We start from the raw sequence: 115,343 nt of genomic DNA on the forward strand, positions 1-115,343 counted from the left end.
CCTTGCCGCCGACCTTGGAAAGTGTGACATCCAAGATCCTGTCTCCTTTTGTCACAATTTCTTTCACTTCAAATTCAAAAGGCAGACCCAGCTGCTTCAATTGATTGATGACCCAGTTCGTTTGTGTCAACGCCAGTTTGCTCTTCCGTGAACCGACAATGATTTTTCTCATGAATAAAGCCCCCTAATTAAGAATTCCAAAAATGGAATGATGATAATCGACTGATTAAAAAGAAGTTGATCAGCACAATCAAGAATGCCGCAATATTGAGGAGTGCCAAGGATTTCCCGTACATCTCCTTACGAATGCGCTGATATAGGAAAACACTATAGATGATCAGCAGGACGAATGAACCGATGATCTTGGGATCATACAATTGAACACCTTCTATTTTAATGAATGCCCATTGCAGCCCTAGAATCAAACTCAGTAACAGCATCGGTACGCCGATCAAATTTAATACATAAGACATTTTTTCAAGCTTTGATAAATCGCTGAGCCGCCAAAGCCTCTGCCCCCACTTTTTTTCTTTCAGCAGCTTATATTGAATCATATAAAGCAGCGAAAATACGAAGGAGAGGGAAAAGGCCCCATATGAAAAAATGGCCATCGTGATATGGATGAATAATAGTTCAGATACTAGCCTTTCTGCCATTGCATCCGATTGCATCTGAATTGGAGCAAATGTATGGATGGCCATGATGATGAAGCCAAGGATATTCGTAAAAAAGACGGTGAAATCCATTCTGAGCAGCCTGTTCATACCCAAGGAAAGGGTGATGAGGACCCAGGCATAGAAATACAGACCTTCAAAGATGGTCAGGACCGGGAATCGGCCTGTCCGAATCATATAAAGAAATAAAAAAATTGTTTGAAGGACCCAAACAATTGCAAGAATCCAGAAAGCGAAACGATTCGCCTTCTGGTTTTGATGTAAATAATCTATGAAATAAAGCAGAATGCTGATGGCATATAAAACAATCATGACTTCATGCAGCCTTGTCATTACCTGTTCAAACATGTAAGATACCTCACTTATGATTGGAAAGAAGGCTGTGTCTTCATATCAAAAGCGGCGCTGCGTTCATTAGACCCCGCCAGCTTATGCTTTTCAACTTGCTCTTCAATATGGAATATCTTCATAAAGAGATCAAGTTTTTCTGAAGAATCCTTTTGTCCTGCAAGTTCTTTTGCCTGCAGAATCGGATCTTTCAACAATTGATTGATGATGCTCTTAGTATGCTTGTTCAAAATCTTTCTTTCACGATCTGTTAGATCAGGCATTTTCCGTTCAATGCTTTCCATTGTATCCGCCTGGATGGCCAATGCTTTTTCCCGCAATGCTGAAATGACTGGTACGACGCCAAGCATGCGCAGCCAATCATTAAAAGCAACGATTTCCCCTTCAATCATCAGCATGATTGCATCTGCTGCTTTTCTTCGCTCTGCAAGATTAGCCTGAACGATATCTTCAAGATCGTCTATGTCATAAAGGAATGCTCCTTCAAGTTCAGAGATGGACGGATCCAAATCACGGGGCACCGCGATATCGACCATGAACAATGGACGCCCTTTGCGCAGGCGCTCCACTCCCGCCATCATTTCCTTGGAGATCACATAATCGCTTGCACCGGTAGAACTGATAAGGATATCCGCTTCTACAAGTGCACATTGAAGCTCCTGAAGCGTTTTAGCTGCTCCATTGAAGCGCTCTGCCACTGCCTGAGCCTTTTCAAATGTCCGGTTGATGACTGTGACCTTTGTAGCACCGCTTCCTTGAAGATTCTGAATGGCAAGTTCCCCCATCTTACCGGCGCCGAGGATCAATACGTGTTTATCTATAAGAGAACCAAATATCTTCTTCGCCAATTCTACAGCAGCATAGCTGACAGAAACTGCGTTAGAGCCAATTTCTGTTTCAGAATGCCCTTTTTTCGCCAGTGTAACAGCCTGTTTGAATAGATGATTGAAAACAGTACCGGTCACTTGAGCTTCCTGAGCAAGCAAAAAGCTGCTGCGCACCTGTCCAAGGATCTGTGTTTCGCCCAGCACCATTGAATTCAAACCGCTCGCGACTTTAAATAAATGCTCTATAGCCCCTTCTTGTTCGTAAATAAATAGGTGTGAAGTAAACTCCTCTTTATCTATTTGAAACCATTCAGAAAGAAATTCTTTAATATAATACCGTCCAGTATGAAGCTGATCCACCACTGCATAGACTTCTGTCCTGTTGCATGTAGAAATGATCACATTTTCGAGAATGCTCTTTTTATTCTTCAGGGCATTCATCGCTTCTTCTAATTGTGCTTCATTAAAGGACAACCGTTCACGAATCTCAACAGGGGCAGTTTTATAATTTAATCCAACCACTATGATGTGCATACTGAAATGACACCCCCAAATAAAATCTCTACTAAAATTATAACACGTCCTTTTTTCCTAAATCGAAAAAAATGTGAACAGAACATGAAACCTTCCATCCAACCTGTGTTATTATTTTATCCATAGTGCTCAAATGACAGATTCGTCAAAGAAGCACTTTTTAAAGCAGCAAAGTATCATATTTCGACAAATGTTTCCTTTTGTACAGTATCAAAAATCCACCAATTTTTCAAGTTTGCGACTCAAGGACGTGAAAATAATGAAAAAAAATCAAAAAATCTTTCCGGGAATCATTCTGATTGGCTTTGGACTTTACTTCTATATGCAGCAGGCGGATATTGTCATTTTCAAAGAAGTTTATACTTGGCCCACTCTCCTGATCATTGTAGGGGTCGCTTTCCTTGGACAAGGGTATTGGGCCAATGAATACGAGGCCATCTTGCCTGGTGTCATATTAGTGGGCTTCGGCCTGCACTTTCATGTCGTTAATAAATTGGCCATTTGGCCTGATCATATCGGTACGTTCATTCTGATCATCGCTCTCGGCTTTCTTCTTCGCTACCAAAAGACAGGGAACGGCTTATTCCAGGGACTGTTATTCCTGCTGCTGTCCATTCTTCTGCTTTTCTACGATAAAGTCATTTCCTGGTTCGGGATTCTGGAGAATAAAGTCGACGTTGCCTGGAATCTGTGGCCAGTGCTTTTGATTATTATTGGCATTTACCTTATATTTATCAAAAGAAAGTAAAAATCTCCATGCCGTCATAGGCATGGAGATTTTTCTTTATAGTACAGATTCTATAAACTCTCTTGTCCGCTGTTCTTTTGGATTTGCAAACATTTCATCCGGATGGCCCACTTCGACGATTTTTCCGTCATGCATATAAACGACCCAATCCGCCACTTCCCTCGCAAATCCCATTTCATGAGTCACGACGATCATGGTCATTCCTTCTTCAGCAAGCTCTTTCATCGTAGCAAGTACTTCTCCGACAAGCTCCGGATCAAGTGCAGACGTCGGTTCATCGAAAAGCATGATATCTGGCTTCATGGCAAGCGCCCTTGCAATGGCTACACGCTGCTTCTGGCCACCTGATAATTTGGAAGGGTAGACATTCTCCTTGTCAGCCAATCCTACTTTTTTCAATAGGCTCCTTGCTTCCTCCAACGCCTGGCTCTTCGGTATTTTCCTCACATGGATCGGCGCTTCCATGATATTTTCGATGACGCTTTTGTGGGGAAATAAGTGAAAGTGCTGGAACACCATTCCTACTTTTTGACGGATCTTATTGATATCATGCGTTTCCTGTTCGACTTGTTCGCCTTCAAAGATAATCTTTCCGTTATCCTTCACTTCCAAAAAATTGAGGCAGCGCAGCAAGGTGCTTTTTCCTGAACCACTTGCTCCAATTAAACAGACAACATCACTTTCTTTAACGGATATATCGATGCCCTTCAAGACATGTAAATCACCAAACGATTTATTTAGTTTTTCTACTTTAATCATTTCCTGTTCAGTCATTTTTCCATTCCTCCATTCCTCTTGAAACCTTCATTCCGATCAGTCTCCTACAGACATTTTTCGTTCTGCCACCTTGACGGCCATAGAAAATACAAATACAAGAACGAGATAGTAGACTGCTACAATCAATAGATAGGTCATGTAGTCGAAATTATTGGAGCCCAACGTTGTCGCAACGCTGAATAATTCGTACATTCCAATGAAAGATGCCAGTGAAGAGTCCTTCAAGGCAATGATGAATTGGTTTCCGAGTGGAGGCAGCGCTCTTCGGAATGCCTGCGGCAATACAACTCTGCGCATGGTCAATCCTCTTGACATCCCTAATGAACGTCCGGCTTCCATTTGCCCCTTATCGATGGACTGGATGGCTCCGCGGAAAATTTCTGCAATATATGCCCCGTTATGAAAAGCAAGTCCGATCACAACAGACCAGAAGCTTGAAATATTCAATGAGGTAAGTCCGTAGTAAATAACAAAGATTTGTACAACAAGCGGAGTGCCGCGTACGACGAAGATATAAAGATCCGCTAAAATTTCAAGCGGTTTGATTTTGGAGATTTTCAGAAATGCAAAAAACAATCCGATAAAAATAGCTATGAATACCGATATGACGGTTAATTCAAACGTAAGCTTCATACCTCTTAAAAATATGTCGTAAGTGTCTGCAAAAGCATTTAAAAAGTGCACTTATTAATCCCCTCCCAATTACTAAATAAAAAGCGCGAATGCACCGCAAAGCACATTCGCCCTTCATAAACTGTGTTTACTTTTTGTCCGGGTTCTCAGTGATGTCTTCGCCAAAGTATTTTTCGCTGATTTTCTTTAATGTTCCGTCTTTACGCAGTTTTTCGAGTGCTTCATTTATTTTTTTCAACAATTTATCGTTGTCTTTTGCAACGGCAATTGCCTGTTCGCTGCGCTCAATGAGCTGCTGGTCTTTAACTTTCAGCCCTGCTCCCATCGCTTCTTTTCCTGTAAGGAAATCAGTGATGACGGCATCATTCTTTCCTTTGCTCAATGCTTCCAATGCAACCACGTCACTATCATATTGGCTGATATGATCAGTCACTTTCTTTGCGATGTCGGCATAGGTTGAACCTTTGGAAACAGCAACTTTTTTCCCTTTAAGATCATCCAATGTTTTTATGGAACTGTCAGGACGTGTGAAGATTTGAGGACCTGAGTAGTAGTATGGAGTAGAAAAATCGACACTCTTCAGTCTTTTATCTGTAATCGTATGACTGGCCACCGCCGCATCAAAGCGCCCGGATTTAACACCTTCTACGATTCCTGCAAATTTGAACTTTTTCTGGACCGGCTCCAAGCCAAGTTCTTTGGCCACTGCTTCTGCTACATCAATATCAAACCCAGACATTGTTCCGTCTGCCTCGGTTACACTAAACGGTTTGAATTCTCCTGATGTAGCATAAACAAATTTCCCTTTTTCCACCAGCTTCGTACCATCGCTGGTCGTTGCCTTCCCTCCACAGGCAGAGATGAAGACCATTGCCAATACAATTATGAAACTCGTTATCCATTTTTTCACTTTTTCAGATTCCCCCTGATTTCTATTTTTTTAGTACTCATTACAATGGTACCAGTCAGATTGAATTTTCTCAAAATTCATTTAACTGGTCTCACCTTCCTATTCCCTTATTTTTTGAAATGTAAACCTCTCAACTCCCAGATTCTTTAAAATCCCTTCCCATCCTCCGAGATCCTTCCAATCTCTTTCAGACACCAGGTATTTTTACCCATGAAAAAAGAAGATGCCCAATAGTTTGAGCATCTTCGCTTTCATTACATGAATTTTTTTATTGCGCTCCAGGCTTCATCTTTTCCCAATCCGGTTTCAGAAGAGAAAAGGACCACTTGATCACGCGGGTCAAGATCTAGTGTTTCCTTGACGATTTTCAAATGTTTGTCCCATTTTCCTTTTGGAATTTTATCTGCTTTGGTCGCAATCACGATACAGGGGATTTCATAATGTTTTAGGAAATTATACATCATGACATCGTCCTTTGACGGCGGATGGCGAAGGTCCACAATCATAACAACCGCATCGAGCTGCTCCCTTGTGGTGATATATGTTTCAATCATTTTCCCCCATGCTTCCCGCTCTGTTTTCGAAACTTTCGCGAAGCCGTAGCCGGGAACATCGACAAAGAAAAGCTGTTCTTCGATTTTGTAGAAGTTCAAGGTCTGTGTTTTGCCGGGCTTGGAAGAAATCCTCGCCATGCTTTTTCTGCCGATCATCTTATTGATGAAAGAGGATTTCCCTACATTCGATCTTCCTGCGAGGGCAAATTCGGGAATGGTTTCTTCCGGATACTGCTCTGGCCTTACTGCACTGATTACTAGCTCTACTTGATTTACTTTCATGATGAGGCTCCTTCTAACGCGTTTTTTAATACCTCATCAATATGAGAAACCAATATGAATTTCAACTCATTTCTAACTGATTCAGGTATATCGTCAATATCTTTTTCGTTGTCTTTCGGAAGGATGATCGTTGTCAATCCCGCTCTATGCGCACTTAACGTCTTTTCCTTCAAACCGCCAATAGGCAGCACTCTTCCACGCAAAGTGATTTCCCCGGTCATGCCCACTTCTTTCCGGATCGGCTTATTGGTCAATGCTGAAATGAGGGCAGTGGTGATGGTGATGCCGGCTGATGGACCATCTTTTGGAACGGCTCCTTCAGGCACATGGATATGGATATCATATTTCTCATGAAAATCTGCTTCCAGATTCAATTCTTTCGCCTTGGATCTAACCACACTGTAGGCAGTCTGTGCAGATTCCTTCATGACATCCCCGAGCTTGCCGGTAAGGACAAGTTTTCCTTTTCCAGGAGATAGAGAAACTTCAATTTGGAGTGTATCTCCGCCCACTGTCGTATAAGCAAGTCCGGTAGCCACGCCAATCTGATTTTCTTCTTCAGCAAGCCCATGTTTGAAGATCGGTTTGCCAAGAAAATCAGCCAGTTTGGATTTAGTGATGACCACGCGCTTTTTATCACCGGAAACGATGATCTTAGCCGTTTTGCGGCAGATGGAAGCGAGCTGTCTTTCCAGGCTCCTTACGCCTGCTTCTCTTGTATAGTAGCGGACGATGCCTTCAAGTGCATCTTCTTTCATCTGAAGCTGGCTCTTCGCAAGGCCATGTTCCTTCAGCTGTTTAGGAAGCAGGTGGTCTTTAGCGATATGGACCTTTTCCTGTTCAGTATAGCCTGCAATCGTGATGATTTCCATCCTGTCCCGCAGCGGTCCTGGAATTGTCGCCAGATTGTTGGCAGTAGCTATGAACATCACTTTTGATAAATCAAACGTCTCTTCAATGTAGTGGTCGCTGAAATTATAGTTTTGTTCAGGGTCCAGGACTTCAAGCATGGCTGAAGATGGGTCCCCCCTGAAATCATTGGACATCTTATCGATTTCATCGAGAAGGAAGACAGGATTGTTTGTCCCTGCCTTTTTGATGCCCTGGATGATCCGTCCAGGCATGGCTCCTACATACGTACGGCGGTGGCCCCTGATTTCCGATTCATCTCTGACTCCCCCAAGGGAAACCCGGACGAACTTCCTTTGCATGGAATCCGCTATGGAGCGGGCAAGGCTGGTTTTCCCCACTCCTGGAGGTCCTGCAAGACAAAGAATCGGTCCTTTCAAAGATTTCGTCAGCTGCTGAACAGCCAAATACTCTAGTACTCGCTCTTTTACCTTATCCAGACCATAATGATCCCGTTCGAGGATTTTCTCTGCCTTATGGATATTTAGGTCGTCCTTCGTTTCTTTTGACCAAGGCAGGGAAATTAGCCAGTCGAGATAGTTCCGGATTACTGCGCTTTCCGCAGAACTTGTTGGGACTTTCTCATAGCGGTCCAGTTCTTTGAGGGCCGTATTCTGGGCAGATTCAGGCATGCCAGCTGCTTCGATTTTCTCTGTCAGCTCAGCTATTTCACCGGTTTTTCCTTCTTTATCTCCCAATTCCTTCTGGATTGCTTTCATTTGTTCACGCAAATAGTATTCTTTTTGCGTGCGTTCCATCGATTTCTTAACACGCTGCCCTATCTTCTTCTCAAGATTGAGCACTTCTTTTTCATTTAGGATGATCTCAACCACTCGATTCAATCTTTCCTTCACATCGAGTGTTTCAAGGATCTCCTGCTTATCTTTTAATTTCATTGGAAGATGGGAAGCCACAATATCAGCCAACCTGCCCGGCTCTTCGATATCCGCAACAGTAGAGTAAGTTTCAGCAGAAATTTTCTTGGAAATCTTTATGTATTGTTCAAAGTATTCAAGCATCGTCCTCATCAATGCTTGAAGTTCTGCATCAGCTGACTCATCATCTTCATAGATATTTAATTCAACAGAGTAAAAATCATCCTCATGATGGAATTTTGTGATTTCTCCCCTGTTTAGTCCTTCCACTAAAACCCGGATTGTCCCGTTTGGAAGCTTCAGCATTTGCTTCACTTTTGTCAAAGTCCCCATTTGATACAGGTCATCTTCTTCAGGGTTATCTATAGAAACTTCTTTTTGAGTTGTTAGAAAAATAAGATGGTCGTCCATCATTGCCTGTTCCAACGCCTGTACAGATCGTTCACGGCCTACATCCAAATGCAGGACCATTGTCGGATAAACAAGCAAACCTCTTAACGGAAGGAGGGGAACGATGTTTTCATTTTTCTTGGCCATTCAGCGCACCTCCTAAATGCAATTCCTTTCACACAAAGGCCTAGACAATAAGTCTTTGTACAATTCTAACTCATTTGCCAAAGGGTGTCCATTCTAGAGCTTAATGGAATAAAAAAGAAATCATACCTCTTTTACATTAAAAAAACCCGGCTCTCCTTTTAACATATCAAGCAACTTCAGAAAAGTACTCCATGATATATTTCGAGGAGAGAACCAGGCGTTTATACGCTTTTTTTATCTTGGTTTCCGATGCTTGGCTTGAAAAGATCGATGCTGTTTTCTCTTGAATCCAACAAGGATAATTGAAACACTTCTTCCAATTGAGTGACAGGGATGATTTCGATCCCTTCCACTTCATCCAATATGGATTGCATATTTTCCTGAGGGATGATGACCTTTTTAGCTCCTGCCAATTTAGCAGCCTTCGCTTTTGCCAGGACTCCACCAATCGGCTTAACAAATCCGTGGATGCTGATTTCACCGGTCATGGCAACTGTATGGTCCACAGGGATTTTATAAATTGCTGAATAAATCCCTGTCGCCATTGCAATACCAGCTGACGGTCCATCAACTGGAATTCCGCCTGGGAAGTTGACATGAATATCGTATTGATCAGACGGAACTCCCATCGCCCTCAAAACAGTCAATACGTTTTCAATCGATCCCTTTGCCATACTCTTCCTTCTGATTGATTTTCCACGATCCCCGATGCTTTCCTCTTCTACAATACCTGTAATATTGATGGATCCTTTATCTTTTGATGGAATGACCGTTACTTCGATCTCAAGGAGAGAACCGCTGTTTGGTCCCGTAACAGCAAGGCCATTTACAAGTCCGATCGTGCTTTCTGCTGCTATTTTCCGATCCATCCTCGGATTCATCTGACTTGAATGTACCATCCATTCAATATCTTCATCCTTGATGTAGTCGCGATCCTCTGTTATAGCCAGACCAGCAGCAATTTGGACCATATTCACTGCTTCCCTTCCATTTCTCGCGTAATTGGACAAAGTATCCAAGCCTTCTTCGCTTATGGAAAGAGTGACTTTTTCTGCAGCCTGTCTTGCTACAATCTTTACTTCTTCTTGTTCTAAATTACGGAAAAATACTTCCATGCATCTTGAACGGATAGCAGGAGGGATTTCGTTCGGTGTACGTGTGGTTGCTCCGATCAATCGGAAATCTGCCGGCAGTCCATTTTTGAAAATATCATGTATATGAGTGGGAATTTGATTATTTTCTTCACTATAATAAGCACTTTCTAAAAATACTTTGCGGTCTTCCAACACTTTTAAGAGCTTATTCATTTGAATGGGATGAAGCTCACCGATTTCGTCGATGAATAAGACTCCCCCATGGGCATTGGATACTGCTCCTTGCTTTGGCTGGGGAATTCCAGCTTGTCCCATGGCTCCTGCACCTTGATAGATTGGGTCATGGACAGAGCCGATCAACGGATCTGCAATCCCTCTTTCATCAAACCTTGCAGTCGTGGCATCTAATTCTACGAAAACTGAATTTTGCCTGAAAGGAGATTTGGATTGTTTCTTGGCTTCTTCCAAGACTAGTCTGGCAGCTGCCGTTTTTCCGACACCCGGCGGACCATATATGATCACATGCTGCGGATTGGGTCCGCAAAGTGCGGCCTTTAGAGCTTTGATGCCATCTTTTTGGCCAACAATATCTTCGAAGCGGCTGGGCCGGACTTTTTCTGCAAGCGGTTCTGTCAATGAAATCGATCTCATTTTTCGCAGCTGGTCCATTTCTTTTTTTGATTCTCGATCGATCGAGACCTTTTGCGTGCGCTGACTTTTAAGTAAATTCCAGAAGTATAAGCCTATGATGATTCCAAAGAATAATTGAATCAATAGTGCTATACCTGTCCACCCCATAGATATCCCTCCATTTGTCTTGCTTGATACCAATAGTATCTCCGTCAAAAAGAGGGAATAAACCAAGTTTCGGATGAAAAAGGCCCGGAAAAGTTATCCTTTTCCGGGCCTTTCAGACTTATGGCAAACGCCTCGCATCCTCACAGACTTATAGCAATCTCGTGTGATTACGCAGATGTTTTTGTTTCTTCGCTTGCAGAGACGATGGTACCGTCTTCTAGCAGAAGTTTTGGTGCTTTGTTTTCAAGGACTGTTTCCTTCGTGATGATGCATTTTTTGATGTCATCTCTAGAAGGAAGTTCGAACATCACATCAAGCATGAGTGTTTCGATGATAGATCTCAGTCCGCGTGCACCGGTTTTTCTTTCAATCGCTTTTTTAGCGATTTCAACCAATGCATCCTCTTCAAAGTCCAAATCTACTTCATCTAATTCAAGCATTTTTTGATATTGTTTCACCAATGCATTCTTAGGTTTTGTCAGAATTTCAATCAGCGCTTCCTCATCAAGTGGAGTCAAGCTCGCAATGACTGGAAGACGCCCAATAAATTCAGGAATCAATCCGAATCGAAGTAAATCTTCTGGAAGCACTTTGGAAAGAAGGGCTTTATCATCCACTTCGTCCTTCTTGACTTCGGAACCGAATCCGATTACTTTTTGCCCTAGGCGGCGTTTGATGATTTGTTCCACACCATCGAATGCCCCACCGCAAATGAATAGAATATTCGTAGTATCGATTTGGATGAATTCCTGATGTGGATGTTTGCGTCCTCCTTGTGGTGGAACGCTTGCGACAGTTCCTTCAAGGATTTTCAACAATGCCTGTTGGACACCTTCACCAGATACATCCCTTGTAATGGAAGGATTTTCTGATTTTCTTGCCACTTTATCAATCTCATCGATATAAATGATTCCTTTTTCTGCTTTTTCCACATCATAATCAGCCGCTTGGATGAGCTTTAGAAGAATGTTTTCTACATCCTCCCCTACATACCCTGCTTCTGTTAAAGATGTTGCATCAGCAATAGCAAAAGGAACATTCAATATTCTAGCAAGTGTTTGGGCCAAAAGCGTTTTACCGCTACCTGTAGGTCCAATCAGAGAGATATTACTCTTTGCAAGCTCTACATCGTCGACCTTGCTGTTGGAATTGATGCGTTTATAATGGTTATACACAGCAACAGCCAATGATTTTTTGGCTTGGTCCTGTCCGATAACATATTCATCAAGGATTTCACGGATTTCCTTTGGCTTCGGAACATCCTTAAACTCAACTTCTTCTTCCGTCCCAAGTTCTTCTTCTACGATTTCTGTGCAAAGCTCAATGCATTCGTCACATATATACACACCAGGACCTGCAACCAATTTACGGACTTGATCCTGAGTCTTTCCGCAGAAGGAACACTTCAATTGTCCTTTTTCATCGTTAAATTTAAACAATGAGTTCACCCCTTATTTAAAAGCTCTATGTTCTTTGAACCTATGTCGGGATTTGACTATTTCGAAGCCAAAATCCCAAAAAATTGTTATGTATTGCATTGTAACACATTTTTCTCAATGACAAGTAACGTTAACACTCGAGTCTATTATGTAAAAAACCTACCCTACAGGAATTCCCCTGAAAAGGCCATTGTATTCAATCATTATGTATATTTTTTTGTACAAAACAAGGCACGAGTATTTCGCGCCTTGTTTCATCATAATCTTTATTCTATATTATGCAGCAGTTTTGCTATTATCTACAAGAAATTCTACAGCTTTACGGATTTGAAGGTCTGCTTTCAATCCATCAACGTTGCCTAATGCATTTTTGATGTTGTCAACTGACATGTTGTACATTTCAGCCATTTTTGAAAGTTCCTCTTCAACTTCTGCATCAGTTGCTTCCAAGTTTTCAGCTTTCGCGATTGCTTCAAGCGTCAAGTTCATGCGTACGCGCTTTTCAGCATCGTCTTTCATTTGTCCGCGAAGAGCGTCTTGGTCTTGACCAGAGAATTGGAAGTACAATTCAAGGTTCATACCTTGCATTTGAAGGCGTTGTTCGAATTCTTGCATCATACGGTCAACTTCTGTGTTGATCATTGCTTCTGGAATATCAACTTCGCTGTTCTCAGTCGCTTTCTCTACTAGAGTATCGCGAAGAACTTGCTCAGCTTCGTTCTTTTTGGTTTCAGCAAGACGGTTTTTGATTTTTTCTTTCAATGCGTCAAGTGTTTCAACTTCTTCATCTGCATCTTTAGCAAATTCATCATTCAGCTCAGGAAGCTCCTTCGCTTTGATTTCGTGCACTTTCACTTTGAAAGTAGCTGGTTTGCCTGCTAATTCAGCAGCGTGGTACTCTTCAGGGAAAGTAACTTCAACTTCTTTTTCTTCTCCGGAAGCTGCTCCAACCAATTGGTCTTCAAAGCCTGGGATGAATGTGCCAGAACCTAGTTCGATAGAGTAGTTTTCAGCTTTTCCGCCTTCGAATGCTTCACCATCTACGAAACCTTCGAAATCGATTACGACTGTATCGCCATTTTCAGCTTGTCCTTCTTCTTTAACAACAAGCTCAGCTTGACGCTCTTGAAGAGTTTTTAATTCGTTTTCAACATCTTCATCGGATACTTCAGCATCCATTTTTTCTACTTCAAGGCCTTTGTATTCGCCAAGTTTCACTTCAGGCTTAACTGTTACAGTCGCTTTGAAGATTAACTCTTTGCCTTTTTCCATTTGCTCAACGTCGATTTCCGGACGATCTACAGGATCGATTCCTGCTTCTTCAACCGCATTCGCATATGCTTCAGGAAGAATGAAATCAAGTGCATCTTGATATAAAGACTCTACACCGAAACGCTGTTCGAACATTCCACGAGGCATTTTACCTTTACGGAATCCTGGTACGTTGATTTGTTTAACTACTTTTTGGAATGCAGAATCCAAGCCGTTTTTAACTGTTTCAGCATCTACTTCTACAGTCAATACTCCCTGGTTTCCTTCTAGTTTTTCCCATTTTACTGACATACTTTTCCCTCCAACAATCTATATTTGTTAAGTTTTTTAGTTTACATCATTTCTTTAGGCTTGGTGAAAAACGTTCTATCATCAATACCTCTTAAAAAATGAAAAAAGAATATGCTTCTGAAATACATATTACAACCATTTCATTATAACATACGTTTTTTTTGTTTCAACAAAGACCTATAGAATCGGTAAAGAAATTTCTTCTAACCCGCGCAGGAGTGAGATGCCTGCTTCTAATTCAGGTGTATTTACCCGGTATTGCTCCGCCGCTTCATCAATGGAAGGCATCTCCCCATAGTAGTCCTGCATCAAGGTTTGATAGGCTGCTGCTGCAAGATCGATGTCCCCATCAAGCAGGGAGAAGGGGTAGTAAAGGAAAGTGTGGCGCTTCACTATATCCATGGCCTGCTCATACAGAGTAGGGCTATCCTGCGAAAAAGCTTCTTCCAGTTTTTCTGATAAGCCGGTAAAGAAAGGAGTGCTGAAAGCTTCAGGTAATTCAGCAGGGATCTCCTTGCTTTCCATATCCAATTTCTTAATTACGACTTCCTTTTCCACTCCGTGTTCCTTTAAAGTGTTCAGGACCATTGTCTGCAGGAATGGATGGCTCGATTCTGAAGCAAGGAATCCCATCAGCTCCTTCATATATGGATGGATATTTCGATCTGCCAGCTGGGCGATGAAAAGAGTCTGTTCTTCAAGACTCTTCTCTGCCAATCCTTGTACTGCTTCCACTTCTTCCTCCAAGAGCCGCTCATCGTTTTCACTTGATGTGGAGTCAGCCATTCTTTCGCTGAATTGAAGAAGCTTTTGAAAGTGCTCTGCCTTTTCGGGGGGCACTTCTTTTTCTTCCAGCAGCATCTTGATGACTGATTCAATCTCCTTATGTTCCTTTAGTTGAATAAGCGACATCAAATAAAGATCGACTATGTCAAAATAATCGCCTACTCCTTTATGGAGAAGGTCACGGCATATCTCCTTCGCTTCTTCATATCTGCGGGATTCATAGAGGGCAATGGCGAGGGCCATATCAATTTCGCCATGCTCATGTTCTTCATTAAGTTCCTTGGCTTTTTGGAGGGATTCAATGGCTTCTTTGAAGTGCTGCGTTTTTAGATGATCGAGGCCAACCTCAAGATATCTGTCCTTAAGATTTGGCAGGTAGACTACATTTCCTTCTTTTTTTACTTTTTTCTTCATAAGGTACCGCCTTTATATCTTTAAAAGTAATTAATAATGATAATACTTTTTCAAGTCAATGTTATTTGTCCATTATCCAATTATCTTGCTTTATTTTCAACTTTCCATATATACAAAAAAAGCCTGCCGGTTAAGGCAGACTTAAGTATGTAGTGTAATGGCGTCCCAGGAGAGATTCGAACTCCCGACCGCACGCTTAGAAGGCGTGTGCTCTATCCAGCTGAGCTACTGGGACATGAACTGTTTGTTAAGACACTTTTTATTATATTCATATAGCTACTGTATGTCAACAGGTTTTAGGGAGAAAATTAATTTCCCCCTAAAAAATATTTAAAAAGAAAATTCCGTTCTTAGATCATCAAGCTCTGAATGTGCATCATCATAGATTTTCACTACGACCTTTTGCGGCAGTTTCTCCACAATCGCATAGGTTCTTTCCACTCTGCCACGTGGCAGGAGGATGCTCCCTGGGTTCAGAAAAATGATATCTTCAATTCTTTCTGCTCCAACTAAATGAGAATGGCCGAAAAATACGAAATCGGCTCCTTCTTCCTTCGCCCGGTAAAACAGCTTGTCCAGCGACATTTTAATGCCGAATAAATGCCCGTGGGTAACGAAAACTTTGGATCCAACGATTGTTTTAACCTGGCATTCAGGAAATCTGGCATCCATATCGCAATTGCCCCTTACCGTAATGAATGGAACAATCGCTTCATCATCAGCTTTTAATTCCGAATCCCCGCAGTGAATCATGGCATCCACCACGCCGGAATATTTTTCTGCGAGTTCCTTTAGGATTCCAGATGAGCCGTGGCTGTCGCTGACTACTAGCAGCTTCATCTTGCATCCCCTTCAATCAATTGGCCGATCATACCGCTAAGCTTCTTTAATGCATTTGCCCGATGGCTGATTTGATTTTTTTCTTCAGAGGATAGTTCTGCCATGGCCACTCCTTTTTCCTTTACAAAAAAGATTGGATCATAGCCGAAACCATTTGTACCTGTTCGTTCAAGAAGGATGCTTCCCTCACATGTCCCTTCGACTGTCACTGTTTCCTTTCCGGGAATGGCCGCAGCCAAAGCACAATGGAACCGTGCAGAACGGTCTTCTCCCGGGACATCGATCAGTTCTGCCAATACTTTATCCATATTTGCTTCATCATCTTTTTGTTCACCTGCATAGCGTGCCGAATAGATGCCCGGTCTGCCGTTAAGGGCATCTATTGCTAGACCGGAATCATCAGCGATTGCAATGGTGTTCATGGTTTTAGAGATGCCTTCCGCTTTCAGGATGGCATTCTCGGCAAAGGTTTTGCCTGTTTCTTCGATATCCGGTGCATCAGGGAAATCCAAAAGGGTCTTCACTTCCACTCCATACGGAGCAAACATTTGGACAAATTCCTTCGCTTTCCCTTTATTTTTAGTAGCGATAATAATGGTATTTGAATCAGACATATTCCCTCACCCCTTATGAGCTTCTATTTTGAGTGCTATATCTCCGAGAGTTTCCTTCTGGAATTGAATCAAATCTGTAATTCCCTTTTGTGCAGCATCAAGAAGCTGCTGAAGCTGGCTATAAGAAAAAGTCGATTCTTCTCCAGTTCCCTGAAGTTCAACAAATTCTCCTTTTCCAGTCATGACCACATTCATGTCGACCAAGGCAGAACTGTCTTCAGTATAATTCAAATCAAGGACCGCTCCATGTTCAGGTACGATTCCCACACTTGTCGCTGCAAGGAAATCCGTGATTGGGAATGACGCTAATTTTTTCGTTTCCGACAGCTTATTCATCGCAAATGCCAGCGCAACGAATGCACCTGTAATCGACGCCGTTCGTGTTCCGCCATCTGCCTGGATGACATCACAATCGATCCAGATCGTTCTTTCCCCAATCGCTTTTAAATCAACGATTGCTCTTAAAGCCCGTCCAATAAGGCGCTGGATTTCCATTGTCCTTCCGGTTACTTTACCTTTGGAAGATTCACGGATATTCCGTGTATCGGTTGCACGGGGAAGCATGGAATATTCTGCAGTGATCCATCCTTTCCCTTCACCCCGCATGAAAGGAGGTACACGTTCTTCTATGCTGGCAGTACAGATGACTTTCGTATCTCCAATGGTGATGAGAACAGAACCTTCAGGATGCTTCAAATAATTTGCTTCAATATGTACAGGCCTTAACTGGAGCGCCTCTTGTCTTCCATCTGGTCTCATGTTTCATTTCCTCCTGACTATTTTCTACTGTGCTGTTTCAAATTAAAGAAGAGGCGGCAGTAGCCAGCCTCTTTCTGATGTACACTATATAGTATAACAAAAATTAATTTTTAAAAACTACCTGTGTTCACTTTTTCAGGACGAGAGACAGGTTCAGTGATGGATTTCCCATCTTCATTCACTAATTCAGTGCTTCCATTCACCTCTATAGCCACCTTTTGAATCATCGGCTGTTCAGTCAATGAAAGAACAAGCGAGTTCATTAAGTATTCGGAGACTTTCTTTTCTTTTAAGCTTCCTAGGATCGACTCATTGAAATTCAATGTGACGGTGCCGTCTTCAATTGTCGGCGCATCAACAAGCTTTGCGTCAGGAAGGAAATCAGTAACAAGATTGCTATTATAGCCAGGGCCGTTTACCAGTTCATTAACAACTGCCGCTACGTCATCCTTGACGGAGTTATCAACCCTTTTCGTTACAGGGACATAGTTATAGCCTTCTCCATTTTGGGACAAGTAGTAGACAGTGACAGGATGTGTATTCGTAATATCCGCTACCCCTGATGTATCCATATTGATGCCATCCGCCCTGCTCAGTCCGTTGGAATTGATCGGCGTTCCATTCACAGGCATTTCTGTGAGAGGTGTACCATTTACCCGCAGCTCTACGCGTTTGACGCTATCAAACTGTGTAAGTGTCCAAGTCACCGCTTGCAGGATCCGCTGTTCATCCTCAGCTTGATATGTCGAGAATTCTTTTGAGAAGTCTGCTACAGCCACACCATCTTTAATATCGACGCCAAGCACTTCCGTATCTGCCGGCAGGACTGCCCGGAACCCGTTAGGAAGCATTTCAGAAACTGGACCGTTGGCCACCAGGTACTCCAATGCTTCTTTTGCTATCCCTTCCGTTTTCGGAAGCTGCAGTGTCTGAGCCATCACATACCCGTCTTTATTGATCAAATACAGCTCTGTTGGCTGAGTCTGTTCATTTGCTTCACTCGAAGCAGCTTTGCCCTTGCCATCCTTGCCCGCGGATGTTTCAACCGTTTGTCCTTCCTTAAGATAGGAAACATCCTGCGGAGGATCCACCTTTTCCTTATCCCCCCCGAATAACCCACATCCAGATAAATAAACTGAAGAAGCCAAAACCGTGACGGCAATCGTCGCTTTTGTTTTATTTGACATGCAATAACCCTCCTAAAGACAGTTTGTACTACATGTATACGAGCTAGTGTGGACAAATAGACCGCTTGGACAAAAAAAAGCGGAGCCGACTGTTAAGAGGCGTAGAGACTGGAGCGCAGCACCACGAGATAAAGGAAACACGAAGAGCGAAGCGATTCGATGTTGACTTATCGTAAGTGTGCTGAGGGAAGTCTCCTAGCCTCTAGGAGGCGGAGCTGGATTACAAAAAAAGCGGAAGCGGCTCATTCATACAAAAAACCACCCGTCATAAACGGATGGTTTCTGCATGTGCTATATCAATGTCAAGCCAATCTGATGCAATCCTTGTGAAAATCGGTTCTGAACCGCTCGTGAAGAATCGATGCATCGGGGCTTCTTTATTGTTTGATAATATTCGATTATGATAGAGGATCGTACTGGCTTCCCTTGCTGTTTCTTCGCCTGAACTGATCACTTTCACCCTTTTGCCGAGGAAATTTTCAATGACCGGCTGCAGGAGAGGATAGTGTGTGCATCCGAGAATCAGTGTGTCGATTCCCCAATTCTTGACAGGCTTTAATGTTTCAGCAACGATTTTCTTAGCGAACGAACTGCCATATTCGCCGCTTTCCACTAAAGGAACAAACTTGGGGCATGCCAGCGAATGAACGGATACCTTTTGATTAAGGGTGGAAAGCGCCTCATCGTAGGCTCCGCTCTTAACCGTACCGATCGTACCCAGCACACCGACTTTCTCATTCTTGGTCAATTTCAATGCGGCCCTTGCGCCTGGATAAATAACCCCTATGACAGGAATATCCAGTTCGGACCTGATTTCATCAAGTGCTGCAGCAGTTGCGGTATTGCACGCTATAATCAGCATCTTGATTTGATGGTCATGTAAAAATTTTGTCATTTGCCAAGTAAAAGTTCTTACCTCTTCCACAGGCCTCGGACCATAAGGACACCTTGCCGTATCCCCAAAATAATAGATTGTTTCTTTTGGCAGCTGGCGCATGACCTCTTTGGCAACAGTCAAGCCGCCAACTCCCGAATCGATGATTCCTATCGGTTGATTCAAGCTGCTCGCCTCATTTATCCTTCATTTCATGGTGTAGTTTAACTAGGTTGTCTTTTAGGTTTAAGACTTCATCGCTTGAAAAGTTTTGAAGAAGTTCATTTAAATAAATTTGCCGCTTTCGGATCACTTCATCAATAATCCTTTTCCCTTCATCAAGCAGATGAATGCGGACGACACGGCGGTCATTCGGGTCCTTCACACGCATGACCAACTCATTTTTTTCCATACGATCCACTAAATCCGTTGTCGTGCTGCATGCAAGGAACATTTTGTTGGATAGATCTCCAATCGTCATATCGCCATCCTCAAAAAGCCACTGCAATGCAACAAACTGTGGTGGTGTGATCGTATAATTGCTCAAGATCTCACGGCCCTTTTGTTTAATGATAGCAGATATGTAGCGCAAATCTTTTTCTATATCAGCAACGACATCAAGATTTTCCTGGCTGACGTTTTCCTTAATCATTTAATGCACTCCCTATTTCAATTGATCCTTCTATCGTCATTTTCCCTTTTTTCTCATCAAATATCAAGAATGAATTATTCGGAGGGCATTCAAAAACCCTCTAAACTTATAAAAATGGAGAAACCGGCTAACCACATCAGGGTAGCCGGCAACCTTTATAGCTTTAATTCTCCCATGCGAAGAAGTTCCACTACGGCTTGTGAACGGCCTTTAACTCCAAGCTTTTGCATGGCGTTGGAAATATGGTTCCGAACTGTTTTCTCACTGATAAACAGTTCGCTTGCGATTTCCTTCGTTGTTTTGTCTTGTACTAACAATTCGAATACTTCTTTTTCTCTCTTTGTGAGCAACGGTTTGTGAGTGAAATCATTGTCCTTCAACTATTGTAACCCTCCTTGCCTTCGCCAGCTTTAAACCGCGGGGATGGGTATTTTGGTCGTCACGCTATCATATGTGACTTAAATAATTGAAGTGACATGATAAAGGCAAAGAATATGCAAAAAAAAGAAAAAAAGTTGCTTCACATTTTTGTTTATTTTACAGACGCACGCATACCCAGTTTTTGCTTCATTTCTTCGGTCCATGGGACGCCTTTCCCGGTCTTTTTAGAAATTTGGACCATCGTTCCCCGTCCGACAAAGCAGATGTCATCATTTTGTTTAATTCCCATATAGTGAAGGTCGACTGATGATGTACCGACTTTCGCTGCTTTCACAAATACCTTTAATGCCTCACCAAAAAATACTTGCTGCAAGAAATCACACTGGAGGTCTGCTACGACAGGGATTTGCTCGCTTTCCGGCTTGACCCAATCCTGCATAAATCCTTTACTCTTGAAAAACTCTATCCTTGCTTCTTCAAAATATGTAAATGGAACGGTATTGTTCAAATGCCCAAACATATCCGTTTCAGAAAACCTTACCGTCAATGGGTGGTAAAATTCAAATTCTTCCTTCCAGCTTTCAGGTTCATTTATATAGGCAACACGATTCAACAATGATTTCAACCCCTTTTAAAAATGAATGAATGTTCATTCTTTTATTATAGGGTCTTTTTCACTTGTTGCAAAGAATGAAGTCTGAAATTAAGAAATTCTCACTATTCTCCCTTCCGGCTGAATGTCAATCGTTCCCGCAGTTTGGATATACGATGCAAGTGCCTGATAATCGACTAGAGGCAAAATTTCCGAATTTCCTTGTTCTTTAGCCAATCGGAACATGTCAAAACCGTCTCCTCCATCGGAAAGAAACTCATTGACCACAACTCTATACATTTTGTCAGCCTCCAATGGTGCATATGCGCCATTTTTGATCACTTTGGCTTCTATAATCTTATTACCGGGTGGGGAGAAAGGATTGTATTGGATGTTCAGGCCTGACATTTGAAGAAACCTCCCCGCTTCTTCATTGATATCTGCCAAAGCAAACTCAAGGGCTTCCTTGATTTGTGCACCTGACATGGTCAGTACTGCCAGCTGGTTTTGAAAAGGCAGGACTGATCGTATGGTTCCAAGGGTGATTGGACCAGGGGAGATTGAATTACGTATTCCTCCTCCGTTCATTAACGCCAAATCAGCCTGGGTCATTTTTTTAGCCTCATTGAGCATGGAATCTGCCACGAGATCACCAAGGTTCGTTTCCTGCGTACGGACGTCCCTTAAATCTCCGTTTAAATAAACAGCGGTATTGCCGATGATTTTCTGATTCATTACATTGATTTCCCCGGTGAATTGTTTCACCATTTCCATAGCTGTCGGGTCAGGAGCAACATTTTTCGAAAGGACATTGATCAGTTTCCCGTTCCATTTCTCCAAAACCCCATCGGAGCCGAAAGATAAATCAAGTCTGCCTAAAAAATTGGCATGACGATACGCCTGGACAATCAGTGTAGGTTCGGTCTTCTTATTCATCACAATCGGTTTTGGAATTTTTGTATGTGTATGTCCACCGACGATGACATCGATTCCCTTGACGGATTTCGCTAATTTTTTGTCCTCGAAAATACCAAGATGGGAAAGGACAATCACTTTGTCCACATTCATATCCTTTAATTTTTCGATCCATTTTCTTGCGCTCTTTTTTGCATTCTCGAATTCAATCTCTTTTGATGGGCGTGAAAGGATTGGAGTATCCAAAGTAGTCAATCCAATAATTCCAATCCTATTCCCATTGACTTCCTTCACTATGGCGGGATAGATTTTTCCATTTTCAGGGGGATCGCCTATTTCCTTTCTATATAATGGCCCCAGTGTTTTATCGCCATCTAACCTGATATTGGCGCTTAGGAGCGGGAAGTTTGATTTTGTTATAAAATTGGCGAGCACCTGGGATGTACGATCGAACTCATGGTTTCCAATCGTCATGGCATCATATCCAATCTGATTCATTAATTGAGCATCGGCCTGGCCTAGGAATTGGACAAAGAATAAAGTTCCGGAAAAGACATCTCCTGCATCGAGCAAAAGGCTTCTCGGATTTTCATTTTGTTTAATGAGGGTATGAAGATAAGGCATATTTTCCAAGTGGGAATGTGTATCATTTGTATAAAGGAGCGTAATATCATAATCCGAAGGCTTTTCTTCCGCAAAAGAAACAGTTGCATGGATTGGCAAGAGAGAAAATACTAAAAGGAGTGCAGCTGCTTTTTGTAATATGATTTTTTTCATATCATCCACCTCCGCTTTTTCCGTTTAGTATTCCATTATTGGTCGATTTCATTTATGTTGGCAATCAAAATCGGGACGTTTCCGGTTTAAGACAAATAAAAAAACCGCCATTTCTGACGGTTTCTTTCATACCCATTATACAGTTTTGTCGCTTCCGAAGAAGTTGCGGAACATTTGGAATGTAGTGTCGCGGTTCAAAGCTGCGATGGATGTTGTCAAAGGAATGCCTTTTGGACAAGATTGTACACAGTTTTGAGAGTTGCCGCAGTTCGCAAGTCCTCCATCACCCATGATGGATTCAAGGCGCTCGTCTCTGTTCATTTCACCTGTTGGATGTGCATTGAACAAACGTACTTGAGACAATGGTGCAGGACCGATGAAATCAGATTTGCTGTTCACATTCGGACATGCTTCCAAGCAGACGCCGCATGTCATACATTTTGACAACTCGTATGCCCATTGGCGTTTCTTCTCAGGCATGCGCGGACCAGGACCAAGATCGTACGTTCCATCGATAGGAATCCAAGCCTTGACTTTCTTCAATGAATCGAACATTCTGCTTCTGTCAACCTGCAAGTCGCGGACAACAGGGAATGTACGCATCGGCTCTAAGCGGATTGGCTGTTCCAATTTATCGACTAGAGCTGTACAGGATTGTCTTGGCTTTCCGTTGATTACCATTGAACAGGCACCGCAGACTTCCTCAAGACAGTTCATATCCCAAGTGATTGGAGTAGTAGCCTGTCCTTTGGCATTGACCGGATTGCGTCGGATTTCCATCAAAGCAGAAATGACGTTCATGTTCGGACGATAATTCAATTCGAATTCTTCTTGGTAAGGTGTCGCTTCAGGACTATCTTGACGTGTAATGATGAAGCGAACTTTTTTGTTTTCACTCATCCTTTATTCGCCTCTTTCTTACTTTTGGTATAGTCGCGTTCGCGTGGTGGAATCAAGGAAAGATCCACTTCTTCATAGTGGAATTCCGGTTGATTCGTTTCAGCATTGTATTTAGCCATAGTCGTCTTAAGGAATTCTTCATCGTTTCGTTTCGGGAATTCCGGTTTGTAGTGCGCTCCGCGGCTTTCGTTGCGGTTGTATGCACCAATAGTGATGACACGTGCAAGCTGAAGCATGTTTTGAAGCTGACGTGTGAACGTCGCTCCTTGGTTGCTCCATTTAGCTGTATCATTGATATTGATATTTTTATAGCGCTCCATCAATTCTTGGATCTTCTGATCTGTTTGAAGAAGCTTATCATTATGGCGGACAACTGTTACGTTGTCAGTCATCCATTCACCTAGTTCCTTATGAAGGACATAGGCGTTTTCTTTTCCATCCATTGATAGGATGCCATTCCATTTTTCTTCTTCAGCTTTTACGAAACGGTCGTAAACTGTTGAAGAAATATCATCAGAATGTTTTTCAAGTCCTTTAACGTATTTAACTGCATTTGGACCTGCAACCATACCGCCAAAGATGGCAGAAAGCAAGGAGTTGGCGCCTAGACGATTTCCTCCATGCTGGGAATAGTCGCATTCTCCGGCAGCAAATACACCAGGGATACTCGTCATTTGATCATAGTCAACCCAAAGTCCACCCATAGAATAATGGACAGCAGGGAAGATTTTCATTGGAACTTTACGTGGATCATCACCCATGAATTTTTCATAGATTTCAATGATTCCGCCTAATTTGATATCCAATTCTTTTGGATCTTTATGGGACAGATCAAGGTAAACCATGTTCTCCCCGTTGATTCCAAGCTTTTGGTTAACACAGACGTCAAAAATTTCACGTGTTGCGATATCACGCGGCACCAAGTTTCCGTATGCAGGATATTTTTCCTCCAGGAAATACCAAGGCTTTCCATCTTTATACGTCCATACACGTCCACCTTCACCACGGGCTGATTCACTCATCAAGCGAAGTTTGTCATCCCCTGGGATGGCCGTAGGATGGATTTGGATAAACTCTCCATTCGCATAATATGCGCCTTGTTGATAAAGGATGGATGCTGCTGAACCAGTGTTGATGACTGAGTTCGTTGATTTTCCGAAGATGATTCCCGGACCGCCTGATGCCATGATGACTGCATCAGCAGGGAAGGATTTGATTTCCATCGTCTTCAGATCCTGAGCCACGATTCCACGGCCAATTCCTTCATCATCTGTGATGACTCCAAGGAATTCCCAGCCTTCAAATTTATTGACAAGACCGGACACTTCATGGCGTCTTACTTGCTCATCCAAGGCATACAAAAGCTGCTGGCCAGTAGTTGCCCCGGCAAATGCAGTTCTATGATGCTCTGTTCCTCCAAAACGGCGGAAGTCCAATAATCCCTCTGGTGTACGGTTGAACATAACACCCATACGATCAAGCAAGTTAATGATGCCAGGTGCTGCATCACACATCGCTTTTACTGGAGGCTGATTCGCAAGGAAGTCTCCTCCATATATCGTATCGTCAAAGTGGATCCAAGGAGAATCGCCTTCCCCTTTTGTATTAACCGCACCATTGATGCCACCTTGCGCACACACAGAGTGAGAACGCTTAACAGGCACTAGTGAAAACAGATCGACCGGTGTTCCTGTTTCTGCGATTTTAATAGTTGCCATCAAGCCGGCTAGTCCACCGCCGACCACGATGATTTTTCCGTTATTCATCGTATACTCACTCCTTTTTACAATGTTCTTTCTTTGAAACAGTCAATCATTCTATCTATCAATCAGAAGGAAAACCTTCCTGTATTAGACGAATGCAAGAAGTGCTGATACGCCCACTACTGACAATGCTACGAAAATCAATAATGTAACGTATGTAGAAATAAGCTGTGATTTAGGCGTTACTGTAATTCCCCAGCTTACGCAGAATGACCATAATCCATTAGCAAAGTGGAATACTGTTGAAACCACACCGATTATGTACCAAGCAAGCATAAATGGATTAGACAGAATGTTCTCCATCATTTGGAAATTAACTTCAGCGCCAAATGCTGCCTGAACGCGCGTTTCCCATACATGCCATGCAACGAAAGCCAAAGTGATTACACCGGATACACGTTGCAGCATAAACATCCAGTTGCGGAAATAACCGAATCTGCTGGCGTTGTTTTTTGCCGTAAATGCAATATAAAGCCCGTAAATTGCGTGGAACAGCAAAGGCAGGAAAATAATAAAGATTTCCAAGAAATAGCGGAAAGGAAGTAATTCCATAAAATGAGCAGCATCATTGAATGCCGCTTCTCCGCGTGTGGCAAAATGATTCACTACTAAATGTTGGCACAAGAATAAACCAACAGGAATTACTCCTAGCAATGAGTGCAATCTGCGATAATTAAATTCACGATTTCCAGCCATGATTTACCCCCCTTAATGATGAAAGCTCTGCACCCGACTTGTAGACAGCATTCGATTCAATGCGACAAGCGATGCATTATTGAATTATAACAATAATGTGACATGTCCATTTTACTCCCATGTAGGGTGAGCGTCAAGAAAACGTATTCACAAAATCAACTGTAGTTCAAACTCGCCTGCATGTTCATATTCGTGGGTTTTACTGAATAAATTGATGTTATCTGTGTGTAATGGTAAACAATAAAATATCGTGAAAAAATATTCCAGTACTTTTTTCCTTTTTAAACATCTCTTTGTTTTGTATATAATAGTGGGTATAGAAAGAGGGGAATAACGTGAAAACTTCTTCAGAAGAACTACTATCCATGGAATCCGAAAACTCGCATGAAAATGAACACGATCATAATGAAGCAGAACCGCCCCGCCAGGATACGGTGCCGCTTTTTGGGTATGAATTATTAAGGGAGGTCCTCATTCCGGATTTGCTTGGAAAAGAAACACCGGATATTTTATACTGGGCCGGAAAGCACCTTGCACGGAAATTTCCTCTGCTGTCCGATGAGGAAATCCAATCATTTTTCTTGGAAGCTGGCTGGGGTCATTTAAAAGCCGTGAAGCAAGGAAAAAATTCCACTGAGTATGAATTGACGAGTCCTTCCATTCAAAAAAGGCTCGAGATGAAGGAACAGTCCTGTTTCCGGATGGAAGCTGGTTTTTTGGCCCAGCAGATTCAAACCCAGCAAAAAACAATCACTGAGGCATATGAAGAGGTGCAAAAGCGCCAGAAAAAAGTACATATCCTTGTCCAATGGGATCAAAAGGATAAAGTAGCAGATTGATAGAAGTATAGAGAATACAAAAAAGAAGGCTTGAACTCCAAGCCTTCTTTTTTTATAGCTTATTTTTATTTCGCTTCCACCGGGGCTTCAATCCCACTCAAGCCAAACTCATTATGAAGGATGTTGGCAGCATCGATCATCCTCTCTTGGCTGATGACAGTAGAAACTTTGATTTCAGAAGTGCTTACCATTTTGATCTGAATCTCATTGTCAGCGAGCGCCTTGAACATCCTTGCTGCTACACCCGGATTGGATACCATCCCTGATCCTACAATGGATACCTTGGCAAGTCCTGTTTCATATTCTACATCCTCAAAACCTAATAAAACCCTATTTTCTTCAAGGATGCGAATCGTATCTTGAAGGACATCTTTCTTGATAGAAAAAGAGACGCTTGCTTGCTGTGATTCTGTCCGGCTTTGGATGATGATGTCAACATTGACATGTTCAGCGGCCAGCGTCATGAAGATTTGAGACAAATGATGCAGTTCATTTGAAAGACCAGTAAGTGTGACACGTATGATATCTTCTTCAAATGCAACACCGCGTACGATTAAATTTTGCTCCATTGATGCTTCCTCCTCAATAATGGTTCCTTCGATATTTTCCATGCTTGAACGAACTTCAAGCGGCACTCCGTAATTTTTGGCAAATTCAACTGCCCTTGGATGAAGCACACCTGCACCCAGATTAGCCAATTCCAACATTTCATCGTAAGAAATAGAATGGAGCTTCCGTGCATCATTCACATATCTTGGATCGGAAGTAAAAACTCCTGGTACATCTGTATAAATATCGCACCTATCTGCTTTTAATGCAGCTGCAAGGGCTACGGCTGTCGTATCGGAACCGCCCCGCCCGAGTGTTGTAATTTCATCATGTTCATCCAACCCTTGAAATCCTGCAACAATCACTACTTTATCCTCGTCCAAGTAATTCATCATCTTCTCGTTTTGGATATTTGTTATCCTTGCGTTTCCAGGCACCGCTTCCGTTCTTATGCCTGCCTGCCAGCCTGTCAGTGAAACAGCTTTTATCCCCATTTCCTGCAATGCCATCGCCATCAGTGAAATCGTTACCTGCTCACCTGTTGCAAGCAGCATATCCATTTCCCTCTTATTCGGCATCGAACTGATGCTCTGTGCCAAAGACACCAGGGCGTCTGTTGATTTCCCCATAGCAGAGACGACCACAGCCACTTGATTTCCTTTTTCAATTTCATCAGCTACCCTTTTGGCAGCATTTTGAATTCTCTCTGCACTCCCCACGGAAGTCCCACCGAATTTTTGAACAATAAGCCCCATTTGTTTCTCCTTCTTTCGTTTAGAAATACCATTTGGAGAAAGGTTTCACCAATAGAAAAAGGGCAATGAGATATCTCATTGCCCTTGGATGCTCGTAAATAAAAAAAGCAGCACTGGTGAGATAGCTCTCCAAGATGTGACCATCTTGACAATCCTGCATTTGTTCAATGCAGAACCAGCGAAAAAGCCATGAGTACTTTCCCACTTCGGCAGACATCCCCTTTCATCATCCTTCTTCAGCGCTCATACGCCTCTTAATGACTACTCTTGAAGTCTGCACCTCTATCATCACTTTTAAAAAGTGATTTCGTATAAAGTTGTCCTCATTATAGCACAGCCTGCCGAAAGAAGAATATGCTAGTCACGTAATTTCTCAAAAATATTTTTAGCCACTTTTTCCGGGAGCCCTGACTCTATAAGATCTTCCACTGTTGCTTCTTTCATTTTTTTCATGGAGCCAAAATGCTTCAACAGCTGCTTCTTCCTCTTTGGACCCACCCCTTCAATTTCATCGAGGATCGAGTTGAAGGTAGTCTTGCCGCGAAGCTGTCTATGGAAAGTGATTGCAAACCTATGCACTTCATCTTGGATTCTTTGCAGCAAATAGAATTCCTGGCTGTTCCTCTCAAGAGGCACCACTTCAAGCGGATTCCCGAATAGGAGCAGGGATGTCCTGTGTTTATCATCCTTGGCAAGACCCGCGACTGGAATCTCCAAGTTTAGCTCATTCACGAGTACGTCCCTTGCAGCTTCTATCTGGCCTTTCCCTCCATCTATCACTATTAAATCAGCCAGAGGAAGCCCATCCTTTAAGACCCGGGTGTACCTTCTCCGTATGACTTCCCGCATGGAGTCATAGTCATCCGGCCCTTTTACGGTTTTTATTTTATACTTCCTGTACTCCTTTTTATCCGGACGGCCATCTGTAAATACAACCATGGCTGAAACCGGATCGGCGCCTTGTATATTGGAGTTGTCAAAAGCTTCAATCCGATGCGGGGTATAAATCCCCATTGCTTCACCGAGATTTTCCACAGCCAGGACGGTACGCTTTTCATTTTTCTCGATCAATGCAAATTTCTCAGATAAGGCGATTTTCGCATTTTTTTCAGCCAGCCGGACCAAGTCTTTTTTCTGCCCTCTGACTGGTTTCAGTACCTTTATCTGAAGGAGTTCAGCAGCAAGATTTTCATTCACTGATTCTGGGACCAACAGTTCCTTCGGCTTGAAATGATTGTTTTTTGAATAGAACTGCCCTAAATAAGTTAAGAATTCATTATCCGGTTCATCATACACCGGGAAAAGGGAAACATCCCTTTCGATCATCTTCCCTTGACGGACAAAAAAAACTTGGACGCACATCCATCCTTTATCAACAGCATACCCAAAGATATCTCTGTCAGTGAAATCTGTCATTGTCATTTTCTGTTTTTCCATAGTGGCTTCGATATGGATGATTTGGTCCCGGAATTCCTTTGCACGTTCAAACTCCAGATTCATAGAAGCTTCTTCCATCTTTTTAGTCAATTCCAACTTGACTTCCTTGTATCCCCCATTAAGAAACCTGGTGATTTCATCCACCATCTGCTTATAGGTTTCATCCTTCACTTCTTTTACGCATGGAGCCAAACACTGCCCAAGGTGATAGTAGAGGCAGACACGATCTGGAAGTGTGGAGCATTTCCTCAAAGGATAAAGTCGGTCGAGCAGCTTCTTCGTTTCATTTGCTGCACCAACGTTGGCGTACGGGCCAAAATATTTCCCTTTATCTTTTTTCACTTTTCTTGTCGTAATCAGACGGGGGTGGCGCTCAGCAGTCAATTTAATAAAAGGATAGCTTTTATCATCCTTCAGCATCACATTGTATTTTGGATCCCATTTTTTAATCAGGTTCATTTCCAAAATCAACGCTTCAAGATCGGATGAAGTGACGATATATTCAAAATCCTCTATTTCACTGACCAGCCTCTGCGTCTTGCCATCATGGGATCCGGTGAAATAAGAGCGGACGCGGTTCTTGAGTATTTTCGCCTTTCCTACATAGATGATGGTTCCTTGGCGGTCCTTCATCAAATAGCACCCCGGCTGATCGGGCAGCAGTGCTAATTTATTTTTAATCAATTCATTCAATGATTACCAACTCCAAAAGCCTCATACAATTCCGTTTTTGGTGAGGCTGTTTCAATGATTATATTATACCGTCGGAGGCGGAAAATGAAAACGAATGGGTTAATGCATTATCAAGTGCAGAAAATTCAGCGTGATATCTTTTCTTCTTCCGATACTTTTTTCCCGGCCCACTTCTCCATTACTTGGTCACCCAACCTATTTAATGGACATATAATGCATGGAGAGGAGGGTTAACAGTATGGATCGATTAATACTTTTGATGTTAGCTGGTATATTAGCAGGGTTAGCATTAATTAAAGTTCCTTTAGCAGGCACCTTTTTGGCAAGCATAGCGCCGATAACTACCTTAATTGGAATATTGGCGATTGTGATTTTCTCTCTCTTCCTGATTTATAAGGCCTTGATGGCTATGCTGGGCAAGCAGTAAACTACTAAAAAGAAAAGCTGCCGTGGTCCGGCAGCTTTTTTTGTGAAGATTGATTATGCGTGTTTGTTTAAAAGTTCTGCCAAAGCTTCTTTTGGCTGGAATCCGATTACTTTATCAACGACTTCCCCGTCTTTTAGAACAATCAATGTAGGGATGCTCATAACTCCGAAGCTGCTTGCAGTTTCTTGGTTTTCATCTACATCCACTTTTACGATTTTTACTTTGTCGCCCATTTCAGAGTCAAGCTCTTCAAGTACTGGAGCGATCATTTTACAAGGTCCGCACCACGGAGCCCAAAAATCAGCCAATACTAGCCCTTGACTAGTTTCAGCACCAAAGTTTTGATCAGTTGCATTTGTGATAGCCATATTGTTATGCCTCCTATAATTTCCTTAAATCTTAAACGTAGTATATCACTCATTATAGTATGTTGCGAATGATTTGCTCGTACGTAACTTTCCCTTTTATTTCGGGTGCTATTCATTTCGCCGCTGCAAGAAAAAAGCGGCCGTTCAGCCGCTTTTGCTTAAGAAAATAATTATGAGTTGGCTACTTTAAGTTTCTTGAATTCTTCTGTGAGCATTGGTACTACTTCGAACAAGTCCCCCACGATTCCATAGTCAGCCACTTTAAAGATGTTTGCCTCTGGATCTTTATTGATTGCGACGATTACTTTGGAGTTGGACATACCAGCTAAATGCTGAATCGCTCCTGAGATGCCGCATGCGATATATAAGTCAGGCGTTACGACTTTCCCTGTTTGGCCGATCTGCAGGGAGTAGTCGCAGTAGTCCGCATCACATGCTCCACGTGAAGCACCGACTGCTCCTCCTAGTACATCTGCAAGTTCTTTTAAAGGCTCAAAGCCATCTTCACTTTTAACACCGCGTCCACCGGCAATGATCACCTTTGCTTCTGAAAGATCTACACCCTCGCTTGCCTTGCGGACTACCTCTTTGATAACGGTGCGCAGGTCTTTGATTTCAGCTGAAACGGATGATACATCCCCACTGCGGGACTCATCTTTTTCAAGGGATGGAATATTGTTTGGACGAACTGTCGCAAAAATGATGCCATCCGTTACAATTTTCTTTTCAAATGCTTTACCGGAATAAATCGGTCTTGTGAAGACGATATTGCCGCCTGCTTCTTCTACAGCAGTAGCATCTGAAATAAGGCCAGTGTTCAATTTACCTGCGATTTTAGGCGCAAGGTCTTTTCCTAGAGCCGTATGGCCAAACACGATTCCTTCTGGATTTTCAGCATCCGCCACAGCTTTGAATGCCTGTGAGAATCCATCAGAAGAATATTGCTTCAGCTTTTCATCTTCTACTACAACCACACGGTCTGCTCCGTAATGGATAAGCTGTTCGCCTAAAGCGCTTACAGAATCGCCGATTAAAACACCGACAACTTCTCCGCCCTCTGCAATTGTTTTCCCAGCCGCAATCGCTTCGAATGAAACGTTGCGAAGAGAACCATCTCTCACTTCACCCAATACCAAAACTTTTCTAGACATGCTATTCCCTCCTGTTTGTCCTTCTCGAGTTAAAAGTATTCTATTTATATGACTTTCGCTTCTTTATTCAATAGATTAACCAGTTCTTTCACTTGATCTTGAAGATCTCCTTCAAGGACCTTGCCTGCTTCCTTTTTAGGCGGCAGATAGATTTCAATCGTTTTTGTCTTAGCTTCTACATCATCTTCATCTAAATCAAGATCATCCAGTTCAAGCTCTTCCAATGGCTTTTTCTTCGCCTTCATGATTCCCGGCAAAGAAGGATATCGGGGCTCATTCAATCCTTGCTGCGCAGTCACAAGCAATGGAAGGGAAGCTTCGATGACTTCTGAATCTCCTTCAACATCTCTCACGATTGTTGCTTTATCTCCGTTCACTTCAAGTTTCGTGATAGTAGTGACATAAGAGATGTCAAGCAATTCGGCTACACGAGGCCCAACTTGTCCAGAACCGCCGTCGATCGCTACGTTCCCGCCAAGAATGATATCTGCATCTTTATCCTTTAAATATTCAGCTAAAATTTTTGCAGTTGTAAATTGATCTCCATATTCAAGATCATCTTCTGTATTGATCAGAACGGCTTTATCAGCACCCATTGCCAACGCTGTACGGAGCTGCTTTTCGCTTTCGCTGTTTCCTACTGTTACGACTGTCACTTCACCGCCGTGCGCGTCTCGAATCTGGATAGCTTCTTCCACTGCGTATTCGTCATATGGGTTGATGATGAATTCAGCGCCGTCTTCATTGATTTGGCCGCCGGAAATAGTTATTTTTTCTTCTGTGTCAAAAGTTCGCTTCATTAAAACGAAGATGTTCATTTTGTGCCCTCCTAATAATGAAAACATTATTTTAGTTTAAAATATTAAGAAAATTAATGATAAAAAAATTTATTTTTAATTTTTCTTTTTTATTATTTTCCTCTGAATTCAGGCTTTCTTTTTTCTATGAATGCGCTGATGCCTTCTTTGCCGTCTTCGGACATGAATACGTGGCCGAATAGTTCTCCTTCTCGTTTTACGCCATTGGCATAGTCATGGTTTTTGGCGTAGTTGAGGAGTTCGATTGCCGCTTTCATGGCAACCGGGCTTTTCTCGGCAATTTTATGAGCCGTCTTTGAAGCCTCTTCTAAAAGGCTCTCTTCCGGGTATGCCGCATTCGCAAGTCCCCAGGATACTGCTTCTGTTCCTGTAATCGGCTCGCTTGTCAAAAGCATTTCAGCCGCTTTTGGCATCCCGACATATCGTGGAAGCCTCTGTGACCCAGCAAATCCGGGAACAAGTCCCAATTGAAGTTCAGGAAGGCCTAATTTTGCAGTTTCACTTACATAGCGGATGTGGCAGGCCATTGCCAATTCAAGTCCTCCGCCAAGAGCAGCTCCATGAATGGCTGCAATGACAGGCTTTCCGAATTGTTCAAGCCTTTCAAATACATCCTGGCCCTTGCCTGCAAGTTTTGTGAAGTCTTCTCCCGTTTGAATGGAAGTGAATTCTTTAATATCCGCTCCCGCTGAGAAGAATCTTCCTTCACCGTGCAGAAGCAGGACTCTGATTTCTTCATCTTTTTCCACTTCATCCAGCAGCAGGGAAAGCTCCTCGATCACGCCTGAAGCCAATGCATTCGCTGGAGGGCGGTTTAGGGTTACAAAGCCCACATGATTGTCTTTTCTTAAAGATAAGTACTGCACACCAATCCCCCTATCTCTTTTATTCTCCTTTTTGTCCACAGCCCTGAAGCAAGAGATGATGAACGGCTGGAGCTTGTTTTACGAGATCATACTTTTGATCATTCATTACCCATGTGGTGACTGTTTCGTCAATTGTACCAAAAATCATCTGTCTTGCCAGCCTGATACTAAGCTTGGAATCGAATTCACCGTTATCGATGCCTTCCTGAAGGATGTCATCCATCAACAGCAAGTATTCCTTTAAGACATCATTGATTTTTAAGCGAAGATCTTTGTTCGACTGTCTCAGTTCCAATTGAGTGACGATGGCCAAATGATGATCATCCGATAGAATTTTAAAATGATTTTCTATCATCACTAATAACTTCTCTGCCGCTTTTTGTTTTCCTGCTATAACATCTTGAATTTTTTCAACAAACAATCCCATTTTTTCCTGGAATAATGAAATCAAGATATCTTCTTTGTTTTTAAAGTACAGATAGATGGTGCCATCTGCGACTCCTGCTTGTTTTGCAATCTTTGAAACTTGTGCTTGATGATAGCCATTATCGGCAATCACAATGACAGCAGCATCAATGATCTGTTTATATTTTGGTTTATTCCGCTTCATAGCTATCACCTGATATTCTTTGACTTTCGAAATGATGAATGAACCATCATTCATATTTCTATCATAATGAGAAACTATATGGTTGTCAAGAATAGCCTGTCTATCTAATTGAGAAAAGTGCAAAAATACAGAGCCATGATGCCCGGCTCCAAATGTGAACCTATCGATGAGGATTAAGCTTCTTTTATTTTTTTCTTTTCTTCTTCTACAAGGGCACGCCTTAATATTTTCCCTACTGCAGTTTTAGGCAATTCTTCCCTGAATTCATAGATTCTTGGGACTTTATAAGCTGCAAGATGCTTTCTCGCAAAAGCATTCAACTCTTCTTCCGTAAGAGCGGCGCCATCCTTTTTCACAATATAGGCCTTCACCGTTTCTCCCCTATAGGCATCCGGAACTCCGGCTACCACTGCTTCCTGGACAGATTCATGCTCATAAAGGACTTCTTCGATTTCCCGCGGATAAATATTGAATCCACCTGCAATGATCATATCTTTTTTGCGGTCCACCACATAGAAATATCCGTCTTCATCCATATAGCCAAGGTCTCCAGTCAAAAGCCAGCCATCCTTCAAGATCTGCTCGGTCTCTTCAGGCCTGTTCCAATAGCCTTTCATCACTTGAGGGCCTTTCACCGCAATTTCTCCTACTTCCCCTGGAGGAAGAGGCTTTCCATCTTCCATGGATAGAATAGCGGAATCTGTATCAGGCCAAGGGACGCCTATACTTCCTTTTACCCGCTTTTTGTCCCAAAGGAAATTCGCATGTGTTACGGGGGAAGATTCTGTCAATCCATAGCCTTCCACCAATTTGCCGTTCGTTGCTTTTTCAAAGTTCTCCTGTACTTCCACAGGCAGCGGTGCTGAACCACTGATGCATGATTCGATGGAAGATAGATCGTAGTTTTTGAGTTTAGGATGATTCAATAAGCCTATATAGATCGTTGGCGCCCCAGGGAAAAGGGTAGGCTTTTGCTTTTGGATGGTCTTCAATGTCGTTTCAGCATCGAACTTAGGAAGCAGGACCATCTTGTATCCTTGCATGATGGCTAATATCATGACAGCCGTCATGCCGTAAACGTGGAAGAACGGGAGGATCCCTAAAATGACCTCTTCGCCTTTCCTGCATTTATAGAGCCACGCATCGCACATGGAAGCATTTGACACTAAGTTCTTATGAGTCAGCATGACCCCTTTCGGGAAACCAGTTGTTCCGCCTGTATATTGAAGCAGGGCGAGATCTTCTTCAAAATCAAATTCCAATTGGATGGGGGAAGCTTCCGTCTCAGCCAAGATCGTTTTCAGCAAATGATTATTTCCGCTGTGCTTTACATCGACGACTATCCCATACTGCCGTTTCTGCATGAAAGGATAGACGACATTCCTTGGAAATGGAAGATAGTCCTTGATAGCGGTTACAACAATATGTTCCAAGGAGGTCGATTCTTTGACTTTCATCACCCTTGGATAAAGAATATCCATGGTGATGATGACTTTCGCTCCTGCATCATTCATTTGATATTCAAGCTCCCTCTCCATATATAACGGATTCGTCTGTACGACGATTCCACCAGCAAAGAGGATGCCATAATAGCTTATGACAGACTGAGGAGTATTCGGCAGCATGATCGCAACCCTGTCTCCTTTTTTAATTCCCAGGCTCTTTAAATAATTCGCCAGCTTAAGTGCTGCTTCATGCACTTCCTTATATTTCATCTCTTTGCCAAGAAAATGAATAGCCGTTTTTTCCGGATACTTGGCAGCTGCTTCAGCCAAATATGATTGAACCGGAATGGGTGCGTAAGGAATGGATGCAGGGATCTCTTCCGGATATTGCGAAAGCCATGGTTTATTTGACATATGAATCCTCCTTTCGAATATACCGCATAAAAAATTAGAAAATTTTAATTTCTTTATTTATTATAATATATCGAAAGTCCCGTTACAATTTATCTCTTATACCATTTAAATGCAAAAAAAGACCAGCTGTGTGTCAGCTGATCTTCTTCCCTTAAGCAAAAAATACCATATATATGATTCCGATTAATAAAAACCCGCCGCACAGCGCCAGCAGCACTTTCGCCAATGTATCCATTCTTTATGCCCACTCCTTACGAAATACTGGCTCCGATCACATAAGATAATCCTATTGAAATGACCATGGAAATAAATCCGACTGCCCGATTATCCTGTTGTATTTCATCATCGATTTTGAACTTCGGGGTCAAAAATTCATAAATGAAGTACCCGATTAAAAGAAGAACGAATCCGAAGACTCCCCAGGTTATCATGGTAAACAATGTATTATGCTGCATGATGGAATGGCGGAAGATATTTGCGATGCCAAATATCTTCCCTCCTGTTGCCATGGCTACAGCCAGATTTCCTTTTTTGATCTCATCCCAATTTTTATATTTTGTGACAAATTCAAAGACCGCCAAAAATAAAACCATGCACAGGATGACTACACTATAGTATCCCGCTGTCTGTACATACTCATTTTCCCAAAAAGGATTCACTTGATCCTCATCCCCCTTATACCTACTTCAATTCAACGACAGTGACGCCGCTTCCCCCTTCACCTGCTTCTCCAAAACGCGTTCGCTTCACATTGCGGTGATTTTTCAAATATTCCTGGACGCCCTGGCGCAGTGCACCGGTTCCTTTTCCATGGATGATCGAAACTCGGGGATAACCTGCAAGAACGGCATCATCCAGATATTTCTCAACTCTCAAGAGAGCATTCTCATACCTTTCGCCCCGCAGATCAAGTTCAAGGCTGACGTGGAAATCACGACCTTTCACAGTAGCAACCGGTCTTGTTTCCACTTTTGGCTGCTGTGATTTGATGAACTCCAGGTCGGATTCGTTCACTTTCATTTTCATGATGCCGATTTGCACTTGCCACTCTTTTGAAGACACCCGTTCCACAAGATGTCCTTTTTGATTAAAGCTTAGAACTTTCACTTCATCCCCTGGGGACAGCTCATGCTTCGTTTGGGCTTTAGCAGCTGTTTTTTTGGATTTTGGAAGATTAGGAGCTGCGTCCTCAAGCCTTTTCCTTGCTTCAATCAATTCATGTTCTTTAATTTCCGCATTTTTCTCCATCTGCATCTGCCTTAGATTCTTGATGATATCTTCAGCTTCGTCTTTGGCCGCATCCACTAGTTTTGCTGCCTTTTGCTCTGCTTTTTCAAACAGGGAATCACGCGTTTCATAAAACTCAATCATTTGTTTCTGAAGATCTTTGTGGAGTTTTTCAGCGCTCTTTAATAGCTCGGATGCTTCTTTTTCCTCATCTTCAGCCAGTTTACGGCTTTCTTCGAGGGAAGCGATCATTTTCTCTACTTTGTTCGTATCCGTACCGATATAAGATCTTGCATTCTGAATGACATCATCATTCAAACCAAGGCGTTTGGAGATTTCAAATGCATTGCTTCGCCCGGGCACTCCGATCAATAGCTTATATGTCGGACTCAATGTTTCGATATCAAATTCAACACTAGCATTGACGACACCTTCGCGGTTGTATCCATATGCCTTCAATTCAGGATAATGGGTGGTGGCAATGACTTTTGCACCTCGATGGTATACTTCATCAAGAATCGAAATAGCCAATGCTGCACCTTCTTGAGGATCCGTCCCCGCTCCTAATTCATCAAATAAAACCAGGCTCTCGTGATCCACATTCTTAAGGATGTCGACAATATTCACCATATGGGAAGAAAAAGTACTCAAGCTTTGTTCAATGGACTGCTCATCCCCAATATCAGCAAAGACTTGTTTAAAGACAGCTATCTCTGAGCCGTCCAGTGCTGGAATCTGCAAGCCCGCTTGTGCCATCAGGGTGGAGAGCCCGATTGTTTTCAAAGTAACCGTCTTACCGCCGGTGTTCGGCCCTGTGATGACGATCGTAGAATAATCATCCCCAATGATGATGTCATTGGCCACTGCCTCCTCTATCGGAAGCATAGGGTGGCGTGCTTTATATAATCGGACGATCCCTTGATCATTGATTCTCGGTTTGGATGCCTTAATGGATTTCCCGAATCTTGCTTTTGCAAATAGAAAGTCCAATTCTGCCAGGACGCCAACGATTTGAAAAAGTTCATGGCTCACTGCGGCGATTTCCTGAGAGAGCTGCTGAAGGATCTTATCGATTTCTTCCTGTTCTTTCATTCGCAGTTCCCTCAACTGATTGTTAAGCTGGACAACCGACTGGGGTTCTATGAATAATGTTTGTCCAGATGAAGATTGATCATGGACAATCCCGCCGTAATGGCTGCGGTACTCCTGCTTCACCGGGATGACATAACGATCATTCCTGATGGTAATGATTGCATCAGACAGCATTTTTGCAGCATTGCTTGAACGGATGTATCCTTCAAGTTTCTCTCTAACACGTGCCTCGTTCGTTCTCGATTGGTTTCTGATGTTCCTTAATTCAGGACTGGCAGAATCGAGGACCTCTCCATTGTCATCAATGGCATTTCGAATTTCATGTTCCAAAGGAGTCAGCACAGCCATTCTATCCGCTTTTTCCGCTAAAATGGGAATTTGGATCGCATCCTGCTCCACAACATCATCAATGAATTTTTTGATGACTCTGCTCGCATGCATCGTACTTGCAATTTGAACAAAATCTTGAGGGCTAAGAATCCCGCCAATTTCCGATCTTTTTACATGCGGCCTGATATCATGGATCCCTGCCAATGGAACATTCCCTTTTAATCTGATCACGCTTGCTGCTTCATCCGTTTCTTCATGCATCAAAACCACTTCTTCAAAGGACGAAGAAGGAACAAGCTGTTTTACTTTGGCTGCTCCTAAAGCGGATGAAGCAAACTCCATTAATTGATTTTTTATTTTATCGAACTCTAACGTCCGTAATACTTTTTCTAACATGGAGATAGTCTCCCTTCTCTGCTACTCAGTGTCGTGGCGTTTTAAAAACGCCATTAATTGATCCTTGCTATACGTATTCAGGATATTTTCAGGCGCGATTCCGCCTTTTCTCGCAGCCGCAACCCCCAGCTCCATGAATTTCAGGTTATCTTTGTTGTGGGCATCCGTATTGATGACAATCTTGACACCTGACTTCTGTGCTTTGGCAATATTCTCTGATGATAAATCCAGTCGATTTGGATTGGCATTCAATTCAAGAGCTGTTTTTGTTTCTTTAGCCAGTTCGATCAGCATATCCATATCAACCGGATACCCTTCACGCCTTCCAATCAGCCTTCCTGTAGGATGGGCAATGATATCCACATGATTATTGACCAGTGCTGTCTTCAGCCTCTCCATGATTTTCCCCTTAGACTGGGAGAAACTGGAGTGGATGGATGCAATGACGATGTCCAATTCCTGCAAAAGCTCATCTGAATAATCAAGTGTGGCATCAGGCAAAATATCCATTTCTATTCCTGAAAGTATGGTTATATCATCATACTTCTCATTTAAACTCCTAATTTCCTGCATCTGCTTCCTGACTCTTTCTTCTGTCAGGCCATTGGCGACTTTCAAGTATTGGGAATGATCGGTAATGGCCATATATTCATAGCCTTTTTCCCTGCAGGCGTCAACCATTTCCTCTATAGAGAATGCACCATCCGACCAAGTACTGTGCATATGCAGGTCGCCTTTGATATTTTCCAGGGAAACAATGGAGTCTTCTGATTTGAATAGCTCCACTTCACTTCCGTCCTCCCTGATTTCTGGAGGAATAAACGGCAAGTTGAAATGGGCGAAAAAATCCTTTTCTGATTCGAATGTCAGAATTTCACCCGTTTCAGCGTTCTCTACCCCGTATTCACTTATTTTCTCGCCTCTATCTTTGGCAAGCTGTCTCATTCTCACATTATGATCCTTTGAGCCTGTAAAATGATGAAGGGCTGTAGCGAATTCTTTTGGTTCCACCAAACGGAAATCTACCGAAATATCATAGTCCCATTCAAATGTAAGCGACACCTTCGTCATTCCATTCGCAATGGACTCTTTAATATCCGGCAGCGACATCAGATGTTCCTTCACTTTTTGAGGATTTTCTGTGGCTATGATGAAATCAAGGTCCTTAATGGTTTCCCGAAGTCTTCTGATGCTTCCTGCCCTGGAAAAGCGAATGATTCCATCCATATCCCTCAAATGCTTTTCAAGCTTCTCCGCTATCGGCAGCATATAGGCAAGCGGGAGCCTGTCCGGCCTTTTACCAGACTGGCTGATGGCTTCGAGAATCTTTTCTTCTGTCTTCTTCCCGAATCCCGCCAATTCTTTTACTTTCCCTTCTTCACAGGCAGCTTTCAGGGTTTCCATATCCACTACGCCAAGTTCTTGGTAGAGTTTCGCAATCTTCTTCCCTCCGAGGCCCTGCAGCTGCAGAAGGGGGATGAGCCCGCTCGGCACTTCTTTCTTTAATTCATCCAGCACACTGGATGTTCCGCTCTCTATAAATTCTTCGATAACAGCTGCGGTTCCTTTGCCGATGCCTGATAGGGATTGGAAGTCTGTTATATCTTTCAAACTTCGATCATCGCCTTCAAGCGCAGCGGCCGCTTTTCGGAATGCTGCCACTTTGAATGTGTTTTCCCCTTTTAATTCCATATATATGGCTATATGTTCAAGCAGTCTGATGACGTCTTTTTTATTCATGATCTGTCACACCTTTCACTGTCAATGCCTATCTTCATTATAGTAGCAAATGTGGACAAAAAGAAAAAATCGGAACTGCCATACCATGGGCCATAAGCGCCGCATGCATCTTTGCTGCTGCATGGTTGTGCTGTCTGGCCGGTATGAGTCAGCTCCGATCTTATGATGCTACGTAATTGATCCACCATTCTTGCAGTCTTTCTGAAAAAACAGGAGTATTTTTGATCATTGCCTCTGCAATAATCGATTTATCCAGTGCTTCCTGAATGGCTGCGATTGGCAGAAGAGCACCGATGTACAAAAGAATAAAAATAATCAAATAAACTTCAACGAACCCGAGAATACCCCCTGCCCAAACATTGAGCTGTTTAATGACAGGTATATTCGTTACAAAATCGAGCATGGATCCAATGATATGAAGAACAATCTTTACCGCAAAGAAAATAATGACGAATGCAATCGCCCTATAGTAGGCTTCATCCATTCCCCCGCCGTCAAAAATCATTTTGAGCGTGCCGCTATTCTCCAATGATGGATAAGGAATCCACAATCTCAATTTTGGCGCCAGTTCATCATAGTAAAAGTAGGCTGCAATGAATGCTGCAGCAAATCCGATCATATGGATGAGCTGAAGGATGAACCCCCTTCTCAATCCAACAAAAAAGCCCATAATAAAAATCACTAAAATTGCAATATCAAGCATCCTATTCAACCCTTTAACTTATTGATTTCCTTCCGAAGGAGTTCAATCTCTTCTTCCAGCTTCACCAGGTCATGCACAGCATTCACTGCTGTAAGCACTGCAAGGCGATTCAACCCGAGGTAGGGGTTGTTCTTATGGAGTTCACGCAGTTTATCATCCACAATCGAAGCAACACGATTAATATGTTCGACTGATTCGGTACTGACAATATCATATTGCTGTTCGTGAATTGTAACAGTTGCTTTATTTTTTCTTACTTGCACAACCGTTCTTCCCCCAATCTTAAGAATCCTAATCTTTATATTACCATGAAAAAAAAATGAAGGGAATGAAATTTGTCCTTTATTGACGTATCATAGACATGTACGGATAACAAGGGAGCGTGAACTATTTTGGCAAATGCAGTCATTTCAGCAACAGCTGAAACGATTTTAAAAATGAAAGATCATTATAAAAAGGATTTGGTGGAAAAAGTCCCTCAGGGTGGAGTCTTTTCCGCTAAAATCAATGGATGCACCATAACAGCATATAAATCGGGAAAAGTATTATTTCAAGGAGCCAATGGAGAAGCAGAATCGTCAAAATGGGGTACGGCTGCACCCGCAAAACCTAAATCCCCGAAAACAAAAACATCCGGCATGGCACTCCCCGAAAACATCTCTGACCTTTCCCTCATCGGATCTGATGAAGTCGGAACAGGCGATTACTTCGGGCCGATTACCGTCGTAAGCGCGTATGTTGAAAGGTCACAGATCCCTCTCTTAAAAGAACTCGGGGTCAAGGATTCAAAAAATTTGAGCGATCCACAAATCATCGAAATTGCAAAGAAGCTGCTGAAATTCATCCCTTACAGCTTATTGACACTGCCTAATAAAAAATATAACCAATGGCAAAAGAAAGGAATGACCCAAGGGAAGATCAAAGCCGTCCTTCATAATCACGCGATACAAAACTTACTGGAGAAAATAGAGCCAACTGTCCCGGAAGCAATCCTGATCGATCAATTTACTGAGGCCAATACCTACTATAAACATATTCAGGGACAAAAAAGAATTATTCGGGATCGGGTCTACTTCAGTACAAAAGGCGAAAGCATACATATTGCTGTAGCAGCAGCCTCCATCCTTGCACGCTATGCCTTTTTAAAAGCCATGGATTCCCTCAGTGAAAAAGCCGGATTTATCATACCAAAAGGCGCCGGCCCCATCGTGGACAAGGCAGCAGCAAAACTGATCCAATCCAAAGGAGAAGCTGCACTCGAAGACTTCACAAAACTGCACTTCGCCAATACACAAAAGGCAATGAAGATAGTCTATAAAAAATAAAATGCAACTATAAAACGGCTGTCCGATTTGGACAGCCGTTTTCATTTTGTAATAAATTATCCTCTTAGTTGTGCACCAGTCTTTTCATTTACTGCTGCAAGGACCTTATCGTGCGCCTTCACTACCTCATCGTCCGTCAACGTTTTCTCAGGATCAAAATATCTTAGGGAGAAAGCAACTGATTTCTTCCCAGGCTCCATATGCTCGCCTTCATAAAGGTCAAAAATATGAACATCCTTAAGAAGTCTGCCGCCTGCTGACAGGATGACCTCTTTGATCTCCCCAGCCCCGGTTGATTTGTCTACCACAAGGGCGATATCCCTTGTGATGGAAGGGAAGCGAGGGATAGCTTCGTATTGAAGAGGTGCAAGTTCAGCATTGAATAATGGAGCAGCTTTCAATTCAAATACATATGTTTCTTTCAAATCCAAGTTTTTCTGAACATGCGGGTGAACCTGACCGACAAATCCGATCACTTCACCGTTAAAGAGTACTTCTGCTGTACGTCCTGGATGCATGCCTTCAATTGCTGCCGCCCGATAGGAAATAGATTCATTCACAGCCAATTTCTCAAATAGGCCTTCTAGAATCCCTTTTGCCACATAGAAGTCCACCGGCTTTTTCTCGCCCTGCCATTGATGCATATGCCATTGGCCTGTCAAGGCACCGGCAATATGCTCTTCTTCAGCTGGGAGTTCTCCATCCCCATTGCTTAAGAACGTTGCACCAAGCTCGAACAATGCAATCGAATCTGCCTGGCGTGCAAGGTTGTAGGAAACCACTTCAAGCAATTGAGGAAGGATGCTGAGGCGAAGATAGCTTCTTTCTTCACTCATTGGCATGGAAAGCTTAACCGGAGTGCGGATATCCAATGCATATTGAACTGCTTTTTCAGCACTTGTAAGGGAATAAGTCACTGCCTGATTAAGCCCTGCTCCTTCAAAAAACCTTCTCGTGATTCTTCTCTTGCTTTGGTATGGAGTCAATCCGCCCGGCAGAGATGAACCAGTTGGCAGTGTTTTCGGAAGGTTGTCATAGCCGTATAAACGAGCCACTTCTTCCACTAAATCTTCCGGGATTGTAATATCTCCCCGGCGTGTCGGGACCGTTACCGTAAAGATGTCTCCTTCAATAGATGCTTCAAATTGAAGACGCTTGAAGATTGAAAGCACTTCTTCTTTAGTAATGTCCGTCCCAAGGACACGGTTGATTTTCTCCAAAGAGATGGAAACGACTGCTTTGCCTGCTTCCATGTTATCGGAAGTCACTTCTCCTGCAAGCACTTCTCCGCCTGCATATTTCGCCATCAATTCAGCAGCTCTTTCAGCAGCTTTCATTACACGGTTGGGGTCGACCCCTTTTTCAAAGCGGGCACTTGCTTCACTTCTCAACCCATGCGCCTTAGATGCTTGGCGGACTGCCTGGCCGTCAAAATAAGCAGACTCTAAAAGAACTGTCGTCGTATCCTGCTGAACTTCGGAGTTTGCTCCACCCATTACGCCCGCTAAAGCCACAGGCTCTTTGCCATTCGTGATGACCAGCTGATCAGAAGATAATGTACGTTCTGCATCATCTAAAGTCACAATGACTTCATCCTGTTTTGCTTTCCTGACCAGGATTTCTTTTGAACCTAAGCGGTCGTAGTCAAACGCATGAAGAGGCTGGCCATATTCTAGAAGCACATAATTCGTGATATCCACCACATTGTTATGCGGACGGATGCCTGCAGACATTAAACGCGTCTGCATCCATAATGGAGAAGGACCAATTTTTACATTTTTGATGACTTTGGCAATATAAAGCGGGTTTTCTTCCTTCGCTTCCACATTTACCGAAATGTAGTCAGATGCCTTTTCAGCAGCTGCCTGATTTTCCACTTCAGGAAGCTTGACTTCTTTTCCTAAGATGGCTGCAACCTCATAAGCAACACCAAGCATGCTTAAGCAGTCTGAACGGTTAGGCGTCAATCCGAGCTCAAGTACTTCATCATCCAGGTTCAATAAGGAGAGTGCATCTTCTCCAGCTTCAGCTGAATTCGGGAATACGAAGATCCCTTCTGCATAGTCCTTCGGCACAAGCTTTCCTTCCACTCCTAATTCTTGAAGGGAGCAGATCATCCCGTAAGATTCTTCACCGCGCAGCTTTGCCTTTTTGATTTTAAAGTTTCCAGGCAGGACAGCGCCTACTTTTGCCACTGCCACTTTTTGTCCCTTTGCCACATTAGGAGCACCACAGATGATTTGTACGGGTTCTTCCTCTCCGACATCAACAAGGCACTTATTCAATTTATCTGCTTCTGGATGTGGTTCGCATTCAAGGACATGGCCGATGACAACACCTTTTACGCCTTCTGCAGCCATTTCCACGCCTTCAACCTCAATCCCGCTTCTTGTGATTTTATCTGCGAGCTGTTCAGCTGTCACTCCATTTAATTCTACGTATTCCTCTAACCATTTATAAGAAACAAACATTTTCTGCTCTCCTTCCCTTACGCCTCATATTTAGCAAACTGCTTCAAGAATCGAATATCGTTCGTATAGAAGTGGCGGATATCATCGACGCCATACTTCAGCATCGCAATTCGCTCCGGCCCCATTCCAAATGCAAAGCCGGTGTATTTCTTGGAATCGAATCCTGCCATTTCAAGGACGTTAGGATGAACCATCCCCGCTCCTAAAATTTCAATCCAGCCAGTCCCTTTGCATACACTGCAGCCTTTTCCACCGCAGATTTTGCAGGAGATGTCCATTTCAACAGATGGCTCCGTGAAGGGGAAGAAGCTTGGACGCAATCTGATTTCCCGATCGCTGCCGAACATTTTCTTCGCAAACACTTCCAAAGTACCCTTCAAATCTGCCATTGTAATTTTTTCATCAATGACAAGCCCTTCGATTTGCATAAATTGGTGGGAGTGGGTTGCATCATCATTATCTCTTCTGTAAACTTTGCCGGGGCAAATGATTTTGACTGGACCTTTCCCCTGATGCTTCTCCATCGTTCTCGCTTGAACGGGGGAAGTATGTGTGCGAAGGAGAGTATCTTCCGTGATATAGAAGGAATCCTGCATGTCACGCGCCGGATGTCCTTTTGGCAGATTCAGCGCTTCAAAATTGTAGTAGTCCTGTTCTACTTCAGGACCTTCTGCAACCTGATATCCCATTCCAATGAAAAGATCTTCGATTTCTTCAACGATTCGTGTCAAAGGATGATGGTTGCCTTGTTTGACAGGTCTGCCCGGCAGGGTTACATCGATTGTTTCTGATTCCAGCTGTTTCAAGACAGCTTCCTGCTCAAGCCTGTTTAATTTTTCATCCAGTTTTTCCTGGATTGCGCTTCTGACATCATTGGCGAGCGCCCCCATTTTCGGACGTTCCTCAGCAGACAGCTTCCCCATTCCGCGAAGCACTTCTGTGATTGGTCCTTTCTTGCCAAGATAAGCGACTCTTATGTCATTAAGGGATTTTAAATCCTCAGCATTCTCAATTTGGCTGATTGCCTCATTTTGAAGCTCCAACAATTTTTGCTCCATCTTACTTCCTCCTTAAGATAAAAATGAAAATAAAAAAACCCCGCCCCTAAAAAAGGGACGAGGATATGTATCGCGGTACCACCCTTGTTAGCAGAGAAAAACAAAAAACCTGCTATCTTCATTGAAATAACGGTCTAGGCCGCAGCACCTTTACACTTTAAAGCGGTCCCGGTGCTGACTCGGGAGGTGAACTTCGCCTGGGCTCGCCATGGAATCACTCTCAGTCTCGGCAATTCCTTCCTGAATGGCAGTTTTCCAGCTACTTTTCTCCGTCATCGTTCTAATTATTATGCAATTATTTTTTTATTATATTACTTTCAATGCGCCATTTCAAACCTTTTTCCAAAAAGGGGCTCATCCTCTTAAATAATACATCAAGATGCCTGCAGCAACAGCTACATTCAAGGACTCGCTTTGACCGTGTATTGGGATATAAAGATTCTTATCCGTCTTCTCTAAAAGGTCCTTCGAAACCCCGCTTCCTTCATTCCCGACGATCAAGGCAAAGGTGCCGTTTGCCGGTGTTTGGCTGAATGGCTCCCCATTTTCAAGTGATGTACCGTAAACCGGCAGTCCATGACCTGAAAAATCCTCAATCCATTCCGCAATGCTTCCCCTTACTACGTTTAAATGAAAGTGGCTTCCTTGGGCTGAACGCAGAACTTTAGGATTATATAAATCAGCACTTCCTTCACCAAGGATGACCAAATCGAGTCCTGCCGCATCTGCAGTCCGAATCATGGTCCCAAGATTGCCCGGATCCTGCACCGAATCAATCATCAATACTTTTTTCACAGAAGATGCATCCACATTGGTTTTTGGTTCAAGGCATACAGCGAAGATCCCTTGCGGAGACTCTGTATCTGAAATCGCTTTGGCAGCATCTTCTGATAAATAGGTGATGGAGATTTCGTTAAGATCCCACGCATTCGGGATATCAATGTCTTGGAGTGCCATCAACTCCACTACAGTCCCCTGGTGTTTGAGCGCTTCTTCAACCAAGTGAAATCCCTCAATCAGGTACTGGCCCGTTTTTGAGCGTTCTTTTTTGGTCAATAGCTTTTTCCATTGTTTGACCTGTGGGTTTTTGGATGATTGTATAAAATTCAAGTGTGTCGCACCTCTCACAATTCTCTTATTACCGATAGTCCATTATACCGTATGTTCCATACATAATAAAACCAATTCGAGAAATGCTAAATATAGGAGCGTTCACTGGCACATGGATTCATTAAGGGTGAACGGTTCATTTATACAAAATAGCGAGGTGCATTGTTCATGGGCTTAAATTTGCGGAACGCCATCATCCACAACGTTTCTGGCAATAATCAGGATCAGCTAAAAGATACTATCGTTGATGCCATCCAAAGCGGCGAAGAAAAAATGCTTCCCGGCCTTGGCGTACTTTTCGAAGTTTTCTGGCAGCATGCAGATGAAAACGAAAAAGCCATGATTCTGGAAACATTGGAAGAAAGCCTCAAATAATCCGGCAAATTAAACTTAACGAAAAAGGAAAGCCCGAAACGCGGCTTTCCTTTTTCACTTTGATGATTCTATTCAAATTTAATGTTATGAACCGTATCTTTATCAAGCTTTTTGATGACTTCTGTGATGAGTTTGACTGCATTTTCATAGTCATCTCTGTGAAGCATCGCTGCATGAGAATGGATGTATCTTGTGGCAATCGTAATGGCAAGGGATGGAACACCGTTTACCGTTACATGGATGGAGCCTGCATCTGTTCCACCGCCTGGGATAGCGTCGTACTGATACGGGATGCTATGCTCATCTGCCACATTTACTACGAAATCCCGAAGTCCTTTGTGGGATACCATGGAAGCATCATATAGGATAATCTGAGGCCCTTTACCCATTTTGCTCATGGCTTCTTTTTCAGAAATTCCTGGTGTATCACCAGCGATGCCCACATCTACAGCAAAGGCGATATCCGGCTTGATGACAGCAGCAGCTGTCTTAGCACCGCGAAGACCAACCTCTTCCTGTACGCTTCCAACTCCATAGACTACGTTTGCATGGTCGGCATCTTTAAGATTTTTCAACACATCGATGGCGATGGCACAGCCGATGCGATTATCCCATGCTTTAGCGAGAAGCATCTTTTCATTATTCATGACAGTGAATTCAAAATATGGTACGACCATGTCGCCAGGGCGTACACCCCACTCCGCTGCTTCTTCCTTGCTCTGTGCGCCGATATCGATGAACATGTCCTTGATTTCAACTGGTTTCCTTCTTGCTTCTGCCGGAAGGATATGAGGAGGTTTGGAACCGATGACGCCGGTTACATCTCCTTTATTCGTCACGATCGTCACACGTTGTGCAAGCATGACTTGAGACCACCATCCACCTACAGGCTGAAAGCGAAGGAATCCTTTATCATCGATTTGCGTCACCATGAATCCGACTTCGTCAAGATGGCCGGAAACCATGATTTTAGGGCCGTTTTCATCCCCTGACTTTTTAGCAATCAAACTTCCCAATCCATCTGTAAGAATTTCATCTGCAAATGGCTCTATGTATTTTTTCATCACTTCCCTGGGTTCTCTCTCATTTCCAGGTATGCCTTTTGCATCTGTTAAATCTTTCAGCATTTCCAATGTTGCATCTAATTTTGTCATTCTTGTCCCCCCATTTTTATATCTGAATATAGTGTCATTATACTAAAACACTTTAAAAAGTACAAAAATTCAGCCATTTAATATCCTTCATGCTGGCGCCTGAAATTAATTTCATTTTTCTTCTTATAGGCTGCCTCCACTTCCAGAGGAGTGAAGCCCAGTGTATTTCCCAATGAAAAATATGCCTGGAGAAGGGTATCGTAATGAGCAAGATCTCTATTCTTGCCAAATTCATTTACAGAGTTGTAAATAAAAAGAAAAGCCTTAACAGGATCATCACCCTGTGTGTCTGAAACTTCAATGGAAAACTTTTTAGTATCAAAGCTTTTAATAATGCCAAGCGACAGTATAAAGTGTACTCCGTCTACAAACTCTTCGAGGATGGTGTCTTTTGATGAAGCCGGCTTCGAACTCCAAAACTTAAAGCATCTCGTTTCATTTGCAAGCTCGCCAATCTCCACTAATAGGGCCAGCAGCTTTTGCTGAAAGAGGTCTGCACCTTCAATCCCTCTTTCTTTTTCAATAAAACCATCCAACTCTTTTTGCATTTTGAATAAGGATTGAATATCCATAGCAGCACTTCCTTTCAAAAATCCTGAAAAAAACGTGAAACTTTTTTCTTTCTTAATCGTAAATGATGCATGATCATTGGTAAAGGAGGCCTCAACTGATGTTATGGCTTTTTCGCTTCATCATTATTGCTCTTATTCTTTATTTATTGTACAAAGCTTTTAAATTTATCACAGATCCGAAAAGGAAGCTGGAGCTTGCCCATGAAAAGAAAGAATACTTTTTTTACGACCAATTGGGAAATGTAAGGAAAAATTTCCTCCTTACCTATAAAGGGGTTTTGTTCGAGGGTGAAAAATATTTAGGCACGACAGAAGATGCCTTTGATGTAGTATCCATATTTGTTTGGCCGCGAAACCCAGATCAGCTTGCCGGGTTGAAAAGCGAAGACTTTTTATTCCTGGAAAGCGAGATCTCCGGGGCGTACCCACACGCCAAAATCGACTGGAAAAGCCCCATAAAAGAATTCATGGAAAAGCACCGGTCATAGGGATAAAGGAAGGATTTCAATTCATTGTTGATTGAAATCCTTTTTTGAATAGAATCAATAAAGCCAAATCCAAAGCCCCCATATATATAACGCCGCTTCAATAATTGCAAGCAAAGGAAATCCCCATTTAAATTGAGTATGCTTCGTTTTATGCCTGAACATGTTCATTCCCGCCGTCGTTCCGATTGCACCTCCCAAGAATGCTGCCTTCCATAGACTGCTCTCCTTTATCCGGTACTTCCCTTTTTTCGCCCTTTCCTTATCCACTTTCATAATAATCAAGCCAAACAGATTGATAAAAATGAGATAACAAATAATCACGATCGCCAACATAAATTCTCCCCGATTCCATTCTTTAATTCATGATATAGAAAAAGCCATTCCCTTATTGAAAGAGAATGGCTGAAGCTTCAATTACTTCTCAAGTTTAGCTTTTGCTTGGCTAGCAAGTTCTGCGAATGCGTTAGCATCAACAACTGCCAAGTCAGCAAGCATCTTGCGGTTCACTTCTATGCCAGCAAGCTTCAAACCATGCATTAAACGGCTGTAAGAAAGACCGTTGATGCGTGCAGCTGCATTGATACGAGTGATCCAAAGTTTACGGAAGTCGCGTTTTTTCTGGCGACGATCGCGGAAAGCATAGTTTCCGGATTTCATAACTTGTTGGTTAGCAACTTTGTATAATGTATGTTTGGAACCAAAATAACCTTTGGCTAATTTAAGAACTTTTTTACGACGTCTGCGAGTAACTGTACCGCCTTTTACACGTGGCATATCTTTTCCCTCCTAATGTTTAAAGAAATTACTTGATCATGTCTAACATATGACGAATACGTTTGAAATCACCTTTAGAAACAACGGCAGCTTTACGAAGCTTACGTTTTTGTTTCGTAGATTTATTAGCGAATAAGTGGCTTGTATAAGCGTGGGAACGTTTTAATTTACCAGACCCAGTCTTTTTAAAACGCTTTGCTGTGCCACGGTGAGTTTTCATTTTTGGCATGGTGTATTCCTCCTCAATCCATTACTTTTCGTTTTTAGGTGCTAATACCAAGAACATGCTGCGTCCGTCCATTTTCGGCTTCGATTCAACTGTAGAAACGTCATCACATGCTGCAGAAAAACGATCCAATACGCGTTGGCCGATTTCTTTATGTGTGATCGCACGTCCTTTGAAACGAATGGACGCTTTTACTTTGTCCCCTTTTTCAAGGAACTTGCGCGCATTGCGAAGCTTCGTATTAAAGTCATGTTCTTCAATAGTTGGGCTCAAACGCACTTCTTTAAGGTTGATGATTTTTTGGTTTTTACGAGCTTCTTTATCTTTCTTTTGCTGCTCAAAGCGATATTTACCATAGTCCATAATACGGGCTACTGGTGGTTTAGCATTTGGAGCAACCAATACAACGTCTAAGTTAACGCGTGCTGCAATTTCAAGTGCTTCATTCTTTGATTTAATACCTAATTGCTCGCCGTTTTGGTCAATGAGACGAAGTTCACGGGCACGGATGCCTTCGTTTACCATCATGTCTTTGCTAATAATTAGCCACCTCCAAGGTTTATTACCGAATACGTGGTTTGGGTCAAGATTGTCTTGACACATTTATTGAACAGGTATTTTAAACATAAAAAAAGTGCGGGTTAGTAGAAGAACCCGCACCATGTCATTACGAATAGCGTAAGAATTACATTGAGTCGACCTGCCAACTGCATATGTGCGTCAATCAGGCGAGAAGCGGGTGCTTCTTCTTTTACCACAAACTAGTATTCAATTTACCTTAGTTACTATATCATATGCATATTTCTATGTCAAATGATCGCTTCATTTCACAACGTTACTAATATTATCAGACAAGTGTGTCCTGCGCAATAGTTTTTTTTGAAAATTAACGTTTCACTTCTTTTAAGACAGAATCCAAGAAGTCAGCAAATGGCATCGTTTCGGATTTTTGCTCGCCATATTTACGTACATTGACGGCAGCATTTTCAACTTCCTGATCTCCGACAACAAGCATGTACGGAATCTTCTGCATTTGTGCTTCCCTGATCTTATAGCCGATTTTTTCGTTTCGCTCATCCAGTTCGACCCGAAGTCCTGCAGCTCTTAATTTTCCCTGCACTTCTTTTGCATAGTCGAAATGGATTTCAGGAGAAACAGGGATGACCTGCACTTGTGTTGGAGCAAGCCATGTCGGGAATGCCCCTTTATATTCTTCTATCAGGAATGCAACAAAACGCTCCATTGTGGAAACAACTCCACGGTGGATGACAACCGGGCGGTGCTGCTTGCCGTCTTCGCCGACATAAGTTAGGTCAAAACGTTCAGGAAGCAAGAAGTCGAGCTGGACTGTAGAAAGCGTTTCGTCCTTTCCAAGCGCAGTGCGGACCTGGACATCCAATTTCGGACCATAGAATGCCGCTTCCCCTTCTGCTTCGAAGTAGTCCATGCCAAGTTCATCCATGGCTTCTTTCAACATGAATTGTGCACGTTCCCACATTTCATCGTCATCAAAATATTTTTCCTTATCCGCAGGATCTCTGTAGGAGAGGCGGAAGGAATAGTCATCAAGGCCAAAGTCTTTGTACACTTCAAGGACAAGCTGTACTACACGTTTGAATTCCTCTTTAATCTGGTCTGGACGGACAAAGATATGGGCATCATTCAAAGTCATCCCGCGCACGCGCTGCAGCCCTGCCAATGCGCCTGACATTTCGTAGCGGTGCATCAGTCCAAGCTCCGCTATGCGGATCGGCAATTCACGGTAGCTGTGGATGTCGTTTTTGTAGACCATCATATGATGTGGACAGTTCATAGGACGGAGGACGAGATCTTCATTATCCATTGCCATCACCGGGAACATGTCTTCTTGATAATGGTCCCAGTGTCCGCTTGTTTTATAGAGATCCACACTTCCCATGATCGGTGTATAGACATGGTCGTAGCCCAATCTTTCTTCTTTATCGACAATATAGCGTTCGATGATGCGGCGGATTGTCGCACCTTTAGGAAGCCAAAGCGGAAGCCCCTGACCGACTTTTTGGGAGTTAGTGAATAGATTCAATTCTTTCCCCAGCTTGCGATGATCGCGCTCTTTCGCTTCTTCCAGCAGGCGGAGATGCTCTTCAAGGCCTTCCTTATTGAAGAAAGCAGTTCCGTAGATGCGCTGAAGCATTTGGTTGTCGCTGTTCCCTCTCCAGTAAGCTCCTGCAATGCTTAGCAGTTTAAATTCTTTGATTTTATTTGTTGAAGGAACATGGACTCCACGGCAAAGGTCAAAGAATTCACCCTGCTCATAGATTGTCACTTTCTCTCCTTCAGGGATGGCCTGAAGCAATTCCAATTTATATTCATCGCCGATTTCTTCATATATCTTTTTTGCTTCATCCCTGGAAACCTCTTTGCGGACGACTTCCAGATTTTCGCTGACAATTTTCTTCATTTCTTTTTCGATCTTTGGAAGATCTTCCGGTGTTATGGAAGTATCAAGATCGATGTCATAGTAAAATCCACTTTCAATGACAGGACCGATTCCTAATTTCACTTCAGGATATAAACGTTTGATAGCCTGAGCCATTAAATGGGCTGTACTGTGTCGCAGGATTTCAAGCGCTTCCGGACTTTTCGGTGTAATGATTTCAATTGATCCGTCAGCAAGGATCGGACGGCGGAGATCATACAACTCCCCATTCACTTTTCCGGCCAGTGCCTGCTTTTTTAAACCAGGGCTGATGGAAGCCGCAATATCTTCAGTCGAAGAGCCTTTAGGGAATTCCTTTTCCGCTCCATCAGGAAATTTAATCATCATTTGTTCTGACATTGTTTCCACTCCTTTGTAAATATCCTAAAAAACACAAAAAACCCGTCCCTAAAAAAGGGACGAGTTGTATTAGCTACCCGTGGTTCCACCCTAGTTCCCATCCACCCCGATAAAAAGGGTAAACGGCTCCAGATACAGATAACGGACTGTCATACCGCCAGCTCTTACTAGCATACAATCGTTCTGAGCTGAAGTTCAGAGGTGGTAAGCATTCGATTCGTGTTAGGAAGTTCCCAGCAACCCTTCCCTCTCTGTAAACCGTAAGAGAATACCCTTATCCTCATCATAACCTTTGTGTATTGAATGTTAATATGTACAAAATTATAGATGGTTATGTTTAGAAAATCAAGTAGTCGAATAATTTAATATTCATTGAGCAGAGGCATTCTCTTCAAACGATTTTTTCTCTTCCCAGAATTCACTTTTCGAAAGGATGCAGACCCTTTCCTCAAATATTTTCAGGATGGTTCTGATAAGGCCGTGATCTTTATGATCGGTATAAATGAAGATGACATTCGGAGCCATTGAAAGGAGCGGAGCAAGTGTGTAAGAATCAATATAGACAGGATGATTGGTCAAGAGCCTTTTATCCAGCATGGCCATGATTTCTTGCCGAGTCATCATTTCAAACCGTTCAGTGTAGAAGAAAGGTTCTTGTTCGAACAGAAGATGTATTACGTTTATTTTCGGATCCTTCCTCCCTAAATATTCCCGCAGCATATTCGTAAACGCCTGATATTCCTGTTCCATTTTATACTCATCAATGGCAAGTTCAACATATTGCACCATTCGCTCCATGTACTTTTTTAATCGGAAGCGAATGAATGAATCAAAAGAGATAGCATCACTTTGGTCAAATATTGATGAAAGTGCTTCTTCTATGACGTATGCATCATCCATCGGTTCAAGCAATGATGTCAATTCCTCCCGTTCTCCACTCAGCATCTCATGGACGATGGCGAGGATTTCCCCCTGTTCTTCTTCTTCGCTGTAAAAAAATTGATCTTCCAAAATCCCTCTTGCCCAATCAGCCCTCTTTTGGAAAAGCAAGAATTCCTTCATGATATTTTTTGCCTGTTCATGATCTAGTTCATCTATATGAGTCATTAATATGAAATGTTTTTCATTCTGGAACAGCGTTTCGTGATACCATGAAGATTTTGCATGCTCTGACAAGCATTGCTGGAATTTCATGACATCCTGCCATTGTTTAAAAATGAATTCCACTCCCATTCCCCCTCTATGCAAAATCCCTGCTTTATATATATGGGAAGCTTGGACAGTTTAGAAGTTTTGTATAGAGAAAGAAAAAATGCCCATTCTGCATGAATGGGACATTCTTTTCATAGCGTTATATTCAGTTTCTTCGATTCGGTCCATTGACAAGGACTGGTTCTGCCAGGTACTTGATCCTTTCCATTACTCGGGCTGCTTTCAGTTTTTCTTCTTCCCCGCGCTGGGAATAGGTCAAGTGATATTCAAGGCCCTTTAGATCGAAATTGGATGTAAAGAACGTAGGCAGATTCTCGAGCATGCGGAACTGCAGGATGGAGCCGAGTACTTCATCCCTGATCCAGCTGGACATCGTTTCAGCCCCGATATCATCAAGCATTAGTATAGGCGCCTTTTTCACTGCATCCAGCTTTTCATCGACCGTATGGTTCCCAAGGGACTGTTTGATTTCCCTGAAAAATTCAGGCACATATACAATGAGGGAAGGAACATGCTTTTCTGCCAATTCGTTGGCTATTGCTCCAAGGAGATACGATTTCCCGATTCCGAAGCTTCCGTAGAAATACAGTCCTTTCACTTTCTTGCCGCGTTCATATTGCGCGACAAATTTATCAGCAAGTTCGAATGCATGGACCCTTTCTGCTGTATCAAGCTGATAATCAGCAAGGGAGGCATTTAAAATATCCTTTGGCACATAGATGCTTCCTATAAGTTTTTCCGTCTTCTGCTTCTCATCATGGATGAGTTTCTTTTGGCATTTATGATATTCAATGTCGATCACATTTCTGTTCAATACAAGCTGCGGCTCATATCCTTCCATCATGTTTTTGCATTCCGAAAGGCTTGGACAGGCCCGGCATTGCTTGGACTGAGAAATGAATTCGTACAATTTCATCATACTTTTATCTACTACTGAACTATTAATGACATCCGAATGAGCATGAAAAAAAGCTTGGACTTCTTTATTTTCCATGATTTCTTTTTTCATTTGTTCGTATCTTTGCTGAAAGCCATTGCTGCTCGAAAGCCTCTTTAGCGTATCATTGATTCTCTCCATGAGTACCCCTCCTTACTTTTTATATTTTTCCTGCAGTTTCTGCAGCCTCTGCCGCTTCGCTTCCAAATCCGTATCATCAGGAGGCGGGGTTGATTTTTGTTCTTTCTCTCCAGCAGTGTCATTAAACCAATCAGGAAGCTGCTCCGTACGGGTAGGTTTTTTCCGGCGCACCGTCGACGTTTCTTTCTTCCCGCTTGCCCAATCCTGATACTGTTTATGCTCCTTCTTCGCCAAGTCCATGGCATCCTTGACCGTTTTTATATTCTTCCTTGCCCAATGGGATGCAATCTTCTCCATATAACTTTTTGAAAGCTTCATGTCCGTCTTCAGCATCACATATTGAATAAGAACATTGACGACGCCTGGAGGGAGATTTTGATTCAACAGGACTTCCTCCACAGCCATCAGATCTGCTTTCGATGGCTGCGCGCCTTTCGATATATCCGTCAACAACTGGCGAGGGGACGTATTTTCAAAATATTGGATGAGGCGATCTTCTTGCTGATCTGTCCCTGAACTTTGGAGAAGAGCCGGCTGCATTCGATCAATGAGCTGCGGCAATGGCTCCCCATTCTCCATCTGATACCAATCTCTTGCCGCTTTTCTCAAAAGTTCAATATCTATTTCCTGATCATTTGTAACCGCACTGATCACAACTTTTTTCATATCAACTGCATTGATCCTGTATAGAAAAGCGAGTTTTTCTATGGCGGACCTTGCCTTTTTGGTCAGTGCCTTTTTAGGCAGGATGGCTTCCTGCAATCCTGCCAGCAAAAGATCAAAATCAAATTCATAATCCTTTGCATTAACTGTTTCCGCAGGTTTCCTGCCGATATACTGTTTGGATTGCTCCAATCGGCTGTCCTCGAAGGCTTCTTCGTCCAGGAATTGCTGCTGGTTTCCTGATGAGAAAACATCCTGGAATTCCCGAGTGATATCCTTATAGTCTGCACCATCGAATCGATCATCAGTGAAAAACTGCTTCAAACGAAGAAAATGATTCTTTCCCAGTTTACGATAAAGATAGACGTTCAACATGCCGTCCGAAAAAAAGGCTTCCGGCGAAAGCGGTGGCTGCAGCTCATATATAAATGAACGGTCTTCACCATTCTCTTTTACAAAGACTTTTAAAAGTCCGATACCTTCCAATTTCAATCGGGCTTCATAGATGTCAGTCAAATTCAAGGATAGGAGGTTCATTAAGTGATAGTGGCTGCTTTCGATAGCCCATAAACGGTTCTCCTCGACCTGGTTCCAAAGAGTCATATAAAGGCTGTAGCAAATGGGGCCGATCAGCGGCTGATATAAAAACGAAATGACTTTCCGGTCATATTCATGAAGCATCCCGTTTGAAGCGGCCTGATAAGCATCCACCGGCTTGATTTCATTCCAATATTGTTTCATTCCCACCATCCTCACTTATATACAAAAGAAAAAGGACGGCTCTTCCGCAAACCAGTCCAAATCCCCAGTATGTCATCCGATTCTAAAATTTTCAGATTGCAGTGGAAGATTCCGGTATGCACTGTGAAGAGTCAGCCCTGAAATCAAGAACGTTCTTTTTTTATTAAATCTTTTAGTTCGTCCAGAAAAACATTGATATCCTTAAATTGACGGTATACGGACGCAAATCGTACATATGCGACTTCATCCACCGAAGCTAGCCGGTCCATGACCATTTCGCCGATGTCGTCTGACTGGATTTCAGAAGCACCATTGCTTCTTAGCTCTTTTTCAATGCTGAAAGTGATTTCTTCCAGCTGCTCCAGTCGAACCGGACGTTTTTCACAGGCCTTGATCAAGCCTCTAAGGATTTTATCCCTGCTGAACTCTTCCCTCATCCCCTCTTTTTTGACTACAATGAGCGGTGTTTCTTCCACTCTTTCAAATGTAGTGAAACGAAAGGAACAAAGTTCACATTCACGTCTTCTTCGTATGGAAAGACCATCCTCAGCGGGTCTTGAATCAACAACTCTTGTGCCATTGTTGTGGCATGAAGGGCATTTCATCCAATCAGCTCCGATTTTTTCATGATACTTTTATCTTATTAAAAAGTGTGGACTTAGGCAAGATGCATATTCAACCTGGTCCGAACCCATTTTCGAATCACTTTTTGCCCAAATAAGGGAGTATCTTGTCCAATTCCCGATAAAAAGAAATAATTTCATTTTTCATGGAAGGATACGGACCGGTTACCTTCGTTTTTTCATATGTCAGTTTAAAATCCACTGCCGTCTCAAAGGGCCTCACCGTCACAACAGAGGCGATGATGAAAAATGGTTCGCTTCCCTTCTTCATGAATCCCCATTCCCCATGTTCCTTTGAATGAGAAACAGCCTCGTAGACATCCTTTGAAAAAAGCTGTCCGACCGCTTCATAGGCTTTGTCGAATGAAGTCCTGTAATAATGCGTCTCTAAAGACGGATCGATATGATGCTCTGATGTTTCACATTGATGTTGAAAACGCTGCAGTACTCTCCCAAAAAAACTCACTGTTTGTCCTCCATAAAGAAAATCTTTTAAATATTCTACCATAAAAAAAAGCCGGCTCAAAGGAGCCAGCTTGGATATTCTCTTAAAGTGCCTGTGATTGTTTAACTTGTACAGGACCCATTCCACGAGGCAATTCAATTGTCTCACGAGTTTGGGCACCCAGCGCTTCTGCAATATAGTCAGCAGCAATATTAGGATCTAAATCGCCGCAAGTGTACACATCAATACTAGCATAACCATGTTCAGGAAAGCTGTGAATTGTTAAATGAGACTCAGAAATGATGACTACACCGCTTACGCCTTGTGGTGCAAATTTATGGAAAGCCACTTCTCGGATTTCAGCACCGGATTTAAGTGCTGCATCAACAAATGTTTTCTCGATCATTTCTACATTGTTTAATTTTTCGAAGTCACAACCCCATAATTCAGATATTACATGACGACCCATTGTTTCCATTGATCGTTTCCCCCTTTAACTTAATTATTTTGCGATCATTAAAACAACTTAACTGTTAACTACCACGGGGGAAAGTTAGTCCAGAGAGGTCCTAACCCTTTAAGTAGCTATATTCCTCCTTGAGTCAACTCAAGAAGTTCACGAAAAATAGTATACTTTGTTTGATTTTTTTTTGCAATAACATATTTTATTTTTTTTGCGCCTTATTTTGCTCGGACCCAATAAAATACCACAGTCGCAGGGACTGTGGTATCCATTTAATATTTTTCGCCCTTCGAACTTTTTAGACTGCTTTTAGCTCTGCAGTCTTCTTCATTTCACTGGCCACTTTCTTAGCAAGATCCACCACTCGGCAGGAGTAGCCCCATTCATTGTCATACCAAGCAAGTACTTTCACTTTTTTTCCGTCCATCACCATTGTGGAAAGTCCGTCGATGATGGCAGAGTGAGGATTTGTATTAAAGTCGATGGAAACCAATGGTTCCGTGGTGAATTGAAGAATGCCATTCAAAGAACCGCTAGCAGCGGTCATGAACGCTTCATTTACCGCATCTACTGTAACTTCCTGCTTAAGATCCACAACTAGGTCGACGAGTGAAACGTTTGGTGTAGGAACACGAAGCGCCATTCCATGCAGCTTGCCTTTAAGATGCGGAAGCACCAAAGCCAATGCTTTTGCTGCGCCGGTTGTCGTTGGGATGATCGATTGTCCGCAGGCACGGGCGCGGCGAAGATCCTTATGTGGATTATCTATATTTTTTTGGTCATTTGTATAAGCATGCACGGTTGTCATTAATCCATTTTCGATTCCAAACTGTTCATCGAGAATCTTTGCCACAGGTGCAAGGCAGTTTGTTGTGCAGGAAGCATTTGAAATAATGTCATGCTTCGACAGATCTAATGCGCTTTCATTTACTCCCATGACAATTGTGATATCCTCATTTTTGCCTGGAGCGGTGAGGATGACTTTTTTTGCACCGGCTTCCAAGTGAAGCGCCGCTTTATCACGTGAATTAAACTTGCCTGTGGCTTCGATGACAATATCAACGCCAAGCTCTCTCCAAGGCAGTTCTTCCGGATTTCTATGATTGATTAATTGAATGCGCTTACCATTTACCACTAAAGCATTATCTTCATGGCTCACATCGCCATCAAATATTCCATGGTTTGTGTCATACTTAATTAAATGGGCAAGAGTTTCGGCCGGATAGCTCGCATTGATCGCTACAATGTTTAAACCGCCCTCTGAGATTGCTTTCCTGAAAACCATTCTTCCAATACGTCCAAAACCATTTATCGCGATATTTGCATTCATTATAAGGATCCTCCCACATAAATGTTATACTTATTAAGCGAATTAACTGTGATTAGTATAACATAATCAAGGAAATATGTAATGATTAAATTGTGGATTTTTTATTAAAAGCATAAAAAAAGCCTTTTGACCATCTCCATCAGAAATGGTCAAAAGACATTATATTAAGGGGTTAAATTCCAGCTTCCCAGGATGTCTGCAAGCTGGGATTCAGTGTGATCCAGCGATTGATTATTATCAATCACGGCATCTGCCAATTCTACTTTTTGTTTCAGGGGCATCTGTGAATGAATTCGTGCAGATGCTTCACTCTCTGAAAGTCCATTTCGCTCCATTAGACGATGAAGCTGGGTCTTTTCGTCCACATAAACAAGAAGGACTTTGTCTGCCATATAAGTCAGTTTACTTTCAAACAGCAGGGGAATATCCAAAATGATGGTATTGCTTCCATTTTGGATGTATTCTTCCTTCTTGCCATTCATCCAGCTGCGAACGGCCGGGTGGACAATTCCATTGAGAGTTTTTCTTTTTTCATCATCATGAAAGACAATGGAGCCCAGTTTTGCACGATCCAGCATGCCATCCGGCTGTATGACTTCTTGCCCAAAAGCTGCTTCGATTTCTTCCAGGGCCTTTTGCCCAGGTTTAACTGCTTCCCTTGCTGCAACGTCTGCATCAATGATCGGAAAACCTCGCGCTTCCAGCATGCGTGATACGGTGCTTTTCCCGCTTGCTATCCCGCCGGTCAATCCAATGATTACCGTCATGGCCAGCCACTCCTAAATTTTTAAGATTCCTATTAATATAAGCAAAATCCCAGGTAAAAAAGACATTCTTTGAACCCAGCTGACGTGGGAGAATATCTTTCCGATTTTCATTCCGCTGGTCACGAATAATAAGCTCATGACCGCAACAGTCAAAGCGAGGATGAATGGAGAATAGCCGAGCATGGCAGCTCCAAATCCTGCTCCAAAAGCATCAAGTGACAGTGCGACTCCCAGCATCAGCGCCTCGATTCCGGTAATGGTGCCGGATTGGTCAAAGTCTGCACTCGTCGGTTTTTTTAAGATCTGGATGACCACTCCAAGAGAACGGATTTCAAAATTAATAAGTGTTTTTTCTTCTTCCTGCTGCTGATCCTGGCGAAAAAACTGGAACAGCACCCACGCCCCAAGCATTACAAGGATAAAACCTCCTGCCTGATTGGCGATATGAGGGGAAAGGAAGGATTCCACTAAATTGCCTAAAAGCATGGCTGCCAACAATGAAGCAGCAGAACAGCAGGCAATGATGATAATGGATTTTACAGGAATATGCATCTTTCTCAGTCCATAGGTAAGACCTGTGCTGAAATTATCGAGGCTGACTGCAAGAGCCAGCAATATCAGTGATAGTGAGAATTCCATGGTGATACTCCTTCCAATTCACAATCGATAAGATAGTATATGGAAGGAGCTAGCCCACTGTTAAATATTCCATCAATGAATCATTTTTTGGCAATTAGGACAGATATGGGTCCCTCTCCCGGCAGTCGAAAATTTTTCAATCACAGAACCACATTTTTTGCATTCTTCACCTTTTCGTCCGTAGACAAATAATTGCAGCTGGAACATTCCGATCTGACCCTGGGAGTTCAAATAAGATCGAATCGTGCTGCCCCCTTTATCCACAGCCTCCTGAAGGGTCAAAATCGTTTCATTCCTGATTTTTTCCACTTCGCTTTCAGATAGGCTGTTTGCTTTTCTTTCAGGATGTATGCCTGCACGGAACAGGACTTCATCGACGTAAATATTTCCGAGCCCCACAACAGCAGTTTGATCCAAAAGTACGGCTTTGACCACTCTCTCTGTGCGTTGGAGTCGTCCAAAAAGCCATTGTGCGGTAAATTCTTCAGAAAAGGGTTCAGGGCCAAGTTTATTCAATGGCGCCTCCATCAGTTCTTTTCCCTTTGGAAATAAATGCATGGTGCCAAATTTGCGGACATCTTTATATCTTAATTCTGTTCCATCCGTAAATGTGAAAAAAACATGGGTATGAGCATCAATGGGATCTTTTTGCTGAAACAATCCATATTTCCCCTCCATACGCAGATGAGAAACAAGGGCATAATCGTCTAAATAGAAAATAAGAAATTTTCCTCTTCTCCCGATGGAATGGATTTTCTGACCCTTCAGCAAATGGCAGAATTCCTGGACATCATCGGGCAGCTTGATTATTTTGCCCCATTCCACTTTTACCTCTCCGATTGTCTTGCCGGATATAAGTTCAACAAGTGTACGCCGGACTGTTTCTACTTCTGGAAGTTCAGGCATTGCCTATTCCCCCCTTGCTCTATTTTGCGTCGTACCAGGTCGGTCCGTAGGAGTAGTCCACCTTTAATGGAACTTTAAGTGATATCGCATGCTCCATGACGTCCGGTACAATTTCCTTCAATGCTTCAACTTCTTCTTCAGGGGCTTCGAAGATTAATTCATCGTGCACCTGCAGAAGCAGTCTTGTTTGAAGCTTTTCAACTTTTAGACGCTTGGCCATTTCAATCATGGCAAGCTTGATGATATCAGCCGCACTTCCTTGGATCGGTGTGTTCATAGCCGTTCTTTCAGCAAAGCTTCGCAAGTTGAAATTCCTGCTTGTTATTTCCGGAATGTATCTTCTTCTATGCAGCAGTGTTGATACATAACCTTTTTGCTTTGCCTCTTGGACAACATCTGCCATATATTCTTTCACCCCTGGGAAGCTTTCCAGGTATCTATCAATGAATTCCCCTGCTTCTTTCCTTGTAATCCCCAGGCTTTGCGATAAACCGTAGTCGCTTATTCCGTATACAATTCCGAAGTTGACTGCTTTAGCCTGCCTTCTCATATTTGAGGTAACTTCCTCTTTTTTCACATGAAAAACGTCCATAGCCGTTTTCGTATGAATGTCCATATCTTCATTGAAAGCCTCAATCAGTTTTTCATCTCCTGCGATATGAGCCAATACCCGGAGTTCGATTTGAGAATAATCGGCTGCAAACATGACCCATCCCTTTTGCGAAGGAATGAATGCCTGGCGGATTTTTCTTCCCTCCTCCAAACGGATCGGGATGTTTTGAAGATTCGGATCTGTTGAACTCAGTCTTCCTGTCTGTGTAAGAGCTTGGTTGAATCGGGTATGCACTTTGCAAGTGTCAGGATGTACGACCTTCAGCAGCCCTTCAATATATGTCGACTGGAGCTTGCCCAACTGACGATAGTGAAGGATTTGACGTACGATTTCGTGTTCCGGCTCCAGTTTTTCAAGCACATCTGCAGAAGTGGAATAACCGGTTTTCGTTTTCTTGATGACTGGCAGACCCATTTTTTCGAACAATACAACGCCCAATTGTTTTGGGGAGTTGATATTGAACTCTTCCCCAGCCATTCGAAAAATCTCTTCTTCTATTTGTTTAAGCCTCGTGCGCAGGTCATCTCCCATATCTTTCAACCGGTCAACATCCACTGAAACGCCTTTGGCCTCCATTTCTGCCAGGATAAGGGATAGAGGCAATTCTAACTCTGTAAATAATTCAAATTGTTCATTCTGCTTCAATTCTTCCTCGCATTTATCAGCAACAGCTGAAAGTCCTGCAGCTTTTCTGGCAATATGCTCAGCGGTTTCCACTTCTTCAGGGACCTTTCTCTTTGCCCCTTTTCCATAGACAGCTTCATCCGATTGGATATCATGGAAGCCATGACGCTTGGCAACTGAAGCAAAATCATCTGCAGATTCAGAAGGATTCAAGATATAGGAAGCAATCAGCAGGTCAAAATCAATCCCGTTCAATTCAACCCCTTTTAGCTTGAGGGAGACGGCTGATTTTTTCGCATCATAAACCTGTTTAAGCTTCTTTTCATCTTTAGCCCAATCTTTGAATTTTTCTGATTGCAGGGCGGTTTCAGCAGAAATGAAATAATTCCCGTTTTTATTGCTTAACCCAAGCCCGATGATTTGGCCATGCTGATAGTTATCTTCAAGGATTTCAACATACAGGGCTGCACGGTCTGTCAAGTGGTCCTCTCCCAGGTCTTTTACGATTTCAAATGAGAGATCCTTGATTTCTTCTTGTACAGCTTCCCCTGCTGTTCCCATTTTTTCAAGAAGGGTATTGAAACCCAATTCTTTATAAATGGATACGACCTTGTCCACATTCCATTCATCATATTGAAGGTCTGAAACGGACAATTCGACAGGCGCTTCCCTTGTAATCGTTGCAAGCTCCTTGCTCATGATGGCCTGGTCCTTGAATTCTTCCAGTTTTTCCTTAAGCTTCTTGCCGCTCACTTCATCAATGGAGTCCAATACTTTTTCAAGTGAATCAAATTGGACCAAAAGCTTGATTGCTGTTTTTTCACCAACACCCGGCACCCCTGGGATGTTGTCTGATGAATCCCCCATCAATCCTTTCATATCAATGATTTGGTGAGGAGACAGTCCATATTTTTCTTTAATGTGTTCCGGTGTATATTCTTCTATCTCAGTAATTCCCTTTTTGGTTATGGCAACGGTAGTTTTGTCTGAACTTAACTGAGTCAAGTCTTTATCTCCAGATATGACCTTCACATCAAAGCCGTCTTTTTCAGCTTGAAGGGAAAGTGTGCCGATGATATCATCAGCCTCATAATTTTCAAGTTCATATCGTTTGATTTGATAGGCATCCAACAATTCGCGGATGAATGGGAATTGTTCAGATAGTTCAGGAGGGGTCTTTTGCCTACCGCCTTTATATTCTGTGAACGTTTTATGCCTGAAAGTTGTTTTTCCTGCATCAAAGGCAACCAGCAAATGGGTAGGTTTTTCCTCATCTAAAATTCGCTGAAGCATCATCGTAAAGCCGTACACTGCGTTCGTATGTATTCCTTTATCGTTATTCAGTAGCGGAAGTGCAAAAAAAGCACGATAGGCAATGCTGTTTCCGTCAATCAATACAAGTTTCTTTTTCGTTTTACTCAAATAAACTACCTCCCGTATATTGGAGTTGTAATAATAAAAAAAGCCGTTAATTTCCCATCTTTATTTTATCATGTTCAATAAAGAAAAGGAAAATAGCGGCTTATTGATTGTTAATTGGAATACCCCTGCAGCATCCGTGCATAAGGCGAATCAGCAGGAAGGACGATGACAGTCTTTTCGTTGATGGTTTTTTTGTACGATTCCAGGGTCCTGAATAATTGATAGAACTCAGGATCTTTTGAGAAGGATTGATTATAGATCTTAGCTGCTTCCCCTTCTCCTTCACCTCTCACCACTTCTGCATCTGCGTTTGCTTTGGAAATAAGCTCCTTCACTTCCCTGTCCGTCTCAGCAATGATGCGGTTTTTCTGAGCATCGCCCTGGGACAGATATTCCTGTGCTTTTGATTCACGTTCAGAAATCATCCGGGTATAGACAGATTTTTCATTTTCATTCGGAAGGTCCGTTCTTTTCATCCGTACGTCCGTCACCCTGATTCCATAATGATCGTTTTTCAAAAGCTCATTCACTTTTTCTGTCACACGATCATTCAGGCTTCCTCTTGAGGAGTTCTCATCATTGATGATTTCATCATAGTTCAACTGTCCCAATTCTGCACGGACAACTGAATAAATGAATTCTTCCATCCTTGTCTCAGCTCCGATGACAGAGCGGGCATTCGTAATCATCATTTTCGGATCGACAATCTTCCATACGGCATAGTTGTCGATGATCATCCTCTTTTTATCTTTTGTATTGATCTCCGCTTCTGAAACATCATAGGACATTTGATATTTCGGCAAAGTAGAAACACTTTGCACAAATGGAATTTTGAATTTGATCCCTGGAGCGTCTTCTATTCTCACTACTTCCCCAAACTGTCTGACAACCTTGTATTCTCCTTCTTTTACAATGAATACATTTGCAAAGAGAATGCCCAGTATGACAATGAAAAGGAGCAGCAGCAAGCCGGATTTCACATATTTTCTCCATTCCATCCCGGTCTTCTGGCTTTCGTTTCTATTCATGATTGTTTGATCATCCATTATGGTGTTCCGCTCCCTTCCTCTGAAACTTTAGGGACTTCTTTCTCGATAGGTTTGATTGGCAGATATTTCATTGTACTGCCTTCATCATTCATAATATAGATTTCGGCATTTGGGAGTACTTTTTCGAGCGTTTCTATGACGAGACGATCCTTCGTTATTTCAGGATTTGTTTTATACTGTTCAAAAAGCTTATTGAATAAAGCAACGTCCCCGCGGGCTGTCTGGATGCGTGCGGTTTTATCCCCAATCGCTTTTGACTTGATGGCATCCTTTTCCCCTTGAGCCTCATTAATGGCTTTATTGCGGTACTTTTTGGCTTCATTGATTTTTGTATTCATCGTTTCTCTTGCATCTGTTACATTTGTAAATGCTTTTCTTACCTCTTGATTCGGCAATTCTACATCCTGTAGCTTAACGGCGAGAATAGAGATTCCCAAATCATATTTCTTAATCAAGGAGGCCAATGAATCCCGGACTTTCCCTTCAATTTCCGCTTTTCCTGAAGTTAGGGCATCATCAATTTTAGAGCTGCCTATGACACTCCTTAAAGAAGCGGATGTGGAATCATACAATAATTCCTTCGGTTTATCGGAATTAAAAAGATATTTTTTCGGGTTGCTGATCTTCCATTGGACAACCAGATCGGCCAAAACAATATTTTCATCCCCGGTGATCATCTTCGTATCATTTCGGTGTTCTTTGACTACCCCATCTTTTTCTTCATAGCCAAACTGAAGACTGAATGTTTCTTTTGATAATTTTTCAACTGATTGTATCGGCCATGGCATTTTGAAATGAAGCCCGGGCTCTACGATTGTGTCTTCCGCTTTTCCAAATGTTAAAATCACAGCTTGATCAGATTCATCCACGGTATACCATGAAGTGAATAAGACAATACCAAGCAAAATAATGGCTGCTGCCAATCCTGCAAGCGTATAAATTCTCTTTAGGCTCATCAGATTCTTCCCCCCTACATGATGTTCAAATGGATATACGTATGTAGATGAGGAAAGTTCCAATAATATGATGATTATTATCATAAAAAAATGAAAAAGGCGTGAACGGGGTATGTTCACACCTTTTTCGGTTCCTTTGATGAAGGGGTTTTCACTTATGATATTATCAGCTCTTTATTAAGCTCAAATAAACGGATTGTAAAGAATCTGTAAAGCTGATAATACTTGACATCTTTTTTAAGAATTCTTGTTTTCTGGAAATTCTTTGTATAAGATGACGGAAAACACAGTGCCTTCATTTTTTTTGCTTTTTACTGAAATATATCCCTTATGAGCCTCAATTAAATGCTTCACGATGGCTAGGCCAAGGCCGGTCCCGCCTGAATTTCTGCTTCTTGCTTTATCCACTCGATAAAACCTTTCGAATATTCTTGGTATCTCTTCTTGCTCAATCCCAATGCCTGTATCAGCAATCTCCACTTTTAATTTTGACCCAAGATCAGAAATCCCCACATGGATGCTCCCCTCTGGCGGGGTGTACATAATGGCATTATTAATCAGATTGATGAATACTTGCTTAAGGCGGAAGTGGTCCCCCTCCATCTCGATATTCTTATCTGAAGAGAAGGACAACGAAACTTTCTTATCTTCCGCCTTGCTGGAAAGAATCGCCATTACTTCTTCCATCATATTGGTTAAATCAAATAATTGGAGATTCAGTTTGAATCCTTGCTGTTCAATTTTCGAAAGGTCCAGCAAATCCTTAATCAATGTCTGGAGCCGGTCGCTTTCATTTAAGATGATGGTTAAGAATGATTTCAGAGTATCCTGATCATTCATGGCACCATCCAACAGCGTTTCAGAGAACCCTTTAATGGAAGTGATGGGTGTCTTTAATTCATGGGACACGTTAGCGACAAAGTCCTTCCTCATCTGCTCAAGCTTTTTCAAATCGGTAATATCGTGGAACACGAGAAGGATCCCGTTCCATTCATCATGATTACCGATGATGGGAGCTCCATATATCTCAAAATGCTTGCGTTCGATATTTAAGGAGAGGACGAGCTGTCTCCGGACATTCATCTCCGTGATAAAGATCTCTTCCACCAGCCTGACGATCTCTTTGAATTTGATCACTTCATAATAAGGCTTGAACATAAAGTCATCAGAATCAAGCGAAAAAAGATCTTGATAGATTTTATTGGACATCGTGATATATCCACGGCTATCGATCAAAATGAGCCCGCTTCCCATATTTTCAATCAGCGTACTCAATCTGTCCTTCTGCATTTCCTGCGACATATCCATTTCCTGCAGATTTCTTGCAAGTTTGTTGATTGCGGAACTGAGCATGCCTGTTTCATTCATTTGCCTCTCAAATGTCCTGGCTCTATAGTTCCCCTTGGAAAGTTCAATGGCGACATTCGTTGCAGATTCAATCGGTTTTGTATAGCTCGTCATGATCCATGTTCCAAGCAGGATGATGACAGCAAGGGCAAAACCGAGGGAAAGGGCTAAAATCAGCCAAATTTGGCCATAGACTTCCTTCAATTGTGTCAGCTTCGTACTGACAATGACGATGCCATCCAGGGAGTTGCCAGGGGATTTTACAGACTCCCAGTAATATTGAGTTTCATCGGATGCCCCCTGCACATGCTGGCCAAGGAAGTCCTGGCTTTTAATTGAATTAAAAAAAGTCCGTATTTCCCTATCGCGTGCGCTACCGCTGTCAAAGAGCTTATCCCCATTTTTGTTAAAGACCGTGATTCTCACAGATAATAAATCGCTGCTGAATTCCAATTGCTTTTTATCCAGTTTATTGATGCCGCCGCCATTCTCGATTTTTTCGGCAAGATGGGACGTATCCATCTTCAATCGTAAATTAAAGGAATCGGTATAAAAATTTTTAAATAACTGGCCGACTAGGATCCCAAGGGAGATAAAAACAATCAAAATCAATAAAATCAGCCAAAACAGAAGTCTCTTTCGGAAACGATTCATTAAGATTTCGGCTCCTCAAGCTTATAGCCCAGTCCACGGATCGTTTTTATATAGGCAGGCTTCTTGGAATTGATTTCAATCTTTTCACGCAGGTGACTGATGTGTACATCCACGATTCTAGTGTCTCCGGCGAAATCATAATTCCATACGGAACTTAACAGCTGTTCCCTTGTCAGCACCCTCCCTTTATTTCTAGACAAAAATAATAATAGTTCGAACTCTTTCGGGGTGAATTCTAATAGTTTTTCCTCAAAATAGGCTTCATACTGTTCCGGATAAATAGTCAAATCACCGATTTTAATGCTCGGCTTCTCTTCTTCCTGCTCTTCCATGAGTTCAGACTGAACCTGCGACCTGCGAAGGATGGCTTTCACCCTTGCAATGACTTCCCTTGGACTGAAAGGTTTTGTCATATAGTCATCCGCCCCAAGTTCCAAACCAAGGACTTTATCAAATTCATCATCTTTGGCCGTCAGCATCAATATCGGCGTCATGATTTTTTTCTGCCTCAATTGCTTGCAGACTTCAATTCCGTCCAAGCGTGGAAGCATTAAATCCAAAATCATCAAATCCGGTTTATGCGAAATGGCCATTTCGATTCCTTCCTCGCCATCAGCCGCTGTCAATGCATCAAATCCAGCCTGTTCAAGATTGTACTTAAGAAGTGTGGAAATTGATTGTTCATCTTCTACTACCAAAACCTTTTTTGACATGAAATCCTCCAATTAAAGCTTTATTAAAAACCCCGTATCATCCATTACATTATAATATAAAAATTTCAAAATAAAAAAGGAAGGTGATTAGATCCCTTCCTTTACGCGAAAATATTAACTTTAATTAAAAGTTTTCCAGTGCAGTGCCGTTCATTCCATTCATTTTATGTGGTGGACAAACGGTCAATGTTCCTGTCACTACTGTTTGATCTTCTTCATTTGTTGCGTGGACATTGATGGTGACTGTCTTATTTGTCAGACTCACTTCAGTCACTTCAAATAAGAATTGAACTGTAGCATAGTGGTATACAGGCTTTGGAAAATCGATTTCCTGTTTGAGGATGTGCGATCCGGGACCAGGAAGATATTTTGATATTGCCGATGTAATGATCCCTGTCAGCATGATGGAAGGGACGATCGGTTTCTTGTATGGAGTTTGTGATGCATAATCATGCTGGATATATAAAGGATTTGCATCATTCGTCAAACCAAGGAAGAGCAATAGATCTTTATCTTCGATTTTTTCAGTTAATGTCAGCTTTTCTCCAACTGTCATTTCTTCTATTTTCCTGCCCATTTTTCTCTTTTTGCCAAGCAGCATAACGACACCTCCGAATTATGTAAACGGTTACAAGTTGAAATAAAAAAATAACGAAAAATCTGTATTATCTGTCTATTACTATCATAATACCACTATTATCATAACCTTTCAAAGAAAAATTAGACCACTGAATGGTACAAGCCTGGATCTGTTTCGAAAAAATGGCAGGCCCGTCGTGGACCCGCCATTTTCCTCTATCTATTCACGAGACAATGAGGACATTACATTTTTAACAGACTCCGCTGACTTAGCTAATGCTGCCCTCTCATCCTCTGTCAAATCAAGTTCGATGATTTTTTCCAATCCGTTTCCGCCCATAATAGTCGGAACCCCTAAGTAGATCCCTTTAAATCCATACTCTCCCTCTAAATAAGCGATCGCTGGAAGGACTCTTCTTTGATCTTTCAATACAGCTTCGCACATTTCAGCAAGAGCGGCTGCAGGAGCATAATAGGCGCTTCCACTACCCAGCAGATTGACAATTTCTCCGCCGCCTTTTCTTGTCCGTTCCACAATGGCATCCAAGCGGTCCTTTGGAATCAATTTTTCCAGCGGGATTCCTCCAGCATAGGAATATCGGACAAGCGGGACCATATCGTCCCCGTGGCCCCCTAAAACGAAGCCAGTTACATCTTTTACAGAAAGATTCAATTCTTCTGCTGCAAAAGTACGGAATCGTGCAGTATCCAGGACCCCGGATTGCCCAACCACTCGATTTTTCGGGAAACCGGATTCTTTAAAGACGGTATAAGTCATTGCGTCAACCGGATTGGTCAAAACGATAATCAGACAGTCTGGGGAATACTTGGCAATCTCTTTTGCCACGGATTTCATGATTTTTTGGTTTGTCTGCACCAAATCATCGCGGCTCATTCCAGGCTTCCTTGCAATACCGGCAGTGATGACAACAATATTAGAATCCTTTGTATCCTCATAATTGGCTGTACCGGTGATTTTCGCATCAAACCCTTGGACCGGACTTGCCTCAAGCATATCCAAAGCCTTTCCTTTCGTCGGATTTTCCATTTGAGGAATATCCACCAGTACGACATCGCCAAGTTCTTTTTGTGCAAGTAAGAAAGCCGTAGTCGCTCCAGTGAATCCTCCACCGATGATCGAAATCTTTCTGCGCTTGATTGACATGGGAATGTCCCCTTTCAAATGAATGAATAGTATAGAAAATCCAGCAGACTGGCGGCTGGATTCAAACAGAGGCTGTCCAAAATGGACAGCCTCATCAATCAATTAAATTAAAGGTTTTTGATAAGCTCGTCGCCGAACTCAGAGCATTTCACTTCTGTAGCGCCATCCATTAGACGGGCGAAGTCATATGTTACAACTTTAGAAGCAATGGATTTCTCCATGGACTGTGTAATCATCTTGGCAGCTTCATTCCAGCCTAAGTGTTCAAGAAGAAGAACACCAGAAAGGATAACTGAAGATGGGTTTACTTTATCTAGGCCCGCATATTTTGGAGCAGTTCCATGAGTAGCTTCGAAAATAGCATGTCCTGTTTCATAGTTGATATTCGCTCCAGGAGCAATTCCAATTCCGCCGACTTGGGCAGCAAGTGCATCAGAGATGTAATCTCCGTTCAAGTTCATTGTTGCAACAACATCGAACTCGCTTGGACGAGTAAGGATTTGTTGAAGGAAGATATCTGCGATAGAATCCTTCACGATAATTTTGCCAGCTGCTTCAGCTTCTGATTGTGCTTGGTTTGCAGCATCTGTACCCTTTTCTTCTTTAATTCTGTCATATTGAGCCCAAGTGAATACTTTATCGCCGAATTCTTTTTCAGCAAGCTCATATCCCCAGTTCTTGAAGGCACCTTCAGTGAACTTCATGATATTTCCTTTATGAACAAGAGTTAAAGATTTGCGTCCTTCTGTGATAGCGTAGTTGATCGCTGCACGCACTAAACGCTCTGTACCCTCTTTAGAAACAGGCTTGATTCCGATGCCAGATGTTTCAGGGAATCTGATTTTGTTTACACCCATTTCATTTTGAAGGAAGTCGATAACTTTCTTCACTGCATCTGATCCTTGAGCGTATTCGATGCCGGCATAGATATCTTCAGTATTTTCACGGAAAATGACCATATCAGTATCTTCAGGGCGTTTAACCGGTGAAGGCACACCTTGGAAGTAGCGAACTGGACGCAAGCATACGAAAAGATCCAACTCTTGGCGCAAAGCAACGTTCAATGAACGGATCCCGCCTCCGACTGGAGTTGTAAGAGGTCCTTTGATGGCAATGAAATATTCACGGATGACATCCAAAGTTTCACTTGGAAGCCATTCGCCAGTTTGGTTGAAAGCTTTTTCTCCAGCCAAAACTTCTTTCCATTCTATTTTGCGCTCGCCATTATAAGCCTTTTCAACAGCAGCATCTAATACACGAGAAGCAGCAGCCCAAATATCAGGACCAATTCCGTCGCCTTCAATGAAAGGTACGATCGGATTATTTGGAACGTTCAATACACCATTTTCAACAGTAATTTTTTCACCTTGAGACATGATTTTCCCTCCAATTTCAATATCAAAGGTTAGATGGCAGCAGCCCCTAACCTCGATTTACATACAGTATTATTAGAACAATAATTCAGCCATTTGTAAATGATTCTTATCCGCGTTTTTCAACTGGAACGTAAGACTGCATTCCAGGACCTGTATAATCAGCGCGTGGGCGGATCAAACGGTTGTTTTCATATTGCTCTAGAATATGAGCCAACCAGCCTGATACACGGCTGACAGCAAAGATCGGTGTGAATAGATCGTGATCGATGCCCAGGCTGTGGTAAACAGAAGCTGAGTAGAAATCAACATTTGGCGGAAGGCCTTTTTCGGATGTCACGATTTCTTCAATCTTTATGGACATATCATAATAGTGCGCTTCGCCGGTAAGTTTTGTAAGCTTTTGGGACATTTCACGCAAATGCTTCGCACGAGGATCCCCTTTGCGGTACACGCGGTGGCCGAATCCCATGATTTTTTCTTTATTATTCAATTTTTCATGGATATAAGAATCTACATTTTCAACAGAACCAATATCCGTAAGCATCTTCATGACTTGTTCGTTTGCACCGCCGTGAAGAGGACCTTTCAATGCACCAATCGCTGCTGTAACACCTGAGTAGACATCAGACAATGTAGCTACACAAACCCGTGCAGTGAAAGTCGATGCATTCAATTCATGGTCAGCATGAAGGACAAGTGCTTTATTGAAAGCTTCCACAGCAATCGCTTCCGGCTCTTCGCCAGTAAGCATGTACAGGAAGTTTGCTGCAAATCCTAGGTCTTTTCTAGGTGCAACAGGCTCAAGGCCTTTGCGGATGCGAGCGAATGCCGTTACCAATGAAGGCATTTTTGCCTGCAGGCGGACAGCTTTACGATAGTTGGATTCCGTTTCCATAACATCCGCTTCTTCATCGTATAAACCAAGTGAAGAAACTGCTGTACGAAGGGCAGCCATCGGATGTACTTTATCGATAGGGAATGTCTTAAATTGATTTAAAACTTCTTGAGGAAGCTCAGCATCTTTTGCCAATTGCTCCTTCAACTCCTGAAGCTGGGAAGCTGTCGGCAGTTTACGATGCCATAATAAATAAATTACCTCTTCGAAGCTTGCATGTTCTGCTAGATCATCAATGTTGTACCCTACATATGTAAGAGTGTCATCAATGATTGAACTTATGGAAGAAGTTGTAGCTACAACACCTTCAAGGCCACGTGTTGCTGTCATATCAATCTCTCCTTTATGAATAATTCCTCATTACCAGGTAATGGTGAGCAAAAAAAGCCATTCATTGCGGTTTATTTATAAGGCAATAGGCTTGTTCACTTGAAATTCAGTTCCAAAAGATTTCCTTTTGGAGATTGAGCGCTTGCTCAATGCTCTAGCATGCAATAAAAGTAGACATATTGCATCAAGAGATGACAATTTTCTCGGTTACGCTTACATTTCCTATTATAAACAATTATCTGACTTTTGTGAACGGATACTGATTAAAATGTCCAAAAATTATTTTTTTAGAAAAACTTAAATGCTTTGGTATTTTAGAGCATTCGAGTATCCATTAATTAAATCATACCCTATTTTTAAATAATATGAAATAAAAACGCTTACGTAAACATTTCAAACAGCTTCATTGCTAAATAGGCAATGCCCGCACCGATAAGAGGCCCTACTGCAACACCATTGAATAAGGAAACAGCAAGGATCGTCCCGAGAACCAGTGCAGTGGTTATATGGGGGTCATCCTCAAGGAGTATCAGTCCATTTTTCGCAATGAGTGCTACTGCCATACCGGCAAGAAGGGCAATCCATGCGTAAGGGGATTTCAGCGCTTCTATCAAATCTTTAAAACCGATTGCACCGCTTGCTATCGGCGCCAGAACCGCAATTGTAATGATCGTTACCCCCCAATTGATGCCTTTACCTTGGATGAAGGAAAAAACCTTGCCATCCACCCCTGCAAGCTTTAATACTATTAAAACCCCCACGGCTATCATAAGAGATTGATTTTTTGCAATCAGGGCTATGCCCAGAAGCAGGAGCAAAAATAAAATAGGTTGACTGAACATTTTTTCACCTCGTATAACCAAAATTATCCTAACATAACTAATCGTTTTTAAAAATATGATTTTAAGGATATTTCTATAATAACGTAAAATTGGAACTTCTTTTCAATTGGGAGAGCATGTAAAATAGTAGGTAAAGAAGTAACTAAAAGGTGGCTGATGATGTTTGAATCCTGAGTTTATCTACAGGACAATCCGATTTTTCTTTGTCATTGCTGTAATTATTTTGTTGTTGACTGTATTTTATTATGTTTCTACTGTTACATACCCTTTTTTGATTGCCATTGTGATTGCACTTCTTATCAATCCTGTGGTCAATTTATTGGAGCGGCAAGCTAAAATGCCTCGGGCTGCTGCCGTATTGGTTGCGTTGACATTGATTGTTGCCATATTTGCGGGCATCATCACACTCTTGATTGCAGAAATCGTTTCAGGGGCCAATTACCTGGCAAGGACGGTACCTGACCACGTCGATACACTTGTCCAATATATTGAGGATTTGATAACTTCCCAGATCATCCCCCTTTACAATCAAGGTGCAAGCTTCTTTAAAAACCTTGATGTCGGACAGCAAGAAACCATCACCCAAAACATTCAAACTGCCGGCCAAAAAATCGCCACTTCCGCAGGTGCGTTCCTGCAAAGCTTTTTTCAGAAGCTCCCCAACCTAATTTCATGGATCCCAGGGGCAGCAACGGTCATCGTATTTTCTGCATTAGCTACATTTTTTATCAGCAAGGATTGGGACAGATTATCAATGTTGTTCACCAAACTTCTTCCGCATAAGGCCCGAACAAGCGGCCAAAAAGTACTTGTGGACTTGAAAAAGGCATTATTCGGATTCATACGAGCCCAGCTTACCCTTATCTCCATCACGAGCGTCATTGTCCTTATTGGGCTTCTGGTGCTCCGTGTAGATTATGCCATTACCATTGCGCTTGTGAGCGGTCTTGTCGATTTACTGCCTTACCTTGGAACGGGAACGGTCTTCATCCCTTGGATCCTTTACGAGGCCATTTCAGGAGATCCGGGGCTTGCCATAGGACTCGGCATTCTTTATGTCATCGTTATCGTCCAGCGGCAGGTTATGGAGCCGAAAATACTCTCTTCAAGCATCGGATTGGATCCCTTGGCAACCTTGATCGCCCTTTTTGTTGGGTTTAAGCTCGTTGGCTTCCTTGGTTTGATTCTTGGTCCCGTTACACTTGTCATCATCAGCACGCTACATCGCGCCAATGTATTCCACGATTTGTGGAATTTCATCAAAGGAAATCCGGAAGATCGAGTAAAATAAGATAAAAAAGGCTTGCCCAATCCAAAATCGGGCAGCCTTTTTTGTTTTATCTATAAATGATGACATTCCTCTTGTCGATCCATTTGCGGATGAGTTTAAGAATGAACGGTTTGATAAACCTTCTTGTAGTTGGAATCAAAAGCAAAAAACCGATGGTATCTGTGATAAAGCCGGGCGTGATCAGAAAAATGGCTCCTGCCAGTATGCAAACCCCGTCAATGATGGCATCTCCCGGAGCATGTCCCGCCTTCAAAGATTCCTGTACCCGGTGAATGGCTGAAATGCCCTGCTGCTTGGCAAAATACGCTCCAAGAATACCTGTCAGTATGATCAGACCGATTGTGGACCAAGCTCCGAAATAGCTTCCTGCTAAAATGAACAGCCAAATTTCAAGGGCAGGTACGATGATTAAAAAAAGGAACAGATATTTCATATATCCAGCCTCCATAAGGTTGACCTATTTGAAATACATTATATCATACAGAAAAGCCTTTCATTCCATTCAGCGGGTTTATTAATGCAAAAGCGGCCGAAAGTTCGGCCGCTTCATTTATTGCATATGGACTTTTTACAGCACGCTTGCATGTCCGTTATAAATGATGCCTCTTGTCGCATCGACAGTCAGTTCCTGTCCATCTTTGATAAGGGATGTAGCTTGGTCTACACCAACGATGACCGGAATGCCCAAATTGATTCCGACTACGGCTGCATGGCTTGTCAAACCGCCTTCTTCGACAATTAATGCAGAGCATTTTTCGATGGCTGCCATCATTTCTTTATCTGTACCGAGTGTTACTAGTACAGAACCGTTTTGCACTTTGTCTAAAGCTTCTTTTGCATTTTTGGCTACAACAGCTCTGCCATAGGCAGATTTTCTTCCGATACCTTGTCCTTTAGCTAATACGTCCCCAATGACATGGATTTTCATTAAGTTAGTTGTGCCGGATTCGCCTACCGGTACACCTGCAGTAATGACAATCAAATCACCATGTTTGACGACTTTGGAGTTCAAGCTCTCTTCAACCGCCATTTCAACCATTTCATCAGTTGTGGATACTTTACGCCCGATTTGCGGTGTAACACCCCAAACCAAAGCTAGTCCACGTGAAACGGAATCATTTGCCGTAACAGCTACAATCGGAGCTTTCGGACGGTATTTAGAAATCATCCGTGCAGTATGCCCGCTTTCAGTTGGTGTTACGATGGCACTTACTTCAAGATTCATTGCAGTATGAGCAACAGATTGACCGATTGCATCAGTCATATTATGCTCTGAATTCTTGCTTTGTCTGGAGAGGATTTCACCATGATCAAGCGCTGACTCCGCTCTTGAAGCAATATTATGCATAGTTTGAACAGCTTCTAACGGATAAGATCCAGCTGCTGTTTCACCTGAAAGCATGATGGCATCTGTACCATCAAAAATCGCATTGGCAACATCACTTGCTTCCGCACGTGTAGGACGTGGATTGCGCTGCATGGAATCAAGCATTTGGGTTGCAGTGATGACAGGCTTCCCAAGAAGATTGCATTTCTTGATCAGCTGCTTTTGCACCAATGGAACTTCCTCAGCAGGAATTTCCACACCTAAATCTCCGCGGGCAACCATCAATCCATCTGATACTTCCAGGATTTCATCGATATTATCGACACCTTCCTGGTTTTCAATTTTAGGAATGATTTGAATATGCCCTGCATTGTTTTCTTCCAAGAGCTGACGGATTTCCAGAACATCTTTAGCACGGCGTACAAAAGATGCTGCAATGAAATCGACTCCCTGCTCAATTCCGAAAAGGATATCCTGTGCGTCTTTTTCAGTGATTCCAGGAAGATTGACAGAAACTCCAGGAACATTGACGCCTTTTTTATTTTTCAATGTACCGCTGTTCATTACTTTTGTATGAATTTCTTCATTTTCTTTATCGATGGATGTCACTTCAAGACCGATTAATCCATCATCCAGAAGAATTTTGGAACCTTCATGAACATCATCCATTAATCCACTGTATGTAATGGAGAATTTTTCAGGGGTCCCTTCCACTTCTTTCATGGAAACAATAACGTTTGATCCTTCTTGCAGTTCAATAGCGCCGTTCACCATATTATTTGTACGGATTTCAGGCCCTTTCGTATCAAGCAGGATACCGATTGTCTTTCCATTTTTTTCAGCTGCTTCTCTTATATTTTTGATCCTTTGGCCATGTTCTTCATGGTCTCCGTGCGAAAAGTTCAAGCGAGTGACATTCATGCCAGCTTCCATTAATTTGGACAGCATTTCAACACTTTCGCTGGCAGGACCGATAGTACAAACAATCTTAGTTTTTCTCATATTAGTCAATAGACCTCCCATATTTTTGCTTATAACCTTAAATGGATAGTTCTTTGGATAGACGATACATATCTAAATCAACACGATGCGGCATCGCCAGTGCTTCAATGATATCATAGTCAACAAGACGGTTCTTTTCAATGCCGACAGCACGCCCGCCTTTTCCTTCTAATAACAATTCTACCGCATGTGCCCCTAAACGGCTAGCCAGAACCCGGTCAAAAGCAGTAGGGGAACCGCCGCGCTGAATATGGCCGAGAACAGAAACCCGTGTTTCAAAATTCGTTGCTTTTTCCAGTTTCTCAGCAAATTCAGGTCCGCTCATGACACCTTCAGCCACCACGATAATACTGTGCTTCTTACCGCGCTCATGACCTTTCTTTAAGCGGTTGGCCACTTCATCCATATCAAAGTTGTCTTCCGGGATGACGATTGTTTCTGCACCACCGGCCAAGCCTGCCCATAAAGCAATATCTCCAGCATGTCTTCCCATCACTTCAATAATGAATGTTCTTTCATGAGAAGTGGCTGTATCACGGATTTTATCAATTGCATCAATGACGGTGTTTAGTGCAGTGTCAAATCCGATGGTAAATTCGGTTCCTGGGATATCGTTATCAATGGTTCCCGGGACGCCTACACATGGGAAACCTTGTTCCGTAAGAGCCTTTGCACCGCGGTATGATCCATCTCCACCGATGACCACCAATCCGTCGATTCCATGCTTTTTGAGCTGTTCGATTCCTTTTTGCTGCCCTTCTTTTGTCTTAAATTCAAGGCATCTGGCAGAATAAAGCGTCGTTCCACCGCGATGAATGATATCACCGACAGATCCAAGTTCCAGCTTTTTGATATTTCCATTGATGAGGCCGCTGTATCCTTGGTAGATGCCATAAACTTCAATATCGTGGTAAATGGCCTTTCGGACTACAGCACGCACTGCAGCATTCATGCCTGGGGCGTCTCCACCACTAGTTAATACTCCTATACGTTTCATTTGAGTTCACCTCTATATTTTAGTTGCCTATGTAAGACGAAAATCCTAATCCAAAACTCCTTGGAATTTGTTAACAATTTCACAAAAAATCAATAATGTATAAAGAATGATTCTTACCTATATATTATGGTCGAAGTAATCAGGGAATATTTCTAAAATAACATGAAGGGCAAATCATCTCAATAAATTAGTCGCCGGCTTGAAAATAGACGAAATTATCATTTAACTGGAAACGCTTCATTTTACACTTTTTGGAACAAATAAAAGAACGTGCCAAAAATTTGCACGTTCTTTTTGATTGGGAAATATTATTTGACAGTATCCACTAATTCTTTAAGATCTGAATACTCTCCGATATTTTTGAATTTTACATAACGGTTATCGATCAATTCTGCCCCTGACATACCGGTCAGTGTTTTTAATGAACGATATAGGACTCCATCAATGAATTCAGCCTGTTTGGCGATATCACGATGTGCTCCGCCTTTGACTTCAGGAATGATTTCATCAATGATCCCCATCTCTTTCAAGTCTGGTGCAGTGATTTTCATTGATTCAGCTGCTTTCTTAGCCAAACCAGAATCCTTCCATAACAATGCAGCAGCACCTTCTGGGGAGATAACGGAATAAGTCGAGTTTTCAAGCATGTGAATATGATTGCCGATTCCTAATGCAAGGGCTCCACCGCTTCCGCCTTCACCTATGACGATGCAGACGATTGGTACAGACATCCCTGCCATTTCAAATAGGTTCTTGGCAATCGCTTCGCTTTGGCCGCGCTCTTCCGCTGCTTTACCCGGATAAGCTCCTTTAGTATCTATAAAACAGATGATAGGGCGATTAAATTTCTCTGCCTGCTTCATATGCCGGAGGGCCTTGCGATATCCTTCCGGGTGCGGCATGCCAAAATTCCTGCGTAAATTCTCTTTCGTGTCTTTTCCTCTTTGGTGGCCGATGACCGTTACCGGCAGCCCTTTATACTTGGCAATTCCGGAAACGATGGCTTCATCATCCCCGAAAGCTCGGTCTCCGTGCATTTCCATAAAGTCCTTAAAAAGGTGGGAGATGTAGTCAAGGGTAGTCGGCCTATTTGGATGCCTTGCCACTTGGACACGGTCCCAAGGCTTCATATGTTCATAAATATCCTGTTCAAGTTTAACAAGCCGTCCTTCAAGCTTTTCAATCTCAGAAGAAAGATCGACATCGGATTGTTTCGTAAATTCTCTTAGTTCGGCTATTTTCTTACGCAGCTCAACTACTGGGCGTTCGAATTCCAGCTCATTTACCATTCTAAGTCACCGCCTGGATGATGGATTTCCAAAATGGATGCTAACGTATCTTTCATTTCCAGCCGCGGAATGACAGCATCCAGCTGACCATGCTTCAATAAGAATTCCGCAGTTTGGAAGTCTTCCGGAAGATCTTCCCTGATGGTCTGTTCAATGATTCTTCTTCCTGCAAATCCAATCAATGCGCCCGGTTCAGCAAAATTGTAGTCACCGAGTGAAGCGAAACTTGCTGAAACTCCCCCGGTTGTCGGATTTGTCATGACAGAGATGATCAATCCACCATTGTCGCTGAATCTTTTTAGCGCAGCGCTTGTCTTCGCCATTTGCATCAAGGAAAGGACACCTTCTTGCATCCTCGCTCCACCTGATGCGGTAAATATGATAAAAGGCACTTGCAGCTTGTCTGCTTCTTCAATGGCTCTGGTTATTTTTTCACCCACGACAGAACCCATGCTTCCCATACGGAAAAAGGAGTCCATTACTGCAATGACCAATTTATTGCCTTTAATCTTTCCTGTTCCGGTAAGGATGGCTTCATTCAAACCTGTTTTTTTCCGGTCCTTTTCCACTTTCTCCAAGTAGTCCGGAAACCCTAAAGGATTTTTAGACACTAAAGTGGCATCTAGTTCACGGAACGTTCCTTCGTCAAGCAAACTATCGATTCTTTCAAATGCATTCATTTTATGATGATGATCACAATGCAAACAAACCATTAGATTTTTTTGAAGTTCCTTTGTATACATGATTTTCTTGCATTTCGGGCATTTGGTCATGATTCCTTCTGGAACATCTTGTTTTGCTGCTTCAGAGGGAATCGTCGCATATTTCTTCTTCTTCGATTTCACAAATAAATCTTTCAGCAAGACATTTTCCTCCTTGTCAAAGGATAACAATCGCTTCCTCAACTGCTTGTCTCCTAATGTAACCTATGGAAAGAAAAAAAGTTGTCGCAAATTGTTATGGCAGCTTCGACAGTTTTTGCATTTCTTCATAAATCTGAATAACCTTTGACTGGTCACCTGCAGCCAGTGCTTCCACAAGCTTCTTTGGGAATTCGTGGTCCGAAAGCGGCTTTGAACTGGTGAGATTGGAATGATATTGATTCAAGATGACCCATATCTTAGTCAACAGCCTGTTTTTAGAAAGAAAAATAATGGCTTTTAAAAATTCTTCTTCAGTAAGAAAATAGTCATTTTCCAGCATCTCAGCCACCGTGGCCAGACCACTGGCGTGCAAATCTCGGTTTTCGGCAACCAGCCTTAGGCAGTCTTTCTCCAATAACTGTTTTGTATGCAGTACATCACATCTGACATCATTGTCCTGAAGAATGAATGTACTTAGTAATTCTACCAGTTGATGGTCCCTAAAGTCCCTTAAAAAGGTTCCTTCCCCTCTCCTTGTTTCGATGAGGCCGAGCAGCTCCAATGCTCGAAGGGCTTCGCGAACCGAAGAACGGCCGACATTCAGCCGTTCAGACAATTCACGTTCTGATGGGATTTTATCTCCCGTCTTCAATCCATCGTGTTCAATCATATCCCTTAATTGGTGGACAATATCCAAATAAACCTTTTTACCCGAAGGAGTAGGTTTCACTAAAAAATCACTCGCCTTTACCAATGACCGCAAGCTGTTCAGTTTTTTTGCGTATCTCTTCAGGGTCCACTTTCAATCTGGCAACACCGGTTTCCATCGCTGCTTTAGCGACGGCAGATGCAACTGCAGGTGCCACCCTTGGATCAAACGGAGCAGGGATGACATAATCTTCATTCAGCTCAGCTTCGCCGATTAAGTCTGCAATTGCTTCCACTGCGGCCTGTTTCATTTTTTCATTGATATGAGTCGCTCTTACATCAAGTGCCCCTCTGAAGATGCCTGGGAAAGCAAGGACATTATTAACCTGGTTCGGGAAATCAGATCTTCCTGTTCCGATTACTTTTGCCCCAGCTTTTTTAGCATCTTCCGGCATAATTTCTGGAACAGGATTAGCCATGGCGAAGATAATGGAATCAGGTTTCATGGACTCGACCATTTCCGCTGTAAGCGCGCCTGCTACAGATACCCCGATGAAGACATCGGCATCTTTGATGACTTCTCCAAGGCTTCCCTGCAGCTTGTCCCTATTAGTAAACTTCGCTACCGCAGCTTTGATGTCATTCATGCCTTCAGGGCGCCCTTCATAAATAGCACCTTTTGTATCACACATGATGATATCCCGGACGCCATAAGTATAAAGCAGCTTGATGATGGCAATTCCTGCAGCACCTGCTCCGTTTGCAACGACTTTAATTTCAGACATTTTTTTGCCTACGAGCTTCAATGCGTTCACCAGCCCGGCAGCCGTTACGATTGCAGTACCATGCTGATCATCATGGAAGATCGGGATATTTGTCTCTTTCTTTAACCGTTCTTCGATTTCAAAACAATTCGGAGCGGCAATATCTTCGAGGTTCACTCCCCCGAATGTCGGCTCCAAAAGTTTGACTGTCTCGACAATCTTATCGATATCCGTTGTATTCAAACATATAGGGAATGCGTCTACTCCAGCAAAGCTTTTGAATAATACAGCTTTCCCTTCCATTACCGGCAGGGCAGCTTCAGGACCGATATTCCCAAGTCCTAGAACGGCTGTACCATCGGAAACAACTGCGACCATATTCCCTTTCATCGTATATTCATATACGGTTTCAGGCTTATCGTAGATGACCTTGCAAGGTTCAGCAACACCAGGAGAATAGGCCAAACTTAAGTCCCTTGCGTTCTTCACTTCTACTTTTGATTTTGATTCCAGCTTACCTCGGTTCACACGGTGCATATGCAATGCTTCTTCACGTAATGACACCTTATTCACTCCTTCATTCCTGAATCCTCTTACAAATCTATATGAAAATTCTTGTTTTTAGTGGTCAGACCACATTGTCTATTAAACAATATAACATATCATAATTGGATGTAAAGGGTTTATTGCCTTAGGAAAACATGTTCCTCGCCGAGGAGTTTTTTCAGTTCGTACAGACATTCCTCTGTGGGATTAACCCAATCCTTCCGGGACAATTGAAGGACTTTTTCTTGGTTTTCATATACCAGTATGACGCAGGCACTGCCCTTAAATCGCTGAAGGATGGAATGTATCTGATTGAGGCCTTCAGGATTTTGCTTGTCCACAGGAACTTTGACATATAGTTTTTTCCCCATTGGCTTTTTATCCTTAACGGCGTCCTCGATGGTCATCATTTTTTGGATGATGAGCTGTTTTTTTCCGTTCCTCTCCTCTATATTTCCTTGGATGACGACAATGCCGCCCTCTTTGCATAAGGCGCTTATTTTATTATAGACATTAGGGAATGCGACACATTCAAGGTCGCTCCATTGATCGCTTACATTGATAAATGCCATCACATCCCCCTTTTTTGTACGGATTGTTTTGACGGAAGTAATGTAAGCGCCGGCTGACTTCCCTTTCTTTTCATTGCCAAGCTCATTCAAAGGTACACATCCAGCTTGATCAAATTCAACTTGATAAGGGCTGACGGGGTGGTCGGACAAATATATTCCGAGCGCCTGCTTTTCAAAGCTCAGTTTTTCAAGAAGCGGCATTGGATCAACTTCAGTATATTTCGGTTTGATTTGAAAAGCAGCTTCATCTTCAAAAAGGTCATACCCTTGATCTTCCGGACTGACAAGTTCTGCATGGTCAAGAGCCGCATCTATACTCGCAAGGAGTGTCGCCCTGTCTTGTCCGAATTCATCAAAGCAGCCGGCAAAAATGAGTGATTCAAGAGTCTTTCGATTGACCGCCTTTGATGGGACCCGCACGCAAAAATCGAACAAATCAAGGAAAGGCTTTTTCTTTCTCGCTTCGACTATTCCCCTCAACGCAGCTGCTCCAATTCCCTTGATTGCACCAATGCTGAAACGGATTCCTTCTCTTTCAACCATAAAAGGAAATTGGCTGCTATTAATCGAAGGAGGCAGAATGTTAATGCCCCTCTGCTGTGATTCTTTTATATATTGAGCTATTTTATCCTCATTGCCAATGACGCTCGTCAGAAGCGATGCCATAAAATAAAGAGGATAGTGCGTCTTCAGATAAGCCAGCTGGCAGGCAATCATACTGTATGCGACTGCATGGCTCCGATTGAATCCATAATCGGCGAATCTCACAATCAAATCATAGATCGAATGGGCAGTCTGCTCATTGTAGCCTTTAGAAACGGCTCCTTTGACAAAATGAGCCCTCTCTTGGTCAAGTACATCTTTCTTCTTTTTGGATACGGCCCTTCTCAACAAGTCCGCTTCACCAAGAGAGAAACCTGCCATCTTTGAAGCAATCTGCATGATTTGTTCCTGATAGACTATGACTCCATAAGTCACTTTTAAAAATTCCTGCAAATCTTGATGCGGGTATTCAATCGGCTTAATGCCGTGTTTTCTTTCAATGTACAATGGGATGTTTTCCATAGGACCTGGACGATATAAGGCGTTCACTGCCACAATATCTTCGAATCTTGTTGGCTTCAGCCTCATCAGGACCTTTCTCATCCCATCGGATTCAAGTTGAAAGATTCCTGTCGTTTCTCCACGGCTTAATAACTTATAAGTGGCTTCATCATCATAGGGAATCCTGTCCAAATCGATTTTTTTATCCATGCCGATTTTTATGGAGGTGATGATTCTTTCAAGGAGCGATAAATTGCGGAGGCCAAGGAAATCCATTTTAAGCAGACCGATTTCTTCCAGTACATCCATTGGGTATTGGGTCAGCGTAAGTCCATTTTGTCCTTGTTGAATCGGTATCTCATCCACCAGCTGAGAATCGCTGATGACTACACCTGCAGCATGGGTCGATGCATGGCGCGGAAGCCCCTCGATTTTCAGTGCTGTAGAAAATAATTTCTTATAATAGTCTGATTGATCAATGAATTCCTTCAATGCCGGCGACTCCTGATAGGCGTCTTTCAATTTCAGTCCAGGTTTGGAGGGAACCAGTCGGGAAAACTGTTCGAGTTCCTTGGAGCTGCATCCGAATACCCGGGCAGCGTCCCTTAAAGCCGCCTTTGCCGCAAGTGTACCAAACGTAATGATCTGGGCGACATGCATCGCTCCATACTTGCCGGCTACATATTGAAGGATTTCATCCCTTCTGTGGTCAGGGAAGTCGATATCGATATCCGGCATGGAAATCCTTTCAGGGTTTAGAAAACGTTCGAATAACAGATCGTTTGCTATCGGGTCAACGTCCGTTATCTTCAGAACATATGCTACAAGAGATCCTGCTGCAGAACCCCTTCCAGGACCAGTCAGAATTCCTTTATCCCTTGCATACTTCATGAAGTCCCATACGATGAGGAAGTAATCGCTGAATCCCATTTTCCTGATGATATCCAACTCGTATGTCAATCGTTCCTTATATTCTGTCCCAGCTTCCTTTACACGGTCATCTAAACCAGAACTGCATAAGTCTTCAAGATATTGATGCGGCTGTTGACCGGGCGGGAGCGGGTATTTCGGCAGCAGCCGCTTGTGGAACTCGAATTCCACATTACACGCTTCTGCAATCTTAATGGTGTTCTCTAAGGCATCGACATCCTCAGTGAATAACTCTGCCATTTCCTGCTTCGTTTTCAAATAAAACGAGCTGCTTCCAAGCTTGGGCCTCTCATCATCAGAAAGCTTCAATCCATCCCTTAATGCCCAGAGACATTCAAGTGTAAATGAATCATCCTTATGGAGATATTGCACATCATTGGCAGCTGCGAGAGGGACGTTCCCTTTTTTGGAAAGGTTCCTTAACTGAGCAAGGAGACCTTCTTCGCCGGGCAATCCATGTTTTTGCAAGGAAAGAAAAAAGCATCCTTCTTCAAATGCCCCTTTTAAATTACGAAGAGATTCTTCTGCCTCTTCAACCTTTTCGTTTAATAAATGTGATTCTATTTCCCCTTTTCTTCCAGGAGTCAGTGCAATCAGTCCGCGGCTGTATCCTCTCAGCCATTTCAAGGGGATCCCGTTTGGGGATTTGGTCTGTATGACGCTGGAAATTTTCATCAGGTTCCTGTATCCCTCTACTGTTTTTGCCAACAGTACCAATGGATACGCTTCGTCCGGCTCCCCCTGCTTGAGAACATCCGCTGTCATCCCGATGATTGGCTTGATGCCTTTTTCTTTGCATGCTTTATAAAATGGTATCGCACCGTATAAGACGTTCCGGTCTGTGATGGCAAGCGCCTTATGGTTATCCGCAACTGCGGAATCTATCAATTGCTCGATCGAAATCGTACTTGATAACAAACTATAGGAAGTGGTTATCTGCAAGTGAATGAACGACATATCGGTTCACTCCTTTATCCCAAACTTTTAAGATACTTCTAGTATAGCAAAAAAAGAAAATATGTTCGTACTTAAACAAAGGAAAAATGGCGGAGAGCCTTCATATAATCATAAGGTGTACGTTTGTCCCATATATATTTATTGAAGACTTTTATAGGACCGGGGATGATTCTGCTATGAACGAAGCTTTTTTTCCTGCTTTTTTTGAGAGTTTTTTTATTTCTTTTGGAGTTATGATCGGCGGTGCTCTGATTGGCGGCATATCTGCTTTTATAACAGGAGAACCGATCCTTACAAAAATCGCTGAAATATCTGTGAACATAAGGATATGGGCAATCATTGCGGCCATAGGGGGAACTTTTGACACTGTCTACAGTTTTGAAAAGGGATTCCTGCAAGGTGATACAAAAGACCTTTTTAAACAATTGCTGCTGATTTTATCTGCAATGGGCGGTGCGCAGTGCGCTGCTGAGATTATCCGCTGGTTCACCCAGGAGCAAATATCATGAGAATTCCCCCTCTTTACCGCCGCCCTGAATGGCAGCGCCTCTTGGCAGGCATTGCTGTTGGAGGATGTATCAGCTGGGTCGTTTTTTTATTCATGTTCGGGACGATGCAGGACAGGCAGTCAAAAATTCTGGAAGACCAACGGGATATCATAAAGGAATTGGAAAATGAAAAATTGATTTGGCAGGAAGAGTTCGCCGCATTAAATAAGAAGAATCAGGAGCTGTTGACAGTCCAGGGGATTGAAATCAGGATAACCAATGCAGCAAGATATCACATCAACTCTCAGGCATTAAATGAAAAGACTGATGAATTAAGGGAAGACCTGCGCCCTCTTTTAGCAAAAGATTTAAGTTCGGTCTACAAAAATAAGGAGCTCGTCAAAAAGACCATCGAGAATAAAACAGTCAAAATCAATGAAAAACGATACACATTTACAATCAAAGAAATATTTTTCTATACTACGATCCAGATCACTGCAGAAATTAAGCTGGCCGATTAACCGGCCAGCCTGGATTGACTCCTTTTAAAAAGGGGTCTATTAATTGCTCAGGCACAGCTCTTCCAGTTCCTTGGTCACTTGATCCACTTCTTCCCAGGAATGCACTGATGCGCCTGCAGCAAGGGGATGGCCTCCGCCTTTATATTTCTTTGCAAGCTGGTTGATCACTGGACCCTTCGAACGGAGCCTCACTCTGATCTGATCATCTTCTTCAATAAAGAAGCACCATGCTTTTATCCCTTTAATGTTGCCAAGGGTACTGACCAGCTGTGATGCTTCTGAAGGCGTCACTTGGAATTCCTTCAATTGATCTTTTTTCAGGATCAGCACACCTGCACCGCTTGGCCTCAGTTCGAAATTCTGGAGGACATATCCCTGAAGTTTTAAAACATGGGGGTCTGTTTCATACATTTGATTGAACAATTCGGTCCGGTCAAAGTCATAACGAATAAGTTCACCGGCATAATCAAACGTTTTCTGGGTGGTGCTTGGATATAAAAATCTTCCGGTATCCCCGACAATCCCAGCAAAAAGAAGGCGGGCGGCACGATCATTCATCACTAGCCCCTCTTCTTTTCCAGAAAGATAGAATTCGTAGATCATTTCGCTGACAGAACTTGCACCAGTATCCACCCATAACATGTCTCCATATGGATCTTCATTTGGATGGTGGTCAATCTTGATCAGTGTTTCGCCTTTTGTATAGCGCTGGTCACAAACCCTTTCCTGATTGGCTGTATCACAGACAATCACTAAGGCTCCTTCATATTGTTCATCTGAAATGACATCGAGTCTATTTAAGAAATTTAAAGAAGGTTCCTCCTCACCGACTGCGAATATCTGTTTTTCAGGGAAGGAGGCTTTCAGCATTTCGGCAAGGCCTCCCTGAGAACCGTATGCATCTGGGTCCGGTCTGACATGCCTATGTATGATGATGGTGGAATATTGCTTTATCGCATTCAAAATTTTATCCTTCATTATCTTCACCTTCTAATAAGTTATGGAATAGTATGGCTTTTTTAGACTCCAATCGTTACAATATATGATAGATATTGTCGAATGCTGGAGGAAAAATCATGCCATTTTTAGTAGTCATCATCGTATTGTCACTTTCATTTTATATATACTACAAGGTGAAATACGTTCGGAGCAGCCTGCCAATGGAGAGAAAAACCCTTTCAGGCAAATCAAGCATTGCATTGGGGCTTTTTGTCGGCCTGTTTGGCGTCAACCAGCTGTTCCTGTATCATTCTACAACAACTTATATCGTCGCAGCCCTTTTTATAATCGTTGGGGCACTCAGTATCTGGGCCGGCTTCAAATCCTATCGTTTCTATCTTCCATACGCAATCAAAGAAATGGAAGAAGTAGAGAAGCAGGGATAATTTACCCCATTCATTAATTGAACTGAACCGATTCCACAAGAATCGGTTCTTTTTTTCCCTTATCTGTCTATCAATTGGCACATCATCAGCGCTTTTCCAACAAGCACACCTTCATGGAAGACTTCGACATCGACCTTCCCGAATTTCCTGCCTACTTCCAACACTTTCGGCCTGATTTCAATGAGGCTTTCCATTTGCACAGGTTTGATAAAATAAATCGTCATATTTTCAACGACCAGATCGCCTTTTTTGAAATTTTTCAATGACCTGTTTGCAGCTTCCGTCACAATAGTGGTAAAAACCCCATATGAAATGGTGCCAAGCTGATTGGTCATCTGCGGACTTACCTCAAAAGTGAAGGTACCATTCAACGTTTCTGAAACCGTAAGCCGGTCCGTCATAATATCGTCGATTGTCTCGCCGACTTGCGGCTGCCTCTGAATCATCTGCAGGGCTTTTAAGACATCCTGACGGCTGATGATTCCCTGCAGGCGGTTTTGTTCATTGACCGCTGGAAGGACCTCAATCCCTTCCCAGATCATCATGTGGGCCGCGGAAGCTACACTAGTTTTGGCACCTACTGTAATGGGATTCTTGGTCATTAATTTTTCGATGCCTGCATTCATTTCCTGCCCAATGATATCTTTGGAAGTAATCATCCCCTGGATTTTCATGCTTTGATCTACGACAGGAAATCGGCTGTGTCCCGTTTCCTTGTTTTTTTGATGCCATATCTCTACTGAATCGCCCGTTTTTAAATAAATCGTCTGTTCAAGCGGCGTCAATATATCTTCAACAAAAACGATATCTTTTTTGATCAGCTGATCATAAATGGCCCTGTTGATCATGGTAGCAACCGTAAACGTATCGTAGCTCGTTGAAATAATCGGAAGCTCCAGTTCATCTGCAAGCTTTTTGACGTGGTCTTCTGTATCGAATCCACCGGTGATCAATACAGCTGCGCCTGCTCTTAGTGCCTGTTCATGCGCCTTGATCCTGTTCCCAACAATTAGCAGGTTGCCTGCCCCGGTGTATCTCATCATTGCTTCGAGCTGCATGGCGCCGATGACGAACTTCGTCAACGTTTTATGAAGTCCATCCCTTCCGCCCAAAACTTGTCCATCAATGATATTGACCACTTCGGCAAAAGTCAGCTTCTCAATATTTTCTTTCTTTTTCCGTTCAATCCTGATGGTCCCCACACGTTCGATCGTGCTGACGTACCCTTTATTCTCAGCGTCCTTAATGGCCCTGTAGGCAGTTCCTTCACTGACGTTCATGGCTCTCGCAATCTGCCTGACGGAAATCTTTTCGCCGACAGGAAGCTCATCTATGTACTGTAAAATCTGTTCATGCTTTGTAGCCAAGCTTTTCACCCTTTTCTATCTGGACCTCTCTATTATCATTATTATAAGTTGAAAAGCTTGGATATTCAATTTCTGCACCATTAATGAGCGCGCATTTTACGCTTATCCTCTTTATTCGTTTTTGCATTAACCCATGATTTATTCTTTTTAGGCGAATATAATAGGGCAGACAGATTTCCCAAGATGACGAAAAGTGCAAACACAGCCCATGCCAAAGTAAAGATCCCTTCCATCCCGCCGCTGTGAAAATCAAGATTCGGCAGACCATAATACAATAGCAGTCCGCTCAATAGCAGACACAATAGATACCTTTGTTTCATTTCTCTTCCCCCTTTTTATAGCTTGTTCTATTCTATGCAGGGGGTGATGAAGAAATACGAGAAGAGGCATTGCTGCTTTGTGTTCCCGGAATGGAAAAAGGCATCATCCTCTTCATCAGAAGGTTGATGCCCTTTTTCATGATTAACCTATTATAATTCGATTACATCGCCAGGCTTCATCACTTTGCCGTTTTGATCTTTAAGCATTTCCACAAAACGATGCGGATCCTGCTTGATTGGAGGGAATGTATCGTAATGAATTGGAACAACCACTTTTGCCTGCAGAAGCTCTGCCGCATAAGCAGCATCCTCCGGGCCCATTGTGAAGTTATCCCCAATCGGAAGGAATGCCGCATCAATAGGGTGACGGTCCCCGATCAGCTTCATATCCGAGAATAAGCCTGTATCTCCCGCGTGGTAGATCGTTTTGCCTTCAGCTGTGAATAACACTCCTGCAGGCATTCCCATGTAGATAATTTCTTTGTTTTCAGTCACATAGCCGGAACCATGGAAGGCTTGAGTCAATTTGACTTTCCCAAAATCAAATTGGAAGGAGCCTCCAATATGCATCGGATGGGTATTCAATCCTTGGAACCCAAGGTAGACAGCAAGTTCGTTCGGTGCAATGACCAGTGCATTGCTTTTTTTGGCAAGCTCAATCGTATCCCCTACATGGTCGCCATGGCCATGAGTCAGGATGATCACGTCCGGATTCTCATTTTCAACCTTGAGGTCCGTCAGTTCATTGCCGTTGATGAATGGATCAAATAAGATGGTTTTACCGCCTGTTTCTACTTTTAAGACTGAATGTCCATGATATGAAACTTTCACTGTAACCACTCCTAATCATTTGATTTCATGTTTTTATTCAAAAGGCCATTGATGAAAGGATTGCCTGCCTTTCCATACTCATATTTTATCTTATGGATTTTTGAATGTCTAAAGATAGGAACGCATGGATGTTCTATTCAGATTTGTTTAACAGTTTACATCCAAAATAATTGTTGGTACTCTTTTTTATGAAGACACTCATCCTATTTTGGGAGGAATACATATGAATAATAGACTGCAGAAATTTATGGATTGGATGAAGCAGGCAGGCGTTGATGCTTCTTTCATCACTTCAAAGGAAAATGTATTTTATTTAAGCGGTTTCAGGAGCGAACCTCATGAAAGGCTTCTTGGGGTCCTTGTTTTCCAAGATAAAGACCCGATTCTTGTATGTCCTGCATTGGATAAAGAGGATGCTAAAAATGCCGGATGGAATCATGAAATCATCGCCCACAGCGACACAGACCGTCCTTGGGACCTCATTGAAAACAGAGTGAATGAATTGTTCGACCAAATCAACGTTTGGGCAGTGGAAAAAGAACATATGAATGTAGAGAGATTCGAAGAGCTTCAAAGCCGCTACCCTGGATCACAATTGGTCTCAGCAGAAGAAAAGATGAAAGTCCTTCGTCTGATCAAAGATGAACAGGAACTTGAGATTTTAAGAAAAGCTGCTGAATTTGCGGATTATGCGGTTAAACTCGGCGTGGAGGAAATTGCAGAAGGCACTTCTGAAATGGAAATCATCGCAAAAATCGAGTATGAATTGAAGAAAAAAGGGATTTCCGAAATGTCCTTTTCCACGATGGTCCTGACAGGGAAAAATGGAGCTTCTCCACATGGAAACCCTGGAAGCACAAAAATCCAAAAAGGCGATCTTGTCTTATTTGACCTAGGAGTGGTCTTGGATGGATACTGCTCTGACATTACGAGGACTGTAGCTTACGGAGAGCTGAACGACAAGCAGCTTGAGATCTATAATACTGTGCTTAAAGCACAGCTGGCAGCTGTGGAAGCAGTGAAGCCTGGAGTCAAGGTAAGTGAGCTTGACAGGATTGCACGTAAAACGATTGAAGATGCAGGGTACGGGGAGTATTTCCCACACCGTCTTGGCCACGGCCTTGGAATAAGCGTCCATGAGTATCCGGATATCAAAGAAACGAATGACCTCGTCCTTGAAGAAGGAATGGTATTCACCATCGAGCCCGGAATCTACGTGCCGAATGTGGCAGGCGTGAGGATTGAAGATGACATCCTCGTCACAAAAGACGGGTATGAATTGTTTACGAAATTCCCTAAAGAACTGCAATATGTAAAATAAGTGTTATAAAAAAGGCAATAAAAACAGGCTGGAACTTGTCCAGCCTGTTTTTTTGCCAGTATTTATCTTTCAAGCAATGATTTTGCATCGGAATAGTCTACTCCATGTGCTTCTGCAACTGCTTTGAATGTTACATATCCATCAAGAGTATTGATTCCTTTAAGCAATGCTTCATTATCAAGGCAAGCTTTTTCGTAGCCTTTGTTTGCAATTTGAACTGCATAAGGAACTGTTACGTTTGTCAACGCCATTGTAGATGTACGCGGGACCGCACCAGGCATGTTGGCAACTGCATAGTGTACGACGCCATGCTTCGAATAAGTAGGATCGTCATGTGTAGTGATGCGATCCGTTGTTTCGAAAATACCGCCTTGGTCAATCGCGATATCCACTACGACAGAACCGTCGCTCATGGATTTGATCATATCTTCTGTAACAAGCTTAGGCGCTTTTGCTCCAGGGATCAACACAGCACCGATGACAAGGTCTGATTCTTTAACAGCCTCTGCAATGTTAAGAGGGTTGGAAATCAAAGTAGTTACATCGCTTCCGAAGATATCATCCAATTGGCGCAGACGCTCAGGGTTCAAGTCGATGATTGTAACTTGTGCACCAAGACCGATTGCCATCTTCGCAGCGTTTGTACCAGCAACTCCTCCTCCGATGATTGTTACGCGGCCACGGTGAACACCTGGCACGCCGGAAAGAAGGATACCTTTTCCTCCATGGATTTTCTCAAGGAACTGAGCACCGATTTGAGAAGCCATGCGTCCAGCCACTTCACTCATAGGAGTCAATAATGGCAGGGAGCCGTTAGGAAGCTGTACTGTTTCATAGGCGATTCCGACCACTTTATTGTCGACAAGAGCTTTCGTCAACTCAGGCTCTGGAGCAAGGTGAAGATATGTAAACAAAATCAGCCCTTCACGGAAGTAATTGTATTCGGATGGAAGCGGTTCCTTAACTTTCATGACCATTTCCATATCCCATGCTTCCGGTGCAGAACCTACAATCTTGGCACCTGCTTGCAGATAATCTTCGTCTGTAAAGGCAGATCCGAGACCTGCTCCTGTTTCGATATAAACTTCATGGCCGTTGTTGACTAAATGAACAACTCCAGCTGGTGTCATTGCTACACGATTTTCGTTGTTTTTTATTTCTTTAGGTACACCAATACGCATACCACATACCTCCTAAATTCGAATTCTTTAGTGTGACATGTTCAAATACTTATTTAATATAACATTATAAATGAGTATTTGCGAAGCATTATTAATCATATTTTTCGCCGAAAAAAGTATTTTGAAAACACTTACATTTTAGAAAAAATAATCGGACTCATTATACTAGTATTTCCGCTCATTTCATCTTTTATAATTTAAACATTCGAATATTTCAATCCTGCGGGCTTTTCGCTAAAATGATACAGTAGCCTTTATGAGAAAGAAGGAAATCAACTTGCAGACTGCTAAATTAGATAAACTGGAACGCATCGGTCTTGAATCCGTTCCGACAGAACTTAAAACGTCCAATTGGTTCGATTACTTTATCATTCAATTATCCTTTTCCGTAAACTCAGGAAATTTCATTGTTCCCGCCCTTGCGGTACTTGACGGGAGGCTCCCCATTTTCTGGGCTATCGCTTCCACTTTTTCAGGCGCTGCACTGGCATTTCTTTTTGTGTCCCTCCTTTCACTGCCCGGAGCTAAGTACGGATTGCCTGCGCAATATGCCATCCGCTCCATTTTAGGAACAAAGGTTGCGCGGTACCTATCATCTCCCATCAGGTCCCTCACTTCCCTTTATTGGTTCAGCGTGCAAACGATCAGCGGGACCATTGTCATCACTGAAATGGCAAAGGATTATTTTGAGATTACGCTTCCCTTTATGCCCATCGCCATCATCCTTGCTGTCATTATGACTGTTCTGGCACTGGTGGGCTTTGATGCTGTGAAAAAAGCGACGAAGTATTTTATGCCGATTCTCATCATTGGCCAAATCATCCTGCTTTATATATTCATTAAAGAGGGGGCACCTTCTTCCGCCATCCATGAGACGGGGAGATTCTCAGCCTCCTCCTTTTTCTTTTTTTCAAGTCTTGCATTTGTTCAATACGTGTCAGGTGTGAGTGCTTCATCCGATGTGACCCGCTACGCTAAAAGTACAAGACATGGAGCAATCGGCCTTTTCGCAGGGAATGCCATTGGCTTCTTCATGACTGCATTATTGGGGGCCCTTTCAGCCGGACTTACGAAAAACCTGAACCCATTCGTTTCAGGGAGTGCTCTTTCAGGTTCAATGTTTGTGACAATCATACTTTTGGTTTGTGCACTGGTATCGATGATTTCCATCAACTTGAGCAATGCTTATACCGGGGGATTCAGTCTACTGAATGCCGTCCCTTCATTGGGAAGGATCCGAAGCTCCATTGTGTTTGGTTCGTTTGCCATCTTGTTAAGCTGCTTCCCGGGGCTGGTTGAAAATGCTAAGGAATATATCAGTTACCTAGGTGCATTGATCATACCGATTTCTGCTGTCATCATTGCTGATTTCTGTTTTTTTAAGAAGCTTGAGCTGACAGAGGATGATCTCATTTCGATTGCATCGGGTTCATTCCGGTATAATTTTAAGGGTCTGTGGATTATTTTATTATCAGCTGTTCTTTATCTGTTTTTGCCTGAGAAGTGGTCCCCTGGATTTCTTGTGTTTGTTTTTTCATTCCTCTTTTATTTCTCGATAAAAAGCATTGGGAAAAGTCCAACCGTAAGTACCACCAATCATAATCTGCAGCAATAAAAAATGGCCGCTTAATCTGCGGCCATTTTCATTATTCTGTTGTTTCGATTTCTTCCTGTTCAGCTGCTTCTTTGTCGAATGTGCCTTCTGAATAGACATTCATGATTTGGCTGCTTACTTCATTCAAACCTTCTTCGTTGTAATTCATTTCTTCTTTCGGGTCACGTTTACGCATTTCAATTCCTCCCATGCTTGTTTACACTGTTAGTATTTGATTGGAATTGATATTTATAACCGTGAAATGGATGGAAATGAAAGCCAGGTCTATAATAACTTATTGGTACGCCCCTTATTGGGGAACGCTCTCTTTATTCAATGCTTTCTCTGCCTGCTTCAATTGTAACTTGATCTGTTCGAATCCCGTGCCTCCGTAGGAATTCCTTCTCTTGACAGCTTGTTCCGGAGTTAGGACATCATAAATGTTTTCTTCTATGAGCGGACATGATTCCTTGAATTCTTCCAGATTTACATCACTCAAGAATTTCCCCTCTTCGATGCATTTCAGGACTAGTTTCCCAACGATTTCATGCGCTTCCCTGAAAGGGATACCTTTTGCTGCCAGATAATCAGCCAACTCGGTTGCATTGGAAAAGTCCTTTTTCACCGTATCCCATAGCCTTTGTACATTGACACTCATCGTATCTATCATTCCGGTAAAAACTTTCAATGACGTCCGGATGGTTTTGACAGTATCAAACATCCCTTCCTTATCCTCCTGCATATCCTTGTTGTAGGCCAGAGGCAGGCCTTTAAGGATCGTCAGCATACCAATAAGATGCCCGTACACCCTTCCTGTTTTTCCTCTGATCAATTCCGCCATGTCGGGATTCTTCTTCTGGGGCATGATGCTGCTCCCCGTTGAGTATGAATCATGCAATTCTATGAACTGGAATTCCTGGCTCGCCCAGAGAATCACTTCTTCTGCAAACCGGGATAAGTGCATGATGAGTATAGAGGAATTGCTTAAAAATTCAATGATAAAATCCCTGTCACTTACTGCGTCCAGGCTATTTTGATATAAATCGCTGAATCCGAGTTTTTCAGCGGTCATCTGACGGTCAATTGGAAAAGTCGTTCCTGCCAATGCTCCTGCCCCTAATGGAGACAAATCGATTCTTTTCAAGCTGTCCTGATAGCGCTCCTTATCCCTCTCGAGCATCCAAAAATACGCCATCAAATGGTGGGCGAAAGAGATCGGCTGAGCCCTCTGAAGGTGCGTGTAGCCTGGTGCAATCGTTTCAATATGTCCGCTTGCTTTCACCATCAAAACTTCCTGGAAAATCTCGATTTCATTTATGATGGCTTCCACTTGTTTTTTAAGATAAAGATGCATATCGGTCGCTACCTGATCATTCCGGCTTCTTCCCGTATGCACTTTTCCTCCGACCGGCCCTATTGTCTCAATCAGCATTTTCTCTATATTAAGATGGATGTCTTCGTTGGCAACATCGTACTGGAGTTCATTTCTTTCTGCTTTTGCTTTTAACGATTTAAGGCCCCCGATAATCTGATCCGCATCATCTTCGGAGATAATCCCGCATTCCTTTAACATCTCCACATGGGCGAGGCTCCCTTGAAGGTCCTCCATTACCAGCTCCTGGTCAAAAGAAATGGAAGCGCCGAATTCCTCGATCCAACCCGCTGCATGATCTTTAAATCTTCCGTTCCAGAGCTTTTTCATCACGCGTTCACTTTCCCTTTTTGATGAATGGCACTGTGTACAGTCGTCGGCAGACCCCATAATTCAATAAACCCAACGGAAGATTGATGATTAAAGGCATCTTCTTTTGTATAAGTAGCAAGCTTTTCATTATAGAGGGAATAAGGGGATTTGCGCCCTTCCACAATGGCGTTGCCTTTGAAAAGTTTAACTCGTATGGTACCGGTCACGTATTTTTGTGTTTCATTTAAAAATCCTTTTAAAGCCGGAGTTAATGGAGAAAACCATAACCCATTGTAAATAAGCTCTGTGATTTTTTGTTCAATGACCGGTTTAAAATGTGCTACTTCTTTCACAAGAGTGATGTCTTCAAGTTCTTTATGTGCCTTTAAAAGGGTTGCTGCTGCTGGGCATTCGTATACTTCCCTTGATTTGATCCCTATCAAACGATTCTCGATATGATCGATTCTTCCAACACCATGTTTGCCGGCAATCGTATTCAGTTTTGCAATCAATTTTGCCAAACCGAGAGATTCGTTGTTCAATGCTACAGGGACACCTTTTTCAAATTCGATTTCAATGAGTTCCGGCTGATCGGGAGTCTTTTCTAAAGCTTGTGTAAGCTCATAAGCCTCTTCGGGAGGAGCAGCCCAAGGATCCTCCAATACACCGCACTCATTGCTTCTTCCCCAAAGGTTCTGGTCAATGGAGAAAGGATTGTCCAAATTGATAGGGACCGGGATTCCTCTTGATGATGCATAATCAATTTCCTCTTCACGCGACCAGCTCCATTCACGAACTGGTGCAAGGACCTCAAGATCAGGATTCAATGCCTTGATTGATACTTCAAATCGCACCTGATCATTCCCTTTACCGGTACAGCCATGGGCAACTGCTGATGCGCCTTCCTTTTCCGCGACCTCGACGAGCTTCTTGGCGATCAATGGTCTCGATAGGGCAGATATTAATGGATACTTACCTTCATATAAAGCGTGGGATTGCAGGGCTGTCAATGCAAATTCTTCTGCAAATTCATCTTGTGCATCAATCATATAGCTTTTCTCCGCACCGATTTTCAATGCTTTGTCTTTGATGAAATCAAGGTCTTTGCCTTCGCCTACATCCAGGCAGCATGCAATGACAGAATATCCTTGCTCCTTAAGCCATTGGATTGCAACAGAAGTATCCAATCCACCAGAATAGGCCAATACAACCTTTTTACTCATATATACCAGCTCCTATTATCAGTATAATTATTCATAACTATGATTAAATATTACTTTTGATACCTGATATACTAACACCATTTTTCTCATCCTTCAATACTTATTCATGAATTTGTATAATTAATCTCTCTGCCGCTCATATGTTGACCCCTGTCTAGGGTTATGCTGTAAAATAGAAGGAGAAAGGTGGGAATGGAAATGGACTATTTATTATTTGATAAACGTCTTGGGATTTCTGTTCCTGACGAATGTGTGGATTTTGGTTCATTAAGTGCGAAGGAAATGGAGCATTTTTGGCTGAAGTGGGAAAAAATCAGGGGGACGATCCCCGATCGCATCCAAGAGTTTGATAGGATGATGGAGGAGCTCCAAACGGAATTATCTTTGGAAGAAGACTTTGGAAAATCCTGTCGGCTAAATGCTAAAATTGCAGAATTGGCATCAATCGTAAATGATTTATGGCTCTTATATAGAATTCCATAAAAAAAAAGCAGCCCAGGCTGCTTTTTTTCATTTATTCAATTCCAAAATGATATGAGAAAGCTCTGGAAGAATTAGCTTCTCCATCGCAAGCCGGACTGCTCCTGTTGAACCGGGCGTGATGAATATCGCTTTTCCATCCTTCGTCCCCCCTGTCGCACGGGAGAGCATCGCAGCAGACCCGATATCCTCCTGGTAGCTGAGCATTCGGAATAGTTCCCCGAAACCTGAGATTTCCTTTTCAAAATGAGAGGAAATTGTCTCAATCGTTACATCCCTCCTGGCGAGCCCTGTACCACCATTGATAAGTACAGCCTGGACTTCCTCTTCTTCTATTTTTGATAAAAATGTGCTTCGTATCTCATTCTGTTCATCTTTAACAATATTTCTCGAAAGCACTATATGTCCATTTTCCTTTAATAGCGCCTCCATCAAAGCCCCGCTTTTATCCGTCTCGAGAGTTCTGGTGTCGCTAACGGTGATGATGGAAACTCTTATGGAAGAAGGTGCTTTTTCTTTATGGGCATTGACACTCATAATAATCTTCCTTCTTTATCAGTCAAATAGCGGAACTGATAATACTTTTCGGAAAAGGTTGTGACCTTCCGCATCACTTGATAATTGACGGATGCCCCAATGGCCATTGAAATGAACGGTAGACCTGAAATCAAACGCTTTCTGAACAACTGTATGAACATTGCTTTGATCACTTGCTTTAATGGTTCATCAAGCCATGTATTATTAGTGAGCTGCTCATTCCCGCTGTAGAAATAGTCATAGGATTCCTTCGCTTGCTGTTTCAATTCTTCCCACCCGTGGCTTTTCATCCTGGCCGGCAGCGTAGCAACATGGAAGACCTTTAAAGAGGACATCATTTCAAACGGCGTCTGTACATCGTATCCATATGACATGCCTGTCAGCTGCACTGCCCGTAGATTCATGATGGCCAGAGCGAGGAAATCCGTTCCGATTGCAATGGGACCGCCAGTTCCGGCAATTCCGCCCTGTATCAAAGAATAGACCCTGTGCCTTGCTGCATGCTGCTCAGCTATGTAATGAAGTTTATCTATGTTCAGCTTTTTCAAATCGGAAATGGATTGTATATCATCATCGAAAATACGTGCTGTCCCCAGGATTCTTTCCCGTGCATCATTTTGAATCTGGGAGCCCTGCAGCAGGGAATGAAGGTGAAAGAGCCAGGAATCCAGCTTTTCAAAAAATTGCTCTTGAAGATTCTCCGGCAGCATTGAAAATCCTTGATCGACCCATTTTACGTAGGTTTTTTCTAAATCATTCGGTTCATATTTATAAAGAGTTTCTTCAAATGCCAGTATGTCTTCCCAATATTTTTTATCAGTTTTTGTCCAAGCCATATGCTTCCCACCTTATTGACGTTGAATTGTAAGAAAAGTATAACATATTGAAAGCCTTCATTAACAATTGGATCCTTTTTTATAAACTTAAAAAGCCCCACTCCGATTTGAGTTCAATCGGAATGGGGCATAAAATAATTATTTTGTTAGTCTTAGGATGTCACGCGCAATCATTACTTCTTCATTTGTTGGGATGACCATGACTTTTACCGGGGAGTGAGGGTAGTTGAGGAACGCCTCTTGTCCGCGGGTTTTGTTCAATGCCGGATCCCAATATACACCCATGAATTCCAAACCACGAAGGACTTTCTCACGAATGCTTTGGCTGTTTTCACCGATACCGGCAGTGAAGATGATCGCATCGATTCCGTTCATGCGTGATGCATAAGATCCGATATATTTGTGGATGCGGTTCGCAAATACTTCCAATGCAAGTTCTGCACGTTCGTTGCCTTTTTCTGCTTCTTGCTCAATATCGCGCAGGTCGCTAGAGAAACCGGAAACACCAAGCATTCCTGATTTTTTATTCAAAACATCAAGAACCTCTTCTGCCGTAAGCTCTGTTTTCTCCATGATATATGGAATCAAGGCAGGATCGATGTTGCCTGAACGCGTACCCATTGTTACACCCGCAAGCGGAGTGAAGCCCATTGACGTATCGATGGATTTCCCGCCTTCGATTGCTGCGATGCTGGCGCCGTTTCCTAAGTGGCAGGAAATGAGTCGAAGATGTTCTTCCGGACGTCCAAGCATTTCTGCAGCACGCTGAGAAACATATTTATGGGATGTTCCATGGAATCCATACTTGCGGATTCCGAATTTTTCATAGTATTCGTATGGCAAGCTGTATAAGAAAGAGCTTTCTGGCATTGTTTGATGGAACGCAGTATCGAATACCGCCACTGCCGGCACGTTAGGAAGTACGCTCTCGAATGCTTTGATTCCTGTAATATTTGCAGGATTGTGCAATGGAGCAAGGTCAGATAGATTACTGATTTGATCCAGGACTTCATCTGTGATTAGGACGGAATCATTGAAGACTTCTCCTCCATGTACCACACGGTGTCCGATTCCTTCGATTTCATCCAGTGATTTGATGATGCCAAGATCAGTAAGCTTGCTCAATAGCATTTTTACTGCCACATCATGATCAGGGATATCAGTGATTTCTGTTACTTTTTCACCATTTACTGTGATATTGAATATAGAATCTTTTAGTCCGATTCTTTCGATTAGTCCTTTTGTGATAACAGTTTCTTCAGGCATCTCAAATAACTGAAACTTCAGAGAAGAGCTTCCAGCGTTGATTGCAATCATTTTTGCCATTTGTCATTCGCTCCTTCTACGTATAAAAGTATTTATATAAATTCTTTGTCAATGAAAATGAATACATGTTAGTTTGTTCATTTAAGAATGAATATATCTTACAATTCCTCATTAAAACACTGTCCCATGCCTATTTCAAGAAAAAGGTTGAAATGTATTCGTTTTCATGTTAAATTAAATATTTTCGGAAAAATTCGAATAGCTTTTATGCATTTACAAATAAAAACAGCCTTCTGCAGACAGAAAGGCTGTTTTGTTGTTTTGATTATTTATTTTCCTCGAACCACTCATCAATTTTGCCGAAGATATCTTCCATTGCTTTCTGATTCGAAAGCTTTGGAAGTTTCACCATAAGACCCTGCTTAGGCGCTTTAATCTCTTCTCCTTTTTTCTGTAGGACAAATATGCTCTTGGCTGCCGCTTCATTTTTGAAGAGGGACATTGGCAGCTGAACAAGGCCTTGGATATTAACATTATCTTTGATGTACTCCCTGAGCTTCGGGGCTTCCTCTGACTCAAAGATACCGTTAGGCACCAGGAAGAAGAGATAAGCCCCCTCTTTTGCATGGTTGACACTTTGCTCAATAAATAGATGGTGAGCATAGGAATGTCCTTTATCTGCTTTCAGTTTATACTCCATTGCCCTTACATCGTTTGGATAAAAGCCGACCGGCAGATCACAGACCACACAATCGACTGGATCGATGAAGAGCGGCTCTAATGCATCCTGATTGAACAGTTCCAATGGCTGTCTGATTAGATTCGCTCCTGAGAATGCAAGCCGTATGAGGACATCATCCACATCCACTCCAAATGATTGAATCGTTTTATCATGCAGTTGATTCATGATCGTGAATTGAAGGTTCCCAGTTCCTACAGCAGGATCAAGCAGGGAAAACTCTTTCTTCCCGTTCATGAATTTTCCGATTAAGTAGCTTAAGAATAATCCAATGGAGTCAGGCGTCATCTGATGGTTTGGCTGGGATGCTTCCCGCATTCCCTTGATGATTGCCAGCTGATAGGCTTTTCGGATGTCTTCTTTTCCAAGGCCCTCGATATGAATGCTGCTGTAGAGCTTTTTGAGCCTTTTTTCTCCGAGTTCGCTGACTTCTTCTTGCAGGATGGAACCGTGGAAAATGTTCTCTCCGGTTTCCGCCAGTGCTTCTAAATATGTACAAGATAATTCCTCTGCTAATAATTCAGCTGTTTCGTTGAATACTTGAAATAGTGATTCGACTGGAGAGGTTATCATTTCAACACTCCTCTTGAAAAACAATTTTTATGGTTCATATTTTACAATGAGTACCTGAATCAAACAAGGAAAGGGCCGACTCAGCTCTGAGCCAGCCCTTCCATTCAAGAATCAATCATTAGTTTGCTGCTTTTGCTGCTTCGATAGCACCTTCATAATTAGGATGGTCGGTTGCTTCACTTACATATTCCACATAAGTGACTTCATCGCTGCTGTCAACGACAAATACAGCGCGGGCAAGCAATCTTAGTTCCTTGATATGGACGCCGTAAGCTTCTCCAAAGGAAAGATCGCGATGGTCGGACAATGTTTGGACATTCTCGATTCCATTCGCTGCACACCAGCGTTTTTGAGCAAAAGGAAGATCAACGGAAATCGTCAACACTTTTACATTTCCCAATTTAGAAGCTTCTTCATTGAATCTTCTTGTCTGTGCATCACAGACGCCAGTATCGATGGATGGTACGACGCTTATGATTCTGACGCTGCCTTTAGAGTCTGCTAAAGTGACCTCAGATAAATCATTTGCAAGAACTTTGAAATCCGGGGCTTTATCTCCGACTTTCACTTCATTCCCTAACAAAGTTACCGGGTTTTGTTTAAATGTAATAGAAGCCATTCCATTACCTCCTTATGTAATCATTACATCTCTATCATACTGAACAATATCGTGCTTATGCAATTTATTCACACTCTATTCCTCAAAAAAAGGTTAACTCCGTGTTAAGAAGTCAACCTCAGCTTTTTATAAATCTAAATCCTGCTTCTGTCCATAATGCTGCCCATTGTGGGAAGAAGAATCTTTTTTATCATTTTTCTTCAGCATGTTCTGAATTTTCTCCACTGCAGCTGGTGCAACATCAAGAATTTTTTCAAGCAAATGAGTGCTTTCATCCAAGTGGAGCATTTTGACGCCATGGGAATTGACAATCAGGAAAGCAATTGGTGTAATGGAAACCCCTCCGCCGCTTCCTCCTCCGAATGGATGTTTAGGACCGGATTGCTGTCCTTGTTGTCCGCCGCCACTTCCATTGGATCCGGACTGGCCGCTTTTGCCATTCATATTAAACTCGCTTCCACCGGCTGCGAAGCCAAAACCTACTTTTGATACAGTTAGAATCACACTGCCATCCGGAGTTTCAACTGGATCGCCGATAATGGTATTGACATCAATCATTTCTTTCAGACTTTCCATTGCAGTAGTCATGAGGCCTTGAATTGGATGTTCTGACATATGAATCCTCCTTATCTATAGGGAATGCTTGTTTTTTTCTTCAGACAAAATAGATAAAGGTTTTGTCTTAAATTGTGGTTTGCCGCCATTCCAGTACTTTATCAATTTCAAACCTGCGAATATAGCATGCCCAATCCTGAAGCGAAACATACATTTAAATGAGATTTGAGAAATCGGGCGATTAAAGGAAGGAATCACTTCTATCACAGGGGGATCCATCAAGCGGCAGTGGGTGCTGATGAATGTAATAATGGTCGATTTTAATGTCCATGCCGCCCCCGCCAGCATTCCAGTGGCTGCTGCATCCTTCAATCCAATCAATGTATGCCATTGCAGATTTCTGACTTTAATCTTTGCGAGGAATTTGTTCACGATAACGTGGGTTCCGTAGACGTGCCGTATCAACTCAGCTGTATCTTGAAAACTATTTAAGATATCCGACGGCCGGATCCGTTTTTTTGATGCTTTTTTCACTTTTTCCTTTTTTCCTTTTTTCACTTCTTGCTTCAATACAATATCCGGCTGATCCTTATCGATCTGCACCATCGGGATATCAACCTTGTATCTTATGAGTCCAAACCATATCTTGAATTGAATTTGAAAATGGTCGTTATCCTGCCCATGATATAAATTTAAATAAATGGAAAGACTGGTGAACCATAATAATAGGAACAGTAGAATTATAATGCCGATGATGATGGCTGCGATATACATGTACACACGACCTTTCAGCATTCCATTATCACCTATTCCCAAAAAAATAAACCTGTCCGGATTAGGACAAGTTCATTTTTTATAAGTTGCTGAAGCTTTCAGTTTCGAGCCTTCTTTCATGAATCACGGTGGTGTCTGCAAAAACATCATGCAGCCCCTGCTTCTTTGGCATAAATGCCACGAGGATATAGAGTATGGCGACAGTTGCTGAAATATATCGTCCAATCCACTCTCTAAATAGAACAGTCCCCCATGTTAAACGATCACGTTTAACAGAGATTACTCGTAATCCGAACACCATCTTGCCAATCGTGGCTCCAAAGTATTTGGTCATCAATACAAAATAGCCATAAAATACGATAGCAAATAGAATGGAAATAGGAGCAAACATGCTTGTATCATGAAGTTGAAAATCCAACAGCCGGAAAACTGGCTTGATCAAAAGCCTGTCGATGCTGCCAATGACGATCAAGTCCAATAAGTAAGCCCAGAACCTCATCCAGAACCCTGCAGTAGCAAAGGATCTTGCTGCTTCTTCGGGAATTGCTGCACGTTCCAAGTACTGATCCTTTGGTTCTGAAATAGAAGATGGATCGTCCTTGATTGAGAGGGTTTCTGTTTCTTCGTCGGTTCTATTATGATCAAACTCACTCATCTTGCACACTCCTCTCTATTTAGCATATAAGTACATCAATTTCGGCGCATTTGGCTGTGAAAGAACCTTCATTAGCCCATTCATTTCAATGTCGTCGCCGAAGATCTTAGGGCCGAGGATTTTTTGTGCACTCATGCCAAATAAAGAATTCAATCCCATGTTGGTCCCATAGCTCACAACTTGGGCACCTTTAAGCTTTTCGTCTTTCTTCATGGCGTCAATCGTATCTTCCAGGTAGCCGAATTCATCGATTAAATGCAATTCTTTTGCCTGTCTGCCGTCATAAATGCGCCCATCGGCAATTTCTCTTACCTTTTCTTCAGGGATGTCTCTCCCTTTTGATATGACACTGACAAAACCATCATAGGAATGGTTGATCATTGTTTGAAGTATTTCTTTTTCCTTATCGGTCATCGGTCTTGTCGGACTCATGATATCTTTATACGGGCCGCTTTTGATGGTCACAAAGTCCACTCCATATTTCTTGGCAAGTTCTCCGTAGTTCACACCTTCCATGATGACACCGAGAGAACCTGTCAATGTTTCCGGGCTCGCAAAGATTTTATCCGCAGGGGTGGATATGTAATAGCCTCCCGATGCAGCCATTGATCCCATGGATACATAAATCGGCTTTTTCGTTTCTTTTTGAATTTCAACGATTTTATCGTGTATCTCAGCAGATTCCATAACCCCTCCGCCCGGTGAATTGATTCGGATGATGGCGCCTTTCACAGAATCATCATCTTTTACTTGGTTGAGCTGCTCCATGAATTCTTTATGATTATAGCCGCTGCTCTGCAAGAATGAACCGGCATCCCCTGTATCCTGGATCACTCCGTCCACATGAAGGACGACAATTTTCTTAGATTCATCCCCGTCATCGATTATGTCTTCCGAAAAAGCCTGATCAGCGGCAAACATTTCTTCAAATCCCTTTGTCCAATCCGTTGTCAATGCCATACTGGCAAAATTGACAATGATGGAAACGATGAATAGGGCTGCTGCGATGGCTAAAGCTCCCCATCTCTTTTTATTCATTTAATAACCCTCCTTTTGTGGTCAATACGTTTACGTGCCATTCTTTCAAAATGTTTCAAAAACATGTTAAACTAAACCATATTGAATATTTTAGCAAAATCTCTTGAAAATAGGGAAGGAAGAAAATAATTCATAGCAGGAGGCACATCACTCATGACAGACCGGAGAAATCTTTACTTTTTTCACAACCAGGATGCAGATATGCTTGAAAAAGTCGAACCTCTCTACGATTTGGCACAAAGATATGGTTTTTCAATCGTCAAAGAATCAAAAGATGCCAATATCATTGTCAGTGTAGGAGGAGACGGCACATTCCTGCAGGCAGTCAGAAAGACTGGATTTCGCCAGGATGCCCTCTATGCCGGGATTTCCACCACTGGTACGCTGAGTATGTATTGTGATTTTCATATTAATGAAACCTCTAAAATGATTGATGCAATGACAAAAGAACAAATCGAAATCAGGCGCTATCCGACCATCAAAGTCACCATCGACGAAGGCGTTTCATTTGAATGCCTTAATGAATTCAGCATCCGTTCCGGCATCATCAAGACATTTGTCATGGATGTTTTTATTGATGATATCCACTTTGAGACTTTCAGGGGAGACGGCATGATACTGGCGACTCCGACCGGAAGCACAGCATATAATAAATCAGTCAATGGGGCAGTTGTCGATCCAATGCTCCCTTGCATACAGGTCAGCGAACTTGCCTCTCTCAATAATAATCGCTACCGGACCTTGGGTTCCTCCTTTATCTTAAGCGGTGAAAGGACATTGACATTATCCGTGGTCCAACATGGAAACAGCCATCCGACCATGGGGATTGATAACGAAGCCCTAAGCATCCAAAACGTCAAAACCGTAAAAGTAGTTTTGAGCGGAAATAAAATCAAGACAGTAAAACTGAAAGACAACTCTTTCTGGGAAAAAGTCAAAAGATCTTTCCTTTAAAAAACACCAAAAGAGGATGGGCAGTAGTAAACCCATCCTCTTTTTTATGCACTCTTTTTCTGCAGTTTGACCGTACGATTTGTGTACCATTTTGTCCTTGAAACCGTAAAAATAAGGAGTGCACTCCAAATAAAGAAAAAGGAAACAAGATCAATTCCTGTAAAGGGCTCCTTATATACAAAAACCCCGAGAAGCAGCGTCAATGTCGGAGCAATATATTGCAGGAATCCAAGCATATAAAGAGGGATCTGCTGTGCTCCTTTTGCAAAAAATAATAGCGGGATGGCGGTCGCTGCACCTGCCCCCATCAAAAGAAAATCCGTTGATGCTGAAACATGAAAGAGCGATTCCTTGCCAATCACCATCAAATAAATCATATAGGCCAAAGCAATAGGGGCAACCACCATTGTCTCCAGTGTAAGTCCAATAGCGGAATCCACCTTGATCATTTTCTTTGCAAGGCCATAAAGTCCGAATGAAAAGGCCAATGTAAATGAAATCCACGGAAATTGTCCATATGAAATAGTTAAAATCAATACCCCTATGGCGGCTAAAACAAATGAAACCGCTTGTGCCCTTGATAGGGATTCCTTAAGTATAAAAACACCTAATAGGACGCTGACCAAGGGATTGATATAGTAGCCAAGGCTGGCTTCAACCATTTGATTGGAATTAACCGCCCAAATGTAAACAAACCAGTTCGCACTGATTAAAAGGGAAGCAGCCGTCAGTGCAAGCTTCGTTCTTGCCTTCATTTCTTTAAAGGTACGGAAGAATGCACCTAATTTCTTAGAAGCTGATAATAAGATGATCATGAACCAAAAAGACCAGAATACCCGGTTGGCCAAGATTTCATCAGACGGAACATGGTTAAGCCATTTCCAATAAATCGGCAGGATCCCCCAAATAAAATAGGAGAAAGCTGCATAAAGCATTCCTCTTTGCTGATTGTTATCCATAATGATATACCTTCTTCCAGATGGGTTCATTTGTTTAGTAACTCGAAATAATATCATTATAAGGACTTCTAATCTTTTCTACAATATTTTTTTCATTTTATAAATTAAAGGACAAATGTTAAATGGGCCCCTTAAAGGAAGCCCAAGCTCTTTACTCTTTATGGTTGTAGACGATTTCTCCGTCGATGATGGTCATAACAGTTTTTGCTTGAGGAATATCTTCTTCAGAAATACTGAATAGATCTTTATCGAGCACCGTGAAATCAGCGTCATATCCTGGTCTAATCATTCCCCTGTCCATTTCGTGGCTTGCAGCATACGCACTGCCTTTCGTAAAAAGGGATATCGCTTCATAGACAGATAACTTTTCTTCCGGATTGTACACATGGTGCATATTTTGATGGAGGTAGACCCTCGATACTGCCTCATATATTCCCAACAATGGATTGACAGGTTCTATCGGTGCATCAGATCCGCCTGCACATGGAATGCCGTTATCTAATAGTGTTTTCCATGCATAATTATATTTCATTCGATCTTTGCCAATACGATCGATCACCCATGGAAAATCAGAAGCTACGAATCTCGGCTGAATATCTAAAACGATTGGCTGCCCCTTAGCTTTTTCTATTAATTCTTGCCTTAAAATCTGTGCGTGAATGAGCCGGTCTCTTTTCCCTTTTGGCGGCGGGTTTTCAATGATTGCATCTAAGACGGATTCAAAAGCTAAGTCACCGATCGTATGAACAGCAACAGGCAATGAATGTTCCCTTGCTTTTGCAAGGAGGCTCCTTAATTCTTCCCGGGAATGTATGGCCACTCCATTAGTGGATGGTTCATCAGCATAAGGATGACTCAACAAAGCCGTTCTTCCTCCTAATGCACCATCCGCAAAAATCTTCATAGAACCAAATTCAATATATTCAGTCTGTGGAACTGTCGATCGATCCTCATTCGCCCAATCAGGAATAGCTTCATGATGAATAAGGAGATGCGCCTTGAACCTTTTTCCTTCATCCACTATCACTTTCCTGAAAGCATCTATCGTTCTTTGATAGCCCCCATAATAATTCAGATCCTCTGTATGGCCGCCAATCAAGCCGTATTTCCAACAGCTATCAATTGCAGCACGTACCGCATGCTCCAGATAGGCTTCTGTTACTTCAGGAATCACTGTGAAGATTAAATCCTGTGCTTGGTCTTTAAGGACTCCATTAATTCTGCCATGTTCATCCCTCTCGATGATGCCTCCATCTGGATTATTTGTCATTTCATCGATCGCTGCGAGTTTAAGCGCCTTGGAATTGACACACACCGCATGTCTGCATATTCTTTTTATCAATACAGGATGATCCGGGATATATTCATCCAGTTCGAATCGATTTGGTGTTTCTTTAGGCTCCCAAAGATTTTCATTCCAGCCTTCCCCTATGATCCATTCCCCGGGTGCGAGCATTGCCGATCTTTTCTGAAGGGTGTCATATACTTCCTCTTTTGATGACATTTCAGAAAGATCAAGACGGATCAAAGTTTCACCATGTCCAATTAAATGCATATGGCTATCAGTAAAGCCTGGATACATCGTGGACCCGACGAGGTCAATCATATCGGTAATCCGGCCGCTATATTTGATCTTAATTGAATCAAGATTCCCGCTATCTGCTATTTTCCCATTTTCTACATATACGGCTTCAACCGTTTCTCCTTCTGCTGCCATTGTATAAATGGTCCCGTTAAAAATAAGTTTTCCCATCACAGCGCTCCCTTTCCGGTGAAAACATATGGACAATCTGAATACGTTTAATCATTTGTTTACTACAAACTGAAACAGACAGTGTACACTGTCTGTTTCTAGTTTACAGAATTATTTTATTTTTTCAAAGCATCTTCTTCTTGCTTCCTCAATTCAATCCGGCGGATTTTCCCTGAAGTCGTCTTAGGCAGTTCTTTGATAAATTCAATGCTGCGCGGATATTTATATGGCGCAGTCAATTCTTTTACATGATCCTGCAGAAGTTTGATAAGGGAAGGGTCCTGTGAATCAACGTTATCCTGAAGAACAACAAACGCTTTAACAATATGCCCCCTGATTTCGTCAGGACTTGATACAACTGCACATTCTTTTACATACGGATGTTTTACAAGTGCATCCTCCACTTCAAATGGACCGATTGTATACCCGGAGCTGATGATGATATCATCACCCCTGCCTTCAAACCAGAAATATCCATCTTCATCTTTTTTCGCTTTATCTCCAGTTATATAGTAATCTCCCCTGAATTGCATTGCCGTTCTTTCAGGATCTTTATAATAATTCTTGAATAATGCAGGTGTTTCAACATGAACTGCGATGTCGCCAACTTCCCCTATACCGCATGGCTCACCATCTTCATTGATGATGTCGACCCGATTGCCCGGTGTCGGTTTACCCATTGATCCCGGCTTTAATTCCATTCCTTTCATAATGCCGACCAGCAGTGTATTTTCTGTCTGTCCATAGCCATCCCGAACCTCGATATCAAAGTGCTTCTTGAATGTATCGATGACTTCGCGGTTTAATGGCTCGCCTGCTGAAACAGCACTATGAAGATTGGAAAGGTTGTACTGGGACAGATCGTTCACTTTCGCCATCAACCGATATTCTGTCGGTGTACAGCACATGACATTCACTTGGTATCGTTCAAGGAGCTGCAGATATTTCTGCGGTTCAAACTTCCCATTATAGACGAAGCCTGTAGCCCCCGATCCCATAACAGACAAGAATGGACTCCAAATCCACTTTTGCCATCCCGGGCCTGCAGTTGCCCAGACGACATCATTCTCTTCAATGCTCAGCCAGCCTTTTGCGGCCGTTTTTAAGTGGGCAAAGCCCCATCCATGGGTATGGACAACGCCTTTAGGATTGCCGGTGGTACCAGATGTATAAGATAAGAATGCCATATCGTCCCGGTGCGTATCAGCAGCTGTGAAATCCGTTGATTCTGTCTCCAACAGAGAATCCAGGAAATCCCATTCATCATGATGCTGTCCGATGCTGAACTTCTTTAAGTTCTTTGCTTCATCGACGCCATCGAATTCAGATGCATAAGGATAATAGGCGACAACCCCCTTTACATCGCCATGTGTAATCCGGTATTTCAAATCTTTTGTTTTAAGCATTTCAGAGCTTGGAATGACAACCATCCCTGATTTGAGTGCTGCCAAGTATACCTGGTAAGCTTCAATCAGCCTCGGAATCATGACAAGTATGGTGTCCCCTTTTTCAAATCCCTTTCCTGCAAACACATTGCAGATTCTATTTACGTTTTTCATTAATTCCTGATATGTAATCGCTTTCTTTTCACCCGCTTCATTTTCCCATTTGAGCGCTGTCTTATTGGGATCTTTTGCGAATTTCTCTACTTCCTGTATGATATTGTACTTTTCTGGTGCTATTAAATCTGCTCGATTCATGTGATTCTCCCCTTTGTTCAAGTGGTATAGTACAAGTTTATTATACTAAATTTTTAAAAAATTATAAATAATTTAGCACTTATAATTGGACACAAAATAAAGAACGGGCCGAAGCCCGTTCCTGTAGCCATTTTTATTGTTTTATTATTTTTGGTATCCGCCTAATTGTTGTTCAGCCATTTGAACTAGACGTTTAGTGATTTCTCCACCAACAGATCCGTTAGCGCGAGCAGTTGCATCTGGTCCAAGTTGTACTCCGAATTCAGACGCGATTTCGTATTTCATTTGGTCGATAGCAGCTTGAGAACCAGGAGCTACTAATTGGTTTGAACTTCTGTTTGCCATGTGTTTTCACCTCCTTGTGAGTATATGGTGTGCGAAAACACATGGTTTAATGCAAGTGATTCAATTGGTAATTGTTCCTAAATTATCGATTGATTAAAACAAATCTGATATCTCGGTTTTTTCCATTATTTCAGAAGATGCATCGATGATAATCGTTTCAGTTTTTTCCAACGCTTCTGCGATGAGTGGCTCAAAATCGACAAAGCTCTCATAGAATTGTACTTTCTCTTTTTTAGGCTTTGTCTTCGGGGAAGAAGGTGTAAAAATAGTGCAGCAGTCTTCATATGGAAGATTGGATATTTCATGTGTGTCGATCTGCTTGGCGATATCGATGATTTCCAATTTATCCATCGAGATCAACGGGCGCAAAATCGGCGTGTTCGTCACATCATTAATGGCCAGCATACTTTCAAGCGTCTGGCTTGCGACCTGTCCTAAGCTTTCCCCAGTGACAATGGCTAATCCATTTCCTCTTTCCCTGATATCATCAGAGAGCCTAAGCATCATGCGCCTTGTAGATGTCATTGTATAGTTTTCCGGCACCTGCTGATGGATGGCCTGCTGGATATCGGTGAATGGTACAATGTGGACTTTCACACGACCGCTGAAGGCCGCCAGTTTCTGCGATAAATCCAACACTTTTTGTTTTGCACGCTCACTTGTGAATGGTGGACTGTGGAAATGGACGGCTTCAATTTCAACCCCGCGCTTCATGGTCAAATACCCTGCGACAGGGCTGTCGATTCCTCCTGACAGCATAAGCATGGCTTTCCCGCTCGAACCGACAGGCATTCCTCCATTTCCTTTAATAACCTCGCTGGAGAGGAAAACACCTTCTTTTCTGACTTCTACAATCAGGTTGATATCAGGTTTTTTCACATCGACTTTCAAGCCTTCGATATTCCGGAGCAAATGTCCGCCTACCTCATGGTTTATCTCATTAGTATCATATGGAAATGTCTTATCTGATCTTCTGGCAGAAACTTTGAAGGTTTGGCCTTCACTGAATAATTTTTTCAGCAATGATAATGCTGCGTCCTTTATCTCCTCAATATCTAATCCTGTCCTTACAGTGGGACTGAAGGATTGGATGCCAAAAATTTTCTCCAGTTTGATGCATACATCTTCTGCCGGGGCCCCGTTAAGAAGAAGAAACATCCTGTCTCTTGTACTTTCAATTTTTATTTCAGGATACTCATTCAATGCGCTTTTGATATTTGATTTTAAAGTATCGACAAATTTGTAGCGGTTTCGTCCTTTCGTAGAAATTTCCCCATATCTGATTAAAATTCTTTCATAATTCATTTTGATCTCCTTATGACTTTTGATAGTTGTTCTGCAATTTTCTTTAATTCATTCGCAAATCGTTCAGCTTCTGAAATGGTATTGCCATAGGAAAGGCTGACACGGATGGAACCATCGGCCTGTTCCATCGGGATTCCCATCGAAGTCAAAGTCCTGCTCGTCTTTTTTTGCCTCGAAGAACAGGCACTTGTAGTGGATACATAAATATCTTCCTGTTCAAGTGCATGGACAAGCACCTCTCCTTTGATTCCGGGTATGGAAAAGTTGATGATATGCGGTGCTGCACCATTTTGCGGCGTATTCATCACAGTACCCTTTATTTGAAGGATTTCATTATATAAATAGTTCCTTAAATCCCATAAATGGCTGATGGAAGTTTTTCTTTTTTCCTCTGTCATCCTTAAGGCTTTGGCGAATGCGACCATTCCTGCTGTATTTTCCGTGCCGCTTCTCATTTTCGACTCTTGCTTCCCTCCAGAAAACAAGGGGGTGATCTTTACACCTGAATTTATATAAAGAACGCCCGTTCCTTTCAATCCATGGATTTTATGGCCGGAAATCGTACATAAATCGATGAATCCATCTTGCAATGAAAGGGGGATTTTGCCGCATCCCTGCACATAATCGACATGAAATAGCGCCTGTGAATTCTTTGACAGCCATTGTCCAATTTCTTCAATGGGCTGGATAGAGCCCACCTCATTATTCACATGCATGATGCTGACGAGGATCGTATCATTCCTGACTGCCTTTTTTACATCTTCAATGTCAATGGATCCATCTGATTTTACTGGC

General features: G+C 42.5%; 112 protein-coding genes, 1 tRNA gene, 1 riboswitch and 2 other annotated features (2 of these 116 only partly in view). Of the genes, 14 read left to right on the plus strand and 99 right to left on the minus strand.

All coding sequences use genetic code 11. From position 1 onward, the window contains the following. The 3 genes in view from hemC to hemA are tightly spaced (at most 16 nt apart) and all read right to left on the minus strand, a layout consistent with a single transcriptional unit that may run on beyond the window. A protein-coding gene (gene hemC, locus DFR59_RS07725; RefSeq protein ID WP_114745055.1) for a hydroxymethylbilane synthase crosses the window boundary here: on the minus strand, positions 1–172 show its start. The gene continues 761 nt to the left of window position 1, outside the view; the window shows 172 of its 933 coding nt (coding positions 1–172); its start codon is at positions 170–172; its stop codon lies off the left edge, out of view. Positions 173–188: 16 nt separating this feature from the next. Continuing rightward, on the minus strand, positions 189–1,022 hold the full coding sequence (locus DFR59_RS07730; protein WP_114745056.1) for a cytochrome C assembly family protein: 834 nt from the start codon (positions 1,020–1,022) through the stop codon (positions 189–191). A 14-nt stretch (positions 1,023–1,036) separates the two neighbouring features. Beyond that, positions 1,037–2,383 carry a glutamyl-tRNA reductase gene (gene hemA / locus DFR59_RS07735; protein WP_114745057.1) on the minus strand — a complete coding sequence of 449 codons (1,347 nt, stop codon included), beginning with the start codon at positions 2,381–2,383 and terminating at the stop codon, positions 1,037–1,039. 259 nt (positions 2,384–2,642) lie between these two features. Here hemA and DFR59_RS07740 point away from each other — a divergent pair, with 259 nt between their 5' ends. Then, positions 2,643–3,131: a LiaI-LiaF-like domain-containing protein gene (locus DFR59_RS07740; RefSeq protein ID WP_114745058.1), complete on the plus strand. Its 489-nt coding sequence runs from the start codon at positions 2,643–2,645 to the stop codon at positions 3,129–3,131. 36 nt (positions 3,132–3,167) lie between these two features. On the opposite strand, the gene DFR59_RS07745 is transcribed toward DFR59_RS07740, so the two are convergent. From DFR59_RS07745 to DFR59_RS07850, 22 genes are all read right to left on the minus strand, one after another. Beyond that, the gene (locus DFR59_RS07745) at positions 3,168–3,905 is read right to left on the minus strand and encodes an amino acid ABC transporter ATP-binding protein (protein WP_114745059.1); all 738 of its coding nucleotides are present in this window, start codon (positions 3,903–3,905) and stop codon (positions 3,168–3,170) included. 39 nt (positions 3,906–3,944) lie between these two features. Beyond that, positions 3,945–4,592: an amino acid ABC transporter permease gene (locus DFR59_RS07750; protein ID WP_281269343.1), complete on the minus strand. Its 648-nt coding sequence runs from the start codon at positions 4,590–4,592 to the stop codon at positions 3,945–3,947. Between the two features lie 76 nt (positions 4,593–4,668). Beyond that, entirely contained in the window at positions 4,669–5,412 is a 744-nt protein-coding gene (locus DFR59_RS07755) for a transporter substrate-binding domain-containing protein (protein WP_114745267.1), read from the minus strand. A gap of 293 nt (positions 5,413–5,705) precedes the next feature. Further along, complete coding sequence (gene yihA / locus DFR59_RS07760) at positions 5,706–6,287, minus strand: ribosome biogenesis GTP-binding protein YihA/YsxC (protein WP_114745060.1); 582 nt, start codon at positions 6,285–6,287, stop codon at positions 5,706–5,708. Then, positions 6,284–8,608: an endopeptidase La gene (lon, locus tag DFR59_RS07765; protein WP_114745061.1), complete on the minus strand. Its 2,325-nt coding sequence runs from the start codon at positions 8,606–8,608 to the stop codon at positions 6,284–6,286. Before lon ends, yihA begins: the two co-directional genes overlap by 4 nt. Positions 8,609–8,829: 221 nt before the next feature. Further along, positions 8,830–10,500 (minus strand): ATP-dependent protease LonB, encoded by a 1,671-nt coding sequence (lonB, locus tag DFR59_RS07770; RefSeq protein WP_114745062.1) that lies wholly within the window; start codon positions 10,498–10,500, stop codon positions 8,830–8,832. A 167-nt stretch (positions 10,501–10,667) separates the two neighbouring features. Further along, positions 10,668–11,939, minus strand: a complete 1,272-nt coding sequence (gene clpX, locus DFR59_RS07775; protein WP_114745063.1) for an ATP-dependent protease ATP-binding subunit ClpX — start codon at positions 11,937–11,939, stop codon at positions 10,668–10,670. Between the two features lie 276 nt (positions 11,940–12,215). Beyond that, positions 12,216–13,502, minus strand: coding sequence for a trigger factor (gene tig, locus DFR59_RS07780; protein ID WP_114745064.1), 1,287 nt, complete (start codon positions 13,500–13,502; stop codon positions 12,216–12,218). Between the two features lie 177 nt (positions 13,503–13,679). Continuing rightward, on the minus strand, positions 13,680–14,702 hold the full coding sequence (locus tag DFR59_RS07785; protein WP_114745065.1) for a tetratricopeptide repeat protein: 1,023 nt from the start codon (positions 14,700–14,702) through the stop codon (positions 13,680–13,682). 158 nt (positions 14,703–14,860) lie between these two features. Beyond that, positions 14,861–14,937 (minus strand) — tRNA-Arg (locus tag DFR59_RS07790). A 95-nt stretch (positions 14,938–15,032) separates the two neighbouring features. Next, a complete protein-coding gene (locus DFR59_RS07795) occupies positions 15,033–15,542 on the minus strand; it encodes a metallophosphoesterase (RefSeq protein WP_114745066.1) in 510 nt (169 codons plus the stop codon). Next, positions 15,539–16,156, minus strand: coding sequence for an XTP/dITP diphosphatase (locus tag DFR59_RS07800; protein WP_114745067.1), 618 nt, complete (start codon positions 16,154–16,156; stop codon positions 15,539–15,541). Before DFR59_RS07800 ends, DFR59_RS07795 begins: the two co-directional genes overlap by 4 nt. A gap of 6 nt (positions 16,157–16,162) precedes the next feature. Next, positions 16,163–16,915 (minus strand): ribonuclease PH, encoded by a 753-nt coding sequence (rph, locus tag DFR59_RS07805; RefSeq protein ID WP_114745068.1) that lies wholly within the window; start codon positions 16,913–16,915, stop codon positions 16,163–16,165. Positions 16,916–17,025: 110 nt separating this feature from the next. Further along, on the minus strand, positions 17,026–18,102 hold the full coding sequence (locus DFR59_RS07810) for a GerMN domain-containing protein (protein WP_114745069.1): 1,077 nt from the start codon (positions 18,100–18,102) through the stop codon (positions 17,026–17,028). A gap of 265 nt (positions 18,103–18,367) precedes the next feature. After that, on the minus strand, positions 18,368–19,162 hold the full coding sequence (racE, locus tag DFR59_RS07815) for a glutamate racemase (protein ID WP_114745070.1): 795 nt from the start codon (positions 19,160–19,162) through the stop codon (positions 18,368–18,370). Between the two features lie 10 nt (positions 19,163–19,172). After that, positions 19,173–19,628: a MarR family winged helix-turn-helix transcriptional regulator gene (locus tag DFR59_RS07820; protein WP_114745071.1), complete on the minus strand. Its 456-nt coding sequence runs from the start codon at positions 19,626–19,628 to the stop codon at positions 19,173–19,175. A gap of 155 nt (positions 19,629–19,783) precedes the next feature. Further along, positions 19,784–20,008 (minus strand): helix-turn-helix domain-containing protein, encoded by a 225-nt coding sequence (locus DFR59_RS07825; RefSeq protein WP_014097816.1) that lies wholly within the window; start codon positions 20,006–20,008, stop codon positions 19,784–19,786. A 152-nt stretch (positions 20,009–20,160) separates the two neighbouring features. Beyond that, positions 20,161–20,622: an acyl-CoA thioesterase gene (locus tag DFR59_RS07830; protein ID WP_114745268.1), complete on the minus strand. Its 462-nt coding sequence runs from the start codon at positions 20,620–20,622 to the stop codon at positions 20,161–20,163. Between the two features lie 90 nt (positions 20,623–20,712). Further along, a complete protein-coding gene (locus tag DFR59_RS07835) occupies positions 20,713–22,293 on the minus strand; it encodes a bifunctional metallophosphatase/5'-nucleotidase (protein ID WP_114745072.1) in 1,581 nt (526 codons plus the stop codon). A gap of 135 nt (positions 22,294–22,428) precedes the next feature. Beyond that, complete coding sequence (gene sdhB, locus DFR59_RS07840) at positions 22,429–23,193, minus strand: succinate dehydrogenase iron-sulfur subunit (RefSeq protein ID WP_114745073.1); 765 nt, start codon at positions 23,191–23,193, stop codon at positions 22,429–22,431. Further along, positions 23,190–24,959, minus strand: a complete 1,770-nt coding sequence (gene sdhA, locus DFR59_RS07845) for a succinate dehydrogenase flavoprotein subunit (RefSeq protein WP_114745074.1) — start codon at positions 24,957–24,959, stop codon at positions 23,190–23,192. Before sdhA ends, sdhB begins: the two co-directional genes overlap by 4 nt. A gap of 84 nt (positions 24,960–25,043) precedes the next feature. Further along, entirely contained in the window at positions 25,044–25,652 is a 609-nt protein-coding gene (locus tag DFR59_RS07850) for a succinate dehydrogenase cytochrome b558 subunit (RefSeq protein ID WP_114745075.1), read from the minus strand. A gap of 365 nt (positions 25,653–26,017) precedes the next feature. On the opposite strand from DFR59_RS07850, the gene DFR59_RS07855 reads away from it, so the two are divergent. Then, positions 26,018–26,491: a YslB family protein gene (locus tag DFR59_RS07855; protein ID WP_114745269.1), complete on the plus strand. Its 474-nt coding sequence runs from the start codon at positions 26,018–26,020 to the stop codon at positions 26,489–26,491. 65 nt (positions 26,492–26,556) lie between these two features. Here the strand turns inward: DFR59_RS07855 and DFR59_RS07860 are convergent, their stop codons facing one another. After that, positions 26,557–27,795 carry an aspartate kinase gene (locus tag DFR59_RS07860; RefSeq protein WP_114745076.1) on the minus strand — a complete coding sequence of 413 codons (1,239 nt, stop codon included), beginning with the start codon at positions 27,793–27,795 and terminating at the stop codon, positions 26,557–26,559. A gap of 114 nt (positions 27,796–27,909) precedes the next feature. Then, a riboswitch (Lysine riboswitch) is annotated at positions 27,910–28,088 on the minus strand. 64 nt (positions 28,089–28,152) lie between these two features. Then, positions 28,153–29,925, minus strand: coding sequence for an excinuclease ABC subunit UvrC (gene uvrC / locus DFR59_RS07870; RefSeq protein ID WP_114745078.1), 1,773 nt, complete (start codon positions 29,923–29,925; stop codon positions 28,153–28,155). Between the two features lie 238 nt (positions 29,926–30,163). Between uvrC and DFR59_RS07875 the strand changes: the two genes are divergently transcribed. After that, positions 30,164–30,352: a hypothetical protein gene (locus tag DFR59_RS07875; protein ID WP_114745079.1), complete on the plus strand. Its 189-nt coding sequence runs from the start codon at positions 30,164–30,166 to the stop codon at positions 30,350–30,352. A 53-nt stretch (positions 30,353–30,405) separates the two neighbouring features. On the opposite strand, the gene trxA is transcribed toward DFR59_RS07875, so the two are convergent. The 11 genes from trxA to zapA all read right to left on the minus strand — a co-directional run bounded on the left by trxA (position 30,406) and on the right by zapA (position 41,775). After that, positions 30,406–30,720: a thioredoxin gene (gene trxA / locus DFR59_RS07880; protein WP_114745080.1), complete on the minus strand. Its 315-nt coding sequence runs from the start codon at positions 30,718–30,720 to the stop codon at positions 30,406–30,408. A 170-nt stretch (positions 30,721–30,890) separates the two neighbouring features. Continuing rightward, positions 30,891–31,871, minus strand: a complete 981-nt coding sequence (locus DFR59_RS07885; protein ID WP_114745081.1) for an electron transfer flavoprotein subunit alpha/FixB family protein — start codon at positions 31,869–31,871, stop codon at positions 30,891–30,893. Positions 31,872–31,915: 44 nt separating this feature from the next. Then, positions 31,916–32,689 (minus strand): electron transfer flavoprotein subunit beta/FixA family protein, encoded by a 774-nt coding sequence (locus DFR59_RS07890; RefSeq protein WP_114745082.1) that lies wholly within the window; start codon positions 32,687–32,689, stop codon positions 31,916–31,918. A gap of 92 nt (positions 32,690–32,781) precedes the next feature. After that, positions 32,782–33,555 (minus strand): enoyl-CoA hydratase, encoded by a 774-nt coding sequence (locus DFR59_RS07895; protein WP_114745083.1) that lies wholly within the window; start codon positions 33,553–33,555, stop codon positions 32,782–32,784. Between the two features lie 19 nt (positions 33,556–33,574). Continuing rightward, on the minus strand, positions 33,575–34,165 hold the full coding sequence (locus tag DFR59_RS07900; protein ID WP_114745270.1) for a fatty acid metabolism transcriptional regulator FadR: 591 nt from the start codon (positions 34,163–34,165) through the stop codon (positions 33,575–33,577). Between the two features lie 173 nt (positions 34,166–34,338). Next, positions 34,339–36,024 carry a long-chain-fatty-acid--CoA ligase gene (locus tag DFR59_RS07905; RefSeq protein WP_114745084.1) on the minus strand — a complete coding sequence of 562 codons (1,686 nt, stop codon included), beginning with the start codon at positions 36,022–36,024 and terminating at the stop codon, positions 34,339–34,341. A 251-nt stretch (positions 36,025–36,275) separates the two neighbouring features. Further along, a complete protein-coding gene (locus DFR59_RS07910) occupies positions 36,276–36,683 on the minus strand; it encodes a DUF350 domain-containing protein (protein ID WP_114745085.1) in 408 nt (135 codons plus the stop codon). A 22-nt stretch (positions 36,684–36,705) separates the two neighbouring features. Further along, positions 36,706–39,069, minus strand: coding sequence for an endonuclease MutS2 (locus tag DFR59_RS07915; RefSeq protein WP_114745086.1), 2,364 nt, complete (start codon positions 39,067–39,069; stop codon positions 36,706–36,708). A gap of 21 nt (positions 39,070–39,090) precedes the next feature. Then, positions 39,091–40,809 (minus strand): DNA polymerase/3'-5' exonuclease PolX, encoded by a 1,719-nt coding sequence (polX, locus tag DFR59_RS07920; RefSeq protein WP_114745087.1) that lies wholly within the window; start codon positions 40,807–40,809, stop codon positions 39,091–39,093. Between the two features lie 160 nt (positions 40,810–40,969). Continuing rightward, positions 40,970–41,512, minus strand: a complete 543-nt coding sequence (locus DFR59_RS07925; RefSeq protein ID WP_114745088.1) for a CvpA family protein — start codon at positions 41,510–41,512, stop codon at positions 40,970–40,972. Positions 41,513–41,517: 5 nt separating this feature from the next. Beyond that, a complete protein-coding gene (zapA, locus tag DFR59_RS07930; RefSeq protein ID WP_425454701.1) occupies positions 41,518–41,775 on the minus strand; it encodes a cell division protein ZapA in 258 nt (85 codons plus the stop codon). 129 nt (positions 41,776–41,904) lie between these two features. Here zapA and rnhC point away from each other — a divergent pair, with 129 nt between their 5' ends. After that, positions 41,905–42,837 (plus strand): ribonuclease HIII, encoded by a 933-nt coding sequence (rnhC, locus tag DFR59_RS07935; protein WP_114745090.1) that lies wholly within the window; start codon positions 41,905–41,907, stop codon positions 42,835–42,837. Between the two features lie 56 nt (positions 42,838–42,893). Here the strand turns inward: rnhC and pheT are convergent, their stop codons facing one another. From pheT to DFR59_RS07950, 3 genes are all read right to left on the minus strand, one after another. Beyond that, complete coding sequence (gene pheT, locus DFR59_RS07940) at positions 42,894–45,308, minus strand: phenylalanine--tRNA ligase subunit beta (protein ID WP_114745091.1); 2,415 nt, start codon at positions 45,306–45,308, stop codon at positions 42,894–42,896. Between the two features lie 17 nt (positions 45,309–45,325). Further along, positions 45,326–46,366 carry a phenylalanine--tRNA ligase subunit alpha gene (gene pheS, locus DFR59_RS07945; RefSeq protein ID WP_114745092.1) on the minus strand — a complete coding sequence of 347 codons (1,041 nt, stop codon included), beginning with the start codon at positions 46,364–46,366 and terminating at the stop codon, positions 45,326–45,328. Positions 46,367–46,720: 354 nt separating this feature from the next. Further along, on the minus strand, positions 46,721–47,476 hold the full coding sequence (locus tag DFR59_RS07950; RefSeq protein ID WP_114745093.1) for a TrmH family RNA methyltransferase: 756 nt from the start codon (positions 47,474–47,476) through the stop codon (positions 46,721–46,723). A gap of 168 nt (positions 47,477–47,644) precedes the next feature. Between DFR59_RS07950 and sspI the strand changes: the two genes are divergently transcribed. Continuing rightward, a complete protein-coding gene (sspI, locus tag DFR59_RS07955) occupies positions 47,645–47,851 on the plus strand; it encodes a small acid-soluble spore protein SspI (RefSeq protein ID WP_114745094.1) in 207 nt (68 codons plus the stop codon). Between the two features lie 68 nt (positions 47,852–47,919). Here sspI and DFR59_RS07960 read toward each other — a convergent pair whose 3' ends face one another. Next, complete coding sequence (locus DFR59_RS07960) at positions 47,920–49,005, minus strand: M42 family metallopeptidase (protein WP_114745095.1); 1,086 nt, start codon at positions 49,003–49,005, stop codon at positions 47,920–47,922. A gap of 77 nt (positions 49,006–49,082) precedes the next feature. Continuing rightward, on the minus strand, positions 49,083–49,577 hold the full coding sequence (locus DFR59_RS07965) for a dUTP diphosphatase (protein ID WP_114745096.1): 495 nt from the start codon (positions 49,575–49,577) through the stop codon (positions 49,083–49,085). A 98-nt stretch (positions 49,578–49,675) separates the two neighbouring features. On the opposite strand from DFR59_RS07965, the gene DFR59_RS07970 reads away from it, so the two are divergent. Beyond that, the gene (locus DFR59_RS07970; RefSeq protein WP_114745097.1) at positions 49,676–50,065 is read left to right on the plus strand and encodes a sigma-w pathway protein ysdB; all 390 of its coding nucleotides are present in this window, start codon (positions 49,676–49,678) and stop codon (positions 50,063–50,065) included. Between the two features lie 54 nt (positions 50,066–50,119). Here the strand turns inward: DFR59_RS07970 and DFR59_RS07975 are convergent, their stop codons facing one another. The 25 genes from DFR59_RS07975 to DFR59_RS08095 all read right to left on the minus strand — a co-directional run bounded on the left by DFR59_RS07975 (position 50,120) and on the right by DFR59_RS08095 (position 75,315). Beyond that, a complete protein-coding gene (locus tag DFR59_RS07975) occupies positions 50,120–50,398 on the minus strand; it encodes a DUF1294 domain-containing protein (protein ID WP_114745098.1) in 279 nt (92 codons plus the stop codon). 81 nt (positions 50,399–50,479) lie between these two features. Next, the gene (gene rplT / locus DFR59_RS07980) at positions 50,480–50,839 is read right to left on the minus strand and encodes a 50S ribosomal protein L20 (RefSeq protein WP_114745099.1); all 360 of its coding nucleotides are present in this window, start codon (positions 50,837–50,839) and stop codon (positions 50,480–50,482) included. 28 nt (positions 50,840–50,867) lie between these two features. Continuing rightward, the gene (gene rpmI / locus DFR59_RS07985; protein WP_114745100.1) at positions 50,868–51,068 is read right to left on the minus strand and encodes a 50S ribosomal protein L35; all 201 of its coding nucleotides are present in this window, start codon (positions 51,066–51,068) and stop codon (positions 50,868–50,870) included. Between the two features lie 21 nt (positions 51,069–51,089). Then, the gene (gene infC, locus DFR59_RS07990) at positions 51,090–51,593 is read right to left on the minus strand and encodes a translation initiation factor IF-3 (protein ID WP_245948412.1); all 504 of its coding nucleotides are present in this window, start codon (positions 51,591–51,593) and stop codon (positions 51,090–51,092) included. 94 nt (positions 51,594–51,687) lie between these two features. Then, positions 51,688–51,822: a sequence feature (ribosomal protein L20 leader region), on the minus strand. 129 nt (positions 51,823–51,951) lie between these two features. Continuing rightward, positions 51,952–53,883: a threonine--tRNA ligase gene (gene thrS, locus DFR59_RS07995; protein ID WP_114745102.1), complete on the minus strand. Its 1,932-nt coding sequence runs from the start codon at positions 53,881–53,883 to the stop codon at positions 51,952–51,954. A 52-nt stretch (positions 53,884–53,935) separates the two neighbouring features. Continuing rightward, positions 53,936–54,179, minus strand: a binding site (T-box leader). Positions 54,180–54,252: 73 nt separating this feature from the next. Then, on the minus strand, positions 54,253–55,110 hold the full coding sequence (locus DFR59_RS08000; protein WP_158538353.1) for a putative sporulation protein YtxC: 858 nt from the start codon (positions 55,108–55,110) through the stop codon (positions 54,253–54,255). 130 nt (positions 55,111–55,240) lie between these two features. Continuing rightward, positions 55,241–56,173, minus strand: coding sequence for a primosomal protein DnaI (gene dnaI / locus DFR59_RS08005; protein ID WP_114745104.1), 933 nt, complete (start codon positions 56,171–56,173; stop codon positions 55,241–55,243). A 12-nt stretch (positions 56,174–56,185) separates the two neighbouring features. Next, a complete protein-coding gene (locus DFR59_RS08010; RefSeq protein WP_114745105.1) occupies positions 56,186–57,577 on the minus strand; it encodes a replication initiation and membrane attachment family protein in 1,392 nt (463 codons plus the stop codon). A 143-nt stretch (positions 57,578–57,720) separates the two neighbouring features. Continuing rightward, on the minus strand, positions 57,721–58,182 hold the full coding sequence (nrdR, locus tag DFR59_RS08015) for a transcriptional regulator NrdR (RefSeq protein ID WP_114745106.1): 462 nt from the start codon (positions 58,180–58,182) through the stop codon (positions 57,721–57,723). A 97-nt stretch (positions 58,183–58,279) separates the two neighbouring features. Further along, positions 58,280–58,666 (minus strand): hypothetical protein, encoded by a 387-nt coding sequence (locus tag DFR59_RS08020; RefSeq protein WP_114745107.1) that lies wholly within the window; start codon positions 58,664–58,666, stop codon positions 58,280–58,282. An 82-nt stretch (positions 58,667–58,748) separates the two neighbouring features. After that, positions 58,749–59,123, minus strand: a complete 375-nt coding sequence (speD, locus tag DFR59_RS08025; protein ID WP_114745108.1) for an adenosylmethionine decarboxylase — start codon at positions 59,121–59,123, stop codon at positions 58,749–58,751. Between the two features lie 283 nt (positions 59,124–59,406). Next, complete coding sequence (locus DFR59_RS08030; RefSeq protein WP_114745109.1) at positions 59,407–60,438, minus strand: glyceraldehyde-3-phosphate dehydrogenase; 1,032 nt, start codon at positions 60,436–60,438, stop codon at positions 59,407–59,409. Between the two features lie 164 nt (positions 60,439–60,602). Beyond that, positions 60,603–61,205: a dephospho-CoA kinase gene (gene coaE, locus DFR59_RS08035; protein ID WP_114745110.1), complete on the minus strand. Its 603-nt coding sequence runs from the start codon at positions 61,203–61,205 to the stop codon at positions 60,603–60,605. A 12-nt stretch (positions 61,206–61,217) separates the two neighbouring features. Continuing rightward, positions 61,218–61,844: a sporulation membrane protein YtaF gene (gene ytaF / locus DFR59_RS08040; protein ID WP_114745111.1), complete on the minus strand. Its 627-nt coding sequence runs from the start codon at positions 61,842–61,844 to the stop codon at positions 61,218–61,220. 72 nt (positions 61,845–61,916) lie between these two features. Then, positions 61,917–62,750, minus strand: a complete 834-nt coding sequence (gene mutM, locus DFR59_RS08045) for a DNA-formamidopyrimidine glycosylase (RefSeq protein WP_114745112.1) — start codon at positions 62,748–62,750, stop codon at positions 61,917–61,919. 19 nt (positions 62,751–62,769) lie between these two features. Continuing rightward, on the minus strand, positions 62,770–65,409 hold the full coding sequence (gene polA / locus DFR59_RS08050) for a DNA polymerase I (RefSeq protein WP_114745113.1): 2,640 nt from the start codon (positions 65,407–65,409) through the stop codon (positions 62,770–62,772). A gap of 110 nt (positions 65,410–65,519) precedes the next feature. Continuing rightward, positions 65,520–66,455 carry a protease modulator HflC gene (gene hflC / locus DFR59_RS08055; RefSeq protein WP_114745114.1) on the minus strand — a complete coding sequence of 312 codons (936 nt, stop codon included), beginning with the start codon at positions 66,453–66,455 and terminating at the stop codon, positions 65,520–65,522. Then, a complete protein-coding gene (gene hflK, locus DFR59_RS08060) occupies positions 66,455–67,414 on the minus strand; it encodes an FtsH protease activity modulator HflK (RefSeq protein ID WP_211318535.1) in 960 nt (319 codons plus the stop codon). The genes hflC and hflK overlap by 1 nt, the downstream gene beginning before the upstream one ends. A gap of 237 nt (positions 67,415–67,651) precedes the next feature. Further along, the gene (gene pnpS / locus DFR59_RS08065) at positions 67,652–69,415 is read right to left on the minus strand and encodes a two-component system histidine kinase PnpS (protein WP_114745115.1); all 1,764 of its coding nucleotides are present in this window, start codon (positions 69,413–69,415) and stop codon (positions 67,652–67,654) included. Continuing rightward, positions 69,415–70,128 carry a response regulator transcription factor gene (locus DFR59_RS08070; RefSeq protein ID WP_114745116.1) on the minus strand — a complete coding sequence of 238 codons (714 nt, stop codon included), beginning with the start codon at positions 70,126–70,128 and terminating at the stop codon, positions 69,415–69,417. The genes pnpS and DFR59_RS08070 overlap by 1 nt, the downstream gene beginning before the upstream one ends. A 124-nt stretch (positions 70,129–70,252) precedes the next feature. After that, a complete protein-coding gene (locus tag DFR59_RS08075) occupies positions 70,253–70,729 on the minus strand; it encodes a MaoC/PaaZ C-terminal domain-containing protein (RefSeq protein ID WP_114745117.1) in 477 nt (158 codons plus the stop codon). A 198-nt stretch (positions 70,730–70,927) separates the two neighbouring features. Further along, positions 70,928–71,872: a malate dehydrogenase gene (gene mdh, locus DFR59_RS08080; protein ID WP_114745118.1), complete on the minus strand. Its 945-nt coding sequence runs from the start codon at positions 71,870–71,872 to the stop codon at positions 70,928–70,930. A 107-nt stretch (positions 71,873–71,979) separates the two neighbouring features. Further along, positions 71,980–73,248 (minus strand): NADP-dependent isocitrate dehydrogenase, encoded by a 1,269-nt coding sequence (icd, locus tag DFR59_RS08085; RefSeq protein ID WP_114745119.1) that lies wholly within the window; start codon positions 73,246–73,248, stop codon positions 71,980–71,982. Positions 73,249–73,354: 106 nt separating this feature from the next. Further along, positions 73,355–74,473 (minus strand): citrate synthase, encoded by a 1,119-nt coding sequence (gene citZ / locus DFR59_RS08090; RefSeq protein ID WP_114745120.1) that lies wholly within the window; start codon positions 74,471–74,473, stop codon positions 73,355–73,357. A 380-nt stretch (positions 74,474–74,853) separates the two neighbouring features. After that, a complete protein-coding gene (locus tag DFR59_RS08095; RefSeq protein ID WP_114745121.1) occupies positions 74,854–75,315 on the minus strand; it encodes a DUF441 domain-containing protein in 462 nt (153 codons plus the stop codon). Positions 75,316–75,478: 163 nt separating this feature from the next. On the opposite strand from DFR59_RS08095, the gene ytvI reads away from it, so the two are divergent. Continuing rightward, the gene (ytvI, locus tag DFR59_RS08100) at positions 75,479–76,606 is read left to right on the plus strand and encodes a sporulation integral membrane protein YtvI (protein ID WP_114745122.1); all 1,128 of its coding nucleotides are present in this window, start codon (positions 75,479–75,481) and stop codon (positions 76,604–76,606) included. A gap of 46 nt (positions 76,607–76,652) precedes the next feature. On the opposite strand, the gene DFR59_RS08105 is transcribed toward ytvI, so the two are convergent. The 8 genes from DFR59_RS08105 to dnaE form a co-directional block, all read right to left on the minus strand. Beyond that, entirely contained in the window at positions 76,653–77,039 is a 387-nt protein-coding gene (locus DFR59_RS08105) for an FxsA family protein (RefSeq protein ID WP_114745123.1), read from the minus strand. Between the two features lie 135 nt (positions 77,040–77,174). After that, entirely contained in the window at positions 77,175–78,935 is a 1,761-nt protein-coding gene (gene pyk / locus DFR59_RS08110; protein WP_114745124.1) for a pyruvate kinase, read from the minus strand. Positions 78,936–78,972: 37 nt separating this feature from the next. Beyond that, a complete protein-coding gene (pfkA, locus tag DFR59_RS08115; protein WP_114745125.1) occupies positions 78,973–79,932 on the minus strand; it encodes a 6-phosphofructokinase in 960 nt (319 codons plus the stop codon). A gap of 308 nt (positions 79,933–80,240) precedes the next feature. After that, positions 80,241–81,221 (minus strand): acetyl-CoA carboxylase carboxyl transferase subunit alpha, encoded by a 981-nt coding sequence (gene accA / locus DFR59_RS08120; protein WP_114745126.1) that lies wholly within the window; start codon positions 81,219–81,221, stop codon positions 80,241–80,243. Further along, positions 81,215–82,084: an acetyl-CoA carboxylase, carboxyltransferase subunit beta gene (gene accD / locus DFR59_RS08125; protein WP_114745272.1), complete on the minus strand. Its 870-nt coding sequence runs from the start codon at positions 82,082–82,084 to the stop codon at positions 81,215–81,217. Before accD ends, accA begins: the two co-directional genes overlap by 7 nt. Positions 82,085–82,178: 94 nt before the next feature. After that, positions 82,179–82,814 carry a FadR/GntR family transcriptional regulator gene (locus DFR59_RS08130; protein ID WP_281269344.1) on the minus strand — a complete coding sequence of 212 codons (636 nt, stop codon included), beginning with the start codon at positions 82,812–82,814 and terminating at the stop codon, positions 82,179–82,181. A 7-nt stretch (positions 82,815–82,821) separates the two neighbouring features. Next, on the minus strand, positions 82,822–84,060 hold the full coding sequence (ystJ, locus tag DFR59_RS08135; protein WP_114745127.1) for an NADP-dependent malic enzyme: 1,239 nt from the start codon (positions 84,058–84,060) through the stop codon (positions 82,822–82,824). 119 nt (positions 84,061–84,179) lie between these two features. Continuing rightward, a complete protein-coding gene (gene dnaE, locus DFR59_RS08140; RefSeq protein WP_114745128.1) occupies positions 84,180–87,545 on the minus strand; it encodes a DNA polymerase III subunit alpha in 3,366 nt (1,121 codons plus the stop codon). A gap of 176 nt (positions 87,546–87,721) precedes the next feature. On the opposite strand from dnaE, the gene ytrH reads away from it, so the two are divergent. Both ytrH and ytrI read left to right on the plus strand, forming a co-directional pair. Further along, positions 87,722–88,054 (plus strand): sporulation membrane protein YtrH, encoded by a 333-nt coding sequence (gene ytrH, locus DFR59_RS08145; protein ID WP_114745129.1) that lies wholly within the window; start codon positions 87,722–87,724, stop codon positions 88,052–88,054. Further along, entirely contained in the window at positions 88,051–88,554 is a 504-nt protein-coding gene (gene ytrI / locus DFR59_RS08150; RefSeq protein ID WP_114745130.1) for a sporulation membrane protein YtrI, read from the plus strand. Before ytrH ends, ytrI begins: the two co-directional genes overlap by 4 nt. 39 nt (positions 88,555–88,593) lie before the next feature. Here ytrI and DFR59_RS08155 read toward each other — a convergent pair whose 3' ends face one another. Continuing rightward, positions 88,594–89,532 (minus strand): DHH family phosphoesterase, encoded by a 939-nt coding sequence (locus DFR59_RS08155; RefSeq protein WP_114745131.1) that lies wholly within the window; start codon positions 89,530–89,532, stop codon positions 88,594–88,596. A 98-nt stretch (positions 89,533–89,630) separates the two neighbouring features. On the opposite strand from DFR59_RS08155, the gene DFR59_RS08160 reads away from it, so the two are divergent. Then, positions 89,631–89,939, plus strand: coding sequence for a YtpI family protein (locus DFR59_RS08160; RefSeq protein WP_114745132.1), 309 nt, complete (start codon positions 89,631–89,633; stop codon positions 89,937–89,939). Positions 89,940–89,998: 59 nt separating this feature from the next. Here DFR59_RS08160 and DFR59_RS08165 read toward each other — a convergent pair whose 3' ends face one another. The 3 genes from DFR59_RS08165 to DFR59_RS08175 all read right to left on the minus strand — a co-directional run bounded on the left by DFR59_RS08165 (position 89,999) and on the right by DFR59_RS08175 (position 92,457). Then, the gene (locus tag DFR59_RS08165) at positions 89,999–91,306 is read right to left on the minus strand and encodes a CBS domain-containing protein (RefSeq protein ID WP_114745133.1); all 1,308 of its coding nucleotides are present in this window, start codon (positions 91,304–91,306) and stop codon (positions 89,999–90,001) included. 80 nt (positions 91,307–91,386) lie between these two features. Next, complete coding sequence (locus tag DFR59_RS08170) at positions 91,387–91,626, minus strand: hypothetical protein (RefSeq protein ID WP_114745134.1); 240 nt, start codon at positions 91,624–91,626, stop codon at positions 91,387–91,389. Positions 91,627–91,776: 150 nt separating this feature from the next. Continuing rightward, positions 91,777–92,457 (minus strand): metal-dependent hydrolase, encoded by a 681-nt coding sequence (locus DFR59_RS08175; RefSeq protein ID WP_114745135.1) that lies wholly within the window; start codon positions 92,455–92,457, stop codon positions 91,777–91,779. Positions 92,458–92,680: 223 nt separating this feature from the next. On the opposite strand from DFR59_RS08175, the gene DFR59_RS08180 reads away from it, so the two are divergent. Further along, positions 92,681–93,778, plus strand: coding sequence for a M24 family metallopeptidase (locus DFR59_RS08180; protein WP_114745136.1), 1,098 nt, complete (start codon positions 92,681–92,683; stop codon positions 93,776–93,778). A 62-nt stretch (positions 93,779–93,840) separates the two neighbouring features. Here the strand turns inward: DFR59_RS08180 and ald are convergent, their stop codons facing one another. Beyond that, positions 93,841–94,959, minus strand: coding sequence for an alanine dehydrogenase (gene ald, locus DFR59_RS08185; RefSeq protein WP_114745137.1), 1,119 nt, complete (start codon positions 94,957–94,959; stop codon positions 93,841–93,843). A gap of 277 nt (positions 94,960–95,236) precedes the next feature. Here ald and DFR59_RS08190 point away from each other — a divergent pair, with 277 nt between their 5' ends. Further along, on the plus strand, positions 95,237–96,574 hold the full coding sequence (locus DFR59_RS08190; protein ID WP_245948413.1) for a purine-cytosine permease family protein: 1,338 nt from the start codon (positions 95,237–95,239) through the stop codon (positions 96,572–96,574). A 31-nt stretch (positions 96,575–96,605) separates the two neighbouring features. Here the strand turns inward: DFR59_RS08190 and DFR59_RS20055 are convergent, their stop codons facing one another. The 3 genes from DFR59_RS20055 to DFR59_RS08200 all read right to left on the minus strand — a co-directional run bounded on the left by DFR59_RS20055 (position 96,606) and on the right by DFR59_RS08200 (position 99,460). Next, entirely contained in the window at positions 96,606–96,749 is a 144-nt protein-coding gene (locus DFR59_RS20055) for a hypothetical protein (protein ID WP_158538354.1), read from the minus strand. Positions 96,750–96,863: 114 nt separating this feature from the next. Next, positions 96,864–98,255 carry an argininosuccinate lyase gene (argH, locus tag DFR59_RS08195; RefSeq protein WP_114745139.1) on the minus strand — a complete coding sequence of 464 codons (1,392 nt, stop codon included), beginning with the start codon at positions 98,253–98,255 and terminating at the stop codon, positions 96,864–96,866. Beyond that, positions 98,255–99,460 (minus strand): argininosuccinate synthase, encoded by a 1,206-nt coding sequence (locus tag DFR59_RS08200; RefSeq protein ID WP_114745140.1) that lies wholly within the window; start codon positions 99,458–99,460, stop codon positions 98,255–98,257. The genes argH and DFR59_RS08200 overlap by 1 nt, the downstream gene beginning before the upstream one ends. Before the next feature lie 198 nt (positions 99,461–99,658). Between DFR59_RS08200 and DFR59_RS08205 the strand changes: the two genes are divergently transcribed. Continuing rightward, positions 99,659–99,943 (plus strand): hypothetical protein, encoded by a 285-nt coding sequence (locus DFR59_RS08205; RefSeq protein ID WP_211318536.1) that lies wholly within the window; start codon positions 99,659–99,661, stop codon positions 99,941–99,943. Between the two features lie 27 nt (positions 99,944–99,970). Here DFR59_RS08205 and DFR59_RS08210 read toward each other — a convergent pair whose 3' ends face one another. The 9 genes from DFR59_RS08210 to sppA form a co-directional block, all read right to left on the minus strand. Beyond that, the gene (locus DFR59_RS08210) at positions 99,971–100,477 is read right to left on the minus strand and encodes a MogA/MoaB family molybdenum cofactor biosynthesis protein (protein ID WP_114745142.1); all 507 of its coding nucleotides are present in this window, start codon (positions 100,475–100,477) and stop codon (positions 99,971–99,973) included. After that, entirely contained in the window at positions 100,474–101,313 is an 840-nt protein-coding gene (locus tag DFR59_RS08215; protein ID WP_114745143.1) for an EcsC family protein, read from the minus strand. The genes DFR59_RS08210 and DFR59_RS08215 overlap by 4 nt, the downstream gene beginning before the upstream one ends. Positions 101,314–101,451: 138 nt before the next feature. Next, on the minus strand, positions 101,452–102,639 hold the full coding sequence (locus DFR59_RS08220; protein ID WP_114745144.1) for an acetate kinase: 1,188 nt from the start codon (positions 102,637–102,639) through the stop codon (positions 101,452–101,454). A gap of 265 nt (positions 102,640–102,904) precedes the next feature. After that, positions 102,905–103,891 (minus strand): class I SAM-dependent methyltransferase, encoded by a 987-nt coding sequence (locus DFR59_RS08225; RefSeq protein WP_114745145.1) that lies wholly within the window; start codon positions 103,889–103,891, stop codon positions 102,905–102,907. Positions 103,892–104,009: 118 nt separating this feature from the next. Further along, the gene (tpx, locus tag DFR59_RS08230) at positions 104,010–104,510 is read right to left on the minus strand and encodes a thiol peroxidase (protein ID WP_114745146.1); all 501 of its coding nucleotides are present in this window, start codon (positions 104,508–104,510) and stop codon (positions 104,010–104,012) included. A 126-nt stretch (positions 104,511–104,636) separates the two neighbouring features. Then, complete coding sequence (gene ytfJ, locus DFR59_RS08235) at positions 104,637–105,125, minus strand: GerW family sporulation protein (protein WP_114745147.1); 489 nt, start codon at positions 105,123–105,125, stop codon at positions 104,637–104,639. Between the two features lie 15 nt (positions 105,126–105,140). After that, entirely contained in the window at positions 105,141–105,860 is a 720-nt protein-coding gene (locus DFR59_RS08240) for a DUF2953 domain-containing protein (protein ID WP_114745148.1), read from the minus strand. A 58-nt stretch (positions 105,861–105,918) separates the two neighbouring features. Further along, positions 105,919–106,494, minus strand: a complete 576-nt coding sequence (locus DFR59_RS08245; RefSeq protein WP_114745149.1) for an RDD family protein — start codon at positions 106,492–106,494, stop codon at positions 105,919–105,921. Positions 106,495–106,509: 15 nt separating this feature from the next. Further along, a complete protein-coding gene (sppA, locus tag DFR59_RS08250; protein WP_114745150.1) occupies positions 106,510–107,532 on the minus strand; it encodes a signal peptide peptidase SppA in 1,023 nt (340 codons plus the stop codon). Positions 107,533–107,685: 153 nt separating this feature from the next. Here sppA and DFR59_RS08255 point away from each other — a divergent pair, with 153 nt between their 5' ends. Next, positions 107,686–108,486, plus strand: a complete 801-nt coding sequence (locus DFR59_RS08255; RefSeq protein WP_114745151.1) for an NAD kinase — start codon at positions 107,686–107,688, stop codon at positions 108,484–108,486. Between the two features lie 44 nt (positions 108,487–108,530). Here DFR59_RS08255 and rarD read toward each other — a convergent pair whose 3' ends face one another. The 6 genes from rarD to DFR59_RS08285 all read right to left on the minus strand — a co-directional run. After that, positions 108,531–109,445 carry an EamA family transporter RarD gene (gene rarD, locus DFR59_RS08260; RefSeq protein WP_114745152.1) on the minus strand — a complete coding sequence of 305 codons (915 nt, stop codon included), beginning with the start codon at positions 109,443–109,445 and terminating at the stop codon, positions 108,531–108,533. Positions 109,446–109,596: 151 nt separating this feature from the next. Next, positions 109,597–111,198 carry an amidohydrolase gene (locus tag DFR59_RS08265; protein WP_114745153.1) on the minus strand — a complete coding sequence of 534 codons (1,602 nt, stop codon included), beginning with the start codon at positions 111,196–111,198 and terminating at the stop codon, positions 109,597–109,599. Between the two features lie 116 nt (positions 111,199–111,314). Continuing rightward, the gene (gene mbcS, locus DFR59_RS08270) at positions 111,315–112,898 is read right to left on the minus strand and encodes an acyl-CoA synthetase MbcS (RefSeq protein WP_114745154.1); all 1,584 of its coding nucleotides are present in this window, start codon (positions 112,896–112,898) and stop codon (positions 111,315–111,317) included. 144 nt (positions 112,899–113,042) lie between these two features. Continuing rightward, the gene (locus DFR59_RS08275) at positions 113,043–113,243 is read right to left on the minus strand and encodes an alpha/beta-type small acid-soluble spore protein (RefSeq protein WP_114745155.1); all 201 of its coding nucleotides are present in this window, start codon (positions 113,241–113,243) and stop codon (positions 113,043–113,045) included. Positions 113,244–113,336: 93 nt separating this feature from the next. Next, positions 113,337–114,548, minus strand: coding sequence for a tRNA uracil 4-sulfurtransferase ThiI (gene thiI, locus DFR59_RS08280; protein WP_114745156.1), 1,212 nt, complete (start codon positions 114,546–114,548; stop codon positions 113,337–113,339). Then, positions 114,545–115,343: the 3' portion of a cysteine desulfurase family protein gene (locus DFR59_RS08285; RefSeq protein WP_114745157.1), read on the minus strand. It continues 353 nt past the right edge of the window; 799 of the gene's 1,152 nt are visible here — the last part of the coding sequence; its start codon lies beyond the right edge, outside the window — the gene reads right to left on this strand; its stop codon occupies positions 114,545–114,547. Before DFR59_RS08285 ends, thiI begins: the two co-directional genes overlap by 4 nt.

The sequence above is a fragment of the Falsibacillus pallidus genome (assembly GCF_003350505.1).
GTDB lineage: Bacteria > Bacillota > Bacilli > Bacillales > DSM-25281 > Falsibacillus > Falsibacillus pallidus.

What these genes read in the sequence shown, in the direction of transcription:
- trxA (WP_114745080.1), bottom strand. Translation starts at nt 30,720, where the DNA reads ATGGCTATCACAAATGCAACTGATCAAAACTTTGGTGCTGAAACTAGT.
- thrS (WP_114745102.1), bottom strand. Translation starts at nt 53,883, where the DNA reads ATGTCAGAACAAATGATGATTAAATTTCCTGATGGAGCGGAAAAGGAA.
- citZ (WP_114745120.1), bottom strand. Translation starts at nt 74,473, where the DNA reads ATGACAGCAACACGTGGCCTTGAAGGTGTTGTAGCTACAACTTCTTCC.
- lonB (WP_114745062.1), bottom strand. Translation starts at nt 10,500, where the DNA reads ATGGGGTGGACAGGTATAGCACTATTGATTCAATTATTCTTTGGAATC.
- DFR59_RS08200 (WP_114745140.1), bottom strand. Translation starts at nt 99,460, where the DNA reads ATGAGTAAAAAGGTTGTATTGGCCTATTCTGGTGGATTGGATACTTCT.
- tig (WP_114745064.1), bottom strand. Translation starts at nt 13,502, where the DNA reads ATGTCAGTAAAATGGGAAAAACTAGAAGGAAACCAGGGAGTATTGACT.
- DFR59_RS07730 (WP_114745056.1), bottom strand. Translation starts at nt 1,022, where the DNA reads ATGTTTGAACAGGTAATGACAAGGCTGCATGAAGTCATGATTGTTTTA.
- hflK (WP_211318535.1), bottom strand. Translation starts at nt 67,414, where the DNA reads ATGAGCCTAAAGAGAATTTATACGCTTGCAGGATTGGCAGCAGCCATT.
- DFR59_RS07860 (WP_114745076.1), bottom strand. Translation starts at nt 27,795, where the DNA reads ATGGGGCTTATTGTTCAAAAATTCGGTGGGACTTCCGTGGGGAGTGCA.
- nrdR (WP_114745106.1), bottom strand. Translation starts at nt 58,182, where the DNA reads ATGAAATGCCCTTCATGCCACAACAATGGCACAAGAGTTGTTGATTCA.
- pyk (WP_114745124.1), bottom strand. Translation starts at nt 78,935, where the DNA reads ATGAGAAAAACTAAGATTGTTTGTACTATCGGTCCTGCCAGCGAAAGT.
- DFR59_RS07795 (WP_114745066.1), bottom strand. Translation starts at nt 15,542, where the DNA reads ATGAAGCTGCTAGTAGTCAGCGACAGCCACGGCTCATCTGGAATCCTA.
- DFR59_RS07915 (WP_114745086.1), bottom strand. Translation starts at nt 39,069, where the DNA reads ATGTTAGAAAAAGTATTACGGACGTTAGAGTTCGATAAAATAAAAAAT.
- DFR59_RS08155 (WP_114745131.1), bottom strand. Translation starts at nt 89,532, where the DNA reads ATGAAGGATAAAATTTTGAATGCGATAAAGCAATATTCCACCATCATC.
- mutM (WP_114745112.1), bottom strand. Translation starts at nt 62,750, where the DNA reads ATGCCTGAACTTCCAGAAGTAGAAACAGTCCGGCGTACACTTGTTGAA.
- coaE (WP_114745110.1), bottom strand. Translation starts at nt 61,205, where the DNA reads ATGACGGTAATCATTGGATTGACCGGCGGGATAGCAAGCGGGAAAAGC.
- DFR59_RS07820 (WP_114745071.1), bottom strand. Translation starts at nt 19,628, where the DNA reads ATGATTAAGGAAAACGTCAGCCAGGAAAATCTTGATGTCGTTGCTGAT.
- DFR59_RS07855 (WP_114745269.1), top strand. Translation starts at nt 26,018, where the DNA reads ATGGAATCCGAAAACTCGCATGAAAATGAACACGATCATAATGAAGCA.
- ytrI (WP_114745130.1), top strand. Translation starts at nt 88,051, where the DNA reads ATGAGAATTCCCCCTCTTTACCGCCGCCCTGAATGGCAGCGCCTCTTG.
- ytaF (WP_114745111.1), bottom strand. Translation starts at nt 61,844, where the DNA reads ATGGAATTCTCACTATCACTGATATTGCTGGCTCTTGCAGTCAGCCTC.
- DFR59_RS07850 (WP_114745075.1), bottom strand. Translation starts at nt 25,652, where the DNA reads ATGGCTGGAAATCGTGAATTTAATTATCGCAGATTGCACTCATTGCTA.
- pheS (WP_114745092.1), bottom strand. Translation starts at nt 46,366, where the DNA reads ATGGAGCAAAAATTGTTGGAGCTTCAAAATGAGGCAATCAGCCAAATT.
- DFR59_RS08240 (WP_114745148.1), bottom strand. Translation starts at nt 105,860, where the DNA reads ATGCTGAAAGGTCGTGTGTACATGTATATCGCAGCCATCATCATCGGC.
- sdhA (WP_114745074.1), bottom strand. Translation starts at nt 24,959, where the DNA reads ATGAATAACGGAAAAATCATCGTGGTCGGCGGTGGACTAGCCGGCTTG.
- yihA (WP_114745060.1), bottom strand. Translation starts at nt 6,287, where the DNA reads ATGAAAGTAAATCAAGTAGAGCTAGTAATCAGTGCAGTAAGGCCAGAG.
- rplT (WP_114745099.1), bottom strand. Translation starts at nt 50,839, where the DNA reads ATGCCACGTGTAAAAGGCGGTACAGTTACTCGCAGACGTCGTAAAAAA.
- DFR59_RS08255 (WP_114745151.1), top strand. Translation starts at nt 107,686, where the DNA reads ATGACAGACCGGAGAAATCTTTACTTTTTTCACAACCAGGATGCAGAT.
- DFR59_RS08245 (WP_114745149.1), bottom strand. Translation starts at nt 106,494, where the DNA reads ATGAGTGAGTTTGATCATAATAGAACCGACGAAGAAACAGAAACCCTC.
- lon (WP_114745061.1), bottom strand. Translation starts at nt 8,608, where the DNA reads ATGGCCAAGAAAAATGAAAACATCGTTCCCCTCCTTCCGTTAAGAGGT.
- mbcS (WP_114745154.1), bottom strand. Translation starts at nt 112,898, where the DNA reads ATGAATCGAGCAGATTTAATAGCACCAGAAAAGTACAATATCATACAG.
- speD (WP_114745108.1), bottom strand. Translation starts at nt 59,123, where the DNA reads ATGGAAACAATGGGTCGTCATGTAATATCTGAATTATGGGGTTGTGAC.
- DFR59_RS07965 (WP_114745096.1), bottom strand. Translation starts at nt 49,577, where the DNA reads ATGGATATTCAATCCTTATTCAAAATGCAAAAAGAGTTGGATGGTTTT.
- hflC (WP_114745114.1), bottom strand. Translation starts at nt 66,455, where the DNA reads ATGGATGATCAAACAATCATGAATAGAAACGAAAGCCAGAAGACCGGG.
- DFR59_RS07800 (WP_114745067.1), bottom strand. Translation starts at nt 16,156, where the DNA reads ATGTCTGATTCAAATACCATTATTATCGCTACTAAAAATAAAGGGAAA.
- DFR59_RS07745 (WP_114745059.1), bottom strand. Translation starts at nt 3,905, where the DNA reads ATGACTGAACAGGAAATGATTAAAGTAGAAAAACTAAATAAATCGTTT.
- infC (WP_245948412.1), bottom strand. Translation starts at nt 51,593, where the DNA reads ATGATGGTAAACGAAGGCATCCGTGCCCGTGAACTTCGTCTCATTGAC.
- DFR59_RS08075 (WP_114745117.1), bottom strand. Translation starts at nt 70,729, where the DNA reads ATGCTGCTTGGCAAAAAGAGAAAAATGGGCAGGAAAATAGAAGAAATG.
- pfkA (WP_114745125.1), bottom strand. Translation starts at nt 79,932, where the DNA reads ATGAAACGTATAGGAGTATTAACTAGTGGTGGAGACGCCCCAGGCATG.
- DFR59_RS08095 (WP_114745121.1), bottom strand. Translation starts at nt 75,315, where the DNA reads ATGTTCAGTCAACCTATTTTATTTTTGCTCCTGCTTCTGGGCATAGCC.
- dnaE (WP_114745128.1), bottom strand. Translation starts at nt 87,545, where the DNA reads ATGTCGTTCATTCACTTGCAGATAACCACTTCCTATAGTTTGTTATCA.
- DFR59_RS07885 (WP_114745081.1), bottom strand. Translation starts at nt 31,871, where the DNA reads ATGTCTAGAAAAGTTTTGGTATTGGGTGAAGTGAGAGATGGTTCTCTT.
- accA (WP_114745126.1), bottom strand. Translation starts at nt 81,221, where the DNA reads ATGGTAAATGAGCTGGAATTCGAACGCCCAGTAGTTGAGCTGCGTAAG.
- DFR59_RS07925 (WP_114745088.1), bottom strand. Translation starts at nt 41,512, where the DNA reads ATGCTTGATATTGCAATTTTAGTGATTTTTATTATGGGCTTTTTTGTT.
- DFR59_RS08170 (WP_114745134.1), bottom strand. Translation starts at nt 91,626, where the DNA reads ATGAAACAAAGGTATCTATTGTGTCTGCTATTGAGCGGACTGCTATTG.
- DFR59_RS08105 (WP_114745123.1), bottom strand. Translation starts at nt 77,039, where the DNA reads ATGAAATATCTGTTCCTTTTTTTAATCATCGTACCTGCCCTTGAAATT.
- mdh (WP_114745118.1), bottom strand. Translation starts at nt 71,872, where the DNA reads ATGTCAATCAAGCGCAGAAAGATTTCGATCATCGGTGGAGGATTCACT.
- icd (WP_114745119.1), bottom strand. Translation starts at nt 73,248, where the DNA reads ATGTCTCAAGGTGAAAAAATTACTGTTGAAAATGGTGTATTGAACGTT.
- rpmI (WP_114745100.1), bottom strand. Translation starts at nt 51,068, where the DNA reads ATGCCAAAAATGAAAACTCACCGTGGCACAGCAAAGCGTTTTAAAAAG.
- ald (WP_114745137.1), bottom strand. Translation starts at nt 94,959, where the DNA reads ATGCGTATTGGTGTACCTAAAGAAATAAAAAACAACGAAAATCGTGTA.
- DFR59_RS07900 (WP_114745270.1), bottom strand. Translation starts at nt 34,165, where the DNA reads ATGAAGCGGAATAAACCAAAATATAAACAGATCATTGATGCTGCTGTC.
- ytfJ (WP_114745147.1), bottom strand. Translation starts at nt 105,125, where the DNA reads ATGTCAGAACATCCAATTCAAGGCCTCATGACTACTGCAATGGAAAGT.
- DFR59_RS07785 (WP_114745065.1), bottom strand. Translation starts at nt 14,702, where the DNA reads ATGAAGAAAAAAGTAAAAAAAGAAGGAAATGTAGTCTACCTGCCAAAT.
- dnaI (WP_114745104.1), bottom strand. Translation starts at nt 56,173, where the DNA reads ATGGAGAGAATCAATGATACGCTAAAGAGGCTTTCGAGCAGCAATGGC.
- rph (WP_114745068.1), bottom strand. Translation starts at nt 16,915, where the DNA reads ATGAGACCAGATGGAAGACAAGAGGCGCTCCAGTTAAGGCCTGTACAT.
- DFR59_RS08225 (WP_114745145.1), bottom strand. Translation starts at nt 103,891, where the DNA reads ATGATAACCTCTCCAGTCGAATCACTATTTCAAGTATTCAACGAAACA.
- rarD (WP_114745152.1), bottom strand. Translation starts at nt 109,445, where the DNA reads ATGGATAACAATCAGCAAAGAGGAATGCTTTATGCAGCTTTCTCCTAT.
- DFR59_RS07960 (WP_114745095.1), bottom strand. Translation starts at nt 49,005, where the DNA reads ATGACAAAATTAGATGCAACATTGGAAATGCTGAAAGATTTAACAGAT.
- DFR59_RS08070 (WP_114745116.1), bottom strand. Translation starts at nt 70,128, where the DNA reads ATGTCAAAAAAGGTTTTGGTAGTAGAAGATGAACAATCAATTTCCACA.
- DFR59_RS08265 (WP_114745153.1), bottom strand. Translation starts at nt 111,198, where the DNA reads ATGGGAAAACTTATTTTTAACGGGACCATTTATACAATGGCAGCAGAA.
- tpx (WP_114745146.1), bottom strand. Translation starts at nt 104,510, where the DNA reads ATGGCTTCTATTACATTTAAACAAAACCCGGTAACTTTGTTAGGGAAT.
- sspI (WP_114745094.1), top strand. Translation starts at nt 47,645, where the DNA reads ATGGGCTTAAATTTGCGGAACGCCATCATCCACAACGTTTCTGGCAAT.
- DFR59_RS08220 (WP_114745144.1), bottom strand. Translation starts at nt 102,639, where the DNA reads ATGGCAAAAATGATTGCAATCAACGCTGGAAGCTCTTCTCTGAAGTTT.
- DFR59_RS07975 (WP_114745098.1), bottom strand. Translation starts at nt 50,398, where the DNA reads ATGTTGGCGATCGTGATTATTTGTTATCTCATTTTTATCAATCTGTTT.
- DFR59_RS08180 (WP_114745136.1), top strand. Translation starts at nt 92,681, where the DNA reads ATGAATAATAGACTGCAGAAATTTATGGATTGGATGAAGCAGGCAGGC.
- DFR59_RS08030 (WP_114745109.1), bottom strand. Translation starts at nt 60,438, where the DNA reads ATGAATGCAAATATCGCGATAAATGGTTTTGGACGTATTGGAAGAATG.
- polX (WP_114745087.1), bottom strand. Translation starts at nt 40,809, where the DNA reads ATGAATAAAAAAGACGTCATCAGACTGCTTGAACATATAGCCATATAT.
- DFR59_RS07970 (WP_114745097.1), top strand. Translation starts at nt 49,676, where the DNA reads ATGTTATGGCTTTTTCGCTTCATCATTATTGCTCTTATTCTTTATTTA.
- sdhB (WP_114745073.1), bottom strand. Translation starts at nt 23,193, where the DNA reads ATGAGTGAAAACAAAAAAGTTCGCTTCATCATTACACGTCAAGATAGT.
- DFR59_RS07755 (WP_114745267.1), bottom strand. Translation starts at nt 5,412, where the DNA reads ATGGTCTTCATCTCTGCCTGTGGAGGGAAGGCAACGACCAGCGATGGT.
- argH (WP_114745139.1), bottom strand. Translation starts at nt 98,255, where the DNA reads ATGAAAAAGCTCTGGAACGGAAGATTTAAAGATCATGCAGCGGGTTGG.
- DFR59_RS08210 (WP_114745142.1), bottom strand. Translation starts at nt 100,477, where the DNA reads ATGAGTGTCAATGCCCATAAAGAAAAAGCACCTTCTTCCATAAGAGTT.
- ytrH (WP_114745129.1), top strand. Translation starts at nt 87,722, where the DNA reads ATGAACGAAGCTTTTTTTCCTGCTTTTTTTGAGAGTTTTTTTATTTCT.
- hemA (WP_114745057.1), bottom strand. Translation starts at nt 2,383, where the DNA reads ATGCACATCATAGTGGTTGGATTAAATTATAAAACTGCCCCTGTTGAG.
- DFR59_RS07810 (WP_114745069.1), bottom strand. Translation starts at nt 18,102, where the DNA reads ATGTCAAATAAAACAAAAGCGACGATTGCCGTCACGGTTTTGGCTTCT.
- pnpS (WP_114745115.1), bottom strand. Translation starts at nt 69,415, where the DNA reads ATGAATCGTTTCCGAAAGAGACTTCTGTTTTGGCTGATTTTATTGATT.
- sppA (WP_114745150.1), bottom strand. Translation starts at nt 107,532, where the DNA reads ATGAATAAAAAGAGATGGGGAGCTTTAGCCATCGCAGCAGCCCTATTC.
- DFR59_RS08215 (WP_114745143.1), bottom strand. Translation starts at nt 101,313, where the DNA reads ATGGCTTGGACAAAAACTGATAAAAAATATTGGGAAGACATACTGGCA.
- pheT (WP_114745091.1), bottom strand. Translation starts at nt 45,308, where the DNA reads ATGTTTGTTTCTTATAAATGGTTAGAGGAATACGTAGAATTAAATGGA.
- DFR59_RS07905 (WP_114745084.1), bottom strand. Translation starts at nt 36,024, where the DNA reads ATGTCAAATAAACCATGGCTTTCGCAATATCCGGAAGAGATCCCTGCA.
- DFR59_RS07875 (WP_114745079.1), top strand. Translation starts at nt 30,164, where the DNA reads ATGGATCGATTAATACTTTTGATGTTAGCTGGTATATTAGCAGGGTTA.
- DFR59_RS07890 (WP_114745082.1), bottom strand. Translation starts at nt 32,689, where the DNA reads ATGAACATCTTCGTTTTAATGAAGCGAACTTTTGACACAGAAGAAAAA.
- DFR59_RS08205 (WP_211318536.1), top strand. Translation starts at nt 99,659, where the DNA reads ATGGACTATTTATTATTTGATAAACGTCTTGGGATTTCTGTTCCTGAC.
- DFR59_RS20055 (WP_158538354.1), bottom strand. Translation starts at nt 96,749, where the DNA reads ATGCGTAAACGTGACCCGAAAGAAGAAATGAATTACAACGAAGAAGGT.
- DFR59_RS08275 (WP_114745155.1), bottom strand. Translation starts at nt 113,243, where the DNA reads ATGGCAAACAGAAGTTCAAACCAATTAGTAGCTCCTGGTTCTCAAGCT.
- DFR59_RS08010 (WP_114745105.1), bottom strand. Translation starts at nt 57,577, where the DNA reads ATGAAACAATATTGGAATGAAATCAAGCCGGTGGATGCTTATCAGGCC.
- DFR59_RS08160 (WP_114745132.1), top strand. Translation starts at nt 89,631, where the DNA reads ATGCCATTTTTAGTAGTCATCATCGTATTGTCACTTTCATTTTATATA.
- DFR59_RS07740 (WP_114745058.1), top strand. Translation starts at nt 2,643, where the DNA reads ATGAAAAAAAATCAAAAAATCTTTCCGGGAATCATTCTGATTGGCTTT.
- DFR59_RS07835 (WP_114745072.1), bottom strand. Translation starts at nt 22,293, where the DNA reads ATGAAAAAAATCATATTACAAAAAGCAGCTGCACTCCTTTTAGTATTT.
- thiI (WP_114745156.1), bottom strand. Translation starts at nt 114,548, where the DNA reads ATGAATTATGAAAGAATTTTAATCAGATATGGGGAAATTTCTACGAAA.